Source organism: Luteibacter anthropi, from assembly GCF_011759365.1.
In the GTDB taxonomy this organism is placed as follows: Bacteria; Pseudomonadota; Gammaproteobacteria; order Xanthomonadales; family Rhodanobacteraceae; genus Luteibacter; species Luteibacter anthropi.
The window spans coordinates 113,918-228,737 of the sequence record NZ_JAARLZ010000008.1 but is presented as its reverse complement, the minus strand read 5'-3'; the positions used below and the strand labels follow the sequence as shown (position 1 = coordinate 228,737).

Genomic DNA, 114,820 nt, shown 5'->3' with positions numbered 1-114,820 from the left:
AGGCGTGGCCCTGGTGGAACAGGTCGCGCATCTGGGTCAGCGTGGCGTGGATCTGGGGCGCCCGCTGCCGTTCGGCAGCCGACAGGTACTGGTTGCGCGAGCTCATGGCCAGGCCATCGTCTTCGCGCAAGGTCGCGCCGGACATGACCTTCACCGGCAGGCTGAGGTCGCGGACCATCCGCTCGATGACCTTCAGCTGCTGGAAGTCCTTCTGGCCGAACACGGCGAAATCCGGCTGCACCAGGTTGAACAGCTTGGTGACCACCGTGGCCACGCCGTCGAAGTGGCCCGGGCGATGGGCGCCTTCCAAAGTATCGGTGATCACCGGGATATGGATGCTGGCGCTGGCGGCAGCACCGAAGGGGTACATGGTGGCTACTTCCGGCGCGAACAGGATGTCGCAACCGGCCTCGGCCAGGCCCACCTGATCCTGGGTGAGCGTGCGCGGGTAGCGCTCGAAATCCTCGCCCGGGCCGAACTGCGTCGGATTGACGAAGACGCTGGCCACCACGCGGTCGGCACGGGCGCGGGCCAGTTTCAGCAGGGAGTGATGGCCCGCATGGAGATTGCCCATGGTGGGCACGAAGCCCACGGCCTGCCCGGAGGAACGCCAGCCACGGATCGTGGCGCGAAGGGCGGCGGCGTCGGTAACGGTCTGCATCGTCGGTTGGGCTCTCTAGCTGAAGCTGTGTTCGGGACCGGGGAAACGGGATTCACGTACGTCCCCGGCATAGGCGGCGATGGCGCCCTGGATGGAGTCGCGCCCCAGCAGGAAATCCTTGGAAAACTTCGGACGCTTGCCGGGCGTGAGGCCCAGCATGTCGTACACCACCAGCACCTGCCCGTCGCAGTCGATTCCGGCACCGATGCCGATCACCGGCACGTCCACCTCGGCCGTGATTTTAGCGGCCACGGCGGATGGCACGCATTCGAGCACGATCATGCCCGCACCCGCCTCGGCCACGGCCTTTGCGTCAGCCAGCAGCTTCGCCGCGGCCTCCTCGCCCTTGCCCTGCACCTTGTAGCCGCCGAAACGGTTCACTGACTGCGGAGTGAGGCCCAGGTGACTGCATACCGGGATATCGCGCTCGACCAGCGCGGCGATCACCTCGCAGATGCGCCCCGCGCCCTCGATCTTCACCATGGCCGCGCCGCCTTCGGCGACCAGTCGCGTGGCGGAGGCCATCGCCGTGGGCACATCGCGGTCGCTCATGAACGGCAGGTCGGCCACCAGCAGCGTGGACGACAGCCCGCGCGCCACGGCGGCGGTGTGATAGACCATCTCGTCGACCGTGACCGGCAACGTGCTCGACCTGCCCTGCACCACCATGCCCAGCGAATCGCCGACCAGGGCGACATCGACCCCGGCCATTTCAATGTGGGCGGCAAAACTCGCGTCGTAGGCGGTGAGCATCACGATCTTCCGGCCCTCGGCTTTCATCGCCTTCAGGCCCGGCACGGTCACCGGCTTACGCGCCGGCGCACTCGTTTTTTCAACGTACACGCTCTTGTCGCCTCGTTGGGGTAAAGGGGAATTGTCCTCCCGTAATCGCCGGGGCTCAACTCACGGGCCGACACGGATTACGGCAGCAGCTCACATCCGGTGGAATCGATGGCATCGAGCATGTCGCCCACCCGCCCCATACCGGGCAGGACAGCATCCAAGGCGATGTCTCCCAGCGGCAGGAGCACGAAGGCCCGCTCGCGAATGCGCGGATGAGGCACGCTCAGGCGCTCGTCGTCGAGGATCGCGTCGCCATAGGCAAGCAGGTCGAGGTCGAGGGTGCGCGGCCCCCAACGCTCGCCATCTCGCGTGCGCCCGAAGGCGCGCTCGGTGGCAAGCATGGCATCGAGCAGTTGGTGAGCCTCCAGCGACGTCTCTACGGCCATGGCCGCATTGACGAAGTCGGGCTGATCCACGTTGCCCCAGGGAGGCGTGCGATAGAAGCGGGAGCGAGCGACAAGGGTGATGCCGGCCATGGCGGCAAGCGCCTCCATGGCCGCGTCCAGACGCGTACGCACGTCGCCCAGGTTGCCGCCCAGGCCAATCAGCGCAATGACGCTCACGAACCGCCTGCGTCGCCCTTGCCCTTGCCTGACGGTTTGCGTCGGCGGCGACGCTTGCGCGCCGGCCCGCTGGCGGACACCGTGCTCTCGCTCACCGGCACGCCACCGCCGCCCAGGGCGGCGGCCAGCATTTCCGGCGGCAGCTGCTGTGCGTGATGCCACCACTCGCCCAGCTCACGCATGCGCGCGGATTCATGGGCACGTAGCAGCAGGAAGTCGAACGCCGCACGGAAACGGGGGTGCGACAGCAGGCGGAACACGCGCTTGCGATGGATATGCTCGAAACGGGGCTGCAAGGCCCAGATTTCTTCCATTGTCAGCGTGAAGCGACGGGGGATGGCGACGCGCTGGCACTGTTCGCCCACCACATGGGCCGCGGCCCGCTGCCAGGCATCGCTATCGTCGATGCCCTGCATGATCCAGCCGCGAGCCTGGTCGCGCACCTCGCCCCACAGCAGCACGGCGTAGAGGAAGGCCGGCGTGACCGACTTGCCGTCGGCGATGCGGGCATCCGTGTTTGCCAGGCCCTGCTCCACCAGCGCACGCAGGGCGTGGTCACCACGCTCAAGCGCCCGCGCCGTGGCAGGGAACATGAACTTCAGCAGCCCGCACGATTCGAGCATCTTGAAGCTCTTCAGGCCATGACCGGCCAGGAACAGCTTCAGCGATTCGTCGAACAGACGGGCCGGCGAGGCTTCCGTCAGCAAATGCCCCAGGGTGGCAAATGGTGCCGAGGCCGCGGGATCGATGGTGAAGTCGAGCTTCGCCGCCAGCCGCGCCGCGCGCAGCATGCGCACGGGGTCTTCGCGATAGCGCAGCTCCGGATCGCCGATGAGCCGCATGGAGCGGTCTTCGAGATCCTGCATGCCACCGACGTAATCGCGCACGCTGAAATCGGAGATGTCGTAATAGAGGGCGTTGACGCGGAAGTCGCGGCGGATCGCGTCTTCCTCGATGGAGCCCCAGATGTTGTCGCGGACGATACGGCCGTCGACGATGTGGCGGTCGCCGCCACTGTCGCCGTCTTCACCGGTGCCCCGGAAGGTGGCCACCTCGATGATTTCGGGTCCGAATACGACATGCGCGAGTCGGAACCGGCGGCCGATCAGGCGGCAGTTGCGGAATAAGCCCTTGACCTGTTCCGGCGTGGCATTGGTTGCCACGTCGAAGTCCTTGGGATGACCACCGAGCAGAAGGTCGCGCACCGCGCCACCGACCAGGTACGCGTCGTAGCCGGCTTCATTGAGCCGGTACAGGACGCGCAATGCGGCCTTGCTGATGTTCTTGCGGGAGATGGAGTGCTGTTCTCGCGGGACGATACGCGGTACCGGCGGAACGTCGCTCCTGGATACGGGATTCAAGCGGTTGTGGTCCTGGCGGTCGCGTAGGCGTCCGGTCAAGTGGTCCCGACCGGCGGCCGGTGTCGGGTTGGAATGGGTTAAATGTAACGAATTCACCGCCTGCCGACGACCCGGAAAAAAACCGTTGCCGAACGCCGGAAGTTGGGTATACTAGCGCGCTTCGTACGCTGAGTACGACCCGCTCCCTTCGTCTAGTGGTCCAGGACACGGCCCTCTCAAGGCTGGAACACGAGTTCGAACCTCGTAGGGAGCGCCATTTTCCTCTGGCATCGAACCTCCGTAATGACCTTTGTCGTCACCGACAACTGCATCAAGTGCAAGCATACGGATTGCGTCGAGGTCTGCCCTGTCGATGCCTTCCACGAAGGCCCGAACTTCCTGGTCATCAACCCGGACGAGTGCATCGACTGCACCCTCTGCGAGCCGGAATGCCCGATCAATGCCATCTATCCCGAGGATGACGTCCCTGGCGGCCAGGAGCAGTTCGTAGCGCTGAACGCCGATCTGGCAAAGGAATGGCCGGTTCTCACGGTGCGCAAGGACAGCCTTGCCGATGCCAAGGACTGGGAAGGCGTACCCGACAAGCTCAAGTATCTCGAGCGTTGATCCAGGAAAAACGACCCTTACGGGTCGTTTTTCGTTTCATCTCCGGTACGGCTTCGCACATCGCCTCAAGGATCAATACGTGCAGTCGACTGGTTAAGGCGCTCGTAAACGTCAGTTCAGCACACCCTGATCCTCGACTCGATATTCGAAGTTCGCCGAGGCAGTCACCGACGCCGGCATGGTCATCCGGATCACTATGTATTGAATCAAGGCGCAAGCCCCTGATCCGCAGGGTCATAGATGAAAACCGCCCGCTCACCGACAGATGTAGCAAGGGTGATGCGGATGATGGGAATCCACCGCCCGGTGACGGCAACCAGGTTTCTCTGGTCCCTCTGTGCCAATGCCCGGCCCGTCGTCCACGGGGGACAGGGACTGGTCCCTCCACCACCGCATTTGGTGGGATTGCTGATGTAGTAGAAAGCCTCAAGCGGAAGTTTTGCCTGATTCTGTGGCCACTCTGCGACGACCAGTTCATTCCAGCGATTGAAACTGGCGCCCCCCATCATGCTCATGACCCGGCGCATCTGGTAAAACGCTTCGCGGGTATTCAGGCCGCTGGCCTGCCGCATGTCGAAGCCACAGATTCTTTCGTTGAACCAGTTCGATGGCTGGTACTTGGCCCGGTATTGCTCGGCCGTCGTGACGCCGACCGTATGACAGGGGCCACTCTCGCCGGGATAGCTACTCGTTGCACCGCACCCGCGATTACCCCGGATCCATGTGTACGAATCGTCGGCAAATGCGCAGTTCACATGAATGGAATAATCACCGAATTTGTCGGCATAGAACTTGGGCAGGAAGATAAAACCGTTCGTCACCCACGAACCGAGAAAGTTCGAGTCCTGCCTGAGCCATACAAACGAGACATCGCTACCTGGCTTGGGGTTCCAGGGGTAGAAGGCTCCGTAGTCGCCGGTGCCGCGCATGAGGATGCCGCTGCACAGGAAGGTAGGCCACAGGACACCGGACGACGCCTTGCAGCCGTCAAAGGTTTCGGCGAAGCGAGAGCGCAGGTGGCGCTCTACGGTCGGGCCATCCTCCCTGACCGTCGCATGGGGCGAAATGGCGGAAAGGCTGCCCGACTCACTGCCCGGCGTGGCAGGGGGTCGCGTAGTCACGCACCCTGCCATGCAGAGCACCAGGGCAACCATCACCCAGCGCACCAGATGCCTTGCCAGCACTGAATAGTTCATTCTCCGCCTCCGTGCGGCCGTTGCTACGTCATCCCTGCCAACCACCAGGTCATTCCATTTCCCGACATTCCCCGAGCCATCGCAACCAGCCATCGGTTGTAGGTGCTTTCAGGGTCTTTCCGGCAACGTCGGGAGGCGCGTCCTTGAAAATCGTAAAAAAGAACGCCGCCCCATGGGCGGCGTTCTCGTGATTCATTCGAAGCGCCTGGACAACCGGCTTACTTGGCACCCAGTCGCGACTTCAGTGCATCGACCACGCGGCGGACGCCATCGGCATCGCCCTGTGCGCGCACTTCGCTGCCGCTGCCGCTGGCATTGACGGCCACCACCACGTTGCGGGTCTTGCCACCGCCCGACTTCGAGGACGAGCCGCTGTCGGCATCGCGATTCTTGCCGCCACCGAACATGCGGCGGAACAGGCCCGGCTTCTCGGTCGGCATGCCGCCGTTCACCGCCACCTGGTAGGTGTGGGCCTCATCATCGTGGGCCGTGACGCTGCCCAGGTCGCCCGCGCCCAGCGCCTCGCCGATACGGCGGTAGGCGGCGTCGACGTCGTCGGCCAGCACGAAGCCATCCGATACCGGCGCGACGGTCTGGGCGCCAGCGCCCGAACCAACGTCCGGAATCACCAGCGCGGCGCTTGTCGACGGGGTATCAAGACCCGGCGGGATTTCCAGCGGAGCCTCCTGCTGGGCCTTGTCCCAGTCTTTCTTGGAGCGGAACGCGCCGCAGCCGGAGACGACCAGGACGGACAGGAGCAGTGCCGGGACGACCAGCGCGTACGAGGTTTTCTTCATGAACGAGAGTTCCGTTGGATCCGTTGAATGGAATGGCTTCAGGCGGCGGAGGCCAATGGTGCCAGAGCCGCGAGCGTTTCGCGCACCCGGTTCAGCGCCGGGCCGGGTTCCAGCTCGACCAGGGGCAACCGGGGTGCCGCCGAACCCAGTCCCAGCGCGGCCAGGCCGGCCTTTACGGGAATCGGGTTCGGGGCGCAGTTCAGAGCGTCGATCAGCGGCGCCAGCCGCGCCGTGGCAGCGGCCGTGCGCCCTGCGTCGCCCGAACGAGCGGCATCGCAGAATTCACGGAACGTCCCCGGCACGAGATTGGCCACCACCGAGATGGTGCCCGCAGCGCCGGCCAGCATGGCCTGGTGGGCCGAACCGTCGTCGCCGCTCAGGTAGACGAAATCCGGGCGCACAAGTTCCGCAAGGGCCTTGATCCGCTCGGCATCGCCGCGGGCTTCCTTGATGCCGATGATGGCCGGATGCTCGCGGAGCACGGCCACCGTCTCCGGGGCGATGTCGCAACCGGTGCGCGGCGGCACGTTATAGAGGATGACCGGAAGGCCGCCGTCGTCGGCCACGGCCAGGAAATGCCGGCGGATGCCTTCCTGGGTGGGACGCACGTAGAACGGTGCCACGACCAGCGCCGCATCGGCGCCCAGTTCCTTCGCCAGGCGGGTGGTGGCGATCGTCTTCGCGGTGCCGGCTTCGCCGGTGCCTGCGATGACGGGAATGCGTTTATTGACGTGCTTCACCGCAAACGCGAGCAGGCGCTTGTATTCGTCGTGCTCGAGAAAGTGCGACTCGCCCGTCGAGCCTGCGACGACCACGGCCTGTGTGCCGCCGGCCAGCTGCTGGTCGAGCAGGCGGCCGAACGCGTCGAGATCGAGGGAACCGTCCGCGGCGAACGGCGTCGCCAGCGCGGTGATGCTTCCGGAGATATCCAAGGTAAAACCCGTTGAGTAACCAGCGCTTCGCATGTTACCGGGCAGGCCCCGACACGTCCATTCGGCCAATTCGCACCCTTTTCAGGGGCCCGGCTTGCTAGTGCAGGATGCCCCCCGTTAAGCTCGGGCCCGTAGCGACGCCCTGCGCCCCGCAGGTCGCGCCATGGGTAGTAAAGCCTTGAATCGTTCCGCAGCACGCAGCGCCGCCACCGATAACCAGCTCCTCATCTCGACGCTGTCGCCGGCACACCGCGCGCCCATCCTGGCGCTGGCCAAGCGCATCGCCGACTCCGGCTGCAACCTGGCCGATGCCAGGGTCTCCACCATCGGCAACGATACCTCCGTGATGCTGCTCGCCTCCGGCGCCTGGGATGCCGTGGCCAAGCTGGAAACGGCGCTGGGCAAGCTCGCCCGCGACGAAGACCTGCAGATCGTCCATTACCGCACGGCGCCGCGCGAGCCTACGACCCACCTGCTGCCCTACCTGGTCGAGGTGATCGCCGCCGACCGGCCGGGCATCCTGGTCAAGATCATCGAGTTTTTCTCGCGCCGGGACATCAGCGTGGAGCAGCTGTCGTCGATGCGCTACCAGGCCATGCAGACCGGCGCCGAGATGTTCCAGGCGCAGATCACCATCGGTATCCCGTCGGAGACCCACATCGCCGCGCTGCGCGACGACTTCCTCGAGCTTTGCGATGGCCTCAATCTCGACGCCATCATGGACCCGGTGAAATTCTGAACGGATAAAAAGAACCTACGCATGATCGGCAAGGGCAAGAAGGTACCGAAACTCCAGGGCACGCTCGGCGACGGCAGCAGCCTGTCGCTTTCCTCCCTCTCCGGCCAATGGGTCGTGGTGTTCTTCTACCCCAAGGACAGCACCCCGGGCTGCACCAACGAGGCGAAGGACTTCCGCGATCTCTATGCGCAGTTCCAGGCGCGCGGTGCCGAAGTGATCGGCGTCTCCCGCGATTCGGTGCGCTCGCACGCGAACTTCGCAGCGAAGCAGGAACTGCCCTACCCCCTGGTTTCCGACGCCGACGAAGCCTGGTGCCAGGCCTTCGACGTCATCCACGAAAAGGTGCTCTATGGCAAGCGCTACATGGGCGTGGTCCGCAGCACCTTCCTCATCGGCCCCGACGGCAAGCTTGCCGCCGAGTGGCGGGGCGTGAAGATCCCCGGCCACGCGCAGGCCGTGCTCGAGAGTGTTCCCACCGCGTGACGGACAACGCGTCACGCGGCTCCCTCCCCCGGCCGTCGCCGCGCGGCCGGGTATTGCAACCTCCGCATGAGGTCACTTCCGCATGAACGGAAGCAAGCGCATCTACGCCCTCGACACCAACGTGCTTCTGCACGATCCGACGTCGCTGTTCCGCTTCGAGGAGCACGACGTGTTCATCCCGATGACGGTGCTGGAGGAACTCGACGAGAAGAAGAAAGGCGGCTCCGAGGTTTCGCGCAACGGCCGCCAGGTCAGTCGTTTCATCAACGAGCTGATCGAGCGTGGCGGCAACCTTAAGGACGGACTCGAACTGGCCAACCCGCAGGGCATCAAGCTCAAGCGCGGCGCGGTGGGCCGGCTGTTCTTCCAGCAGCGTGCCAGCCATGGCAACGGCAAGGCGGACAACCAGATCCTCGCCTCCGTCATCGACCTGCGCGACCAGTTTCCGGATCGCCCGGTCACCCTGGTTACGAAAGACATCAACCTGCGCATCAAGGCGTCGATTTTCGGCATCGATGCCGCGGATTACGAGAACGATCGCGCGCTCGACGACTTCGCCCTGCTGTTCACGGGCGCGGATGCGCTTCCGGAAGATTTCTGGAGCAGGCACCCGGAACTGCGCTCGTGGAACGAGCGCGGCCGTACGTACTATGAAATGGACGTGCATGAGGACGAGCCCTGGTATCCACACCAGTGCCTCTACATGCCCGGCGAAAATGATGTCGAACTGCGCGTGCTGGAAATCACCGGCGACGAGGACGCGCGCCGTGCCAAGCTGGTGTTGCTCGATGATCATAGCCACGCCGCACATGGCGTCTGGGGCATCGCCGCGCGCAACCGCGAGCAGAACTTCGCATTGAACCTGCTGATGGACCCGGACGTGGACTTCGTCACCCTGCTGGGTACGGCAGGCACGGGCAAGACCCTTCTGGCGCTGGCCGCAGGCCTTGCCCAGGTCATGGACCAGCAGCGCTACCGAGAGATCATCATGACCCGCGCCACGGTGTCCGTGGGCGAGGACATCGGCTTCCTGCCCGGCACGGAAGAGGAAAAAATGACGCCCTGGATGGGCGCACTGACCGACAACCTCGAAGTACTCGCCAACCCGGAAGAAGGCGGCTCGTGGGGTCGCCAGGCCACCAACGACCTGCTGGCCTCACGGGTGAAGATCCGTTCGCTCAACTTCATGCGCGGGCGCACCTTCCTCAGCCGCTATCTCATCATCGACGAGGCGCAGAACCTCACGCCGAAGCAGATGAAGACGCTGATCACGCGCGCAGGTCCGGGTACGAAAATCGTGTGCCTCGGTAACGTGGAGCAGATCGATACGCCCTACCTTACCGAGACGACGTCGGGCCTCACCTATGCAGTGGACCGGTTCAAGATGTGGTCGCATTCCGGGCACATCACGCTACGTCGCGGCGAGCGGTCGAGACTGGCGGATTTCGCATCCGAAGCGCTGTAAATCAAACCATATGGCCGCGGGCATGAAGCCCGCGGCCCTTACTGACAGGGAGAGTTTTTCGTGGAACGGATTCCGTGCGTCTATCTGCTGGCCAGCGGCCGGAACGGCACCCTTTACCTCGGCGTTACGAGCGATCTCGTCAAACGGGTGTGGCAGCATCGCGGCAAGTTCGTGGATGGCTTTTCGGCACGGTACGGGGCGAGCCGGCTGGTGTGGTTCGAAACGCACCCGACCATGGAGGCCGCCATCCTGCGGGAGAAGCAACTCAAGGCGTGGAAACGTGCCTGGAAACTGGAACTAATCGAGGGGGAGAACCCGTCCTGGCGAGACCTCTACCCCGACCTTTTCTGACACCGTCGTTCCTGCGAACGCTGGAACCCAGCGCCCCGGTTCTCCAGCAAACACCGCTACGCCTCATCGGCTTGTGTGTAGGTGACTCACTCGCGAGAACCCACTGCACCGCACTGGGTCCCTGCGTCGCAGGGACGACGTGAGGGGGCGGGTGAGGAATCGCAAGCCTGTAGCCCGTCGTTCCTGCGCAGGCAGGAACCCAGCGCCCCGGCTCTCCAGCAAACACCGCCACGCTGCATCGGCTTGTGTGTAGGTGGCCCTCTCGCGAAAACCCACCGCACCGCACTGGGTCCCTGCGTTCGCAGGGACGACGTGAGGGGGCGGGTAAGGAATCGCAAGCTTGTAGCCCGTCGTTCCTGCGAACGCAGGAACCCAGCGCCCCGGTTCACCAGCAGGCACCGCCACGCTGCATCGGCTTGTGTGTAGGTGGCCCTCTCGCGAAAACCCACCGCACCGCACTGGGTCCGAAGCGTTCGCAGGGACGACGCGAGGGTTGGTTATGTGACTACAATCACATCACCCGTCGTTCCAGCGAACGCTGGAACCCAGCGCCTCGGTCTCCATAGTTGCCAGGCGCCACCTACGAATCCCGCGCACACCGATGAAACCCAACATCCTAACCATCGCAGGCTCCGATTCCGGTGGCGGCGCGGGCCTGCAGGCAGATCTGAAAACCTTCCACTCCTTGGGCGTCCATGGCTTGACAGCCATCACCGCCGTCACGTCGCAGAACACCCTTGGCGTAACTGCTGTACATCGCCTCCCGGCCCGTCATGTTCGCAGCCAGATGGATGCCGTGTTCGCCGATTTCCCTATCGCCGCGGTCAAGACTGGCATGCTGGGAACTGCGGCAACCACCCGCCTGGTGGCGTCGGAAATAGCAAGGCGACAACCCGCGTGGCTGGTTATCGATCCCGTGATGATCTCGACCAGCGGCACCCGCTTGCTCGACGAGAACGCCCTGGATGCACTCGTGAACCAACTGATCCCGCTTGCCGACGTATTCACCCCCAACCTGCCTGAAGCCGAAGCCCTGCTGGGCCGCGCGATCGGCAAGGCTGTGGACGAAGCCGGAGCCGACCTCCTCGCCCTGGGCCCTCGCGGAGTACTGCTAAAGGGCGGCCACGGCCGGGGCCGCCAGCTCGTGGACCGCTACTACGACGCAAGCGGCGTCATCGAGTTCCGTCACGACCGCCTGCCCTACGAAGCCCGCGGCACCGGCTGCACCCTGGCCTCGGCAGTAGCCGCCGGGCTGGCCAGGGGCAAATCGCCGCACGCCGCTGTCCGCGCCGCCATCGCATGGGTCAACAAGGCCTTCCGGGGTGCCTGGCAGGCCGGTAGCGGCCCGGCGCGCGTGCTGGACCACTGAGGGCGGAGTATCCTATCGGCGTTGATACAGGCCGCCTGCGGCCGCACGTATCGCCTGTCCATGCCGAGCCCTATTCCATGAATTTCCTGGGACCCCGCTTCATCGTCCTCTATGTGCTGATCCTGTTCGCGCTATGCGTGCTGCTGGTGCACCTGCGTGGCCGCTCGCGTCTGCGCTTCGATCGCCAGCTCGTGGATCATTCGGCGGTGTTCGCGCCGTACAACCTGCTGATGTACGCGTTCTCCGCCGTGCCTGCACGACCGATCCTGGATCGTCGCGGCTTTCCGCAGCTCGATCTTCTGCAAAACAACTGGCAGAAGATCCGCGAAGAGGCCATGCATCTGTTCGACGAGGGCTATATCCGCTCCGCCGAGAAGCACAACGACGCCTCGTTCAATTCGTTCTTCAAGCAGGGCTGGAAGCGCTTCTACCTGAAGTGGTACGGCGAGCCGCTCGCCTCGGCGGAAACGCTGTGCCCTGAAACGGTGAAGCTGCTCAACTCCATCCCCAGCGTGAAGGCAGCGATGTTTGCCCTGCTTCCGCCGGGGAGCAAGCTCAATCCGCATCGCGATCCGTTTGCCGGTTCGCTGCGTTATCACCTGGGTCTTATCACGCCGAATTCGGATGACTGCCGCATCTTCGTCGATGGTGAGATGCACGCCTGGCGTGATGGCAAGGATGTGGTGTTCGACGAAACCTATGTGCACTGGGCAGAGAATCGTACCGACCAGACCCGCGTGATCCTGTTCGCCGACGTCGAGCGGCCGCTGAAGAGCCGCCTGATGACGGCGGTGAACAAGCGTGTGGGTGCGTTCATGGGGTCTATCACCGCTTCGCCGAACAGTGACGACGGCAAGGAGCAGGTGGGCTTCGTCAATCGCATGTTTGCCTTGAACCAGCGTAGCCGCGAGCGTTCGCGGCGATTCAAGAAGGCGAATCCGAAGCTGTTCCGCGTGGTGAAGTACATCGGGATCGTGCTGGCGATCTGGGTGATTTTTCTCGCGCCGTATCCGTTTGTGCGGGGGTGAGGTTTTCTGAGGGGGTCGCGCGCGAGGCGCGCTCCTACAGAGGCGCGGATTGACTGGGTGGTACTTCGTGGGATGGTCGCGCGCGAGGCGCGCTCCTACAGGGTCACGGATTGACTGGGTGGTACTTCGTGGGACGGTCGCGCGCAGGCGCGCTCCTACAGTACCGCGATGACCTTGTAGGAGCGCGCCTTGCGCGCGACCGCTCTTGCATGAAAAAAGCCCCGCTTTCGCGGGGCTTTTCGTTACATCAGGCCGTAGCGCGAATGCGCTCGACGATGGCGTCACCGAAGGTGTCGGTGGTGCCGGTGCCGCCGACGTCCGGCGTGGTGCGGTCGCGGGCGTTCATCACGTCGCTGATCGCGTTGCGCAGGCGGGTGGCCTTGGCGACCATGTCGAGGTGGTCGAGCATGTCGGCCGCGGCGAGCAGCAGCGCGCAGGGGTTGGCCTTCTTCTGGCCCGCGATGTCCGGAGCCGAACCGTGCACGGCTTCGAAGATGGCCGCGTCCTTGCCGATGTTGGCGCCCGGGGCGAGGCCCAGGCCGCCGACGAGACCGGCGCACAGGTCGGAGAGGATGTCGCCGAACAGGTTCGTGGTGACGATGACATCGAACTGGTACGGGTTCATCACCAGCTGCATGCAGGCGTTGTCGACGATCATTTCCTGGAACTCGAGCTCCGGGAAGTCCTTCGCCACTTCACGCGCCACGTCGAGGAACAGGCCCGACGAGGTCTTCATGATGTTGGCCTTGTGCACGGCCGTGACCTTCTTGCGACCCTTCTGCTTGGCCATTTCGAAGCCGTAGCGGCAGATGCGCTCCATGCCCGGGCGGGTGTTGCGGATCACCGACACGGCCACTTCGTTCTCGCCGGTGCCTTCGCGCGTCTGGCCTTCGGCCATGTACGCGCCCATGGTGTTCTCGCGCACCGTGATGATGTCGATGTTGTCGTAGCGCGCCTTGGTGCCCGGGAAGCTGATTGCCGGACGCACATTCGCGTAGAGGTCGAACTTGCGGCGCAGGGTGACGTTGATCGAGGTGAAACCGCCGCCGATCGGGGTCGTCAGGGGGCCCTTGAGGGCGACCTTGTGCTTCTCGATGGCATCGATGGTGCCCTGCGGCAGCAGGTCGCCATGCTTTTCGAGGGCAATCACGCCGGCTTCCACGAAGTCGTAGGTAAGGCCGCAGTCGAGCGCATCGAGGACGCGGATGGTCGCGTCCATGATCTCGGGACCGATACCGTCGCCGGGGATAACGGCAATGGTCTTGCTCATGGGGATACTCCTGAAGGGAAGCGGATCGCGGGAGCGCATGCAAAGGCCTGCGCGGGGAGAAAAATCGCCTGATTATCGGCGATCCGACCCACTTCCTTCAAGGATGCCGCCCCGGAGGGCGGTGGCTCAGGTGCCCGGATGGTCGGCGCAGGAGCCTGCGTCGGCGGCTTCGCCGCCTTCGAGCGAATCGAGGAAATCCACGGCACGGCGCAAGTGCGGGATCACGATGGAACCGCCCACCACGAGGCCCACGCTGAACACCTCGAAGAATTCATCGCGATTGACGCCGGCTTCCTTGCACTGCGCCACGTGGTAGCTGATGCAGTCGTCGCAACGCAGCACCATGGAGGCCACGAGGCCAAGCATTTCCTTGGTTTTTACGTCGAGCGCGCCTTCGCGGTAGGTCTGCGTATCCAGGGCGAAGAAGCGGCGCACCACCTGGTTGTCTTCGGACAGGATGCGTTCGTTCATCCGCTTGCGGAACGCGGTGAACTCCTCGATGCGATCACCGGCCATCAGTGCGTAGCCCCGAGGATCTCGGCCAGGCGGCCGCTGCGATCGGCGGCGGCGAGGTCGTCGAAACCACCCACGTGCGTGCCGTTGATGAAGATCTGCGGCACCGTCCGGCGGCCGCCGCTCTTTTCCAGCATGGCGTCACGCTGGACGGGATCGGTGTCGATGCGGACCTCGTTCCAGCCCAGGCCCTTGGCCTTGAGCAGGTTCTTGGCGGCCACGCAGTACGGGCAGACCGCCGTCGAATAGATGGTGATATCGGGTGTGGACATGATGCCGTTTCTCTGTAGCTCGATAGGGTCCAAAGTGGCCCCGGACGGGGCATTTTACAAGGCGGCGAACCTCGGCGCAGCACCGTTGTCCAAGCCCTCCAGCCCCCGCCGGGGGCGGTCAACCCGTCGCCAGGAATGGTATCGTCGTCGGACCTATGCGTACGCTCCTGCCCCGTCTCGCCATCCTCGCCGTCACGGCCGCCGCCACCTTCGTGGCGGGCGCCCAGGACAACGTGCGCCTGCCCGACCTGGGCAGCTCCGCCAACGCGCTGATCAGCCCGCGCGAGGCCGAGCAATACGGCGCGATGATGCTGCGCCAGATGCATGCGCTGGACATGACCCTCGACGATGCGCTGCTCGACCAGTACATCAACGACCTGGGCTTTCGCCTCGTGGCCGCCAGCGAGCGACCGAAGGACCACTTCACCTTCTTCATCGTGAAGGACACCCAGATCAACGCCTTCGCGGCGCCCGGCGGCTACGTCGGGGTCAATGCCGGCCTCATCAACATCACCCAGACCGAAAGCGAGCTGGCCGGCGTCATGGCTCACGAAATCGGCCATATCAACCAGAACCACCTGTACCGCGCCTTCGAGGATTCGAAGAAAAATGCGCCGCTCATGGCCCTGGTGCTGCTGGGCGCCATCGCCGCCGGTGCGGGCGGTGGTGGCGACGCAGCGCCCGCCGTGCTCATGGGTGGACAAGGCCTGCTCATGCAGCGCCAGATCAACTTCACCCGCAAGGACGAAGCCGAGGCCGACCGCGTGGGCATCCAGACCCTCGGCAATGCCGGTTTCAACCCGGATGCCATGGCGGATTTCTTCGGCCGCATGCAGGACACCCTGCGCGTGGGCCAGGGCGAGGAATCCCTGCCCGCCCTGTTGCAGACCCACCCGGTGACGCTGACCCGTATCAGCGAAGCCAAGGCACGCGCCCGCACGCTGGAAGAAAAGCTCGCCAATCGTCCGGCCCAGCCGACCATCGACAAGGCCAACTGGGAGAAAAGCACGGCGCCAGTGCTGTATGTGAAAGACCCTACCACCCTGGTCACGGCGGGCGGCAAGGTCGTGCCGGGCAGCGCCGCCGACACCTATTCCCTCATGCGGGAACGCGTGCGCGTGCTCTCGGGCGATGCACAGCAACTGGCGACGTATTACGCCACCAACCTCAAGCGCAAGGATTTCGACACGGCCGCCAACCGCTATGGCTATGCGCTGGCGCTGATCCGCACGAATCACGGCAATCAGGCGGTGGAGCAGTTGCAGCCGCTGCTGAACAGCCAGCCGAACAGCCTGGCCCTTCGCCTGACCATGGCCGATGCCTATGTCGATGCCGGCCGCAACGGCGACGCCATGGCGATCTACAAGTCCCTGCATGCGAATTCGCCGCGCAACAAGGCGGTGATCCTCGGCTATGCAAAGGCACTGGCCGGTACGGGCCGTAGCGATGACGCACGCACGGCCGCGGCCATGATGCGTCCGCTGCTCGACGACAGCGACGACCCGGAGTTTTTCCGCACCTATGGCCTTGCCAGCGAGCGCTCGGGCGATAGCGTGCGCGCTGCCGAGGCTTATGCCGATAGTGCGTATCTGGCCGGGCGCCCCTTCGATGCCATGGAGCAGCTGAAGCGGCTGCTGAAGCGCGACGATCTCGATTATTACCAGCGCTCGCGCATCCAGTCGCGCATCAGCGACCTCACGCCGCTGTTGCTTGAGCTGCGCAAGAAACGCGTGGCCACGGATGACAACCCCGACGGCCGCAGCCAGCTGCACCAACCCCTGTAGGAGCGCGCCTTGCGCGCGACAGGCTGCGGCAGCGGCGGTGTGATCGCCAGGGCGGTCGCGCGCGAGGCGCGCTCCTACGGGGGGCTCGCCCCCACCGTCGCAGTCATAATTGAGACCCTGATTGTGACCATTGTCATTGCGGTGTAACACAGCATGGCTGCAATATGACCGTCACAGCCAACGAGCGGTCCAAAGCGTGCACAAACGCATTCTTATCGTGGAAGACGAAGCTTCGATTCGCGACATGGTCGCTTTCGCGCTTCGCAAGGCGGGTATGGACGCGGCTCACGCCGCCGACGCCCGCGCCGCCCAGATGGCCATTTCCGAGCGGGTGCCAGACCTGATCCTGCTCGACTGGATGCTCCCAGGCACCAGCGGTCTCGAACTGGCCCGACGCCTGCGTCGCGAGGAACTGTCCCGGGAAATCCCCATCATCATGCTCACCGCCCGCGGCGAGGAGATGGACCGGGTGAACGGGCTGGAGGCCGGGGTCGATGATTACGTCATCAAGCCCTTCTCCACCCGCGAACTCATCGCCCGCATCAAGGCCGTGCTCCGGCGCAGCCAGGGCGACGACGGTTCGGGCGTGGTGGAGCTGGGCGGCCTGCGCATCGACGGACCCGCGCACCGCGTGTTCGCCGGCGAGGAAGCCGTGCCCATCGGCCCTACCGAATACCGCCTGCTGTTCTTCTTCATGACCCATCCGGAACGCGTGTATTCGCGGGCCCAGCTGCTCGACCACGTGTGGGGCGGAAGCGTCTATGTCGAAGAACGAACGGTCGATGTGCATATCCGCCGCCTGCGCAAGACGCTGGAACCGTGGAAGCTCGACGAGATGGTGCAGACCGTCCGTGGCGCTGGCTACCGGTTCTCTGCCAATACCTAGGCTAGTGCGGGGTCGCCGCGTTATGGTGGCAACACCAGACCGTCAACGGCCGCTCCGATATGCCCCCTAGTTTCCTGACTTCCTGGCGACTACCCGTCGCGTGTGCCGCCCTGCTTCTGCTGGGCGGCATCGCGGGTGCGCTGGTGGAAGCGACCCTGGCCGGCGTGACCTGCGCCGCTGTCGTGGAAATCGTCGCTCTGCTGTCGCTGTTCCGTCATAAGTCCGGGCCAATGTTGCAAACACCTACGACGCCCCACCCTGAGCATGACCGTCTGATGACTCGCACCCGCCGTATCGCATCCCGCTTGCGCGACCTGCGCAGCGCGGCCGGGACACTCCCGGACGCGGTGGTCCTGCTGGACCATTCGCTGCACGTCCGCTGGTTCAACCATGCGGCGGAGGAACTGCTTGGCCTGAAGCGCACGCGTGATCGCGGCCGCGTCATGACCGACCTGCTCCGCAATACCGATATGGCCGACTGGTGGACGGAAGGCGCGCGCGAGCCGCTGAACGACGTCACCGCACCGGGCCATCCGAATCGCCATGTCACGGCCACGCTGCTGCCTTTCGGCAGCCGCCAGCGCCTGCTGCTGGCGCGGGACACCAGTCACCTCACCCGGCTCGAACAGATCCGCCGCGACTTCGTCGCCAACGTGTCGCACGAGCTGCGCACCCCGCTGACGGTGATCCACGGCTACCTCGAACTGCTCGATCCCGAAGATGTGCCGGAACTGGCCCCCGTGCTCGACGAGATGCGCGCCCAGTCCAAGCGCATGGGCCAGATCGTGGAAGACCTGCTCACCCTGTCGCGCCTGGAAACCCAGGACCACGTGGCCGAAGAGCACGTACAGATGGCGCCGCTGCTCGCCAGCCTGCGCAAGGAGGCCGAGGCGCTCAGCCAGGGCCGCCACACCGTGTCCCTGGACATTTCCACGCCGTTCGACCTGATGGGCTCGCCGAAGGACCTGCACAGCGCATTCTCCAACCTGGTGAGCAATGCCGTGCGCTATACCCCCACGGGCGGGCGCATCGCCATCCGCTGGAGCCAGACCGACGACGGCGCCACCTTCGCGGTGCAGGATTCCGGCTTCGGTATTCCGGCCGCCCATATCGCCCGCCTCACCGAACGCTTCTACCGGGTTTCTTCCAGCCGCTCGCGCGACTCCGGCGGTACCGGCCTGGGCCTGTCCATCGTCAAGCACGTGCTGAACCTGCATCAGGCAAGGCTTTCCATCGAGAGCGAACCGGGCAAGGGTTCCACCTTCGCCTGCGTATTCGGCAGCGACCGCCTGGTTGACGGCAGCCGGCCGCAGGAGCTGGCCGGTGGTGGCGCAATCTAAACGAATCCCATGGCGGATGCCCGGCTCCGTCTTGCTGCGTCGCCGCTTTCCGGCATGATGGCCGCTGCGTCACCATCGGCTGTCGTGAGAGGAAAAGCAAAGAGAATGAGCGAGTCTGTCGACCTCGGGGCGCCCGGGCTGTACATCAACCGGGAGCTGTCGGCGCTGGAATTCAATTTCCGCGTGCTCGCGCAGGCGCGCGACCCGGATGTGCCCGTCCTGGAACGGCTGCGTTACCTCACCATCGTCAGCAACAACCTCGACGAATTCTTCGAGGTGCGCGTGGCCGTGCTCAAGCACAAGCATGCGCTGGGTGCCGCCACGCCGGGTGCCGACGGACTGTCCTCGGGGGATATCCTGGCCCGCATCCGCGAGCGCACGCTGGAGCTGGTGGCCGAGGTCTACACGATCTGGCACGAGGAACTGGGGCCAGCACTGGAAGACGAGGGCATCCGCTTCCTCACCCGTGACCGCTGGACCGACAAGCAGCGCCGCTGGCTGCTGGGCTATTTCCAGAACGAGATCATGCCGGTGCTCTCGCCGCTGGGTCTCGATCCGGCGCATCCGTTCCCGCGCATCCTCAACAAGACACTGAACCTCGCCGTGGTGCTGAAGGGCCGCGATGCTTTCGGGCGCGAAGGCCATATGGCACTGGTTCGTGCGCCGCGCTCGCTGCCGCGCATCATCCACCTGCCTGCCGAGGTGGCCGGGGCGGAAGGCGATTTCGTCTTCCTTGCCGAGGTGCTCCAGGCGTTCGCCGATGAAATCTTCCCCGGCTTCGAGGTCTGCGCCACCTACCAGTTCCGCGTTACCCGCAACAGCGAGCTGGTGGTGGAAGAAACCGAGGTCGAGAACCTTGCCCGTGCGCTCAGCGAGGAACTGGCCGGACGCGGTTACGCACGGCCGGTGCGCCTGGAAGTGGGCGCCGATTGCCCGCGCGCGATCACCGAGATGCTGATCGACAACTTCCAGCTGGAAGAACACGACGTCTATCGCTGCGACGGACCGGTCAACATCATCCGCGCCGGTGTCATCTACGACCAGATCGACCGGCCGGAACTCAAGTTCCCCCGCTTCACCCCGCGCCTGTGCCCCGACTTCGGCAAGGGCGTGAACGAATTCGACGTGCTCGGTGCGCGGGACATCCTGCTGCACCATCCTTACGAATCGTTCGCCACCGTGGTGGAGCTGCTGAAACGCGCCTCGCAGGACCCGGGCGTGCTGGCCATCAAGCAGACCCTGTACCGTGCGGGCAAGGACTCCCCGCTGGTCGACCTGCTGGTGGAAGCCGCGCGCAACGGCAAGGACGTCACCGTGGTGATCGAGCTTCGTGCGCGCTTCGACGAAGAAGCCAACATCGGCCTCGCCAATCGCCTTCAGGAAGCCGGCGTGCAGGTGGTATATGGCGTGGTGGGCTACAAGACCCACGCAAAGATGCTGCTCATCGTGCGCCGCGAGGGCACCGGCCTGCGCCGCTACGTGCACCTGTCCACGGGCAACTACCACCAGGGCAACAGCCGCGGTTACACCGACATCGGCCTGATGACCTCGAACCCGGAAATCGGCGAGGACATCCACAAGGTGTTCCAGCAGCTTTCGGGGCTGGGTCCGATGATCCAGCTGAAGCGCCTGCTGCATTCGCCCTTCACGCTTTACAGCGGCGTGATGGCAAAGATCGAGCGCGAGATCGACCATGCGAAGAACGGCCGCTCCGCCCGCATCGTCGCCAAGCTCAATGCGCTCAACGAAGCTCATGTGGTCGAGGCCCTTTACCGCGCCTCCATCGCCGGCGTGAGCATCGACCTCATTATCCGTGGCGCGTGCACGCTGCGGCCGGGCATCAAGGGCGTATCGGAAAACATCCGCGTGCGCTCGATCATCGGTCGCTTCCTGGAGCACAGTCGCGTGTACTGGTTCGGCAACGACGGCGAACCCGAGCTGTATTGCGCCAGTGCCGACTGGATGGAACGCAACCTCATGCGCCGCATCGAAATCGGCGTGCCCATCCTCGAACCGGACCTGGCCAGACGCGTGTACGACGAAACCCTCGACAACTACCTGCGCGACAATACGCAGGCCTGGTCCCTGGACGCGGATGGGCGGTATACACGCTGCGAACCCGCTACCGGTGAGCTTCCACACAGCGCCCAGCAAGCCCTGCTGACACGGTACTGCGGGTGAACCGGCGTATCCTGCTGCTGTCGGTTTCTGCCGGTGCCGGCCACGTACGTGCCGCCGAAGCGCTGGAAGCCACGGTGCAGGCACTGGCCGGCGAAGGACGCAACGTCGAGGCAAAGCACCTCGACGTGATGGACTATGTGCCATCGAGCTTCCGCCGCATCTATGCCGACTTCTACCTGAGCCTCATCACGCGCTATCCGCGACTGTGGGGCATGCTCTATCGCATCACGGGCGACACGCGCCCCGATGCCGTCACCCAGCGTATGCGGCGCACGATCGAACGCCTGAACACGCGGCGCCTGCGCACGGCCATCGCGGAGTTCGCGCCCGACGCCATCGTGTGCACGCACTTCCTGCCGGCCGAGATGCTGATGCGGCAGATCCGCAAGGGGCGCGTCACCGCCCCGGTGTATCTGCAGGTCACCGACTTCGACCTGCACCGCATGTGGGTGGTACCGGAAATGACCGGCTATTTCGCCGCCAGTGCCGAGATCGCCCACCGCATGCGTGCCGTGGGATTGCCGGCCGATCGCGTGCACGACAGCGGCATCCCCGTGATGCCGGCCTTCGCCGAAACCCATGATCGCCGCGAGCTGGCGGTGTCCTTCGGCCTCGATCCGGAGATGCCCACCTATCTCATCATGGGTGGCGGCGCCGGCGTGGGCGCGCTCGACGAACTGGCGGATTCGCTGCTCAAGGAAACCGAGGGCTTCCAGCTGATCGTGCTGGCGGGCCGCAATGCCGAACTACTGGAACGCTTGCGTGCCCTGGCCGCAGGCCGGCATGCAGGCAGGCTGTTTCCGCAGGGCTTCACCCGCCATGTGGAACGCCTGATGGCGTGCAGCGACCTGGCCATCACCAAGCCGGGTGGCCTGACCACCTCGGAATGCCTGTCGATGGGCCTGCCGATGATCGTCAATGCACCGATCCCCGGGCAGGAAGAACGCAACGCCGACTACCTGCTGGAACAAGGCGCGGCGTGGAAGGCCATCGACCATGTAGCGCTGGCGTGGCGCCTGCGCGCCTTGCAGCAGGATCCCGCACGACGGACCGAGATGGCAGCACGCGCACGCGCCATCGGCCGGCCCCACGCAGCACGTGCCGTCATCGACACGGTGCTTGCCCGGCTGGATGCTTCATGAGTCATTCGCCCCGTCGTCGCATCGTCTCGGTCCTGGCGACGGCGGCGTTCACTTTCCTGCTCGCCTTCATGTTTGCCCACGTCGAGGTCGAGATCGAGGGCCCGCACGGCTGGGCCACCAGCCTGCCCACCTGGCGGGTCGAGAACAACTGGATGCTCGACCTGTTCTGGGGTGGCCGGCCCATGACCGGCTATCACGCGTGGGTGTTTCCCTTCATCGCGTTGTTCTTTCACTTTCCGATGATATTTCGCGGTTTCTGGAGCTGGCGCGCCCAGGTGCGCATCCTGGCCTGCGTCATGTTGTTCTGGGTGGCCGAAGACGGCCTGTGGTTCATCCTCAACCCGGCCTTCGGGCTTGCACGATTCAACCCGGAGAACGTGCCCTGGCACCGCCACTGGTGGGGCCCCGCGCCCACGGATTACTGGGTGTTCGGCTTCCTGTGCATCCTGCTGTTCGCCCTGTCTGCGATGCCCAAAAGCCGAAAACGCTCCCTGTAGGAGCGCGCCTCGCGCGCGACCGGATGTTGCGAATGATCCACCGGTTTTCGCGATAACCGGTCGCGCGCAAGGCGCGCTCCTACAATGATGGGGCGATGCGTGACAAAATCCGCCCTTAAAGCTGCCGCGGACATTTCCCTTGCCCACATCCGGTAAATCCCAGATCAACGAGGGCGAACTCCTCGCCGCCGTCGACCTAGGCTCCAACAGCTTCCACATGGTGGTGGCCCGCTACGAACACGGCGAGCCCCGCGTCATCGACCGGCTGCGCGATTCGGTGCGCATGGCGGTAGGCCTGCGGCCCGACGGCACGCTCGACGCCAACCACCGCGCCGCCGCCCTGGCCAGCCTCGCCCGTTTCGGCCAGCGCATCGCGGGCATCCCTGCCCTGCACGTGCGCGCCGTGGCCACGAATACCGTGCGACGCCTGGCCTCCCCTCATGCCTTCCTGTCCGCTGCCGAGGCCGCGCTGGGGCACCCGGTGGAAATCGTGTCTGGACGCGAGGAAGGCCGCCTGATCTTCCTGGGTGCCTCCCACGACCTGCCCGCGTCCCGCGACCATCGCCTGGTGATCGACATCGGCGGCGGCAGCACCGAATTCATCATCGGCAGGGGCACGTCGCCACTGCATACCGAAAGCGTGCAGGTAGGCTGCATCGCCTCCACCATGCGCTTCTTCCCCGGGGGCAAGATCACCCGCAAGCGCTGGCAGAAGGCCCGTCGCGAAATCGGCGTGCTGTTGCAGCAGTTCGCCGAGGAATACCGCGAGGCTGGCTGGGCCGATGCCTATGGTTCGTCCGGCACGGCCAAGTCCATCGGCTCGGTGGTGCGGGCCATGAAGCTCTCGGACGACGGCGTCACGCCGGAGGCCCTGGCCGTCGTGCGCGAGGCCCTGATCGAGCAAGGATCGTCCGGCATGCTCAAGCTGCCGGGCCTCGGTGAGGATCGGGCCGAAGTGTTTGCCGGCGGTGTCGCTATCTTTGAGGCTGCCTTCGAGGCGCTGGGCATCGAGCGACTCCGTGTGTCGGAAAGCTCGATGCGCGAAGGCCTGCTGTGGGACCTGATCGGCCGTTCGGCCGGCACCGACCCACGCATGGCCAGCATCGACTCGCTCGCCAGCCGCTACGGCGTGGACCGTGCGCAGGCGCGCCGCGTGGAGACCACGGCCCTGTCGCTGTTCGACCAGCTGGCCAAGGTGTGGAAGCTCGACGACGACGGCCGTGAATGGCTGTCCTGGGCCTCCCGGGTGCATGAGCTGGGCCTCGCCATCGCGCACAGCCAGCACCAGCGCCACGGCGCCTACATCTTGCGCCACGCGGACATGGCCGGCTTCTCGCGGCAGGAGCAGCAATTGCTGGCCGCCATCGTGGAATGCCACCGGCGCAAGCCCGAGAAGTCCGTGATTTCCGCCCTGCCGGCCCGCTACCGCGTGCTGGCCCGGCATATCACCGCGATCCTGCGCCTGGGCGTGCTGTTCCGCCGTGCCCGCCGTGCGGATGCCCTCCCGCGCATCCGGGTGGCCGCCACCCGCCAGCGCCTGCGCCTGTCGCTGCCTGCCGACTGGCTCGACCAGCACCCGCTCACCGAGGCCGACCTCGAGCAGGAGCGCGAGCCCATGGCCGAACTGGGCCTGGAACTCGAGATCGTCACCGAATGAGACAGTTCAGGGCCGCCAGCGCAAACGGGCGTATCATGGCGGAATTGTTCAGCCGTAAGCACCGGTCACCCATGCTAAGAGCCGTCCTCGCCAGCCTCCTCCTCGCCCTGCCCGCCGCTGCGCTGGCCCAACAGGCGGCCAAGCCGGCCTCCCCGGCGCCCCAGGGCCCCGTGGAACATCCCCGAGTGACGATGCACACCACGCAGGGCGACTTCACCCTGGAGCTGTACCCGGAAAAGGCACCCAAGAGCGTTGCCAATTTCCTTCAGTACGTGCGTGATGGCTTCTATAACGGCACGGTGTTTCATCGCGTCGTCGACGGTTACATGGTGCAGGGCGGCCTCTACAGCCGCGACCTCACCCAGCGCCGCACGCGCGCGCCGGTGCCCAGCGAAGCCGACAACGGTCTGTCGAACCTGCGTGGCACCGTGGCCGTGGCACGTGGTGCCGACGCCAACTCGGGCACCTCGCAGTTTTTCGTGAACCTCGTGGACAACCGTCGACTCGACTACGTGAGCAACCAGAGCGGCCTGACCTGGGGCTTCGCCGTGTTCGGCAAGGTGGTTTCGGGCATGGACACCGTCGACAAGATCGCCAAGCTGCCCACGCGTGCGCAGGGGCCCTTTGTCAGCGATGTGCCCAATCCCCTGGTGATCATCGATTCGGCCTATGTCGTGGGCGAGGAGAAGGCGGCACCGGCCGCCGCTTCCACTAGCAAGGCACCTGCGCCTGCCGCGGAATCGGCCAAGCCGGCCGCGCCGAAGAAGAACACCAAGAAAAACGACAAGACCTCCGCATGAGCACGCTGTTCATCGCGGACCTGCACCTGGACGACGCGCGCCCGCAGATTACGGCGCTGTTCGAGCGCTACCTTGCTTCCGACGAAGCCCGCGCGGCATCCGCCGTCTACATCCTGGGCGACCTCGTCGAGGCATGGATCGGCGACGACGACGACGCGGAGCTTCCCTCCCGCATCGCTCAGGCCACGCGCGCCCTGCGCGACACCGGCGTGCCCGTGTATTTCATGGTGGGCAATCGTGATTTCCTGCTCGGCCATGCATTCGCCGAACGCGCCGGCCTGACGTTGCTGGACGATGGCGTGGTTCACGACATCGAAGGCACGCCTACCCTGCTGATGCATGGCGACGTGCTGTGCACCGATGACGTCGCCTACCAGACCGTGCGCGCACAAGTGCGCACGGATGCGTGGAAGCAGCAGATCCTGTCCATGTCGCTGGAGGCGCGCCGTGCCTTTGCCGCCAACGCGCGCAACGACAGCAAGGCGAAGACAGGGAGCACGGACGAGACCATCATGGATGCCAACCAGCAGGCTGTCGAAGATGCCATGCGGAAGGCTGGCGTTCGCCGGTTGGTCCATGGGCATACGCATCGTCCTGCCGTTCATGACTTCGCGCTCGATGGTGCGCCCGCGCAACGCATCGTGCTCGGTGACTGGTACGACCACGGGTCGGTGTTGCGGATCGATGGTGATCTGGTCGAACTTCGCGGCTTGCAGACGAACTGACGCCCTCGCGATAACCCACTGCACGGCGCTGGGTTCCTGCTTTCGCAGGAACGACGAGAGGGGTAGGCCGGGAATATCAATCCTGTAGCCCGTCGTTCCTGCGAAAGCAGGAACCCAGCGCCCCGGTCCACCAGCAGACACGACGACGCATCATCGGCTCTTCACCGGCACATCACCTCATTCCACTGCCATATCAAGCCGATTCCGGCCCATGATGTCACGGCGATGTAAAAGCGCAGTCATAAGCTCGCCGGGCGGCGTAACATGGGTTCGTCGCGATCTGCGATGAGGACCGCTGCCCTGGATACGATGACGCCCCCCACCGAGTCGAACGCCACGCTCAAGGCCCCCGCGCCCCGCCTGCCCGCACCGCCGGAGCAGCCCGGTGTCGATCTGAACGACCCGGCGCTTTACATTCACCGCGAGCTGTCGCAGCTGCAATTCAACATCCGCGTGCTCGACCAGGCCCTGGACGAAACCAAGCCGCTGATCGAGCGCCTGAAATTCCTGCTCATCTTCTCGTCCAACATGGACGAGTTCTTCGAGATCCGTGTGGCGGGGTTGAAGCAGCAGATTGCCTTCGACCATGAAGTGATCGGCGCCGACGGCATACCTCCGCGTCGCGTGCTGGCCGAAATCTCCGAGATCGCCCACCGGCAGATCGAGCGGCAATACCAGATACTCAACGAAAAAATTCTTCCCGCGCTGGAAGAGGAACGCATCCGCATCGTGCGCCGCAACCAGTGGTCGCACAAGCAGAAGCTCTGGGTGCGCCGCTATTTCCGCCACGAAGTGGCACCGCTGATCACGCCCATCGGCCTTGATCCCACGCACCCCTTTCCGCGCCTGGTCAACAAGAGCCTCAACTTCATCGTGCAGCTGGAGGGCACCGATGCCTTCGGTCGCGACTCGGGCCTTGCCATCGTGCCGGCCCCCCGCATCCTGCCGCGACTCATCCGTCTGCCGTCCGACGTCTGCGAAGACGGCGACAACTACGTGCTGCTCTCGTCGATCATCCATGCGCATGCCGACGACCTGTTCCCCGGCATGCGCGTACTGGGTTCGTACCAGTTCCGCCTCACCCGCAACGCCGATCTGTCGATCGACCCGGAAGACGTGGAAGACCTCGCCCGCACGCTGCGTGGTGAACTGTTCTCGCGTCGCTATGGCGATGCGGTGCGTCTTGAAGTGGCCGACAACTGCCCGAAGCCGCTGGTCGATTACCTGCTGAAGCAATACTCGCTCGACGCCGACTCGCTTTATGAAGTGAACGGGCCGGTGAACCTCGCCCGCCTGTTCGAGATGACGCTGAAGCCCGAGTACGCCCGACTGCAATACCCTACCTTCGTGCCGGCACTGCCCAAGGCGCTCACCGCTGCCGAAGACATGTTCTCGGTGATCGGAAAGCAGGACGTACTGCTCTATCACCCGTTCGAATCCTTCTCGCCCGTGGTGGATTTCCTGCGGCAGGCCGCGAAAGACCCGCAGGTACTCACCATCAAGCAGACGCTGTATCGCAGCGGTGCCAACTCCGAAATCGTGGATGCGCTGGTGGAAGCCGCGCGTGCGGGCAAGGAGGTGACGGCCGTGGTGGAGCTGCGCGCCCGCTTCGACGAAGAATCCAACCTCAGCCTGGCATCGCGCCTGCAACAGGCCGGTGCCGTGGTCACTTATGGCGTGGTGGGCGTGAAGACGCATGCCAAGCTGGCCTACGTGCAACGCCGCGAGAATGGCAAGCTGGTGAGCTACGCCCACCTGGGCACGGGCAACTACCACTCGGGCAATGCGCGCCTCTACACCGATTACAGCCTGCTGACCTCCGACGAAGCCCTCTGCGACGACGTCCATCGCCTGTTCCGCCTGCTCACCGGCATGGGCAAGGCGCTGAAGATGAAGCGCATGCTCTATGCGCCGTTCACCCTGAAGAAGACATTGCTGGATCTGATCGCCCGCGAGGCCGCCAATGCCGCGGCGGGCAAGAAGGCCGAGATCATCTGCAAGGTCAATGCGGTCACCGACCCGAAGATGATCCGTGCCCTGTACCGTGCCAGCCAGGCTGGCGTGAAGATCGAGCTGATCGTGCGTGGCATGTGCTGCCTGCGCTCGGGGATTCCGGGCGTTTCGCAGAACATCCGCGTGCGCTCGGTGGTCGGACGCTTCCTTGAACACAGCCGCGTTTACTGGTTCCATAACGATGGTGAGCCGGATCTTTACCTCGCCAGCGCGGACATGATGGAGCGCAACCTCGAACGCCGCGTGGAAACCTGTTTCCCCATCGAGGGCAAGAAGCTCCAGCAGCGTGTGCGCCGCGAGCTGGATTACTACCTCAACGACAATCATTCCGCATGGTTACAGCAGGCCGACGGCAGTTATGCCTTGCTGCAGCCGGCAAGTGGGCAGCCGGTGCGGGATGCGCAGACCTTGTTGCTTGAGCGCTTCGGAGTCATGGCCGCCCCCACGCCCACCTGACCCTTGTAGGAGCGCGCCTTGCGCGCGACCGGGTGATCGATCACGCGCTGGGCTCCCTTTTGATGGGCCGTCGCCTGTACGGTCGCGCGCGAGGCGCGCTCCTACAAGAACCCAACCAGGTCGCAATCTGCCCTGTAGGAGCGCGCCTTGCGCGCGACCGGGTGATCGATCGTGCGCCGGGCCTCCTTTTGACGGGCTGTCGCCTGTGCGGTCGCGCGCGAGGCGCGCTCCTACAGGGATTTGGCGGCGGTTACGATGTCGTCGTCGCCCGGGAGCACGAGGAAGGCCGCGCCGGCCAGCGGGGTGAATGTGTCGGCGCCCACCACGCGGCGTAGCGGCGTTGCACCGAAACCGCCTTCGACGATGGCGGTGATCACGCCCTCGCCCACGCCAGCGCTCTTGCGACCTTCATCTACCACGATGATGCGTTTCGCCGTGGCGGCCTGCGCTGCGATGAAGGCGTCATTGAGTGGCACCAGCCAGCGCAGGTCGACCACACGCACTTTCCAGCCATGCTCGGCCTCGATGCGCTTCGCCGCACGCAGGCTCATGGGTACGCCGTTGCCGAAGGTGAAGATCACCAGATCATCAGCGCCCTCGCCGTATACCCGGCCCTCGCCCAGGGGCATCGCCTCGCCCGGTGCCGGATACGTGAACTGCCACTGCCCGTCGCCGGCCTCGTAGAGGTCCTTGGTCATGTACAGCGCGATAGGTTCGAGGAAGGCGGTGACGCGGCCGTCTACCTTGGCCAGCGCCGCCATGGTGCGCAGCATGGTCGCCGCGTCGTCACCACGGCTGGGGCAACCCACCACCAGGCCGGGAATATCGCGCAGCGCGGTGATCGAGTTGTCGTTGTGGAAATGCCCACCAAACCCCCGCTGATAACCCAGCGACGCCACGCGCATCAGCATCGGGTTGCGGTACTGGTCGTTGGAGAAGAACTGCAGCGACGACGCCTCGCCGCGGATCTGGTCGCAGGCGTTGTGGAAATACGCAAGGTACTGGATCTCGGGCAGCGGCAGCATGCCCATGTTGGCGTAGCCCTGCGCCAGGCCGAGAATCATGGTCTCGTCGAGCAGCGTGTTGAACACGCGTGCGTTGCGGAACGCCTTGTGCAGGCCCTTGGTAACCGTATACACGCCGCCCTTCTGCGCCACGTCCTCACCGAACAGCAGGCTCTCGGGGTACTTGGCCATCAGATCGTGCAGCGCCTGACCGATCTGGATCGCAAGGTGGCGCGGCGGCTGCTTTTCGGGCAGCTTCTCGGCACCACCAAATGCCCGCACACGCTCGGTTTCATCCGGTGCGCGCTCCGCTTCGGCCCGCACCGCATCCGGCGTATAAGGCGCCAGTGGCTTCATGACATCGGCCAGCGAGGTCAGCCTGGGGCGGCTGTCGGCGTCTTCCGCCGCCGCGAAGCATCGCTTGCGCACATCGGAATAGAGATTGAGCAGGCTGTCCCGGTCGTAAAGGCCCGAAGCCAGTGCAATGGTCGCGCTGCGCAACAGCGGATCGGTCGCTTCCAGGGCGACCAGCTCTTCCACCGAGCGCCACTCGATCTCGAAATCGGTGCCTGCATGTCCCATCACGCGAGTGGTGTTGAGATGCAGGAAGGTGGGGCGCCGTGTCGTACGGCAGTGTTCAACAGCGCGCTGCACATTCGCGTAGCCGCCGGCCAGGTCCAGGCCGTCGGCGTAGAAGTAATCGAGGTTCGCGCGTCGTTCGAAATTGTTCGCCACCCACCCCGTCGGCGTCTTCACCGAGATGCCGATGCCATTGTCCTCGCAGACGAAGAGCACGGGTGCGGGAAGCTTCTGATAGGCCGTCCACGCTGCCGCATTGAAAGCCGTCTGCGCCGTGGCGTGGTTTGACGATGCGTCACCAAACGAGCACACCGTGATCGAATCGCCCGGAATCGGCAGCGCATGGCGGATGCGCCCGGCCTGCTCGATGGCGATGGCCGTCCCCAATGCCTTGGGCAGGTGCGAGGCAATGGTGGATGTCTGCGGAAGCACCCACAACGGCTTGCTGCCCCATACCTTGTGTCGTCCGCCAGAGGCCGGGTCTTCGCTGCTGGCCGCGAAGGACAGCGCCGAATCCATCACCGGGTCCATGCCGGGCAGCTTGCGGAATCGCTCGGCCATGAAGCCGCCACTGCGGTAATGCAGGAAGGCCGGATCGGTATGCCGGGTGAGCCGGGCCACCATCGCGTTGCCTTCATGGCCCGACGAGCCGATGGTGTAGAACACCTTGTTCTGCACGCGCAACACGCGCGCCATGAGGTCGAGGTGGCGGCTGATCAGCTGCGATTCGAGCAGCTCGCGAAAGCCGCGCGCATCCAGCGCGCTGCCGGGAAGCACGGGTTCGTCGTCACCCGGCGCCTGGGCGACGTCACCCTGCCAGAACTGCACGAATTCGACGAAGTTCTGGTCGACGATCTCGGCGCGATTGAAACCTTTGTGACGTGCGGGAATGGGATGCGGAACGGACATGGACGAACTTCCGGGGGAAAGGGAATCAGTGATGAAAGCGGGGACTAACGCCGGCGGGCTTTCCACTCGTCGCGGGTCTGTCCCCACAGGTCGATCCGGTGGTCGGCGGAAGGTTCCGGAAGCTTGCCCGGACCCTTCAGGGTAGAACCGAGCCGCCTGGCCAGCGCGATCGATGCATGGTTTTCCGGATCGATCGAATGAATGATCTCGGTCCACGGCAGGTTGTCGAACGCCCAGTCCATGGAGGCTGCCGCACCTTCGGTGGCATAGCCCTTGCCCCAGCTCTCGCGGTTGAGGCCCCAGCCGATCTCGTGCCCCGGCCAGCCTTCCGGCTGCCAGGGGCCGAGACGGCCCATCCAGCGTCCCGTAGAGCGCTCGATGACCGAGAACATGCCAAACCCGAGGATCGCCCAACTGCCGGCCATGGTCATGAAGTTGCGCCACGCCAGCGCACGCGACTGCGTCCCACCGAGGAAGGTCATGACCTCCGGATCGCCCAGGCACTCGGCCCAGGCGTCGAAATCCTCCGCCGCCGTGGGCCGGAGGATCAGGCGATCGGTCTCGATGCGCAGTCCATGCATGGCGATTGGCCTCAGAACGCGTTGATGCCGGTCAGTTCGCGGCCCACCACCAGCTGGTGCACCGTTTCGGTGCCTTCGTAGGTGATGACCGATTCGAGGTTCAGGGCGTGACGGATGGCCGAGTGCTCGGTGGTGATGCCTGCGCCGCCGAGGATGTCACGGCAGTCGCGGGCGATATCGATCGCCATGCGCACGTTATTCCACTTCGCCAGCGAGACCTGCGTGGGCTGCATGGTGCCGGCGTCCTTCAGGCGACCGAGCTGGAGCGACAGCAGCTGCGCCGTGGTGATGCGACGGGCCATGTCGGCCAGCTTCACCTGCACGGCCTGGTTGGCGGCCAGCGGACGATTGAACAGGATGCGCTGCGCGGTGTAGTCGAGTACTTCCTTCAGGCAGGCCTGCGCGGCGCCGATCGGGCCCCAGGTGATGCCGTAACGGGCCTGGGTGAGGCAGCCGAGCGGGCCCTTCAGGCCCTTCACGTTCGGCAGGCGCGCGCTGTCCGGCACGCGCACGTCGTCGAAGAACAGGCCGGAGGTGACCGAGGCGCGCAGGCTCATCTTCTTGTGGACTTCCTGAGCGGCGAAGCCCTTGGTGTCCGTCGGCACGATGAAGCCCTGGATGCCGTCGTCGGTCTGCGCCCAGACGATGGCGATATGCGCCAGGTTGCCGTTGGTGATCCACATCTTGGCGCCGTTGATCACCCAGTCGCCACCGTCCTTGCGCGCCACCGTCTTCATGTTGGCCGGGTCGGAGCCGCCATGGGGCTCCGTGAGGCCGAAGCAGCCGATGACCTCGCCCGCGGCCATGCGCGGCAGGTATTCACGCTTCTGCTCTTCGGAGCCGTAGGCGTAGATGGGATACATGCACAGCGAGCTCTGCACCGAGGCAAAGCTGCGCAGGCCCGAATCGCCGCGTTCCAGCTCCTGGCAGATCAGGCCGTAGCTGACGGCGTTCATGCCGGCGCAGCCGTATTCCTCGGGCAGCGTCGCACCCAGCAGGCCCAGGGAGGCGATCTCGGGCACCAGTTCGGCGGGGAAGCGGCCCTTGTCGAAAGCGTCGCCGATGATCGGCAGCACCTTTTCATCGACAAAGCGGCCAACGGTGTCCTGCACCATCCGCTCTTCTTCGGTAAGCAGCGAACGGACGTCGTAGAGATCGAGCGGGTCGAGACGATGGGCCATACGGGTACTCGCGAAGGGCAGCCGGAAAAGCCCCTGATTGTAGACCTGCGCCATGGCGCGGTCATGGCGGGGCGCAACAAATCGGCTTCATGGGCCTACATGGTTTTCAGCGTGCACCGCTGCTGCGGCACCGGGCCCACCGACGACACTGCCATTTTGCCCACAGGACATCCGCCCCATGCCATCCCTGCGTACCGCATTGATCTGTCTCGCCACGGGCATTGCCGCCTCTTCCGTCGCCATAGCCACCGATGTGCCGCCTGCGTGGGAAGGCGCGCTCGTGTTCGAGCAGGCCAATGGCGACTTCGTCGCACTGGACAACGCCACGGACCGTCCCATCCACGCCATCGTGCAGGCCCGTGGCATCGCGGGGGCTCTTCACTGGCGTGACGATGGTCTCCGGGTGCTCACGTGGCGGGGAGACATCGCCCGCGTCCGCATGCCCCCGCCGGGCAGCGCGGCCACCGTCACGAATGCCTGGGGTCATTGCCTCACGGTGAAGGCGGCCGACGATATCCGCTGGAGCGAATGTCGTGGCGGCGCGGCCCATCAGGTCTGGTCGATGGAGGAAGGCAGCCTCGTTGCACCACCGCCGTTCCGCGGCTTTCTGGCGCATGGAACGCCAGAAGACGACACCCGGCTTCATATCGTCCGGGGCGACGCTCCGCTGACGGTGGTCGGCTCCGTGCTTTCCGCTGCGGATTGACAAGACACGCACACCGAAAGCGCTTGCATAATGGGCAACCTCCCGGCTGACCGGAACCTCCCATGTTCAAAGGTGTGCTCCTCGGTTTCGCCTGCTACGCCGCCTATGCATGGAGCGACGCCTTCGTTAAGGCACTGGAAGGCACCCTCCCGCCCTACGAGACGGTGTTCTTCGGCGCCATCCTCGCGCTGGCTGCCCTGCCCTTCCTCAAAAAGCCCGGCGACCGCTGGAGCGAGGTGGTGGTGTCGAAGATGCCCGGCCTGTGGCTGCTGCGGGCCATGGCCGGCGCCATCGGCAATGTCACGTCGGTGATGGCCTTCACGGCGCTACCCATGGCCGAGGCGTTCTCGCTGATCTTCCTGCTGCCGATCTTCGTGACCATCCTGTCGGTGATCTTCCTGCGCGAGCAGGTGGGCTGGCGACGCTGGTCGGCCGTGGTGGTGGGTTTCGTCGGCGTGCTGGTGGTGTTGCGCCCCGGCTTCCGCGAACTCAGCACGGGGCATGTGGCGGCGATCATCTGCGGCATCGCGGGTGCCTTGTCGATCATCGCCCTGCGCATGGCCGGCGCCACGGAGAAGCGCATTACCCTTTACGGAGCAGGCGTGGTCGGGCCGATGATCGCCGGCTTCATCATGATGCTGCCGCATTTCGTCTGGCCCGACGTCCACCAGTGGGTGCTGGTACTGGGCTACGGCCTGCTGGCCGCCGCCGGTGCGGTGCTGCTGATGCTTGCCACGCAGAAGGCACCGGCCAATCGCGTGGCGCCGACGCAGTACAGCCAGATGCTCTGGGCCATCCTGTTCGGCTACCTGTTTTTCCACGATCACCTGGACTGGCCGATGCTGGTCGGCATCGTGATGATTCTTGGCGCAGGCCTGTTCACTTTCGTGCGCGAGGAAAAGCGCACGCAATGGTGGCGCTGGACCAACATCGTTTAACAGCGCGGCCGGCGTTTCGCGACAACCGGTCGCGCGCAGGCGCGCTCCTACAGGTTTGAGACGCCGTGGGGGACGTGGCCGGTGGCGACTACGCGGCGGGCGGATTCCACGTTGGCGGGGGAATCGTCGAAGAAGATGTCCGCGCCGAAGGCATCGAGGAACGGCCCCTTGTCGCGACCGCCCAGGAACAACGCCTCGTCGATGCGCACACCCCACTTGCGCAAGGTCAGGATCACGCGCTTGTGCGCCGGCGCAGAACGCGCGGTGACCAGGGCCGTGCGGATCGGCGAATCCTCTGCGGGAAACGCCGCCTGCAAACGATGCAGGGCCGACAGGAAGCCACGGAATGGTCCACCGGACAGTGGCTCGGCCCAACGGGCGGTCTCGCTGGCGTGAAAGGCATCCAGGCCCTGTTCCTTCGACACCCGTTCGCCCTCGTCGCCGAAGATAACGGCGTCGCCATCGAAGGCGATGCGCAGTTGCTCGGAAGAGCGCGGCGCGGCCGTCGAAGGCAGGATCGTGGCGGCGGCGACACCGGCGCGCAGCGCCCTGCCCACGTCTTCGGCATTTGCTGAAAGAAACAGGTCGGCCTTGAAAGGTGCGATGTAGTCGGACGTGGGCGCTCCGCTGGTGAACGCCGCACGGGAGATGTCCAGGCCGTAATGCTGGATGGCGTTGAAGATGCGCAGGCCGGTATCGCCGGAATTGCGCGACAGCAGGATCACCTCGACCGGCGGCACGTCGCCGGAAAGACGGTTCAGGTCGAGCAGTTTCTGTACGAGGGGAAAGGCCACGCCCGGCTGGAGCAGCTCGTCCTCGTGTTCGATCTGGTAGGCACGGAAAGCGTCGATACCTTCGCGTTCGAACAGGTCGTGGCTGTCACCCATGTCGAACAGGGCGCGCGAGGAGATCGCCACGACGAGGCGGTTGTCGTTGGCGGATGAGGCGGCGTGTGCGTTGGGTGGGACCGGGGCGAGGGTCATGCGGGGTGGTTCCGTGGGCGTGCTGTACTTATCGTAACGCCCACCACCGCCCTGTAGGAGCGCGCCTTGCGCGCGACCGGGGTTTCGCGCTGATCCGGTCGCGCGCAAGGCGCGCTCCTACAGAGTAGCTACGTGTCGCTCACACGCCTTCGGTAAGCAACCTACCGGAGGGGTGGGAGTCGATCGCATCGGCGATAAAGCGTGGCTACGGAGCGAACTGCTCGTCCAGGATGCGCTGCTGGAGGTTGTGTTCGGGGTCGAACAGCAGGCGGACCGAATTGCGGCGCGACTGGCGTACTTCGACGGCGCGCACGTCGCGCACCTCGTGGAAGTCGGCCGTTGCGCTGATCGGGCGTTTGTTCGGGTCCTTGGTGTCGAAGCCGACCTTCGTGGCGTGCGGAAGGATCGCCCCGCGCCAGCGGCGAGGACGGAACGGGCTGATGGGTGTAAGCGCCAGCACGTTGGCGTCGAGCGGGAGGATGGGGCCATGGGCAGACAGGTTGTAAGCCGTGGAGCCCGCCGGCGTGCTGACCAGGATGCCGTCGCAGACCAGCTCGTCGAGCTTTACCTCGCCGTTCAAACGAACCTGCAGGTGGGCGGCCTGGTTGCTCTGCCGCAAAAGCGCCACTTCATTGAACGCCAGCGCACGATGTTCGACGCCATCGCAGCAGGTGCTGTGCATTTCCAGTGGATGCAGCACGGCCGGATGCGCCCGTTCGATGCGCTCGGCGAGCGCATCGAGATCGTGCTTGTTCATGAGAAAACCCAGCCGGCCGAGTTTCATGCCGTAGAAGGGCACGGCCAGCGAGCGATAGGTATGCAGCGTGCGCAGCATGAAGCCATCGCCACCGAGCGAGACGATGATGTCGGCGTCACCGGGCTCGACACTGCCATAGCGTTTCACGAGCGCGGCTCGGGCACGTTGGGCAACGTCGGTTTCGCTGGCTACGAAGGCTAGGCGCATGAATGTGCTGGCTAGGGTCCGACCCCCAGCTTAGCGCCTGCGAACAGGGAAACGATAGCCTGTAGGAGCGCGCCTCGCGCGCGACCGCTACGAAGCCATGAACCACAGGCTCCGTAGCGGTCGCGCGCAAGGCGCGCTCCTACAAGAAGGATGGGGCACGAGGCCCCATCCCTGGCCGTCAGACCGGGATCTGGGCCAGCTGGGCCAGGCGGCGGACGGCGACCGAGGCGATCGGGTAGTCCGCGTTCTGGGTGAGGATTTCGGCCAGCATAGTACGGGTGTACTTCAGCGTGGCGTCGTCGCGTTCCAGCCAGGCCTTGACCGGGCTGACGTCGGTGCGATCACCGGCCACGGCGAGCACCTGCACGGCCAGGGCACGATGCTGGGCATTGAGCTCGTCCAGCAGCGAACCGCGGGCCTGCGCATGCCATGCACCTTCCACCGGCAGCGCCTCGATCTGTCCACGCAGCCATTCGAGGTCGAGCGCCTCGCCCAGTTCGTAGAAGACCTTGGCGACCGTGGCCATGTCCTTGCCGCTCTGCTTCGACACTTCGACCATGTCGAGCGCCGCGCGCAGCACCGGGATGCGGGCAAGCCGCAGCGCCAGCGACGAGGGCACGCCCAGGCCTTCCCACTTCTCCTGGCTGGCGCCGAAATCGGCACGACCGGTATCGGTGAGGGCATCGGGCAGCGACTTGCGCAGCACCGTCACCTCGGCCGCATAGCGGTCGACGTTGGCGGCGATGTCGAGCGAGCCACCCGGACGGCTGAGCAGCCAGCGGGTGAGATGACGCAGCAGCGACCAGATATGCAGGATGGCGTCGATCTGGGTGTCTTCGGCCACCTTGCCATCGAGCGCCTCGATCTCGGCCCACAGTTCACGGGCATCCAGGATTTCGCGCGCAGCCGTGTAGGCCTTGGCGATCGACGCCGGGCCGTGGCCCGTGTCTTCCTGCATGCGCATCATGAAGGTGGCGCCCATGCGGTTGATCGTCGAGTTGGTCACCGCGGTGGCGATGATCTCGCGCTTCAGGCGATGGCGCTGCATGTGCTCGGCGTACTTCTCGTGCAACGGCACGGGGAAGTAGCGGACCAGCTCGCGCGACAGGTACGGATCTTCCGGTACGTCGGAATCGAGCAATTGCTGGAACAGGCGGATCTTGTCGTACGACAGCAGCACCGACAGTTCCGGACGGGTAAGGCCCTGGCCCTTCTGCTTGCGCTCGGCAAGCTCGGCCTGACTCGGCAGCGACTCGACCTGGCGATCGAGCAGGCCTTCGGCCTCCAGCGTGGTGATGAAGTGCGCCATCGAACCCAGACGGCGGACCGACTGGTGCTCCATGAGCGTGATGGCCTGGTTCTGGCGGTAGTTGTCCCACAGCACCAGGCGGGCCACTTCGTCGGTCATCTCGGCCAGCTGCTTGTTGCGGCCGTCGAACGAGAGCTCGCCACGCTGCACGGCATCGTTGAGCAGGATCTTGATGTTCACCTCGTGATCGGAGGTGTCCACACCGGCGGAGTTGTCGATGAAGTCGGTATTCATCAGCACACCGGCCTGCGAGGCTTCGATGCGGCCCTTCTGGGTCATGCCCAGGTTGCCGCCTTCGCCGATGACCTTGCAGCGCAGCTCGTTGCCGTTGACGCGCAGGCCGTTGTTGGCGCGGTCGCCCACATCGGCATGCGTTTCGCTGGTGGCCTTCACGTAGGTGCCGATACCGCCGTTCCACAGCAGGTCGACCGGCGCCTTGAGGATGGCCGAGAGCAGGTCATTCGGTGCCATGTGCGTGGCATCGGAACGGATGCCGAGCACGGCCTTCACTTCGGCCGAGACCGGAATCGACTTGGCACTGCGCGGATACACGCCGCCACCGGCCGAGATCAGCGACTTGTCGTAGTCATCCCACGACGAGCGCGGCAGGGCGAACATGCGCTGGCGTTCGACGAAGCTCTTCGCCGCATCGGGGTTCGGGTCGAGGAAGATGTGGCGATGGTCGAACGCGGCCAGCAGGCGGATGTGCTCGGAAAGCAGCATGCCGTTGCCGAACACGTCGCCGGACATGTCACCCACGCCCACCGTGGTGAAATCCTGGCTCTGGCTGTCGCGGCCCATCGCACGGAAGTGGCGCTTGACCGACTCCCATGCGCCCTTGGCCGTGATGCCCATGCCCTTGTGGTCGTAACCGTAGGAGCCGCCCGAGGCGAATGCGTCGTCGAGCCAGAAGCCGTGCTCCGTGGAGATGGCGTTGGCGATATCCGAGAAGGTGGCCGTGCCCTTGTCGGCGGCAACCACGAGATACGGATCGTCGTTGTCATGGCGCACGACATCGTGCGGCGGCACCACCTTGCCCTCGACGAGGTTGTCGGTGATGTCGAGCAGGCCGTTGATGAACATGCGGTAGCAGGCGATGCCTTCGGCCAGCTGGGCGTCGCGATCGCCGCCCACCGGCGGACGCTTCACGAAGAAGCCGCCCTTCGAGCCGACCGGCACGATGACCGTGTTCTTCACCATCTGCGCCTTCACCAGGCCCAGCACTTCCGTGCGGAAGTCTTCGCGGCGATCGGACCAGCGCAGGCCGCCACGGGCCACCGAGCCGAAGCGCAGGTGGATGCCCTCGACGCGCGGGGCGTAGACGAAGATCTCGCGGAACGGCACCGGCTTGGCGAGGTCGGGCACCTGGTGCGAATCGAACTTGAAGCTGACGTAGGAACGGAACGCACCGTCCCATGCCTGGAAGAAGCTGGTACGCAGGGTAGCGTGCACCAGCGCGATGTAGCTGCGCAGGATGCGGTCTTCGTCGAGGCTGGAGACGTTGTCGAGCAGCGCGTTGATGGCTTCTTCCACCGCCACCGCCTGTTCGTCGCGCGGACGGGCCAGGGAGGCGACGAGGTTGCCGATGAGCGCCGGCTGGGCCGCCAGGACGTCATGGTCGATCAGCGCGTGCATCTCGTGCGAGAGCATGCCCTCGGCGTAGGCCAGGGCCTTCTCGTCGAGGTTTTCGCGGCGTGGATCGAAGCGCGCGTTGAACAGCTCGATGATGAGGCCGGCGATGGCCGGGTAACGGTTGAGGGCGTCTTCCATGTACGCCTGCGAGAAGGCCACGCCCGTCTGCAGCAGGTATTTGCAGTAGCCGCGCAGCACGGCAACCTGGCGCCAGTTGAGCTTGGCGCCCAGCACGAGGCGGTTGAAGCCGTCGTTCTCGGCGTTGCCGCGCCAGATCTGCTCGAAGGCGTCTTCGAAGATCGTACCGACCTGCTCCACCTCGAAGGCGAGGCGGCCGACCGGCTGGACTTCGAAATCCTGGATGTAGAGCGCGCTTTCGCCCTGCTTCACTTCGTACATGTGCTCGGTGAGCACGCGCAGGCCGAGGTTTTCCAGCTGCGGCAGCACTTCGGAGAGTGCGATGTCCGAACCCGAACGGTAGACCTTGAAGCGAAGTTCTTCAGGACGATGCGGCGGGTGGTAGAACGACATGCTGATGGCGTCGGGGCCGTCGAGGCCCGCCAGCGCTGCCACGTCGGTGGCAGCGACCTGCGGCGACACTTCGTCGACGTAGCCGGCAGGCAATGCCTTGCCATAGCGATTGGCAAGGATGATGCCCTGCTGCTCGCCCATGCTCTCGACCAGGCGGTCGCGCAGCTCGTCGTACCAGTTGCGGGCAATGGAGGCGATCTGCGCTTCCATGGCGGCGGCGTCGTAGACCGGGTGGTCGCCGATGCGCGGGCGCACCACGACATGCAGGCGCACCAGGGCGGCCTCGCCCATCAGCACGGCGGAATCCACGTGCTCGCCGTGGAACGCTTCACGCAGCACGCCTTCCACGCGCTCACGCACGGCGGTGTTGAAGCGGTCGCGCGGAATGTAGACCAGGCACGAGAAGAAGCGGCCGTAGCTGTCGCGACGGATGAACAGGCGCGTGCGCGTGCGCTGTGCCAGTTCGAGCAGGCCGATGGACAGCGCAAAGAGCTCGTCGGTGCTGCACTGGAACAGTTCGTCGCGCGGCAGCGTATCGAGGATGTGGCGCAGCGACTTGCCCGAGTACGAATCGCGCTTCAGGCCCGAGCGGGCCATCACGGCCTCGCACTTGTCGCGCACCAGCGGCACGTGCTGCGGGTGGGCCATGTACGCGTTGGAGGAGAACAGGCCGAGGAAGCGCTGTTCGGCCACCGGGCGGCCCTTGTCGTCGAACTTGAGGACGCCGATGTAATCCATGTAGCCCGCACGGTGGATCGGCGAGCGGGCGTTGGTCTTGGTGAGGATGATGGCGTCGGTGGAACCCGAACGCGGCATCTCCGAGGCTACCAGGGTGCGCAGCGAGCGCGGCGCCAGCGAGCGCTCCGCGGCGCGCAGGATGCCAAGGCCCGAGCCGTCGACGGTCTTCAGTACCTCATCGTCGCCTTCGGCCGTGACCACGTATTCGCGGTAGCCCATGAAGGTGAAGTGGTCGTCGGCGACCCAATGCAGGAACTCGGTGGCTTCGCGCACTTCGTCGGCCGTGTACGGCAGCGCGCGCTTGCCGAGGTCGTCGGCGACCTCGACCATACGGCCGCGCATGGCTTTCCAGTCGGCCACGGTCTCGCGGACATCGGCCAGGGCCGTTTCGAGCTGGCCGCGCAGGGTTTCGATCTGGGCGTCGTCGAGGCGGTCGATCTCGAAGCGCATGATCGACTCGGTCTTCTCGCCCGAACCCAGCGACTCCAGAACGCCGGCGACCGAGCGGACCACGGGTACCACAGGGTGGACGATGGCATGGATTTCCGCATGGGCGGCGGCCACCATCGACACGGTGTCGACGAGGAAAGGCATATCGTCCGTGACGACTTCGATCACTGCACGTGAACCGGAGACGCCCGGGTTGTATACCCGCAGCCTGGCCTGGCCGGCGGTGCGCTCACGGGCGAAGGAGAGCAGGTCCGCGATAAGGGCAGCCCAGCGCCCGGGGGCGTGGAGGGCGTAATCGGCAGGAGCGATACGCTCGAAGAAGGCCTCAATAAAAAATCGCGCCTCGTTAAGGCGCTCCGCGGGATAGTCGATTTTTTTCAGTTCATCGAAGACGACGTCATGGAACTGGCCGTGTTCGGCTGCGCGAATCGCATTCATGGGCGGATATCGGTGTGGGGGGGGAGGTAGAAACCGTCAAAGCATAGCTCTGTGCACCCTGTCCTAGCCACACCGTCTCATGGGATTGCGGGCACCATGTTTCACTGCATCGCGGCATAACCGTCGTTGTAACAGACGACAAGGCTCACGCCCCTTTAACGAATCAGGAGCTTGCAACGCAACAAATCGTGTTCAGCCGCACGAAAGGCCCGTTGACGCTGGACGGAGGGAGATTCTAAACTGGACGGTATAGTCCAGCAGGTATGCGAAATGACGAACCTGGATGAGCGCCCCGCCCCGGATCGCCAGAAGCGGGTTCTCCAGGCCGCATGTACGTTGTTCCTGCGCGACGGTTACCGCGTAAGCATGGGGTCCGTGGCACGCGAGGCAGGCGTGTCCAAACAGACCGTGTACGCCTATTACGAAAACAAGGACACCCTGTTCCACGCCGCCGTTGAACAACTCGTCTTGCCTCTCCATGCCAGCCTGGCGCCCGAGGGCCGCAACCTCTCGGATACGCTGCAAGCCCTGGCCCAGGCACACCATACCCACGTGATGGACCACGACAACGTTGCGCTCGGCCGGATGCTGATCGCGGAAGCGCCACGGTTTCCCGCCGCGGCGAAAACCTTTTTCCGTACCGCGATCGACCTCATCGCGGCCCGGTTGGCACGTTGCATGGCCGAGGCGATGGACCAGGGCAGGATGCGCCGGGAAAACCCGGACGTGGCCGCCGAGCTCTTCCTGTCCATGCTTCACGGGCTGGAAGGTGACCGGCGCCTGTTCGGGATGCGCGCCAGGGGTCAGAGAGCCCAGGACGAATGGGCACGGCACGCGGTAACAGTATTTATGCACGCTTACGACATCCACCCGGATGCCGCGGCGCGAACGAACAAGAAACCTGGAAACGGAACGGAGTTCTCATGAAACCCCTGCCCCTGCGCACCTCCCTGCTGGCCGCCGGCCTGATTGCTGCCCTTGCCGCCTGCCACAAGCAGGAAGCCCCACAGATGCCGCCTCCGCCGGAGGTCGGTGTCGTCACCGCACAGCCGCAGGACGTTCCGCTGGTCCAGGACCAGGTCGGTCGCCTGTCCTCCCTGCGTACGGCCGACGTACGCGCCCGCGTGCCCGGCATCCTGCTGCATCGCCTCTATGACGAAGGCACCGACGTCAAGGCAGGCCAGAAGCTCTTCAAGATCGACCCGCAGCCGCTGCAGGCCGAACTCGACCAGCAGGTGGCCCTGCTTGCCTCCAACAAGGCCACGGCGCTCAACGCCAAGGCCCAGGCAGACCGCGCCCGCGGCCTGATCGGCAAGCACTTCGTGTCGCAGCAGGATCTCGACACCGCCGAAGCGAACGAGCGCACGGCCAATGCCTCCGTGAAGCAGAGCGAGGCCTCCGTGCAGGCGGCCCGCATCAACCTCGGCTTCACCGACGTGGTCTCGCCCATCGACGGTCGTGCCGGTCAGCAGCAGGTCACCGAAGGCGCCCTCGTGGGCCAGAACGAGACCACCCTGCTCACCCAGGTCGACCAGATCGACAAGCTCTACGTGAACTTCAGCGTGTCCGTGGCCGACCTCGACACCATGCGCCGCGCCGCCGCGGCCGGCAACGCCACGCTGTCGCCCACCGACAAGTCCTCGGTGCGCATCCAGCTGCCGGACGGTTCCGACTACGCCGAACAGGGCGTGCTCGACTTCTCGTCGGCCACGGTCAGCCCGCAGACCGGCACGGTGAACCTGCGTGCGCAGCTCGCCAACCCTGACCTGCGCCTGCTCCCGGGCCAGTTCGTGACGGTGAAGGCCAACCTCGGCAGCCTGCACAACGTGTTCCTCGTGCCGCAGGACGCCGTGCTGCGTGACGCCAACTCGGCCTATGTGCTGGTGGTCGGCGAAGGCAAGTCGAAGGACCCGCAGACGGGCGAAGAGAAAACCGTCCCCTCCGCGGCTGTCCGTCGACCGATCCAGGCCGATCGCCTGAGCGGTTCCAACTGGGTGGTCACCGGCGGTCTGAAGCCGGGCGACCAGATCATCGTCCAGGGCCTGCCGAAGGCCAGGGAAAACGCGCCGGTCAAACCGTCGCCCGCGCAGGCCGCTCCGGCGGACGGTGCGCCGGGCCAGGCGGGTGCTCCGGGCGCTCCTGCCGGCAAGCAGTAAGGGAGTTTCGTCATGCCGAGTTTCTTCATCGACCGCCCCATCTTCGCGTGGGTGGTTGCGATCCTGATCAGCCTGTGCGGCACGATCGCCCTGCTCAACATGGGTATCGAGTCGTATCCGAACATCGCGCCTCCGCAGGTCGTGGTTACCGCCACGTACCCGGGCGCGAGCGCGGATACGACCGAAAAAACCGTGACGCAGGTCATCGAGCAGCAGCTGACCGGTATCGACCACCTGCTCTACTTCAGCTCGCAGTCCAGTTCGGCCGGTACGGCCACCGTGACGCTGACCTTCGAAACCGGTACCGACCCTGACATCGCCCAGGTCCAGGTGCAGAACAAGGTGTCGCTCGCGACGCCCCGCCTGCCCCAGGAAGTGACCCAGCAGGGCGTCGTGGTGGCCAAGTCCAACCCCGACTTCCTGATGTTCGTGGCGCTGACCTCGTCCAACCCGGCCATCGACGGCAACCGCCTCACCGACATCGTGTCTTCGCAGGTGCTCGACCAGGTGGCCCGTATCCCGGGCGTCGGCAGCACCCGCCAGCTCGGTGCCGAGTACGGTATGCGTGTGTGGCTCAACCCGGACAAGCTGCGTGGCTACGGCCTCTCGGCCAGCGACCTGCGCAACGCGCTCAGCACGCAAAACGTGCAGTTCGCCGCGGGCTCCATCGGTACCGACCCGGCCGTGGACGGCCAGGGCTTCAGTGCCACCGTGTCCGCCGAAGGCCGCTTCACCACGCCGGAAGAGTTCAGCAACATCATCATCCGTGCGAACAACGACGGTACCGTGGTGCTCCTGAAGGACGTCGCCCGCGTCGAGCTGGGTCCGCAGACCTACGGCTTCAACGCATCGTGGAACGGCCAGTCCACCGGTTCGTTCGGTGTGCAGCTGCTGCCCGGCGCGAATGCGCTGGACGTGGCCAACGCCGTGCGCGCCAAGATGGACGAGCTCGCCAAGAGCTTCCCGGACGGCGTGACCTGGTTCGCTCCGTACGACACGACCAAGTTCGTGGTGATCTCGATCGAGGAAGTGGTGCACACCCTCGTCGAGGCGATCATCCTCGTGTTCCTCGTGATGCTGCTGTTCCTGCAGAACTTCCGCGCCACGATCATTCCGACCCTGGTCATCCCGGTCGCCCTGCTCGGCACCTTCCTCGGTCTGTCGCCGCTGGGCTTCACCATCAACCAGCTGACCCTGTTCGGCATGGTGCTCGCCATCGGTATCGTGGTGGATGACGCGATCGTCGTGATCGAGAACGTCGAGCGCATCATGACGGAGGAGCACCTCTCTCCGAAGGAAGCCACCCGCAAGGCGATGGGCCAGATCACCGGCGCCGTCGTGGCAATCACCGTGGTGCTGGCGGCCGTGTTCGTGCCCTCGGCCCTGCAGCCGGGCGCCTCGGGCATCATCTACAAGCAGTTCGCGCTGACCATCGCCGTGTCGATGGGCTTCTCGGCCTTCCTCGCGCTTTCCTTCACCCCGGCGCTGTGCGCCACCATCCTGAAGAACGAGCACGACAAGCCGAAGAACATCGTCTACCGCAAGTTCAACGACATCTTCGACCGCGTGACCCACACCTACTCGGGTCACATCGGTGGCGCGATCCGTCACGCCCCGCGCTGGATGATCGTGTTCGTGCTGATCGCGGTGCTCTGCGGCTTCCTGTTCACCCGCCTGCCCACCAGCTTCGTGCCTGACGAAGACCAGGGCTACGCGCTGGCGATCGTGCAGCTGCCCCCGGGTTCGAGCATCGCGCGCACCGAGAAGGTGATGGGCGACATGCGCCAGATCCTGCTGAAGGACGCTGCCGTGGACGGCATCTTCCAGATCTCGGGCTTCAGCTTCGTGGGTAGCGGCGAAAACGTCGGCATGACCTTCATCCGCCTGAAGGACTGGGGCGACCGTGACCTCACGGCCGAGAAGTTCATCATGCAGGCCAACGGCAAGATGCAGGCCGTGCGCAACGCCACGATCTTCGTGGTGAACCTGCCCACGATCCGCGGTCTGTCGCAGTTCGGCGGTATCGACATGTACCTGCAGGCCCGTGCCGGCCAGTCGCGCGCGGAGCTCACCCAGGCCCGCAACATGCTGCTCGGCGCCGCATCGCAGAACCACGCGCTGGTCGGCATCCGTCCGAACACGCTGGAAGACGCACCGCTGCTGCAGCTGCATGTGGACCGTACCCAGGCACAGACCATGGGCCTTTCCGTCAGCGATATCTACACGGCGATCCAGCTCACCCTGGCTCCGGTGTACATCAACGACTTCTCCTACGGCGGACGCGTGAAGCGCGTGATGCTGCAGGCCGACGCGCCCTACCGCATGGGCACCGACGCCTTCCAGCACATCTTCACCCCGAGCGGCCTGCCCGCCACGGGTACGGCTTCGTCGGCCGCCACGGGTGGTTCGGTGGCCAGCTCGTCGACGTCCACGGACAGCAACATGGTTCCGCTGTCGTCGGTGGTCAGTTCGAAGTGGGAGATGGCGTCGCCCAGCCTCACGCGCTACAACGGCTATTCGGCCGTGGAAATCGTGGGCAACAACGCGCCGGGTTATTCCACCGGCCAGGCGATGAACATCGTCGAGGGCATCGTCAACGACAAGCTGCCGAAGGGCTTCGGCTATGACTGGACCGGTCAGTCCTACCAGGAAATCCTGTCGGGCAACTCGGCCACCATGCTCATGGTCCTCTCGATCGTGATCGTGTTCCTCTGCCTTGCCGCCCTGTACGAAAGCTGGTCGATTCCGGTGGCCGTGCTGCTGGTGGTGCCGCTGGGCATGCTGGGTACCGTCGTGTTCTCGATGCTGCGCGGCCTGCCGAACGACATCTACTTCAAGATCGGCCTCATCACCGTCATCGGTCTGGCAGCGAAGAACGCGATCCTGATCGTGGAATTCGCGGTGGAACAGCAGCAGTCGGGCAAGACCCTGCGCGAGGGCGTGATCCACGCTGCCCGCCTCCGTCTGCGCCCCATCCTGATGACCTCGCTGGCCTTCATCCTGGGCGTGCTTCCGCTCGCGATCTCCACCGGTGCCGGCGCCAACTCCCGCCACGCCATCGGTACGGGCGTGATCGGCGGCATGATCTTCGCGACCTTCCTCGGCCTGCTGCTGATCCCCGTGTTCTACGTGGTGGTCCGCCGCTTGCTGGGCGACAAGCTCGACGAGGTGTCGCACAAGATGCCGCACCACGGTGGCGATGACGACCACGATCCGCACGGCGGCGGCAACGCTCCCGGCCCGGTGAACGTCGGTCCCCACGCTCCCAACGTCGGTGACCTGACCGCGTTCGATTCGGACCCCCGACGGGGCACCGACCGACCGTAAGCAACACGAAGAAGCCCGGCGAAAGCCGGGCTTCTTTTTTGGGCCGCACCTACCTGGCGCAGGCCCCGTCCCCGGCCGACGACACGCTGCCCGTGAGCCACGATTTCCGGCCTGTCCATTCGCCGGGAACCGACGTGCCAGCATTTTTCAGCTTGCAACGTAGCTACAAATGTAGTTACATTTGGATCGCCATCCACTGATGGCCATTCACTTTGAATGGGACGAAACGAAGGCCCTCGCCAACAAGGCGAAACATGGCGTGTCCTTCCGCTCTGCCCTTGCCGTCTTCCTCGATGCCCATGCCCTCGATCGTCACGACAAAGGCGACCACACCGAGGATCGATTCGTCACCCTCGGGCTCGTCCAGGGTTATCTCCTCGTCGTCGTGTACACCTTGCGCCACGATGCCGTCCGACTGATCTCAGCTCGCGAAGCCACCCGCCATGAAGCCATCCCTTACTGGAAACATCGTTCGATACACGCTCGACCCTGATCGTCCGGAGCCCCTTGGCGCGGAACAGATCGCCGAGCTCGATGCCCTGAAAGGGCGCACCATCAATTTCAGCGACATCCCGCCCCAGGTCGACGACGGCCAGTGGCGGCCCGGCGGCTTCGCCCAGCTGCAGAACAAGCAACAGGTCACCCTGCGCATCGACAAGGACGTGCTCGACTTTTTCCGCAGCAGCGGCCAGCGCTACCAGACCCGCATCAATCATGTGCTGCGCGAGTACATGAACACGCACATGCCTTCCAAGCCTGAACGCTGAAAAGGCCGGCATTCGCAGCGGCGGCGTCGATGCATTCAGGCCGCTTCCCTGACCGATGGCACATGCCCTCGCGCTTTCAAGGGGGTGTCATCAGACGCGAGTCACGGGGAACACCACCATGCCGCCGATGCGCCACCTGCTAGCACTCGTTGCCCTGGTTGCCGCGCCTGTCGCGGCAACCGATATCCAGGTACGCCTGTCCGCCTCGACACCAAAACCCGTTTCAGGGCGGTTGATCGTGTTCGCCCAGCGAGTGGACCCGTCCACCAAGGCCACGCCTGACGCGATCGATATCGAATCGTTCTCTCCACCGGATCACGTGGCGATTGCCGCACGCGACATCGACGATCTGGCCCAGGACGAAACCGTTCGCGTGGACGCAGACGACACGGCGTGGCCGAGCCCGTTTTCAGGCATGCCGGCCGGCGATTACTGGGTACAGGCACTGCTGGACACGCGCCGCGATTACGGCCACTACGGCCGCGGCGGCGGCGATCTCACAGGACCGGTCACTCGCGTTCATCTGGGCAAGGATGCTCCGGCCATCACCGTGAAGCTTGATCGCACCGTACCCGCGTCGGTGCCATGGACCTTCGATCCACGCACCCAGCCCTTCATTCTCGACGCCGTACCGCATGCACGCGCCCAGGCCCGCGCCTTCTCATTCACCAGTGCAGCGGCCAGCACTTTTGCCGGGCGTCCCGTAACGCAGAAGGGATGGGTACTTCTACCCCCCGGCTACGACGGACATAAGCACTTTCCAACGGTCTACTCGCTATCCACCTATAGCGGTGACATCACCCGCCTCACCTTCGACGTTACGCTGATCGACCTGCTGATGAATCGCGGCGACCTGCCCCCCATGGTCTGGGTGTTCCCCGATTATTCGGTACACGGCGGCACGCACCAGTTCGTCGACTCGGTCAACGACGGCCCCTGGGAAACCGCCTTCATCACTGAACTGGTGCCGTGGATCGAATCCCACTACGCCGTCGACCGCGCACCGCGGGCACGCCTTCTCACGGGACATTCGTCCGGGGGTTGGTCCTCGCTTTGGTTGCAGGTGAACCATCCGGATTTCTTCGGTGGAGCGTGGTCCACCGGACCCGATCCCATCGATTTCCACAGCTGGCTCAACGTCGATATCTACGCCCACGATGCCAATGCCTATCGCCAGTCCGATGGCACACCAACAGCGGCCGCGCGAGGCAAGAACAACAAGGTTGTCGCGCGCCTCAAAGATGTCGCCCTGATCGAGCGCGTACTCGGCGACACCGGCGGGCAGCTGGGCAGCTTCGAATGGACCTTCTCGCCGCGCGGCGACGACAGCCGCCCGATGCCGTTGTTCGACCGACGCAGCGGCAAGGTCGACAGCGATGTCGCCGATGCCTGGCGCCGCTACGACATCGTGGAGCGCCTGCGGACACATCCGGATGCGCGCCTGGCCGGAAAGCTCCATGTCATCGTGGGTGCAGAAGACAACTATTACCTGGACGCCGGCGTGCGTCGCCTGGCCGCGCTGCCTGGCGTCGCCGACGTGCGCATCCTTCCCGGTCGCAACCACAACAACCTGCACGCAGTAGGCACAGATCCCCTGGGCCTGTTCCGCAGCATGGGTGCGGAAATGGCCAGGGCGGTCACGCCCTGAGGCCCGAGCGGGCGCAGCCCACCACACCTCACCCCTCGATTTGCCCCTGTAGGAGCGCGCCTTGCGCGCGACCGGCTATCGCGACCACCCGGTCGCGCGCAAGGCGCGCTCCTACAGGGGACGGGTGACACAAAAAAGCCCCGGTCTGGAACCGGGGCTCTGGCACATCGTCGAATCAGTGGCGCTTAACGCAGCCCCGTCTCCGCACGCGCGATCACCAGGCGCTGGATCTCGCTGGTGCCTTCGTAGATCTCGGTGATCTTGGCATCGCGGAAATAGCGCTCCAGCGGCATCTCCTTCGAATACCCCATGCCACCGTGGATCTGCACGGCCTGATGGGTGATCCACATCGCGGCTTCCGAGGCCACGAGCTTGGCCATCGAAGCCTCGGTGCCGAATCGACCACCGGTCTTCTCGACCTGACCCTTCGTCCACGCGGCGCGCAGCGTCAGCAACAGGGCCGCGTCGAGCTTGCACTTCATGTCGGCGATCTTCGCCTGGGTCATCTGGAACGTGCCGATCGGCGAGCCGAAAGCCTTGCGGTCACGCGACCACTGGAGCGTGGCCTCATACGCGGCACGTGCGATACCCACCGCCTGCGAAGCGATACCAATGCGGCCGGCATCGAGCACGCCCATGGCAATGGAGAAGCCCTTGCCCTCGTCGCCCAGGAGGTCTTCCTTCGGGCAGACGTAGTCGTGGAATTCGATTTCACAGGTGGCCGAGGCGCGGATGCCCAGCTTCGGCTCAGTCTTGCCGGCCAGGAAGCCGGGACGCTGCGTGTCGATGATGAAGGCCGACACGCCCTTGGCGCCGATACCCGGCGTGGTCACCGCGAACAGCACGATGTAGCGGGCGACGGGGCCGGAGGTGATCCAGCTCTTCTTGCCGTTGATGACCCAGTCGCCATCGGTGTTCTTCACCGCGCGGGTATGCATGTTCGATGCATCGGAACCCGACTGCGGCTCGGTCAGCGCGTAGGCGCCGATGGCCTCGCCCGACGAGATGGCGCGCACGTACTTCTGCTTTTGCTCTTCGTTGCCGTTCTTCAGGATGCCGTTGCAGAACAGCGAATTGTTCACCGACATGATGGTGGACGTGGCGGCGTCGGCTGCGGCGATCTCGACCATGGCGAGTACGTAGGCCACCGGGTCCATGCCCGCGCCGCCGTACTCTTCCGGCACCTCGATACCCATCAGGCCCAGCTGGCCCATTTCCCGGATGTTCTCAAGCGGGAACTCACCCTTTGCATCCAGTTCGGCGGCCACGGGGACGATGCGCTTCTGGGCGAAGTCACGGGCGATGGACTGGATCGACAGCTGGTCGTCGGTAAAACGGAAATCCATGGGTACTCCTAGCGCCGCCTTTGGGACGGCAAAGTCTTTTGGGGTGGAGGCAAGCCCGTCATTCTAACGGTCGTTCGAGGGCTTGCCGCGCCGCAGCGCAGCATGCGGCCTTGACGCTGGGAGGGCCCGGCCTCATCCTTATGCATCTCTGTATCGCGATAAAAGGATGAAGGATGGATCTGTCAACGGCATCTACAGTGCTGCGCCTGTTGGCCGACCCCACCCGCGTGCGCCTGCTGGCCCTGCTGGATCGCGAGGAACTCACCGTGGCGGAACTGGCCGCCGTGCTGCATCTGGCCCAACCCCGGGTGTCCACCCACCTGGCCAAGCTCAAGGAAGCCGACCTCGTGCGCGACCGCCGCGCCGGCGTGTCTGCATATTATCGGGCCAACGGCGAGGCGGATCCTACCCTGGCCGCCCTGGTGGCCTCGCTGCGCGACACCCTGAGCGATGCCCTGCTGCGTGAAGATGCCGAGCGCCTGCCGGCCGTGCTTGCCCAGCGCGCGCGCACCGAAGGCTGGGCGGATACCGTGGCGGGCGACATGGAGCGCCATTATTCCCCTGGCCGCACCTGGGAAACCCTGGGCCGCGCGCTGCTCCAGCTGCTGGAAACCGGCGACGTGCTGGACATCGCCTCAGGCGACGGCGTCACCGCTGAACTCCTGGCGCCCCATGCCCACTCCATCCTCTGCATCGACAGCTCCGACCGCGTGGTTGATGCCGCACGCCAGCGTCTGGCGGATTTTCCCAATGTCGAGGTGCGCCTCGGCGACATGCATGCGCTCGACCTGGGCAAGAAGCGCTTCGATCTGGTGCTGCTGATGCATGCGCTCACCTACTCGGAACATCCGGACGAGGTGTTTCGTCAGGTGGCGGGCGTGCTCAAGCCCGGTGGCCGCGTACTCGCCGTAACGCTTGGCGAACACGATCACCGCGCCGTCGTGGAACCGTTCGACCACCGCAACCTCGGCTTCAGCCCCAGGAGTCTGTCCGCCCTGGCGAGTAACGCCGGCCTGGACGTGGTCAGCTGCAATCGCCTCAGCCGGGAACGCCGCGCGCCGCACTTCGAGGTGATCAGCCTCCTCGCGCGCAAGTCCTGAACCGGAGTATCGCCGTGAATACCCTGCCCTGGCTCCATCCCGATCGCGTGGCCCTCATCGAGAAAGGCCTTTCCGAACGCATCATGATTCTCGACGGTGGCATGGGCACCATGCTGCAAGGTCATCGCCTAGATGAAGATGGTTATCGCGGCGAACGCTTCGCGCACGGCCATGACAGCCTGCACGAACACGATCATCCCGGTGAATGCGATCTCAAGGGCAACAACGACCTGTTGCTGCTTACGCAGCCCGGGATCATCCGCGGCGTGCATGAGGCCTACCTCGAAGCCGGTGCGGATTTCATCGAAACCAATACGTTCAACGCCACGCGCGTCAGCCAGGCCGATTACCACCTCGAACACGTGGTGCCTGAACTCAATCGCGAAGGCGCCCGTATCGCTCGCGCTGCCTGCGACGCCATGACGGCGAAAACACCGGACCGCCCGCGTTTCGTTATCGGCGTGCTGGGGCCGACCAGCCGCACGGCGTCCATCTCCCCCGACGTGAACGATCCCGGTTTCCGCAATATCGATTTCGAGCAGCTGAAGGCCAACTACATCGAATCGGCACGCGCGCTCATCGAAGGCGGCGCGGACACGATCATGGTCGAGACCATCTTCGACACGCTCAACGCCAAGGCGGCCCTGTTTGCCCTGTCCGAGCTGTTCGACGAACTCGGCGCACGCGTACCCGTGATGATCTCGGGCACCATCACCGATCGATCCGGCCGCACGCTATCGGGCCAGACCGCCGAGGCGTTCTTCTATTCAGTCGAGCACATCCGCCCGTTGTCGGTAGGCCTCAACTGTGCACTGGGCGCCGAAGACCTGCGCCCGCACGTGCAAATGCTGGCCCGTATCGCGAATGCGGCGGTCAGCACGCATCCGAACGCCGGTCTGCCTAATGCTTTCGGCGAATACGACGAATCGCCCGAAAGCATGGCTGCCACCATCCGCGATTTCGCCGCCAACGGCCTGCTCAACATCGTGGGCGGCTGTTGTGGCACCACGCCCGCCCATATCGCGGCCATCGCTGCTGCGGTGGCGCCCTACCCGCCGCGCATCCGCCAGGCCACCGACCAAGCCGCATGAGCATCCGCTATACCCGTCTTTCCGGCCTTGAGCCCCTGGTCCTCACCCCGGACCTGAACTTCATCAACGTTGGCGAACGTACCAACGTCACCGGCTCGGCCCAGTTCCGCAAGCTCGTCAAGGAAGGACGCTACGAGGAAGCGGTGGAGGTCGCCCGCCAGCAGGTGGAGAACGGCGCGCAGATCATCGATATCAACATGGACGAAGGCTTGATCGACTCCGAGGCTGCGATGACGCGCTTCGTGAACCTGATCTCGTCCGAGCCGGATATCGCCCGCGTGCCGATCATGGTGGATTCGTCGAAATGGAGTGTCATCGAGGCCGGCCTACGCTGCATGCAGGGCAAGGGCATCGTCAATTCCATTTCCATGAAGGAAGGCGAAGCGCTGTTTCTCGAACACGCCCGCAAGGTACGCCAGTACGGCGCTGCCGTGGTGGTCATGGCCTTCGACGAGGTTGGTCAGGCCGATACCAGGGAGCGCAAGGTCGAGATCTGCTCACGCGCCTATGAACTGCTGGTCGATGAACTCGGGTTCCCGCCTGAAGACATCATCTTCGATCCCAACATCTTCGCCGTCGCGACCGGTATCGAGGAGCACAACAACTACGCCGTAGACTTCATCGAAGCCACGCGCGAGCTGAAAAAACGCTTTCCCGCCTCGCACATCTCGGGCGGTGTTTCCAATGTTTCCTTCTCGTTCCGCGGCAACAACCCCGTGCGCGAGGCGATCCATTCGGTTTTCCTCTACCACGCCATTGCCGCCGGCATGGACATGGGCATCGTCAATGCCGGTGCTCTTTCGATCTACGACGATCTTCCCGAGGAACTTCGCGAGCGCGTCGAGGACGTCGTACTCAACCGTCGACCCGATGCAACCGAGCGATTGCTCGACATCGCCGACAAGTACAAGGGCGGCAAGGGTGGCGTCACGGTCGAATCCGCCGCCTGGCGCGACAAGCCCGTGGTGGAACGCCTGAGCCACGCACTTGTCCACGGTATCGACCAGTTCGTGGTCGAAGACACCGAAGAAGCACGACAGCAGGCCAGACGCCCCCTCGACGTCATCGAAGGCCCCCTGATGGCGGGCATGAATGTCGTCGGCGATCTCTTCGGTGCGGGCAAGATGTTCCTGCCGCAGGTGGTGAAGTCGGCACGCGTAATGAAAAAGGCCGTGGCCCACCTGATTCCCTTCATCGAGGAAGAAAAGAAGCGAACGGGGGACGCGGGCAAGAACAACGGCCGCATCGTACTGGCCACCGTCAAGGGTGACGTGCACGACATTGGCAAGAACATCGTCGGCGTCGTGCTCCAGTGCAACAACTTCGAGGTGATCGACCTCGGCGTGATGGTGCCCACGCAGAAGATCCTCGACACGGCGCGAGCGGAAAAGGCCGACATCATCGGACTCTCCGGTCTCATCACGCCGTCGCTGGAAGAAATGAGCCAGGTCGCCCGCGAAATGCAGCGCCAGGACTTCCATCTTCCCTTGATGATCGGTGGCGCCACCACCTCGCGCGCGCACACGGCGCTGCGCATCGAGCCCCATTACAAGGCACCCACCGTATGGGTGAAGGATGCCTCGCGCGCGGTAGGCGTGGCGCAGTCGCTGGTCAGCAAGGACCTCATCGACGACTTCATGGCCAAGGTCCGCGCCGAGTACGCCGAAGTGCGCGAGCGCCACAAGAATCGCGGCACCGGCAAGCAACTGGTGACGCTATCCAAGGCGCGGGACCAGCGTTATCGCGATGACTGGTCGTCGTACATACCGCCCACCCCACGAAAACCGGGGATCACGGTCTTCGACGATTACGACCTCGCCGAATTACGCCGCTATATCGACTGGTCACCGTTCTTCAATGCATGGGAGCTGGCTGGCAGGTTTCCCGACATTCTCACCGACGATGTCGTCGGCACCCAGGCAAGCGAGCTGTATCGCGACGCCCAGGCCATGATGGATCGGCTCATCGCTGAAAAATGGCTGACGGCCAAGGGCGTCATCGGCTTCTGGCCGGCAGCGCAAACAGGTGACGATATCGAGGTCTATGCCGAGCCCGGCCAGCGCAAACCACTCGTGACGCTGCACCATCTGCGTCAGCAGGTGGACAAGCCCGTGGAGCGCCCGGACTTCTGCCTGTCGGACTTCGTTTCACCGAAAGATAGCGTCAGACAGGATTGGATCGGCGGCTTCGCCGTCACCGCCGGCATCGGCATCGAAGAGCATCTGGCCCGTTTCGAAGCAGACCACGACGACTATTCGTCGATCCTGCTCAAGGCACTGGCCGACCGCCTCGCCGAAGCCTTCGCCGAACGCCTGCACGAGCGCGTACGCAAGGAATTCTGGGGCTACGAGCCCGAAGAATGCCTGGACAACGACGCGTTGATCGCCGAAACCTATCGCGGCATCCGCCCTGCGCCCGGTTACCCGGCCTGCCCCGATCACACCGAAAAGCGCACCCTTTTCGACCTGCTTGACGCCACGTCACACACCACGGTGGAACTGACCGACAGCTTCGCCATGTACCCCACCGCCGCCGTGTCAGGCTGGTACTTCTCGCATCCGGACAGCCAGTACTTCGTAGTGGGTCGTGTCACCCGGGAACAGGTCGACGACTATGCAAAGCGCAAGGGCTGGGATCGCGTGGAAGCCGAACGCTGGCTCGCGCCATACCTGGATTACGATCCCGACTGAAGACAGGGCGCATGCGGCCCTGCCTGGCAGGTAGATACCGAAGGGGCAGAAGCCGGTCGTACCGGCGATCAACCTCGCGACACCACCGCCGTTGTAGGAGCGTGCTTGCGCGCGACCGGTTGAATCGCAACGATGACGGATTGCGCCATGAACGGTCGCGCGCGAGGCGCGCTCCTACAAGGTCGCCATGAGGCGCCGAGGGCGAGGCTGTAAGGCGAGCCCACCCTACGAAGCAAGAACCCCCAAAGGCTCAGTTGTCCTCAGGCCCACCTGGCTTGACGACTTCCTTCGCATCGCGATTCTTCAAATGCGCGAACACGTTATAGAACGAAACCAGCATCGGAAACGCCGTCTGGATGATGCCCACCGAATCATTCTTGCCCCAGATGAAGTAGGCAAGGGTCAGCACGCTGCCGCTGACCGACAGGTACCAGAAGGACATCGGCACCGTGACCCGCTTGTTCCTCTTCGTGGCGTAGAACTGGACGAACCAGCGTGCCGTGAACAGCAGCGTGCCCACCCAGCCGATGATCTTCCACGGCGTGAGGGTCAGGAGATGGAGGTCGGCAAGGGCTTCATGCATGGCGGTGTCCGGATGTCGTAACCGGCGCATTGTAAGCGTCGGGAGCTGGCTGGTGGCTTAGGATCACGGGCAAAAGAAAACCCGGCTCGGGGCCGGGTTTTCGGGATTCGATGGTGGGCGGTACAAGGATCGAACTTGTGACACCTGCCGTGTGAAGGCAGTGCTCTACCGCTGAGCTAACCGCCCATCGAGCGCGCCATTATATGGAGATCATGTGGGAGGGTCAACACCTGCTCAGCTTGCCGTGCACGCCGCCGTGGATGCCAGCTTTGTGCTGGCAACCGACCCGGACAGGCCCAGTGTAATCCGGGCGCCGGGGGTGGCATTGGTGTTGACTCCCACACCGGTACTACCTGCCTGGGTCCTGGCGCAGGCCACCATGTTCAGCGTTGTCCGCGTGCCGTTCGGCAAGGGCAGGCCTGTCTGGCCGAAAGTGATGAAATTGCCGTCGGTCGCCTGTACCGACACGTTCGTCTGGGCAGCCACGACCCTCAGCAAGGTACCCGTGGATGCACTGTAGGCCTGGTTACCGCCATTCGCTGCCGCGTTGTAGGCGTAAACGATGTATCCGGCATCGTAATTCACCGCGCTGGTGTCGCATGTACTGCCATTGGTGCTACGGCATATCGAAACGAACTGGTGGCGGTTCGCCGCCTCGGCACGTGCATACTGCATGTCGCCTACGATGCCGTTGACAACGCTGCTCAGATAGCTCTTGCGCATGGCATTTCGCCAGACCGGGGCGGCGATGGCCAGCAATACCGCGATCACGGCCACCGTGATCATCAGTTCCAGAATGGAAAAACCACGGGTCCGCTGCGGCTTCATCACCAGCATCGCCCGTTCGAAGTGGTTCCCGTCTGCGACTTGGCACCTGTCGAGTCCAGGCTCAGGCTCCCGCAGGCATCGTTTTTCTGACTACCCGTTGACACCGGTGCGGCAGTCAACACATAGCTCGTCGACAACGATCCGCCCGTCATCGCCGCAATGCTGACGGTGTAATAACCGTTATTGCTGTTCGCGGTGGCGAACTTCAGGTCGGTGGTCATGCTCGCTGCATACTTGTTGTACGTGGCGAAGTAACGCTCCTGGGCCGTGGCAGTTCGTAGAAGGATTTCCTGTGCATCGGCACGCCGGGCGCGGTAGGTGTAACGCGTGTAGGCGGGATAAGCGATCATGGTCAGTACCGCGATGACGGCAACGACGATCATCAGTTCGATCAGCGTGAAGCCCGGAACGCGTTTTCCAGGGTGTGCCATCTCGCGGTTTCTCCGATCAATAGGCATTGTTCAATTCCCGCCATGAACGGCGGCGCCATACGGCGTCGCCAATGCCAAAGGAACTTGTCGAGCCATCGCTATTGGTGATGACGAGCCCTGGCAAGGATATCTTGCCGCCACCGATCGCGGTGGCGGCCGGTAGCGAACCTGTCAGCGGAACATTGCTGACCCGGATGCCTGCCTGGGTGAAGCCCGCCCCAAGATTGGCCGTGCCGACATTGACTCCGCTGGCTGCACCACCCGTGCCCGCGTCGATCACAAGGATCGCGCCCTTTCGCACAGGCGAACACGGATCGGTGCTACCCGGCAGCAATGTGGTGATGATCGCACGACCGCTATCAAACAAGGCCGTGGCATCAACGACTACACGCTCGCCGAGATTGGTGGGGGCCGTCGATGGACCCGTGGAAAGCTGGATATACCAGCCGCCATAGGGATTGCCCTTCGAGTCTGCCGCCGGCACGGGGTTTGTCGTCAGGCCACGGACCGAGCCCACCTCCGTGAGCAATTGCTGCACCATCAGCGTCGTGCCTTCTATCACGGGCTTGGTATTGCCCGGACCACCGTCACGGATGCCATAGACATACTGCGTGGCGGACGTCGTGTTATCCGAACCACCCAGGTACTTGCCCGTCCCGAACACTACCATGAAGTACGAGGATGCCGGATCGGCGAAGAGCCTCGGCATCACAGTAATCGGACGCGTACCCTGGCTTGCCGAATAGAAGGCAAGCGAAACGCTCCATTTCGACGGATCTGTACTGGAGAGATCGAAACGCCAGAGGTTGCCCTGCAGGTCACCTGCAAATGCAACATCGTCAATCTGATCGTTGTTGTAATCGCCGAGCACAGGCGACGTGAGGCCGAAACTGGTCACGTTGCCCACCCCGGATACCGACGTCGGCGTAACCAGCTCCTTGATGACGGCGCCCGTCTGAGCATCCAGGATGAACAACGAACTCTGCGTACGCGCGGCAGCGGCCGAACTGCCATCGCTCTTGTACGTATCCGAGGTCGAGCTTGGGAAATAACCCGAAGGCACCAGAACGACCCATTTGCCATTGGCCAGGCGTCCGATGTTCGGCTTACCGTAGGTATAGCCAAGATTGGCCCCCACTACGTTCCCACTGGCGTCCTTGCTATTGCTGGTGAATTCCCACAATACCTTGGTCCCGGGACTGGACTCGCTGGCTGACGCATCCGTGATGTCCAGGGCATAAATACCCCGACCGCCAAGCCGCAGCCCTCCGACAAGAATCGAATGCCAGCCCTGCGTACCGGCGCTGAAGAAAACGTCCCTCACCACCGGCGTGGAGTCGACCGTCGGAGTGAACGTGAAATTCGACGTCGGGGTCAGCGACTGGAGCTTGTTGTAAACACTATAAGGAACATAAGCCCAGCGCTCTTTACCGGGGGCGGGCGTAACATCCACTGAATCCGGCAATGTGCTGGACGTGGTGGCATCGAAGGCATGCAGCATGCCATCGTTCGCACCGACGTAGATGGTCGGCGCACGCTTGGCATGGTCGTTGACGAACTTCTCATAGCTGTAGAGAAGCAATTTGCTTGTCGGATCCACCTGTGATTCCGGTGCCGATGCCGGAAACGAATCCGAGTAGCCGCTGGCGGGATAGGCCACATACACCGACTGCGAGTTGATAATGGCGCCAAGCGTCGACGTGCGACGCCGGAAGGTCGTCCCCTCCATGCTCGGATCACCACGAAGGTAGGCGATAGTGTTCGGACCATTGGTGGCCGTAAAGGTCGGATCGGCCGCGGTCAACGCGGTAGAAATGTTGGTCCACCGAAATGCGGCGCCTTTACCCGCGCCCGGAGCCGTGCTCGTAAGGATGACTCGCGAATCACCTGCCTTGGCCTGGGCGGTCAGAATATCTCCCGCGCTCCATAACTGCTTGCCGATCGTACCGTCCGACCCGACTATGTTGGCGACAAGCGAGCCCGTCCAGTTCGAACTATCGAAGCCTGTCTGGTATGTAACGCCATTGCCCGTCAACACCGAGCTGCTCAGTGCACCGGCCACCGTCGAGGCGCTGCGCGCGATGATGCGCGCCAGGACCAGATTGAGGGCGCTGGACAACTGCGCGGGATCGCCTGCACTGAAGTACTGGCCGCGGCTATTGATCGCTGCATGCCAGGTATCGTCGATGTCGGTGAGGTCGCCGTTGCCCGTTCCTGTGGGCATGGGCCACGACTTGGTCCCTTTGCGCAATGCAGCGTAATCACCAGGATAATTGAGCGACCCATTGATACCCAGCGTAATCATGAACTGGATGACATGCGGCCAGGTGGCGGGATCATTCTTCGGGTTGTAATAAAGGGATCGAGGAGGCGCACCCGTACCATCCCAGTTCACCGCATTGCCGTTGGAATCGGTGTAGTCGACGAATGACGGCGGCACATCCAGCTTCGGCTTGCCACCGGCCTTCTGGAAATCGGGTCGAAGATTGGTCGCCCAGTAATAGAACGCAAGGTCCGACAACGAAGAATAGTAGACGGTGCCGTTCCTGGACTGATAGAAACCATCCGGCACGTTGGAGTAGATGACCGAATCCTTGTCCGTATTGCTGCCCGAGTAGGCCATGCCGTCGGGCAAGGTCACCGCCGTACGCGTAGTGGGATTCTGAATACCCGGGTCGTCACCATTCCAGTAGCCATCGGTGACGAGCAGGCTGTAGTTGAGCCGGCAGGTAAGCTCCTGCCCCGTGCCCAGGGTATCTTTCTTGAGCGGTTCCCAGTAAGGGTTTGTATTATCGGTGACGCCGGCCCCGGAGCGGAACAGTTCGCCAGCCGCCTGGATGGCCACGCGCGTAGGCGTGCCACCGCTTGCGGATACCTGGTACAACCAGGTGAAGAAGTCCGTGCGTGCCTGGCCCGTGAATGCATCGAAGGTCGTCTGGCCACCGACCAGCTGGTAGTTCTGGTCATTGAGGTTCTGGTAGACCACCCGGATCCCAGTCCCCAGGCCGCCAAATACATTGGCGATTGCAGAGCGGGTCATGAGATTTCTAGTGCGGTAATAGGAATACCAGTTGGCGAAGTTCTGCCGGTCGGCGGGAGCAAGGTCCTTTAGAAAGGTCACGGCACAGCCGCTTTCGCTGCCCTGCGTAGGACAGGTCCAGTAGAAACCACCCGTATCGTTGCTGTTATTCAGGTTTGCCGACGGGATATCGATGGCGCCACCCCGGGAGGCCTGGTAACCGGTCGTGGTATTCGTTGCGAACTTGCTGGTGAACCTGTTGGAGAGATTGACAGTTTTGGAGCAATTGTTACCCGATGCACCTGGTGCATTGGCGCAGATGCCGTCCAGCCATGCCCCCGTATACGATGCATCGGGAAAACGCGCCGTGCCAGCCGCGTTCAGCGGGGGGGTATATGTGATGGCCGGGTTGTAATAGACGAAGTTGGTCGTCGACGAATAATAAAATCGCTTGCTCTGCTGACCGTCCAGCGTATCGGGTAATCCCGTCGAGCCCATCGACCCGGAGTCGTCGAACGTTACCGCAATATTCGGCGACACCGACACCGTGAGGTCCGGCGGCGCAGTGCCAAGATCGGTTGTGTTGTACACCGTCGCTGTTTGAGCCCGCAGGTACTCCGTAGACCCACCAAGCATGCAGGCCGCCGCCAGGGTAATGAGACAGGCGCCGTAGGCGGAACGTCGAAAGAAGGATTTCATGGGGTCAGTTGGCCTTCGCCGCGAAGGTCGTTTCCAGAACACGGATGGCATTTTCGTTATTGCCCATGCCACGCGCGGTAATCCGGTAGACGTGACGATTGGTACTCGTATAACCCGCACCAAGGGCCCCGGTAGCACCTGATTCGTGCTGGATGCCCGCATTCTGCGGAAGCTCCAGGCCCAGGTCCTCGATCATGTACACGGGATTGTTCTTCAAGCCGAACGTACCGTCAGAGGATGCTGTCTGGAAATTCACCGACTGAAAGGTGGTGGCACCATCCGTCACCCATCCTGTCGACGAACGGAAGGTCTGCACCTTGGCATTCAGGGGCGTAGTGTAGGGATAGCAAGTCGCAAGCGAACTGGTACCGCAGACCATACGCGTGGAGGGGTCCAGGCTGGCCTGCCACAGACGCCACTCGGCGCCGCGAAGGGCCGACTCGGCACTCCATTCGGCCAGCTGCGAATTACGCAACCCTCCTGCCAGTTTCTGCTGAAGCAACGAGGTTCCTGATGCACTGATGGCCAGGATCGTGATGAGCAGCAGGAAGATCAACGCCGTGACCAGTACGACACCGCGTTGCCGATTCGAATATGACCCGAGGGGATATAGGCGTGGGCGCATGACATCACTTATGGGTTGTAGTTGCGCATCATCACCACCGTATTGAACTGGCGGCGGATCATGGGCAGGGCAAAGCCCTGGTCTGCGGGGGAAATACCCTTGCTTCCGCGGGCATCGGGGGCAACGGGCGTCGTGTTGCCTTCGGGCGAATACGCATAGGCAATATCCGGCCCCTGCAGCGTGTACAAGGGTGTCTGGCCGTCCATGAGCAAATTGACTTCCACTGTCTTGAGCGCACGCCAGAGACATCCGACGTCCGTCGAGGTAGCCCCCGGCGCACCCGCGGGGCACGGGATCGTTCCGCCTGCGCGGGAATCGACGTCAGTCGCGGAAAGGTAATGCAGCAGACCCCCCTGGTCCTCGACGCCATAGGTGAAATCCAGTCGCTCGATGCCACGCACCAGTTCCTGGCACGTCGCAGACGTGCCGCTGTCGCAGCGCATCAGCGCTCCGGTCTTGATTCCTGTTGCCGTACCATCGTCACTGACCACCTGAAGAAAGTAGGTCACTGTCCGGAAATCCGTACTGAGCCGGAACAACCTCGGAGCCGACTGTGGCTGCAAGGCGCGAGGCTGAGCGAAGTTCACCGTGCTGTCGCCAGGCACCAGATTGGTGCTGCCTGTCGTCTGGAATATCTGTGCTGTTGAGCAGTCCGCGAGCAACATGAGCTCGCCGTCCTTGATCGTCGATGCAGGAGGCTCACCGATAGCCGTGTTGGGCACGAGGGTGATGTGGTCGATCGTGCCGTCGTTCTTGGGCACGATGACACTGCTGCCGCCCAGCGCCCATCCTCTGGACGAATCCACGTAGCGAAGCTGCAACACCGCCGCTCCCGCCACGCGCGCACCCACCGTGGTGCCCATGGCAGGAACGCCTGCCGTCGCAGGTGGGGGGCTGAGGGGCGTACACTTTGTCAGCGTGCAATCGAAACCACGCATATACAGGAACGATGGCAAATAGTAGGGAGCCGTGGGAGCGGCTGGATAGGGATTCCCCCAGGGCGTGGTGTTCTGTGGCAGCGAGAGGTTCATCGCAAGCACTCGGGGACTACGCAGGGAGTCGAGCGCAACACCACTGGCAGCTGCTACGTTTGCGATACCACCCGTGCTGCTGCAGTACTGCGCACCGGCCATCTTGAGGTCGGCACTGATGCGATTGATCGCGAAGCGCCCTTCTTCCTGAAGGCGCGCCATCTGGTTCTGGGCCCGGTTGCTGGACGATGTCGAAAGAAACAGGGTGACGATGCCCCCGGCCACGATAAGGCCCAGGACCATGGCAACCATCAGCTCGATCAGGGTCACGCCCCGCTGACGCTTGATGAAGAAACGACGCATGGCGCTCATGGCTCGAAAACCCAGGTAAAGGACTGCAGGTTGCCCGAATCGACACGGTCATCCCCGCCGGCGAAACCGCGTTCCGCCCATGTGATGGACATGGTGCAGGTGCCGCTGTAAGGAGGGCGCATGGCGTACTGGGCCGTCGGATCATTGGCCGCCTTCACGCATTTGATGGATGTGGTACCCACCGCAGGCAGGGCTGCCGTCAATTGCTGGCTCCACAGCAACTGATCGCGAAGCGCGACGTTGGCCGGCGTACAGCCGGTGGTCGCATCACAGGTGGGCACGGTCTTGCCCGAAATCGGATAGCTGTTGCTATCGTAGTTCGCGTTCCACAGCCCGACAGGATTAGCCCGCATGCGATCGGCCATGTTGCTGGCCAGGAAGGTGACCTGGGTGCGTATGTAGGCCGTGGTATTGGCCCGGGTCGCTGTAATCAGCAACCCGCCCAGGCCGACCAGGCCAATCGTGAAGATCAGCACGGCGACCAGCACTTCGATAAGCGATACGCCCCGCTGCAAGCGGTGCGACGGGATGCGATTCACCCGGAATTCCCCCAACCCCAATTTTTATCGCCACCATAACTGAACGAAGTGGCGTCTCCACGTATCCGCCGACGCGCGGTCAGATTCTTCCGACAAGCGGTGCGCCCGGCGGCAGGGCTCGCCCACTGCCACGGCGAGCTGAACACCGACACCTGGACGTAGCCAGGAGATAACAAAGTGGTCACGGAAGAGCCGCCAGAATACGCAGGCTACGAAGGAGTCGTTCCGTGCTCGCGCAATATGTCTACACCGCCGCTGAAGTCCTGTTCCGTATCGTGCGACACGGTCGTCGCTGGCGCGCCCTGCTCGGCGACCGCGAAGTAGGCCGTTACGATACCCCCGAAGATGCCGTCCACGGCCTGCGGGAAGCTGGCCCTGCCCATCGTCTTCCCCGCCGGCTGGGCGACTGGCGCTTCATTCCCGCCGCCCCGCTTGGCCACCTCTCACCGCCGAGCCCATCCGCCCTCGCCCGGCTGGCATCCGCCTGAGCCACAGGTTTTCAGGCGGTTGTCCACGGCACGGCGGGCCAGCGCAAGGATGTCGGCAAGCTCGGTGCAGTTCCTGACCTTGCCGCTGGCGTCACGTACCGCCACCGACTCCACTTCCACGTCCTGAAGTAAAAGCGTGTAACCGCTTTCGCTGCAGAGGATGTCGTATCCCCTGTAGTGCACTGGCGTTTCCATGATGTCGTCCCGCGGTCGGGGGCCATCGCTTGCCGATGGCCGTGATCGTCTGCGCCTCGTGTGTCTCATCGCCACGATGAAGGGGGCGTATGCATTTCCGGCGATCGGCGTTCATATCGACATAACTTGCCGTTTTGGCGCATGGTTACCCTTTCATCGGGAAGATGAGCGCCATTCCCGTGCCAGCATCGCAAAGATCATGTCGTCTACCCATTCCCCTCGAAAGAAATAACTTTCGACGTGGTGGGCCTCCTGACGGAAACCGAGCGACTTCAGCAATGCGATGCTGGCAACATTGCGTGGATCGACGGAGCCCACGGCGCGACGGTAACCCCAGTCGCTGAAGGATGCGTCGAGCATCGCGCTCATTGCCTCCCTGGCGTAACCCTTTCCCTGGCGGTCCGGCCGCAGGGATACACCGAACTCGATGGCGTCATCCGTGCTGGCGGGAAAGTGCACGCCCAGATCACCCAGCAGCTCACCGGTATCCCTGTCGCGGATGGCGAGCTGGGCCCAGCTGTCAGGCCGGCGGAAGGGGGTGGATTGCTGTTCATCGATGAAGCGTCGTGCTTCGGCAAGATCCTTCGGACGCCACCCCTGGTAACGGGCTACCGCATCATCGCCACGATAGGCGAAAAGGGTTTCCGCATCCGCGGAAACCAGGGAATCCAGATGCAGCCGGGTTGTGCGGAAGGTGTCTTGCGGTGCGTCCATGTCCAGCTCTTTTGGCGAAAGCGGGCAAATTAGCATTTCCCTGCCACGCTGCACCACGAGCCAGGTCTCTTTACGCAACCGTTACCCCGAACGGCCCTGGTACGGGCAGCTTTTTTACGGAATCCCCCCGGATACTGAACTCCCCTTCCAGCGAGTTCCCCCGATGTCGATCGTCGTCATCACCGGCCCATGCCACAACCAGCCCGTACATCTTGCCGAAGGCGCCATGTGGCGCCTGTGGGAGCGGGCGCAGGCGGCCGGCATGGATCTGCTCTGGCGCCCATGCAACGACTTCGTCGAACTGACGGGATATCTCGATCGCTCGCTGATCGATCATGCCGAGCTCGTGCTGCTCGACGTGGATGCTGCCGATGTCCCGGAAGCGGACGTCATCCCCCTTCGCCGCGCGCTTTCATCGCTGGACGTTCCCTACATCGAAATCCACGACGGCAGCGACGAGGCGGACGCCTCCATGCTTGCGCCCGCGCATCCGTCGCTCGTGAGCGTCGTGGTGCCCGGTGATGCCATGGCCGGCTACGACATGGCCCTGTCCATCGGCCTGCGTTACCTGGGCGCGCAGGCTCGCCTGGCCGCCTGAATCAGTCGCCTTTCCGGCGGCGCATCGCCGCCTCCGCGCCGTCGGCCAGCAGGCTGACGGCGTCGACGAAGGCGGCATCCGGGTCCATGGCCGCCAGCGTTGCCCACCCTTCCTGCAACAGGGGGTGGTGATCGGCCACGGGCGATTCGTGACCGTCGTCCATGCGGGTCGCCTGTTCTTCCAGCACCCAGCCGACCACGAAACGGCCTGCCGACATCATGAGGCGCACGGCCTCCCCGGGCTCGAAGCCTGCCTGCCGAAGGGCGGCCACTCTTGCCTCGATGGAATCGAACTGGCCCGGTCGCGGGCGTGACCCGGCATGCAGCCGGGCCCCATCCCGATAGGCCAGCAGCGCCGCGCGGAAACTGACCGCGTTTTCGATGAACCAGTCTTTCCAGTACGCGCCCGCCGACGGTGGCTGCTGTGCTGCCTGGCGTTCCAGCATCACGCTCTCGGCCATGGCCTCCAGCAAGGCCTCCTTGCTGGGGAAGTGCCAGTAGAGCGTCGGTGAGCGCACGCCCAGGTAGTCAGCCAGCCGTCGCGTACTGAGGGCGTCGATGCCTATCTCGTTCAGCAAGGCCAGGGCACCACGGACGACGTCGTCCTTGCCAAGCCGGCGGCTGGGCTGCGAGGTGCGGGATGATGTGGATTCAGCCATACCCTATCAATGATAGAGAAATGGTGGCACCATGTCTCCCTATCATTGATAGAGATCTCGACATGCGTTTTGCCTTTCCCGTCATCCTCGCGGCCATCCTGCTCGATGCCATCGGGCTGGGACTGGTCATGCCCATCCTGCCGGGCCTGCTACGCACGCTCACGTCTGCCGACCTGCGCACCTTCCATTACGGCGGACTGATGGCTGCCTATGCGCTCATGCAATTTCTTTGTGCTCCGGTCCTTGGAGCCCTGAGCGACCGCTTCGGCCGACGTCCGGTCCTGTTGGTTTCGATGGCGGGAGCCGCTGCGGACTATGTGCTGATGGCCCTGGCACCCTCGCTGGGCTGGCTCTATGCAGGCCGCCTGCTCGCCGGTGCCACCGGGGCGAACATGGCCGTGGCCACGGCGTTGCTCACCGACATCACGGCGCCAGGGCTTCGCGCGAAGCGCTTCGGGCAACTGGGTGCCATGTTCGGCATCGGCTTCATTGCCGGCCCCGTGCTTGGCGGCCTTCTGGGCGACTGGCACCTGCGGGCCCCCTTCGTAGCCGCCGCCATCCTCAATGGCGCCAATGCACTGTTCGCCTATTTCCTGCTGCCGGAATCCCGGCCTGCGGAAAGCCGGCCTCGTCTCTCGCTGAAGGCCATGAACCCATTCACCACCCTGCATCGCCTGGCCGGTGGTCCGATGCTGGTTCAGCTGGTTACCGTGTTCGCCCTGCTGGCGCTGGTGTCGCAGATTCCCGCCACCCTGTGGATCCTCTACGGCCAGGACCGGCTTGGCTGGTCGCTGTCCGTCGCCGGGTTGTCGCTCGCGGGATACGGTGCATGCCATGCGCTGGCGCAGGCATTCGGGACGGGGGCCATCGTCGAGCGGTTTGGTGAACGCAGGGCGTTGCTAACGGGGCTCGCTGCGGATGCGCTTGGCATGCTGCTTATTTCTTTTGCCACGCGGTCGTGGATCCCCTTTGTGCTGCTGCCCCTCTTCGCCGCGGGCGGCATGGCACTTCCTGCCTTGCAGGCCATGCTCTCGCGGGAAGTAGACCAAGCGCGGCAGGGTGAACTTCAGGGCATGCTGGCCAGCGTGGCAAGCCTGATGGGTATCGTCGGCCCGCTGGTCGTCAGCACGAGTTATGCGCTGACACGCACGACATGGCCCGGCGCAACCTGGGTATTCGGCGCGATGTTCTATGTGCTGGTAGGGGCGCTCATGGCGTGGCAAGCGCGCCGGCCGCTTGCGACGGCCTGACCTGCCATACAGGATTCAGAGACTGGATTCGTCGTCCAGCCAGCCGCTGCGCAGGTTCATGGCCCACTCGATATCCCGTGCCATACGGTCCTCGATATCCGCCCCCTCGACGATTTCCGCCAGATCGAAGGCATGAATGCCAAGTGCAAGCGCCTGAGCCGTCAGGCTGGGAGCTCCCTCGACGCGTAATTCATCGAGGATCAGGCGCAGGCGCGCGCGACGAAGTTGCTGGATGTCGCCATCGAAGGGCTTTGCCACCTGACCGGATACCTTTTGCGCTGGCTCGTTCTCGTACCAACGCAACTCGGGGTCACTCCCCCTACCCCATAAACCGATCACTTTTTCAAGCGTTTTCCATCCGATGCGGAACTGCGCGTCAGCTTCCAGTTTGCTTAATGAATACCAGATGATTCTGAGTGCTTCGTGTAGGCGATCCCCTACAGGAATTTACGAATCACGTTCCTAAGATGCGACGCGCCACGCAGGACGTGCGCGGTTTTCAGAAAAAAAAGGAACAGGGCATATGAAAAAGCAATGGTTGGTGGCAGCAGCATTGGCTGCCATTGGGTCGATGTCAGCAGCACATGCAGATAGCAGCGGTGCATTCGTGCAGGGCTCGGCGGGCCAGGCCCGCAATAGCGGCCACGGCGAATTCGCCTATGGAATCACGGGCGGATACCGCTGGACGGTAGCGCCGTCTTTCTACCTCGGGCTTGAAGGCGGATACCAGGATCTGGGCAACCGGAAGTTCTCCGGTGGCTACGCCTACCAGTTCGCGGATATGACTGGAGCCAGCCACTCGATATCCACAAGCTATCGCAGCAAGGCGGCCACGAAGGCTCTCCTGCTTGGTGCGAATGCCAAATGGGACATGACGGACAACTTCTTCGTGCTGATGCGCGCTGGTGTCGCCCGCTATCGCCTCAAGGCATCCGTAACCGCGTACGGCACCTTCGACGGCGACTACGACAAGGACCACTTCACCAGGTCCACCTACAGCACGCGCTACTACGCGGGCGTGGGCGCCGGTTACCACCTCACGCCGAAGCTCGACCTGCAAATCACTTACGACCACTTCGCACCGCGATTCAACCATACAACGGTGGGCACCAACCTTTGGGCCGCCAGCATGGAATATCGTTTCTAAGTAAGCCTACAAGGTGCCATCGCCATGCGATGGCACCTTGTGCTCACTTCATCGATGCCGCAACAAGGCGCCCCACTTCCGCGAACCACGCATCCGCCTGCTTGCGATCGGCGGGCGAGTCACTGAGGAATACGGCAACGATTTTCTTGCGTCCATCCGGCCCGGTGATCACGCCGATATCGTTCCAGGCACCAATGCGATCGGCGTACGTCAATGCCGTACCTGTCTTGTCCGCAAGCTGAAAACCCTGTGGCAGCCCCGCGCGGATGCGATTGGGGATAACCTGGGCCGTCATCATGTCAAGCAGGCGTTTCGTGAATGCGGGGGGCAGCAACTGGCCCGCCTGCAGGTGATCAAGAAACGAACCCGCCCCATCCAGCGTGGTCGAATTCACCTTGCTGGCAAGCACCGCTTCAAATCCCTTCTTTTCCCGCAGGTCGCCGGCGGGAGATGACTCATTGGCCGGAGGCGCCTCGCCCGGCTTCAGGCCTTCAAGCATGGCGCCCAGCTCACGTTCGCCCATGTCGATACGCATGCCACGCACACCCTTGCTTTCCAGGTATGTCGTAACGGTCTTGCCACCGCCCAGCACTCGTATCAGGGCATCGACGGCCGTGTTGTCGCTTTGCGTGACGGCCGCATGCAGCAGTTCATCGATGGTGACGTCGAGCGGTCCCGACTTCAGCCGTACACCCAGCGATGGCACTGCCGACCCGCCGACGACGTCCGCGGGCGTCAGGTGCACCTTCTGATCGAACGAGAGCTTGCCGTGGTCGATCTGGTCGAGCACGGTGGCGGCCACCGGCGCCTTGAAGACGCTCATCATCAGGTAGCTCCGGCCATCATTGATCTTGATGGTCTCGTGACTGGCCGGGTCCATCACCAGGATACCCATGGTGCCCGGGCGTGCCTGGTTGGCGACCTGCTCCAGCGATGCGCGAAGATTCCCGGCGGGGACCGCGGCCAGTGCCGAACCCGCCACGAGGGACAGGGCCACGCCACGAAAGACTTGCATCATCATCGCAATACATCCTGGATTGGGGGAGCGCAAAGATTGCAGCGGCAAGTGGCGACTCCGATGGCCAAATAAGGGCAATTTCAGGGCATCCCTGCCCTTCGGTCAGGCGGCCTTGCGGATCGGGACACGACGACCATACGTCATGCAACGCCAGACCCATTCAAACGGCCCCATCTCGAAGCGCGCCATCCATAGTGGCGACCACACAAGCTGAAGACACCAGATGCCGATCACCATCGCCCAAAGTGCCGGACGATCAACTTCACCCATCAGCCCGCCACGGCCACCGTAGAAGATGGTGGTCATGATCAACGACTGGGTGAGGTAGTTGGTGAAGGCCATGCGTCCGGCTGCCACGAGTGGCGAGAAAAGACGCTTCGCGCCACCCTTCACAAGAAGGATGAGGCCGGAAGCATAGGCAAGTGCCACCCATGGCGAAAGAATCACCTCGATGAACTCGCTGCCTTTGATGGAAACGCCAAGCATATCTTTCTGCCATGTCAACCAGCCCACTACGACGAGCGCCATGCTTCCGATCAGCAGCAGCGCCAGATAGCGCCGGTTGTCGATCGTTCCGGCAAAGAACCCGTACTTGAACAGGGCAAGGCCGATCATCATGAGTGCGAGCGTCGACGGAATCAGGTCGATGTCACCATGCAACACCTTGAGGTAGGACTGTGTATTGCTGCGATAGGCACCGGCCCAGGACGATCTGGCCGATTCGATCTGCGAGGCGATGTGCGCCTTGCGCTCGATGACGGCATTATCGGAAGGCTCAGGCGCCGTAGCCACCTGAACCGTTGGCGCAACGGTGGCAGGCGCCACCCCGGCATGCGGCAGCGACCGGAGCGAAAGAAGCAGGAACAGACACACACCGGCCGCCATCAGGGTACGTGGCTTCCACGACCGGCCGAAGAACATGATGAAACCCGTGACGGCATACAGGGAAAGTATGTCGCCCCACCAGATACCGAAGCCGTGCAACATGGCGAAGAACAACAATGCAGCAAGCCGCCGTGCGAGTATGCGACCGCGCGTGGTATCGCTACGCTCACCGCCAACCAGAAACAACGACACACCGAAAAGCATGGAGAACAGGGTCACGAACTTCTCATGGAAGAACGCGTCCATGACCCAATAGGAAAACGCCGTCCAGCCTTCGCTCGGAAACGGCCAGTATTCCGGCTTGAGCGATGCAGAAATGGGCACGGCAAAGCCATCGGCATTCACCGCAAGAATGCCAAGGATAGCCACGCCGCGGATGAGATCGAGGCCTGGGATACGCGCTTTCTTGGGCCCGGCATGCGAGGCGCCGGGGGCAGGAGATGTCATGCGATTCGTACTCGGTGCAGGGAAGCGCCCATGGTTTTCCCCCTGCACCGTATCGACATGTGCCAGATGGACTAACGCAGCAGCCCTGCTGCCATGAATCGTCGATGCCCAACGACATGACAGGTTACGGGCGTCCATGAAGTGACGATTTTCATCATTTGCATCCCCATCAGTAGCCGCTGCTCGTCGACAACGCCTGGCACGTTGCGTCGTGCTCCGGATGCGTACTGGCCTCGCACGCCGACCGCGTGGCCTGAAGGCTCTCCTTCACAGCGGGGCTACGGCCTGGCGACCTGTAGGGAAGCTCCGCATTCCCAGGAGCATGCCAGGCAGGATGGCTGGGCTCGGTGACAGGCGAAGGCGCGTTCAATGCAGAAGGGGCTTCCCACGGCGTACCGGGTGTCTGCAAGTCCCGCTGCTTCACGAGTTTTCCGTACTCGTGTTTCTGATCGGGGCTGGCCCGCTGGATCATGTCGTTGAGTCGTCGGGTTTCCTGTCCCGTATTCTTCATGCGCTTCAGGTCACGGTCGACGATCTTGCTCGCCTCCTCCTGCTGCTGGGGCGAATGCTCCGCGTGTGCCACGCAAGCTGCGATGAGTGCAAATACCATGATCCAACGTCGCATGACCGAAATCCCTGGGTATCCCGTGAATGAGCTTACCTCGCGAATCCGGGAGCGTATTACCCCATCCGTGACGTCATTCAGACAATGCTTAGCCTTCCCATCGCCCCCTATGCCATGCGCTACTTGTAGGGGATCACCTACAGACTGCGTCCAGACCAGCTGTAATATTCGAAACGAACCGCAGATCCTTCACACCATGCAGTCAGGGAGAAGACGTATGAAGTTCATTTTTTTTGCCATTGTCGGCGCCATGATTCCGTGGGCCGCCCAAGCCCTTCCCGACGCATCGAACCGTAGCGATGCGTACCCGAAAGCCTTTTCGTTCAATGGCATCCCTGCTCCGGACACACTGTTTCACCAGCAGATCCCCCTGCTGAAGAAACAGGCCTCCACGGGCACGGCCGACGCATCGGCCAAAGCAGCTTCGCTTTATGAAGGACTCCGCAAATGCCGCGACCTCAGGGAGCAATCTTCGGGCGGGAAGGCAGATGCCTACTGCAAGGGAGTCACCCAGGCAGACCTCGACTCGGCGTTCTCCTGGCTCACTACTGCCGCCGAAGGCGGATTACCCGAAGCCACGTACGTCTACGCGACCTCCGCAATGGATGAGGAGAAACGTCTTCTTGGCACAAGGGCAAGCACCTCAATCAAGTATGAGGTGGTTGGCAAATCCAGGAACTATCTGGAGACCCTGGCTCAATCATGCAATGTCGATGCACTTCGCACGCTTTACGACCAACGCCTGAAGGGCGGCTCGCTTTATGAGAAAGACGCCGCCAAGGCATACGCTTTCCAGACCGAGCTCGCTACCCTCAAGCCGGCACTGATTGCGAAACCGGAACGCGACAGTCTTGCGAGTCAACTGACACCGGAGCAGACATCGGCAGCGGAGGCTGAAGCTGCCACCTACCTGTCCAGCCGCTGCCGCTGAATCCGGGCGGCGAAATCGGGGGCGTGCGATGCTGGCGCCCCTACGGCCTGCGTGAAGGAGTCTTCCGTGAAAATCGTTATTCCCTGGATGATGTTCGCCCTTATCGTGGCCTCATCTGCGGCCACCGCCCAGTCGGGTGGGTGCGATGCCAAGCGGCAAGTGATCGAGGGCGAAATCGCGTATGCCCGGGCGCATGCGAATCCGGCACGCGTGCAAGGGCTGCAAAGAGCGCTGGCAGAGGTGGAGGCTCATTGCACCGACGAGTCACTTCGTAGTGATGCGGCTAAAAAGATATCCAAGGCGCAGGACAAACTGGCCAAAAAGCAGCTTGATCTTAAAGAAGCCCGGGATCAGGGCAAGAGCCCTGAGAAGATCACAGAGCGACAGCGCAAAGTCGATGATGCGCATGCAGAACTCGAACAGGCAATCATGGACGCGAAGTAAATAGCCTGCGCAGTTCTATCACGCGGGACAATTGATACCGAGGCTTGTGATCTTCGAGACTTTGTTCCACGTCTTGTTTCCCTGGACCGTCAGCCCCGGGGTGAAATCCTCTTCGATTCGCGTGCAATTCCCCAGATCATCTTTCTCGATGCGGGTGGTCGGATAACCGGCCGGCTTCGTCTCCTGAACCACGATGCCAGGCCCCGTGGAAACAACATGCCCCTTGGGCTGACTTGCGCAGCCCGCGACTGCGCACGCGAGTACGGCGAATACTGCACCAAGTTTCGATCCGTTCATGCGTATCTCCTCGTGAGTAACGCCCTTTGAGTAGCGGTGATGGGCGAACTTTACTCACACGCTTACTCACATGCCTGGCTGGATGCCCTTGGACATCACAGGACGCCTGGGCACAAAAAAACCAGCGTTTCCGCTGGTTTAGTTGCGTCTCATGGACTCGTGTGGACGCCCCTGGACTGGTCTTTGGTGCCGGAAATAGGAATCGAACCTACGACCTCATCATTACGAATGACGCGCTCTACCAACTGAGCTATTCCGGCGAGAGGCGGAATTGTAGGTAACCCGAAGCCGGGACGCAAGCCTTAGCTTGCCAGTCGCAGCTCCTTGGGCAGGGCGAAGGTGATGTTCTCGGCTTCGCCGTCCAGTTCGCGTACGCTGCCGGCGCCCCACGACTGGAGGCGGGCGATGACCTCGCGCACGAGCTTCTCGGGGGCCGAGGCACCGGCGGTGACGCCGATGCGGGTCTTGCCGTCAACCCAGGCCTTTTCGATATGCTCGGCGCCATCGATCAGGTAGGAGGTGACGCCCTGCTTTTCAGCGAGCTCACGCAGGCGGTTGGAGTTGGAGCTGTTGACCGAGCCCACGACCAGCACGAGGTCTACCGCGTCGGCGAGGCGGCGTACGGCGTCCTGGCGATTTTGCGTGGCGTAGCAGATGTCGTCCTTGCGGGGGCCTTCGATGGCGGTGAACTTTTCGCGCAGGGCCTTGATGATGGCAATGGTGTCGTCGACCGATAGCGTGGTCTGGGTGACGAAGGCGAGTTTTTCGGGCTGGCCTGGTTCCAGACGAAGGACATCGTCGACCGATTCGACCAGGTAGATCGTGCCGGGGTTGACCGGATTCCACTGACCCATGGTGCCTTCGACCTCCGGATGGCCTGCGTGGCCGATCAGGATCACGTCGTAGCCCGCACGCCCCAGGCGGGCGACCTCCATGTGGACCTTGGTTACCAGGGGGCACGTGGCATCGAACACCTTCAGGCCACGGCGGTCGGCTTCCTCGCGCACGGCCTTGGGCACGCCATGGGCGCTGAAGATCACCGTGGCGTTGTCCGGTACTTCGTCCAGCTCCTCGACGAAGATCGCACCGTCGGCGCGCAGGCGCTCGACGACGTAGCGGTTATGGACGACTTCGTGACGAACGTAGATCGGCGCGCCATAGGATTCGAGCGCGCGCTCGACGATGGCGATGGCGCGGTCGACGCCTGCGCAGAAACCGCGGGGATTGGCGAGGAGGATATCCAAGAGGTGCCTCGTGGCGGCCGCAGGGCCGCTGGTGGATTGCCTGCGCATTATCGCATGGCTGGCTCAGCAGGTGCCGGGCGAGGGTTCCTGCCGGGAAAATCGCCGATGCGATGCTGGCTTGTGTAGGAGCGCGCCTTGCGCGCGACCGGGGCGGAGCCGTGTGTCGAAAGGCTCCGCCCCGGTCGCGCGCAAGGCGCGCTCCTACAGGGAGGCTCAAGACTTCTTCTGGGAGCCGGAGAAGATGCTGAACACGATCAGCGCCACGGCACCCACGCTGATGGCCGAATCGGCCACGTTGAACACCGGAAACGGGTAGCTGCCCAGGAAAACCTGGATGAAATCCGTGACCTTGGCCGCGTGCAGGCGATCGATCAGGTTGCCCAGGGCGCCGCCGACGATCAGGGCCAGCGGCAGGGCCGTACGCCAGTCGTTGCGCGGGGTGCGCGACAGCCACACGCTCAGCGTGGCGCTGATGCCCACCGCCAGCAGGGCGAAGAACCAGCGCTGCCAGCCAGCGCTGTCCGCCAGGAAGCTGAAGGCTGCGCCTGTGTTGAAGGTAAGCGTCCAGTTGAGGATGCCCGGAATCACCGGATGCGGTGTCTCGGCGGGCTGAAGGGCCGACAGGGCCCACCATTTGGTCAGCTGGTCGAGCACGATCATGGCCGCGGCGAGCCACAGCCAGGACAGTGCATTGGGTTTGGGACGTAGGGTCATTCGGTCAGCCATGGGTTACGGGAGCGACCCGCGCCATCCGGTGGCGCGGGTATGGGGGACGACGCCGGATCAGAACCAGCGACGGTCCTCACCCTGCCCCGCCACGTTCTCGACGCAACGGCCACAGAGTTCCGAATGAGCGGGATCCGCGCCGACGTCGGGACGATGGTGCCAGCAGCGGACGCACTTGGTGTCGTCGTTGACGCTGGCCGACACGTAGACCTCGCCGAGTTCGGTTTCCACCTTCTCTGCCGACTCCGGACGACCGTCGACCGGCGCAAGGATCACATCGGAGGTGATGAAGAAGAAGCGAAGCTCCCCAGCTGATTCAGCCAGGGCCGATTGCACGGCCTTGTCGGCATGGATCGTCAGCGTGGCATCGAGCGAGGCGCCGATCTGGCCGGCCTTGCGCATGCTCTCGAGCACGCGCGAGGCCGTGTCGCGAATGGCGATCAGGTTCGACCACCAGCCGCGCTGGTCGCCGTCCTGGCGCACATCCAGGCCCTCGTAGAAGGTGTTGAACAGCACCGATTCGTCACGCGAGCCGGGCAGGCTCTGCCAGATTTCTTCGGCGGTGAAGCTCAGGATCGGCGCGATCCAGCGCACCATGGCCTCGACGATGCGGTACATCGCGCTCTGTGCGCTGCGACGACCCTTGCTGTCGGTCGGCATCGTGTAGAGGCGATCCTTGGTGACGTCGAGGTACAACGCACCCAGTTCGTTGGTGCAGAAGTTCTGTACGCGCTGGACGATCTCGGGGAAGTCGTAACGCTCGTATGCCGCCACGATGGCCACCTGCGTGTCAGCCGCCTGCTGCACCGCCCAGCGGTCCAGGTCGAGACAGGCCTCGGTGGCGAGCAGATGCTTGTCGGGATCGAACCCATCGAGATTGCCCAGCAGGAAGCGCGCCGTGTTGCGGATGCGGCGATACGTATCCGACACGCGCTTCAGGATTTCGTCGGACAGCGACATCTCGTTGCGGTAGTCGGTGGAGCAGATCCACAGGCGCAGGATGTCCGCGCCCAGGGTCTTCATGATGTCCTGCGGCTCGATACCGTTGCCCAGCGACTTGGACATCTTGCGGCCCTGCGCGTCCACGGTGAAGCCGTGGGTAAGCACATGGTCGTAAGGCGCACGACCGTGGATGGCCGCCGAGGTGAGCAGCGATGACTGGAACCAGCCGCGATGCTGGTCGGAACCTTCGAGGTACATCACCTTGTATTCGGAGGCACCGTTGGCCTGCAGTTCTGGACGTGCGCCGATCACCGCATGGTGGCTCACGCCGGAGTCGAACCACACGTCGAGGACGTCGGTCACCTTCTCGTACTTGTCGGCGTCATCGCCGAGCAGTTCGCGTGCGTCAAGGGTGAACCACGCATCGATGCCCTCGCTCTCCACGTGCCTGGCGACCTTCTCCATCAGCGCAACGGAATCCGGATGCGGCTCATGCGTGTTCTTGTCGATGAACAGCGTGATGGGCACGCCCCAGGTGCGCTGGCGCGAGATGCACCAGTCGGGACGGCCGTCGATCATGCCGGCGATGCGCTCTTCGCCCCAGCCTGGCACCCAGCGCACGCTCTTGATCGAGGTGAGCGCCGTGCGACGCAGGCTGGCTTCTTCCATGCTGATGAACCACTGCGGCGTGGCGCGGTAGATCACCGGGGTCTTGTGGCGCCAGCAGTTCGGATAGCTATGGGTGAGCTTGGCTGCCGCCAGCAGCACGCCGCGCGGACGCAGCAGGTCGACGATGACGTCGTTGGCCTTCCAGATGTGCTGGCCGGCCAGCGCTACATCGCCTGCCAGCGGAACGTCGCTGCGATACACGCCGCGACCGTCCACGTAGTTGAGCGTGCCGATGCCGTAGTTGAGGCCCACGGCGAAGTCTTCCGCGCCATGATCGGGTGCGGTATGCACGGCGCCGGTACCGTCTTCGGCCGACACGTGGTCACCGAGGATTGCCGGCACCTTGCGGTCGTAGAACGGATGCTGGAGCAGCTTGTTTTCAAGCACGGCGCCCTGCACGCGACCGAGTTCGGTCACTTCTTCCACGCCGTAACGGGCGAGTGCCTTGCCGGCGAGCGCCGAGGCCAGCACCAGCAGCACACGCTTGCCGTCACGCGCCGGGCCTTCGACCAGCGAGTATTCGATTTCGCCACCGAGTGACACGGCCTGGCTGGACGGCAGCGTCCACGGCGTGGTGGTCCAGATGGGGATCGCAACGATAGCGTCGCCCACATCCACACCGAACTCGGCGCCGATTTCCTTCGGATAAATTGCGTCGTAGGCAACGTCGACCGCGGGCGAGGTCTTCTCGCCGTATTCGATTTCCGCCTCGGCCAGCGCCGAGCCGCAGTCGAAGCACCAGTACACGGGCTTGGCGCCGCGCACCACGTGGCCGTTGTCCACGATGCGCGCCAGTGCGCGGATCATGTCGGCTTCATAGGTGAAATCGAGGGTGCGGTAGGGTTTTTCCCAATCACCCAGCACGCCCAGGCGCTTGAAGTCGCCGCGCTGCAGGTCGATCTGTGCCAGCGCGTACTCGCGGCACTTCTGGCGGAAGGCGGCGGCGTCGAGCTTGTCGCCCGCCTTGCCGAACTTCTTCTCGATGGCGATTTCGATGGGCAGGCCGTGGCAGTCCCAGCCCGGCACGTAAGGTGCGCGGTAGCCGGCCATCAGCTTCGACTTGACCACGACGTCCTTCAGCACCTTGTTGACCGCATGGCCCAGGTGAATGGCGCCGTTGGCGTACGGGGGGCCGTCGTGCAGCACGAACACCTTGTCGCGGCCGGCGGTCTTTTCCTGGATCTGTGCATAACGGCCGACGCGCTCCCAGGTGGCCAGCCATTCGGGCTCGCGCTTGGGCAGGTCGCCGCGCATGGGGAACGCGGTCTGCGGCAGGTTGATGGTGTTCTTGTAATCCTGGGTCATCGCTGGGAACCGTGGTGGTGTCGGGTCGCGGCCGTCCGGCCGCGTATCACGTCATGCATCGACAAGTATGGGGTTCATCCCAAGGGCCTGCCGGGCGGCGATCTCGTCCTTGCGCATTTGTGCGGTCAAGGCATCGAGGCCGTCGAACTTTTCTTCATCGCGCAGTTTCCGCACGAACTCCACGCCGATGCGCTGGCCGTAGAGGTCGCCGGAGAAATCGAACAGATGGGCTTCGAGCAGCGGTTCGCGCACTTCGTTTACGGTAGGCCGGAAACCGAGGCTTGCCACGCCGGGCCAGCTGCACGGGCCGTCACCCACCCCGATGCGCACCGCGAAAATGCCCTGGATGGGGCTCACGCGCTCGCGCAGGTGGATGTTGGCCGTGGGATAGCCAAGCGTACGGCCAAGCTGCTGACCATGCTCTACGTGGCCATCGATGACGAAAGGACGACCCAGCAGGGTCGCCGCGTCGGCGAAACGGCTTTCGGCAAGCAGCGTGCGCACCTTCGACGACGAGACCCGCTCACCATCGACGAGAACGGGAGCCACGGCATGGGCGGTGAAACCCAGTTCGGCACCCATCCGCTGCAAAAGGGCGAAATCGCCGCCGCGCTTGTGACCGAAACGAAAGTCCTCCCCTACCCAGACCTCGCGCGCGGCCATGCGCTGCACGATCACCTTGTGGACGAAGTCTTCGGCGGACATTTCGGTCAGCGCCTGGTCGAAGCGCAACGAGAGCAGTTCGCGGATACCGGCCGCGCCCATGCCCTCAGCCTTCTCGCGGACACCAGACAGACGCGGCACCGGCTCCTTCGAGAAGTAGGCTCGCGGCAACGGCTCGAAGGTGATGACCGCCCCCGCAAGACCTCGCTCGGCCGCGCGCTGGCGCACCTCGGCAAGAATCGCCTGGTGCCCCAGGTGCAGGCCGTCGAAGGCGCCGATCGCCACGACGCTGCCTTCAGGCGCAAGACAGGGCCCGTCGACGTCACGGTGGAGTCGCAGGGTCATACGCGGGCGTCCTGGAATCGATGCGGAATAAAAGCCATCGGGCCAGTATAACGGCCCCATTGCGCCGCACAATGCGAGGCGGACGCCCTCATCGCGCCCGCAGGTCGCGCAGGCGGAAGCCCATGGCGAACAGGGCGGCCACATAGGCGCCGCCACCTGCCCCGACCAGGATGGCAAGACGCCATACCCGCTCCCATTTCTCGACATCGCTCCATTCGGGCCAGACGTGCAGGCCGAGCAAAAGCACGGCCACCATCACGCCACAGGCCACCGCCAGGCGCAGCACATGACGCCCCCAGCCGGGCTGGCGGGTATATACACCGGCCTTGCCCAGCCAGCGCCACAGCAGCACGAGATTCAGGTAGCTGGCCAGCGCACTGGCCATGCCCAGCGCCATGTGCAGACCCGGAATGGTGGAGATCGCCTCGAACCACGAACCGGCCTTCTGCGCCGGCGTGGCCCACAGGAAGAACAGCAGGGCCAGGAAGATCACGTTGAACACCATGTTCGACACCAGCGACGCCACGCCGGCACGCACCGGTGTACGGGTGTCCTTGCGGGCGTAGAACGCCGGCAGCACGACCTTCACCAGGGCGAATGCAGGCAAGCCGAAGCTGAGCGCCGAGATCGACATGGAGGCCATGCGCGTGTCGAAGGCGGTGAACCGGCCATGCTGGAAAATGGTCGCCACCAGCGGCACGGAGAGGATCATCAGGGCGAACATCGCCGGCACCGCGATGAGCAGGGTTGTGCGCAGGCCCCAGTCGAGCGCCCGGGAGAAGCCGTCCTTGTCGGTCGCCACGTGGTGGCGGGACAAGGAGGGCAGGATCACGGTACCCAGGGCCACGCCGAACACGCCCAGCGGCAGTTCCAGGAAACGGTCGGCCTGCGACAGCCAGCTCTGCGAACCTGCCACCAGCAGCGAGGCGATCACCGTGTCCAGCAGCAGGTTGATCTGGGCTACCGAGGAACCGAACAGGGTCGGCACCATCAGGCTCATGATCCGGCGCACGTCCGGCGACTGCCAGCCCCAGCGAGGCAGGGCCAGCAGGTCGAGCTGGCGCAGGGCCGGCAACTGAAAGGCGAGCTGGAGGACGCCCGCCACGAGGATGGCCCAGCCCATCGCCATGATCGGCGTGTGCAGCTTCGGCGCCAGCCACAGCGCGCCGCCGATCATGCACAGGTTGAGGATCACCGGTGTCAGCGCCGGCAATCCGAAGCGATGGAAGCTGTTCAGCGCGCCACCGCAGAGGGCGGTCAGGGAGACGAACAGCAGAAAGGGAAAGGTCAGGCGCAGCAGGTCGATGGTGAGGCCGAACTTCTCCGGGGTCTCCACCGCACCGGGCGAAAAGAGCGCCGTGACCTGCGGGGCAAAGATCACACCCAGCGCCACCACCACCAGCAGCACGCCACCGAGCGTGCCTGACGTCTGCGACATCAGCCGCTTCAGGTCGTCGTGGGGACGGGTCTCCTTCACCTCCGTGAACACCGGCACGAACGCCGTGGAGAACGAACCCTCGGCGAACAGGCGGCGCATGAAGTTGGGAATGCGGAAGGCCACCCAGAACGCGTCGGTGGCGGCATTGGCGCCGAACGAAGCATTGATGGCCATGTCGCGGACGAGGCCGAGCACACGGGAGACCATGGTCATGCCGCTGAAGGACAGCATGCCGCGTAAAAGGCTGGGGGTTTTCATCCGTGCAACGGTTACCTGATGGGGCCGGTCGGGACGGCCAGACAGGCCGTCGCAAACCCCTAGTTTGACAGCGGCGGCCGGGCGGGGGACAGTCTGCAGTCTGGAAATTCACGGACAGGCGGAGCCTTTCCGCCCCAGCCCTTCCCGTGAGGGGCTAACCTATTGACGCGCCCCATTTTTGATCGCACAATGGGTGTCTTTTTTATAACCAACCGAACTCTGGAGCTTTACCTTGGCCAACATCAAGTCCGCGAAGAAGCGTGCGCGTCAGTCGGAGCAGCGCCGTCTGCGCAACGTCAGCGCGCGTTCCATGGTGCGTTCCGCACTGAAGAAGGTCGTCAAGGCGATCGACGCCAAGGATAAGGCCGCCGCTGCTTCGGCCTACGCCGTCGCCGTGCCGGTCATGGACCGCTACGCCGCCCGCGGCCTGATCCACAAGAACAAGGCCGCTCGTCACAAGAGCCGCCTGAACGCGAAGATCCGCGACCTGGCTTAATCGCCTGCGCGACATCGCTATAGCAAAAAAGCCGGCGCAAGCCGGCTTTTTTGTTGCCTGAATCTGTAGGAGCGCGCCTTGCGCGCGACCGGGCAGGCAACACCCCTGATCCAGGGCGCCATATTCCAACCGGTCGCGCGCAAGGCGCGCTCCTACAGGGGGTTTTGGATTTATTCGCCGCGCATGCGCACGTCGTCGGCCGCTTCGGTGCGCTCGCGGCGGGCGGCGTACTCGGCGTCGAAGAACTGCTGCACCTTGAGGCAGACATCCCAGGTGCCGGTCTGACTGGCTGCCGAGACGAGAAACCAAGGGCCCTTCCACTCCAGGCGCGCCACGATATCGTTGGCCACCGCGTGCAATTCTTCCTCATCGGAGAACACGTCGGACTTGTTGATGACCAGCCAGCGCGGCCGCTCGACCAGCTCGGCGTCGAACTGCTGAAGCTCGCTCTCGATGGTGCGCACCTGTTCGACCGGGTCGGAACCGTCGATCGGCTGGATATCCACCACGTGCAGCAGCAGGCTCGTGCGCGACACATGGCGCAGGAACTGAATGCCCAGGCCGGCGCCATCGGCCGCACCCTCGATGATCCCGGGGATATCGGCAATCACGAAGCTCTGGTCGGTGCCGATGCGCACCACACCCAGGTTCGGGTGCAGTGTGGTGAAGGGGTAATCAGCCACGCGCGGCGTCGCTGCCGACACGGCACGGATGAAGGTGCTCTTGCCGGCATTCGGGAAGCCCAGCAGGCCAACATCGGCCAGCAGGCGCAGTTCGAACTTGAGGTCGCGCACCTCGCCCGGCGCACCCGGCGTGGACTTGCGCGGAGCACGATTGACCGAACTCTTGAAATGAATGTTGCCAAGGCCGCCACGACCACCCTCGGCCACCTTGAGGCGCTGGCCATGGGCCGTGAGATCGCCAATCACCTCGTCGGTATCGACATTGGTGACCACGGTGCCGACCGGCACGCGAATCTGGATGTCCTCGCCACCCTTGCCGTACATCTGGCTACCCATGCCGCCCTGCCCGCGCTTTGCCTTGAAGGAGCGCTGGTGCCGGAAATCGATCAGGGTATTGATGCCTTCGTCGGCGATCAGCCAGACGGAACCACCGTCGCCGCCGTCGCCACCGTCAGGGCCGCCAAAGGGGATGAACTTCTCACGACGGAAGCTTACGCAGCCGTTACCGCCGTCACCGGCATGGACTCGAATCTGGGCTTCGTCGACGAATTTCATGGGACAACCTACTGAAAGCGCCGACAGGGTCGGCAGGATGGAAGGGCCTTACAAACGAAAAGCCCCGCCATGGGCGGGGCCTTCGCTATCGCATCGTGGAGGCTTACGCCTGGACGACGTCGACGAACTTGCGGCCCTTGTCGCCGCGGGTCTTGAACGACACAGTGCCGTCGACCAGCGCGAACAGGGTGTGGTCGCGGCCGAGGCCGACGCCCACGCCGGCGTGGAACTTGGTGCCACGCTGACGAACGATGATGTTACCGGCTTCGACAGCCTGACCGCCGTAGATCTTCACGCCGAGGTATTTCGGGTTCGAATCGCGACCGTTGCGGCTGGAACCTACGCCTTTTTTATGTGCCATGACTCATATCCTCCGGCGACTCAGGCGTTGATGCCCGTGATCTCGATTTCGGTGTAATGCTGACGATGTCCCTGCGTACGCTTGTAGTGCTTACGACGACGGAACTTGACGATGCGGATCTTATCGGCGCGGCCGTGTGCGCGGACCTTCGCGCTGACGGTGGCACCGGCGACCAGCGGGGCGCCAACGGTGATCGACTCACCTTCGCCGACGAGGAGGACCTGGTCGAACGTAATGGTGGCGTCGACATCGGCGGGGAGCAGCTCGACGCGCAGGACTTCGCCCTGCATCACACGATACTGCTTGCCACCGGTCTTGATGACTGCGTAGCTCATGGTTGTTTCCTGGTTTCTGTAGTTCTTCTTGGGGTGTTGCAGGTGTTACGAACCGCGAATTATAGCGGCAGGGAAAAGGCAAGGTCAATCAGGTGGTTAAGTCGCGGAGGCGGGAGCGGCAAAACGGGCCGCCCCAGGAAAAAGCTTTACGAATCAATATGTAGGAGCGCTCCTTGCGCGCGACCCGGGTCAGGGCGCACGCAAACATGAACGCCACCGCCATCCCGGTCGCGCGCAAGGCGCGCTCCTACAGGGTTCCTATTATTTCTTGGGGGCCGGGGCCGGATTCGTGGCGGCGCCGGTGGCCGGGCACTGGCCCTGGGCGTTCAGGGTGCCCTGGCTCTGCAGCTGGGCAATCATCTGCTGGCCGCGCTCCTGGCCCCAGGCCTTGCCGATCTGCATGCCCTCGGCCATGGTCGCAGGCATCTCGCGGATCACCTTCTGGCCGGTCGGGGTGGAATAGAACTTCAGAAGCTCATCGATTTCCTTGTCGGTGAAGTGCTTCTGGTAGACCGGCACCATGCGGCCGATCAGCTGGTTGGTGGCATTGGCATCCACGAAGCCCTGCCAGTAGCTGGCGGGCACGCAGGGCAGCGCGTTCTGCATCACGCCGGCCATCTGGCTGTTCATCTGGCTCAGCATGCGACCCATGCCGACCACGTCCATCAGCTTTCTCACCTGCTGCTCGCTGGGCTGGGCCGCCATGGCCTGCCCCGCCGTACACACCGCCAGCACGAGGCCGGTCGCGATCCCTGTCCACTTGCGCATGGTCTGTCCTCTTCGGATGGGTGGTACCCCTCCCGGGGCGGCCCATGGTAGCCGGGCCGCCATGGAAGGGGGTAATCCGGACAGAACCGCATCGGCCGCAAAAGGTTTGTGAGGAATCGTCACATATCCGCCACGGATGCGGGCTGGACACCCTTGGTATAGTCCTCGTTTTCCCCCATCTACGTCGGCACATGGACAGCATTCGCATCCGCGGCGCCCGCACGCACAATCTCAAGAACATCGACCTCGACCTGCCCCGCGACAAGCTCATTGTCATCACGGGGCTGTCCGGGTCCGGCAAATCGTCGCTGGCTTTCGACACCATCTATGCCGAAGGCCAGCGTCGCTACGTCGAGTCCCTGTCCGCTTATGCGCGGCAGTTCCTCTCGATGATGGAAAAGCCGGACGTGGACACGATCGAAGGCCTCTCCCCGGCCATCTCGATCGAGCAGAAGTCGACCTCCCACAACCCACGCTCCACCGTCGGTACGATCACCGAGGTGTACGACTACCTGCGCCTGCTCTACGCGCGTGTCGGCACGCCGCGCTGCCCGACGCACGGCATTCCGCTGGAAGCCCAGACGGTCAGCCAGATGGTGGACACGGCCCTGGCCCTGGATGCCGACAAGCGCTGGATGCTCCTGGCGCCCGTGATCCGCGAGCGCAAGGGTGAGCACGTGCAGGTGTTCGAACAGCTGCGCGCGCAGGGTTTCGTGCGAGCCCGCGTGGACGGCGAGGTGTACGACCTCGACGCCGTGCCGCCGCTCACCCTGCGCCAGAAGCACACCATCGAGGCGGTGATCGACCGCTTCCGTCCGCGCGAGGACATCAAGCAGCGCCTGGCCGAATCGTTCGAGACCGCCCTGCGCCTCGGCGACGGCATCGTGATCCTGGTGGACATGGACGATGCCAAGGCGCCGGAACAGCTGTTCTCGTCGCGCTACTCCTGCCCGCTATGCGACTACTCGCTGCCGGAACTGGAACCGCGCCTGTTCTCGTTCAACTCGCCCGTGGGCGCCTGCCCCACCTGCGACGGCCTGGGTGTCACCCAGGTGTTCGACCCGGCGCGTGTGGTGAACCATCCGGAGCTGAGCCTGGCCGGCGGCGCGATCCGTGGCTGGGATCGCCGCAATGCCTACTACTACCAGATGATCGTTTCGCTGGCGAAGTACTACGGCTTCGATCCGGAAACGCCCTGGCGGCAGTTGCCGAAGTCGGTGCAGAACGCCGTACTCAACGGCTCGGGCAAGGACGTGATCCCCTTCCGCTACGTCACCGAACGTGGCGGCAAGGTCACTCGTGAGCACAAGTTCGAAGGCATCCTGCCCAACCTCGAACGCCGCTACCGCGAAACCGAATCGGTGGCGGTGCGCGAGGAACTGAGCCGCTATATCGCCGACCATCCGTGCCCGGATTGCGGCGGCCAGCGCCTGAATCCGTCGGCGCGCAACGTCTTCGTGGCAGATAAGGCCATCCCCGAGATCACCTCGCAGGCCATCGAATCGGCGCTGGAGTTCTTCGCCAGGCTCAAGCTGCCCGGCTGGCGCGGCGAGATCGCGGTGAAGATCGTCAAGGAGATCCGCGAGCGGCTCACCTTCCTCAACGACGTGGGCCTTAACTACCTCACGCTAGACCGCCAGGCCGATTCGCTGTCGGGTGGCGAAGCGCAGCGCATCCGCCTGGCCAGCCAGATCGGCGCCGGCCTCGTGGGCGTGATGTACGTGCTGGACGAGCCCTCCATCGGCCTGCACCAGCGCGACAACGAACGCCTGCTCGGTACCCTCACCCGCCTGCGCGACCTCGGCAACACCGTGATCGTGGTGGAGCATGATGAAGACGCCATCCGCGCCGCAGATCACATCCTCGACATCGGCCCAGGTGCCGGCGTGCATGGTGGCGATATCGTCGCCGAGGGCACGCTGGAGCAGGTGATGAAGTCGCCGCGTTCCGTCACCGCCAAGTACCTCAGCGGCGAACGTGGCATCGAGGTGCCGAAGAAGCGTCGTGAAGCACGTGACGGCCAGTGGATCGAACTCAAGGGCGCCAGCGGCAACAACCTGAAGGACGTCGACGTGCGCCTGCCCGTCGGCACCTTCACCTGTGTCACGGGGGTGTCCGGCTCCGGCAAGTCCACGCTGATCAACGACACCTTTTTCCGTATTGCGGCGATGGAACTCAACGGCGCCAGCGAGCAGCCGGCACCGTACGAATCCATCGAAGGACTGAACCTGTTCGACAAGGTGGTGGACATCGACCAGTCCCCCATCGGCCGCACGCCGCGCTCGAACCCGGCTACTTATACCGGCCTGTTCACGCCGTTGCGTGACCTGTATTCGCAGGTGCCCGAGGCACGCTCGCGCGGCTATACGCCGGGCCGCTTCAGCTTCAACGTGCGTGGCGGACGCTGCGAGGCCTGCGAAGGCGATGGCATGATCAAGGTGGAGATGCACTTCCTGCCGGACGTGTATGTGCCCTGCGACGTCTGCCATGGCAAGCGCTACAACCGCGAAACGCTGGAAGTGCTCTACAAGGGTCACACCATCGCCGACGTGCTCGACATGACGGTGGAAGACGCCTTCAAGCTGTTCGAGAACGTGCCGGTGATTGCCCGCAAGCTGGAAACGCTGCGTGCGGTCGGCCTCGATTACATCAAGCTCGGCCAGAGCGCCACGACGCTGTCCGGCGGTGAAGCCCAGCGAGTGAAGCTCTCTAAGGAACTGTCCAAGCGCGACACGGGCAGCACGCTGTATATCCTCGACGAGCCCACCACCGGCCTGCACTTCCACGACATCGAGCAGTTGCTCGACGTGCTGCACAAGCTCGTGGAGCACGGCAACACCGTGGTGGTGATCGAGCACAACCTCGACGTCATCAAGACAGCCGACTGGCTGGTCGACCTTGGTCCCGAGGGCGGTGCGGGCGGCGGACGCATCCTGGTCAGCGGCACGCCGGAAACAGTGGCCGCCACGAAGGCATCGCATACCGGGCGCTTCCTGCTGCCGCACCTGAAGCCGGCAAAGCCGGCAGCCACGGCGGCTACCGCAAAATCGACTACTACCAAGTCAGCCGCTGCGAAGCCTGCTGTCGCGAAGAAAGCGGCAACCAAGGCTGCCCCGCCGGTAAAAACCGCCAAGACCGCGAAGAAGAAAAAGACCGCATGAGCCACGACACCGCGACCACGCCCAAGCCGCTGTTCATCGCTCCGATGGACGTCCGCTGGCAGGACCTCGACGCCTACAACCACGTCAACAATTCGAACTACCTGGTGTACCTCCAGGAAGCCCGTCTGCAATGGTTGAAGGACCTTCCCGGCAACTGGTACAGCCCGGAGGCTGCACCGGTGATGGCGCACAGCGAGATCAACTACCGCCTGCCGATCGAGTGGCCGGCCAATATCGAGATCGAGCTGTACCTCAACCGCCTGGGTACCAGCTCGATGACCATCGGCCACCGCATCATGGACGCCGACGACGCCACCCGCATCCATGCAGACGGAAGCGTCACCATGGTGTGGATCGACACGAAGACCGGCCGCCCGGTCCCCGTGCCGCAGGCCGTCAAGGACGCCCTCGCCGCCTGATTTCGTGTAGGAGCGCGCCTGCGCGCGACCGGGGGGTGCGATGGCTCTAAGCCTTGTCGTCACCCCGGTCGCGCGCAAGGCGCGCTCCTACAGTGTTCATCTCTCCTCGGTATGATCCCCGGACGGGCATCCATGGAGAGAGAGAAACATGCTGCGTCGTCCCCTCACCCTCGCGGTCGCCCTTGCGGTCGCCTTCCCCGCTTTCGCCGCCGACGAGCGCACCGCGCTCACCCTGTACCGCGCCGACAGCGACCAGTTGTTCGCCACCAATGGTGATGCCGTATCGGGCGACGGTTACGCCGTGGTCCATGAACGCCGCTCGTTCAACCTCACCGGCGGCACCCAGGACCTTTCCATCGGCGGCCTGCCCTCCGCCCTCGACAGCGAGGCGCTGAGCCTGCGCTTTCCCGGCAAGGGCACGCGCGTCGTCTCGCAGCGCCTGCTGCTCGGACAGGGCTTCGACGCCGCCGTGAACAGCCTCGTCGGCCACGACATCACGGTCATCGGCAGCACCGGCCAGCCCATCGCCAGCGGCAAGCTGGTGCACGGTGGCGACGCCCTGGTGCTTCACGATGCCAATAACGGCACCAGCGTGGTCAAGGAATACTCGGCCCTGCGCGTCACCGACGCGGCCGATATCGCCCGCGGCTCGACCCTGCAGGTGCGCGTCACCGGCGGCTCGTCCGGCAATACGGCTGCCCAGCTCGACTACCCGACCTCCGGCCTCGGCTGGCGCGGCGCGTATGTCGCGACGCTGGCAGCGGGCAACAGCTGCCGGATGAACTTCGACGCCTCGGCGAGCATCGCCAATCGCAGCGGCCGCGACTGGAAGGACGTCTCGCTCAAGCTCATCGCCGGCGATGCCAATCGCGCCAAGTCCGGCCCGCAGCCGAAAATGTTCATGGCCCGCGGCGTACCCGCGCCAGCGATGGCAGCGATGGCGGATGCCATGCCCGAGCAGGCCACACTGGGCGACCTGCGCACTTACACGCTGCCCGCTGCGGTCGACCTGCCGGACGGCAGCGTCACCCAGACGCCGCTCTATGACAGCCGCACGATCGATTGCGAACTGCAGGCGGTATACGACGCCAACAGGGGCTTCGGCTACATGCCGCCGCGTCCGCAGATGGAGCGCAACCTGGATGTGCCCAGCAATGCGCCCGTCGTCTCGCAGGTCAGCTTCAAGGCCTTCGACAGCCTGCCGGCTGGTTACGTTCGCGTGCTCACCGCGGATCGCGATGGCAATGCCGAGCTGCTGGGCGAAGGCCGGATCGACGATACGCCGAAGAACAAGGATGCCACCGTTACGCTGGGCAATGCCTTCGACCTGCGCGTCACGCGCGAGCAGACGGCATTCAGCGCCAGCGCGCCGGAGCATCGCATCGATGAGAGCTTCCGCCTGACCTTTACGAATGCCGGCAAGACGAAGCGCGTGGTGACAGTGCACGAGCATCCGAACCGCTGGCGTTCGTGGACGGTCACCTCATCGTCGATCAAGCCGACGAAGACCAGCCCCGAACAGCTGGAGTTCAAGGTGGATGTGCCTGCCGGTGGCACGGCGACGCTCGATTATTCGGTGCGTTATAGCTGGACGGATGCGGATCTGCCCAAGGAGTGATCTGGACGGGCCGGTCGCGCGCAAGGCGCGCTCCTACATGGGGGCGCTGTGGTTCTTGTGCGGGGGGCGGCATCCGACGGTCGCGCGCGAGGCGCGCTCCTACAGGGGGGTGCTGTGGTTCTTGTGCGGGGGGCGGCGTCCGGCGGTCGCGCGCGAGGCGCGCTCCTACAGGGGGGTGCTGTGGTTCTTGTGCGGGGGGCGGCGTCCGGCGGTCGCGCGCGAGGCGCGCTCCTACATGGGTTGCGGTGCGTTGTAGGAGCGCGCCTTGCGCGCGACCGTGAGGGGTGCAGCGCTCCATAGCCACAGCCGCCATAATCGAAGCATCACCCAACCCATCGGACAGGCCCCATGCTCGACATCCTTCCCCACGACGGTGGCATCCACGAAATCCGCATGGCGCGGCCGCCGGTCAATGCGCTCGACCTCACCCTGGTAAACGCACTGCGCGAGGCGATCGAAGCCGCGCCGGCCAACGGCGCTCGCGGTATCGTGCTGTCGGGCACGCAAGGCATGTTCTCCGCCGGTGTCGACGTCCCTTCGCTGCTGCAACGCGACCATGCCGGCGTGGGCGAATTCTGGAACGCCTTCTTCGCACTCTGCGGCGCCATCGCCGCCTCGCCCGTCCCGACCGTAGCGGCAATTACAGGCCATAGCCCGGCCGGCGGTGCCGTGCTCGCACTGTTCGCCGACTACCGCATCATGGCGCACGGCGTGTACAAGATCGGCCTCAACGAAGTACAGGTAGGCATGGCCGTGCCGGAGCCCATCCAGTTCGCCATGCGCCGCCTCGTCGGCACGCATCGCGCCGAACGGCTGCTGGTCGCTGGCGCCATGGTCGATGCGGAGCAGGCACATGCCATCGGCCTCGTCGATGAACTCGCTGCCGTCGAGCAGGTGGTCACACGCGCCGTGCTCTGGCTCGGCGACATGCTGAAGCTGCCGCCCAGGGCCATGCTCGCCACCCGTGCCATCGCGCGCAAGGACCTGGTCGACGTGTGGGGCGACACGAACGGCCTGCTCGATCCGTCATTCATCGATGCGTTTTTCTCGGAGGAAACGCAGGCGGTGATGAAGGCCCTGGTGGCTCGCCTGAAGGCCCGATAGTTCAAACCAGACGGCATCGCTCCTGTAGGAGCGCGCCTTGCGCGCGACCGATACGGAGCGAAACACCGGAATCGATCGCCCACCTGGGACGCTGTCGCGCGCAAGGCGCGCTCCTACAAGGGCAACATAAGGTGCGCGCTTACATGGGCATCAAGGCTCGGATGCCTGCGACGCCCTGCCCGGCATGCATCCGCGCATCGACGAGATCATCCGGCCCCATGCCTCCCAGCGCGAACACCGGCAGCGACGCTGCTTCTGCCATCTGCGCAAACCGGGGCCAGCCCAGCGGCTCGGCATCCGGATGGCTTTTCGTCGCCATCACCGGCGACAGCGTGGCGAAATCACAGCCCAGACGGCAGGCCAGGGCCAGTTCTTCCGCGTCGTGGCATGAGGCCCCGACCCACTGGGTCAGGGGCAGCGGACGCGCGCCCAGCTGACGCAACTGCGCAGAAGCCAGGTGCACGCCAAGACCAAGTTCACGCGCCATCTCGATATCGCGGCTCAGCACCAGCGCTGCACCGAAACGGCGAAGCTCGGGCAGCAAGGCCTCGATGGCCTCCCGGCTGTCCGACGACGACGCGGAAGGCACCCGCCACTGGATCAACCGCTCGCCACGCGCCAGCGCAACACGCACCAGCATCACGGCCTCATTCACAGGAACGTCGGCGGGCGTGATCGGATAGTGCGCGGGCAGCTTCAATGCAGCCAGGATGGGCCGGTCAGCCGGGGCCAGGATGCCCGGATCAATGGCCTCTGGTAGCTGCCATTCGATCACGGCCGCGTCGAGCGCCGCGGGCTCGCCACTCCATGCCCGTACGAGAATGGCTTCAAGCCGCATCGCCCGGCCGCCATACGACCACGGCACGCGGATCAGGGGCTCGAACGACAGCGGATCGACGGCCACGCCAAGCTCTTCGTCGAGCTCGCGCACCAGGGCCGCCTCTGCCGCCTCGCCGGGTTCCAGCTTGCCGCCGGGGAATTCCCACATGCCCGCCAGGTGCTTGCCCGGCGGACGTTGCGCGATGAGGATGCGGCCGGCACCGTCAATGAGGATACCGGCGACGACGTCCATCATCCGTTGTAGACGTACTTGACCATGTCGAACGAATGCGGGTGATCCTTGTCCTTCGCGTGATGTACGCGCGAGACCTCGGTCCAGTGCTTGAAATCCACACCGGGAAAGAAGACGTCCGCACCATCGAAGGCGTGGTAGACGTAAGTCAGGTACAGTTCCTTCGCATAAGGCAGTGCCTCGCGATACACCTCGCCACCACCGATGACCATAAGGCCCGTGTGGCCGCAGCTGGCCTGTGCCTCGGCGACCGAACGCACGGTGATCTGGCCCGGGTACGGTGCCTCGCCCTTGCGCGACAGCACGTAGTTCACGCGGTCCGGAAGCGCCCGACCAATGGACTCGGCCGTCTTGCGTCCCATCAGTACGGCGCGCCCCGAGGTCAGCTCCTTGAAGTACTTAAGGTCGTCCGGAAGATGCCAGGGCAAGCCGCCCTTCTTGCCGATGGCAAAGTTTTCGTCGAGCGCGGCAACCAGGTGAACAGCCATGGAACTTCCTTCGCAAGGTGGGGACGGTACGTACCGACATGGGGACGGTGCGTGCGGATAGTAGTCCTCCGGGCCCTGAGACGGAACTAACAATTGTTTAAGTTGAAATGGCCCGGGCGCAGGCGCAGGGCCGTCCGCCTGTCCGAGTGACAATGTCCGCGGACATGGGGATGCCGGGTCCGGTGGGCGTCCAGGGGCGCTCCGGGGCATGGCACAGCCCTTGCTTTGCACTGATGGTCAGCCAACCAGGGGAAGGCACCACCATGCTCGCTTACTACGCCCAGCTGGGATTCCGGAGCCTCAGGCGCAGCCCCGTGCTGACGGCGCTGATGATCGTGGTCATCGGTGTCGGCGTCGCGGCCGCCATGACCTGCTACTCGGTGTTCCGCGCGACATCGGGCGATCCCATTCCGCAGAAATCCTCCCAGCTGTTCATCGCCCAGATCGACAACTATGGCCCCGACCCGGATGATCCCGGTGCCGATCCGATGCCGTGGATTACCTGGCGCGATGCCCTGGCACTCAAGCACGCCCACCGGGCGCTGCGCGAAACAGCGCTCTATCCGATTGGCGCTTCCGTCGTCTTCGACAAGCCGGGCCAGCTTGCATGGCCAGTGCGCGGCTATGCGGTGCAAACGGATGTCTTTCCCATGTTCGACATGAAGTTCGTCTATGGCGGCCCGTGGTCCGTGCAGGATGACGAAGCCGAAGCCCCCGTGGTGGTGATCGCCGAAGACCTCAACGACAGGGTGTTCGGTGGAGCGAACAGCGTGGGAAGGGAAATCAACCTGGACGGCAAGACCTTCCGCGTGGTCGGCGTGACCCGTCGCATGGAGATGCGCCCACGCTTCTTCGATCTCGATGCAGGCAATGGTTTCGGCGACCTGGGCGAGATGTACATGCCCTTCGGGCGGGCCATTGCCGACGGAAGAAATCCGGAAGGTGGCAACGCCTGCAACAAGCCGTCGGCACCGGGCTGGGATAACTTCGTGCGCTCAGAATGCATCTTCGTGAGCTACTGGGTCGAGCTTCCCGACGCGGCAAGCGCGGCAGCCTACCGCCAGTTTCTCAGGGACTATTCGCTCGAACAGAATCGTGCCGGGCGTTTCCACTGGGACCCTAATGTGCGACTGCGCGATGTGATGAGCTGGCTCGCCTACCGCCGCGTCGTCCCGCCGGAAGCACGCATGGGCCTGGTGATTTCTGTCGCGTTCCTGGGCATCTGCCTGGTCAACGTGATCGGGTTGCTGCTGGCGAAGTTCATGCGCCGGGCCGGCGAGATCGGCGTGCGGCGCGCCCTCGGTGCCTCGCGCCGGGCGATCTACGCGCAATTCATGCTGGAAGCGGCGACTGTCGGCCTGGCGGGTGGCCTGCTCGGCATCCTCCTGACGGGCCTGGGCACGCTTTGCCTGCAACTGGTGTTCTCGCCCGTCGTGGCGAAGCTGGCGGCCATGAATCTCTCGCTGCTCGGCATCACGGTGCTCGTGGCCCTTGCCAGCACGCTGCTCGCGGCCTTCTACCCCGTGTGGCGCGCATCGCGCGTGCAACCGGCATGGCAACTCAAGGCAGGCTAATAAGATGAACATGCCCATTCGTCCCATCCTGTCCGCACTGCGCTACCACAAGGCAGGCGCCCTGCTCATTGCCGCGCAGATCGCGCTTACCCTCGCCGTGATCTGCAACGCCGCCTATGTCATCCACAATCGCCTTGACCGCATGGGCCGTGACACCGGCATCGCCGAGTCTGACCTCATGGTGGTGAACAACAAATGGGTGGCACCGCCCACCGAGTTCGTTACCCGGCAAGTCGCAGACATCGCCATGCTGCGCGCACTGCCCGGCGTGGCCGATGCCGTCGCCACCAACACGATGCCACTGGCAGGCTCCGGCTGGCGAAGTGGTGTCCGGCTCACACCGACCGGAGCGAACGTGGGTACACGCGGCATTCCCATTGTCTTCGGCGACGAGCACCTATTGCCGACACTCGGACTAAAACTCATCGCAGGCCGCAATTTCCAGGCAAGCGACGTCACTACCATGGTGGAGAACGGCACACCGGACGCCGCCGCGATCATCCTCACCCGCGCTTTTGCCGACCATGCCTTTCCGGCCGGCGACGCACTGGGCAAACAGATGTACATCGGCAACCTTGGCGCACACCCCAGCACCATTATCGGTATCGTGGAACGCATGCATGCGCCGTCTCTCGACCAGGGCGACGACAAAACCTGGCAGGAAAGCATCATCGTCCCGATGCGCATGACTCAGCGGGGGATGCTCCTGATCGTGCGTGCGCAGCCCGGACAGCTCCCGTCGCTGGTGAAGCGCGTCCCCGAGGCACTGAAGACCTTCAGCACGCAACGCGTCATTCCCCAGCCCAATGGCGTGCTCACCTTCCAGCAGGTACGCGACCGTGCCTACAAGGCCGACCGCGGGCTGGCCTGGATGCTTGGTGGCATCAGCGTGATCCTGCTGCTGGTGACCGCTGCTGGCATCGTCGGACTCACCAGCTTCTGGGTAGGCCAGCGTCGCCGTCAGATCGGCATACGGCGTGCCCTGGGTGCCACCCGTCGCGACATCCTGGTGTACTTCCTTACAGAAAATAGCCTGATCGCCACGGCGGGCCTCATCGTCGGCGTTGTGCTGGCCTTCGCCCTCAATCGCTGGATGATGAGCGAATTCGAGATCAGCCGGCTCGGCTTGTTCTACGTGGTGACGGCCATCCTCGGCCTGCTGTGCCTTGGGCAGCTGGCGGTGCTGGGACCCGCCATGAGGGCATCGCGCGTGCCTCCCGTAGAAGCGACCCGGACCGTGTAAGGCATCACGCCGGCGGGTATCGACAGGCGCAGATCAGGCTTGCAGCAAGGCGTCGAGCATGGGCCAGAGCACCTTGCGCGCCGGCGGCAAGGTCGTGCTCAACAACTGGCGGTCAATGGCGAGCAGGACGTAGCCATGCGCAGCCGCCCAGCCCAGCACGGTACGTTCTTCCAGCACGTCGCCGCCGGGCGCTTCACCGTGTTTCAGTGTCCAGGCTTCACGGATGGCTTCGCGCAGGCGTGACAGCGCGAGCGCCGCCGATTCGCGCAGGCGCGGGCAGTCGCCACCGCCACGGTCGGTGCCGAGCATCAGGCGAAACTGCTGGGGATGTTCGGTGGCAAAACGTACATAGCCCAGCCCACACCCCACCAGGCGATGCCCCGCCCGCTCGACGTCTTCATCCATGGTGGCGGCCATGCGTTCGTAGCCATCAGCCGCCACTTCCACCAGAAGCCCTTCCAGCGAGCCGAAGTGATGCGTCGGAGCCGCATGGGACACGCCCGCACGACGTGCGCATTCGCGCAGCGAGAGCCCGCGGACGCCGGATTCACCCACGATATCCCACGCCACCCGGCGCAATTCCGCCGCGAGGTCGCCATGGTGATATCGCGATGTGCTGGTTCTTTCAGGCATTGACTATTCCACGCATGGGCCGCGCTTGGGATGCGCAATCGATCTTGACGATGACAAGACCATAATGACAGACTGATTCGATCTTGACAGTGTCAAGTTCCTTTTCATCGCGGACTTCCCCACCGTGAAAAAATCGTCCCCACCCCTCCGGCTCCGGCTCCGGCTTGCCCGGGCTTTCTTCGGCGTAGCAAGCCGCGTCGCACCGGCCCGTACGGGCCGCGCCCTCGCCCGCCGTTTCGTCACGCCGGACAAGATCGGACGCCAGCGCGCGGTCGATGCCATGGCGACCACCAAGGGCGTCCAGGTCGGCGAACTCACGGTGAACTGCCAGAAGGTGACCACCTACACCTGGGGCTCGCCGGAAACCGAGCCGTTCGTGTTGCTCGGGCACGGCTGGTCGAGCTATGGCCTGCGCTTCGCCGCGTGGGTGCCGCGTCTTCGCGCCATGGGATACGCCGTGGTGGGATTCGACCAGCTGGGTCACGGCCTGAGCGATGGCGACGTCAGCTCCATGCCGCATTTCGTGGACATCCTGCGTATCGTGGGTCGCCACTATGGTCGTCCTGCTGCCTACATCGGGCACTCACTAGGCGCCATGTCGATTCCCTTCGCCGAGGAAAACGACTGGCATCCTGGTCGTTACGTACTGCTGGCGCCGATGGCGGTGCCGGTCAATGGCGTGTTTCGCACTTTCCGCCTGCTCAATGTCTCCAGGCGCGTATTCCCCCACTTCGAAAGCTGGCTGCGCAATCTCACGGGCAGCGTCAGCTTCGACGACTTCAATGCCGAGCGCCGCGTCACCCGCATCGACCGGCCCGCCCTGGTCATCCACGACCGCCTGGACCGGGAAACACCGTGGGAGGAAGGCGAGCGCTATGCCAGCCTGTGGCCGGGCGCACGCCTCATGACGACGGAAGGTCTCGGCCACAACCGCATGGTGGACCACCCGTCGGTAATCGATGCGTCGATGGCCTTTCTTGCAGGCGCCGCCGCCGAAGCGGCAGCCTGACGGCGAAACTCAGACCGCGACCGGTGCCTTGATCGCCGGATGCGGCTCGTAATCCTCAATGGCGATATCTTCGAAACGGAAATCGAAGATCGACTTCACATCGGGATTCAATACCAGCTTCGGCAGCTTGCGCGGCTCGCGCGCCAGCTGCTTCTCCGCCTGCTCGATGTGATTCGAATACAGGTGCGCATCGCCCAGCGTGTGCACGAAGTCGCCTGGCTGCAAACCTGTGACCTGCGCAATCATGTGGGTAAGCAGTGCGTAGCTGGCGATATTGAACGGCACGCCGAGGAAAATATCGCCCGAGCGCTGGTAAAGCTGGCAGGAGAGTTTTCCATCCGCCACGTAGAACTGGAACATCGTGTGGCACGGCATGAGTGCCATCTTCGGCAGCTCGCCGACATTCCATGCCGAAACGATGAGGCGGCGTGAATCCGGGTTGCGGCGGATCTCATCCACCACCCAGGAGATCTGGTCCACCACCTTGCCGTCGGCCGTGGGCCATGCGCGCCACTGGCGGCCGTACACCGGGCCCAGGTCGCCGTTGGCGTCGGCCCATTCGTCCCAGATGCTGACGCCATTTTCCTTGAGGTAGGCGATATTGGTGTCGCCCTTCAGGAACCAGATCAGCTCATGCACGATGGAGCGCAGGTGCAGCTTCTTCGTGGTGACCAGCGGAAAACCCTTCGACAGGTCGTAGCGCATCTGCCAGCCGAACACGCTACGCGTGCCGGTGCCCGTGCGGTCCGACTTGAGCGTGCCGTGGTCGAGGACGTGGCGAAGGAGTTCGAGATAGGGCTGCATGACGATACGGTATCAGCTGGCTGTCGCGGCGGGCTGCGCGACAGGCGCATACGGTGCACGCCGGGACATGGCCAGCAACAGGATGCCCACGGCGATCAGCGGCAGCGAGAGGATCTGGCCCATGGTGACCCAGCCGAAGGCGAGGTAACCCAGCTGTGCATCGGGCACGCGCACGAATTCGATGATGAAGCGGAACACGCCATACAGCAGCGCGAACATGCCGGACACCGCATAACGGGGGCGCGGCTTCATCGAGAAGACCCACAGCACCACGAACATCACCACGCCTTCGAGCGCAAACTCGTACAGCGGGTTCGGATGGCGCGGCAGCGCGTCGGGTGCATGCGGGAAGATCATGCCGATCGGCAGGTCGGTGGGCTTGCCCCACAGCTCGCCGTTGATGAAGTTGCCCAGGCGCCCCAGGCCGAGGCCGACAGGAACCAGGGGAGCGACGAAGTCCACGGCATCGAAGAACTTGACCCCGTTGCGCCGCGACCACCACAGGCCCGCCGCCAGTACACCGAGCAGGCCACCATGGAAGGACATGCCGCCGTCCCAGACGCGGAAGATCGCGAGCGGGTCGGTCCATATCCAGTTGATGGCCGTATAGAACAGCATGTAGCCGACGCGACCACCCACCACAACGCCCATCATGGCGTAGAACATCAGGTCGCCGAAGCGGTCGGAGTTGACCGGCAGGCGGCCCTGGCGACGGCGGTATTCGCCCAGTGCCCAGCCCCCCAGGAAGCCGCCCAGGTACATCAGGCCATACCAGTGCACCTGGATGGGGCCCAGCGAAAAGGCGACGGGGTCGATATCGACGACGAACGGAGCGGCCATGGGCAAACCAGATCGGAACAGGCACCAAGTGTACCGCCTCCCCCGTTGTCCGGCCTGCCTTGCCGGTCATCGGCGAATGGGATATACCCGTGCCCTGCGCCGTCCGGGGGGACGGCGCTTCAAGGAAGTCCAACAGGGGGAACACCATGACGTACCGCTTCGCCCGGCCGTTGCTTGCCGGGTTGTGCCTCGCCGTCTCCATGGCCTGTGCAGCCGACACCATCCCGGTCGCCGACTTTGCCCGGCGCCTGCCACTGACCTCGCCCCGTCTCTCGCCGGATGGCAAATACCTGTCCGTGATTTATCACGACCAGGATGGCAAGAGTCACGGCATCGCCGTCTATGCCGTGGACGACATGAGCCAGCCGAAGTCGCTCATCCGCATGCCGCCTTATGAACTACCCGCGGCCATGGCATGGGTCAGCCCCACGCGCATCGTCGTGGCGCGTGGCAAGCAGGATGGCTCGATCGGCAGCACGCGCTATACCGGCGAGCTGATGGCCGTGGACATGGACGGCAAGAACCCGGATTACCTCTATGGCTACGAAAGCGTCGGCAAGCGATCCGCCACGCGCGCGCTCGATCGTGGCTGGGGCGAGATCGAAGGCACGCCGCCCAAGACCAACGGTCATTTTTATATGCGCACCACGTCGTGGGGCGACCAGAACCGCAGCACGATCTATGACGTGGACGCGACCAGCAGCACGCGCAGGCAGATCGCCGACATCGGCATCAGCGGCCTGAATTTCATGCTGACGGACAACGGTGAGCCTCGCTTCGCCTTCGGTACCGACGACGACTATAAATACGTGGTGTTCCACCGCGACGGCAGTGGCTGGACGAAACTCGGCCCCGAGATCACCGGCCAGCGTTTCCTTCCGGTTGCCCAGGTCAGCGGCAGCCAGCGCATCTACGCCATGTACAGCCCGGACGGCAAGGGAAGCGAGTTCGACGAACAGGACGAGGATGGCGGCAATCGCAAGCGCCTGGGTGGCGACAGCTTCAGCCAGGTCACGCCCAGTGGATTGTGGACCGCCGCGCCGCTGCGACCCTTCGGCATCGTGTCGGAAACAGGCGTGCCCAGCGTGACCTACTTCGACCAGAACGAAACCGTGTCGAAGCTGCACCGTGCGCTGTCCCAGAAATTTCCTGGCAGCGCCGTGCGTTTCGTCGATTTCAGCGAAGACGGCACGCAGCTGCTGTTCTCGGTATCCAGCGACCGCGACCCCGGCCGCTACATGCTGATCGACACGCATAACTACAAGGTGCGCAACCTGTTCGCCGTCACGCCGTGGATGGACCCGGCGAAGATGGCCGAGCGTCGTCCGCTGCGCTTCAAGGCCAGCGACGGCATGGAACTGGAGGCCATCCTGACTTTCCCCAAGGACAAGCCGGAAACCAGCCTGCCCATGGTGTTGCTGCCGCATGGCGGCCCGCACGGCATTTCGGATACCTGGTACTACGACGAGGATGCACAGTTCCTCGCCAACCGTGGCTACCTGGTGCTCCAGGTGAACTATCGCGGCTCGGGCGGCCGGGGTAGCGCCTTCGAACAGGCCGGCTGGCTCAAGTGGGGTACCCGCATCCAGGACGACCTGATCGATGGCGTGAAGTGGGCCATTGCGCAGAACTATGCCGACCCGAAGCGCGTATGCGTCTACGGGGCAAGCTTCGGCGGCTATTCGGCCATGATGACCGCCGTGCGTGCGCCGGACCTGTTCAAGTGCGCCGTCGGTTATGCCGGCATCTACGACCTGGACATGATGTACAACAAGGGCGACATCAAGGACCGCAAGTCGGGGCGCAGCTACCTCACCACCGTGATCGGACGCGATGAGGCCGACCTCAGCGCCAACTCCCCCACCCACCTTGCGGACAAGATCACCGTGCCGGTGCTGCTGGTTCACGGCGAGGACGACGAGCGCGCACCTTACGCCCAGTTCAAGGCCATGAAGGCCGCGCTGGACACGGCACACAAACCCTACGAAACCCTCACCCGCTCCGGCGAGCGCCACGGTTTCGTCAAGCCGGAGAATGTCGAGGCGTTCTATACGAAGCTTCAGGCCTTCCTCGACAAGAACATCGGAACGCCGGCCGGACAGGCGCCCACGGCGCCCTGACCCAACCGGCGGCAGTTGCCGCACCCCCGCCGCACGCGCTATGGTCCCGGGATCGTCGACCCCGGGTGAGGGCTGGCGGGGGATCGGGAGGTTTTTGGGGTTATGTACGACAGTTCCAGGCACGGGCGCCACTTCGGCGGGGGCCGAAGCTCAGCGCTGGTGCTGGCGCTCGCTGCCGGCCTGGCCGGCAGCCCTGCGTACGCGCAGCAGGATCAGTCGCCCGCCGCCATGCTCGCACCGGTGAACGTCACGGTCACCGGTTCGCGTATCCGTGGCACCGATGTCGAGACCGCGCAGCCCGTGTTCACCATGAACCGGGAGGCCATCCAGGCCACCGGGCTCACCAGCCTGGGCGATATCGTCGGCCGCATGCCCTTCGCGGCCACCCCCGAAGTCACCTCGCAGGATTCACTTTCGTCGAGCAACGACGCGGGCGGACGTTACGCCAACCTGCGCAATCTCGGTGCCGTGCGCACCCTCGTGCTGGTCAACGGCAGGCGATGGACCACCACCCAGGGCGGCCTCACCGACCTATCCACCATTCCGGTGTCCATCGTCGAGCGCATCGAAGTACTCAAGGATGGCGCCTCCTCCATCTATGGCTCCGATGCCATCGGTGGCGTGATCAACATCATCACCACCGATCGCTTCGAGGGTGCCTCGGCCGACGTGCTCTACGGTGTCAACGGCAAGGGCGACGGCAGCCAGAAGAACGGCCACTTCACCTGGGGGCGCAGCACCGAACGCTCGTCGCTGATCCTGGGCGCCAGCTACGAAGACGGCGATCCCATCATGGACAGCAAGCGCGACCTCACGCGCTACTCGTCTGGCCCTCGCCATCCGGATGCGGGTTACAGCATGGGCGCCTACGGCGGCGTGGTCGATCCGCGTGCACCGGGCACGCCGGGCGCGGGGCGCTATGGCGCGGACGGCCTGTGGACTCCCAACCGCTACGTCATCGATCATCCCGGTGGCGTGGCAGGCAACCCGGCCAGTCTCGCCGACTACCACCCCTACGATGCCTCCAGCAACGCCGACAAATACGCCACCGCGCATGACATGACGTTCCGGGCGGGCAGCAAGTTGCGCAACCTGTTCGGCACCGGTCGCTACAACCTCACCGACGACATCGCGCTGCGCGGCATGGCGAGCTATGGCGTGCGCGATTCCAACTGGCGCACTGCGGGCTACCCGCTGCAAACCAGTTCGGCACGCGACGGCGGCCTGTATATCGACCCCGCCAATGCGTACAACCCGTTTCCAGGCTACGAAACGGCATTCTTCCGCCGCACCGTGGAAGTGCCCCGGATCAACTGGTCGCAGAACAAGACCCTGCATGGCGACATCGGCGCCGAGGGCACGTTCCAGTGGAACGACCACACCTGGAACTGGGACGTCACCTACGCGTATTCCGAGGCACGCTCGCGACTGACGGCCAGCGGCAACATCAACCTCGTCAATGCCCGCAAGGCACTGGGCGCCACCGCCGTCGTCGATGGCCAGGTCGCCTGTGCCAGCGCGGCTGACCGCGCTGCCGGCTGCTTACCCTGGAATATCCTGGCAGGACCGGGCGCCACCAGCGATGCCGTGTGGAACTACGTCAGCTCGACCGGCACCTCGCACCAGGTCACTCGCAGCAATGACTTCACGGCAAACCTGACCGGCGGCCTCGTCGATCTTCCCGCGGGCACGCTGCGCCTGGCAGGCGGCCTGGAGCACCGCAACGAGAACGGTCGCTACACGCCCTACCCCGCCGATTCGGCCGGCGACACCTCCCAGCTCGCGAGCGATCCGACCCGGGGCGGTTACATCGTCAACGAGGCCTATCTCGAATTCGACGTCCCGCTGCTCGCCAACCTGCCCTTCGCGCACGAGCTGGCGGTGAATGCCTCATCGCGTTACTCGCACTACAGTGCCTTCGGTGGCGGCACGCGCAGCAAGTACAGCTTCCGCTGGAAGCCGTTCGACGACCTGCTCCTGCGCGGCACCTATGCAGAAGGCTTCCGCGCACCTACCGTGGCGGATCTCTACGCCGGCACCAGCGAAAGCTTCGAAAGCTTCCTCGACCCGTGCGACAGCGCCTATGGCGCCGCCGCCAGTGATGCCTCGGTGCGGGCGCGCTGTGCAGCCACGGGCGTACCCACGCGCTATCGCCAGATCGACCAGAGCGGTGCCGTCATCGGCTCCACGGGTGGCGGCCAGAATCCGGTGCCCTTCCGCACCGGCGCCAATCCGGCGCTGAAGCCGGAATCGTCGATCACGCGCACGGCAGGGCTCGTCTATAGCCCGAGCTACCTCGACGGCCTGGACGTCACCCTCGATTACTACAAGATCCGGATCCGCGACGTCATCACGCCGATCCTGGCCGCCGATATCCTCAACTACTGCTATGTCCGCAACGATCCGACCTACTGCGGGCGCTTCACCCGTACCACGGATGGCCAGATCGCCACGCTGAACGAAAGCCTCGCCAATCTTGGCACCCTGCGCACGGAGGGCTACGACCTGGGCATCCGCTATCGCCTGCCCAGCACGCGATACGGCGACTTCACCCTTTCGTCCGACAGCACCTACCTGAAGGATTACTCGCAAGCCACCAGCGCCGGCTCGGCACCGAGACAGCTGGCGGGCTATATGGACAACATGCAGGGTCTCTATCGCCTGCGCACCAACCTGTCCCTCGACTGGAACTGGAAACGCTTCGGCGCCACATGGACGGTGCGCTATTTCTCAGGCCTGAAGGACTCCTGCTGGTCGCCTGCCGTGGAATGCAGCAACCCCGAGGTCATCAACGCTCTTTCTGGCGCCCCCGGCGTCAGCAACAAGGGCGCCGTGGCCTTCCACGACCTCCAGCTGCGCTGGCAGGCCCCGTGGAACGCCAGCTTCCGGCTGGGCGTGAACAATGTCTTCGCCCGCAAGGGGCCGCTCTACTACAACGTATCCAGCGCAGGTAACGGCAGCCCGCCTTACAACCCCGGCTTCGATATTGACCGCTACTTCTACGTCGGATATCAGCAGAAGTTCTGAGAAATGGCCGCTTAAGCGCCATAACTTGCGATAAATCAGGCTTTTCCTACGCTGCTAGTCCGAAAACGCGTATATCGCCCATCATTTGACTGATATACGCGCAAACTCTTGCGGACCGGTGACGGTCGCGTTATGTTCATGTTACGTCGCCATGCGCCCGAGGGTTGGTGCGACGCGGGTGTCCCCACACCCAGACCCTTCGTTACCCACAAACGAGTGCCGCACGCGGCGCTAACCAAGCTGTTCAGCCTTGCTGCGAAGCAGGGCCAGGGAGACTTTTGACCATGATTAGCAGCACCATGCTGAAGCGCACCGCGCTCGTGTCGGCGCTCGCCACCTGCATGCTCGCAGGTACGGCCTATGCGCAGAGCACCGTCGGCGACATCTACGGCGCCGCCTCTGCCTCGCAGACCATTCAGATCCAGAACCTCGGTTCGGGCGCCGTGCGCACCGTGACCGTGGGTGAAGACGGCCGCTACCGCGCGTCGTCGCTGCCGGTGGGCAACTACCGCATCAACGTGCAGCAGAACGGCCAGACCGTCACCACGCGTGACATCAACGTCATCGCCGGCCAGTCCTCGCAGGTGAACTTCACCGCGCCGGCCGCCGAGAACGCCAGCGCCCAGGCACTCGACACCGTGACCGTGTCGGCCAACGCCCTGGCCTCCATCGACGTCGCCTCGGTCGAGTCGCGCACCAGCTTCACGGCCGACCAGCTCGACAAGCTGCCGGTGCCGCGCAACGTCGTCGACGTGGCCGCACTGACCCCGGGCACGACCAAGGGCGACTCGCGCCTGGGCAACCTGCCGTCGTTCGGTGGCGCTTCGGTCGCCGAGAACAGCTACTACGTCAACGGCTTCAACGTCACCAACCTGTACAACAACCTGTCGTTCTCGGAAGTGCCGTTCCAGGCCATCCAGCAGCTCGACGTGCAGACCGGTGGCTACGGCGCCCAGTACGGCTTCTCCACCGGCGGCGTGACCTCGGTCATCACCAAGCGCGGCACCAACGAGTGGAAGGGCGGCGCCAGCTGGGTGTACACCCCGGCGTGGGCACGTGAGAACGAAGACAAGACCTACCGCAAGAACGGCACGCTGTTCCGCAACTACGACCGCAACTCCAACAACGACAACGTCTACTCGGCGTGGCTCGGCGGTGCGCTGGTCAAGGACAAGCTGTTCTTCTACGGCATTTTCCAGTCGCACAAGGCATCGGAAACGCTCTACCCGACCGCTCCGGGCACGGGCAAGGGCAACTCCACCCAGGCCGCGCAGCGCAACACGTACAGCGATCCGTTCTACCTGATCAAGCTGGACTGGAACATCAACGACAGCAACATCCTCGAGTACACGGGGATGAACAACACCAAGCACACGACGAACAACTACTTCACGGCCAACTACGGCGCCGACGGCGTGCCGTCGACCACGAACTACCGTGGCCAGCGTCGTGTGAAGACCGGTGGCGACGTCAACATCTTCAAGTACACCAGCTACATCACCGACGACCTCACCGCGACCGCGCAGTGGGGCAAGATGAAGAGCAAGAACTCCTCGGACTACATCAGCCCGAGCGGCATCCACACCCGCTACAACGGCGACATCAACGGTCCGCGCACCGGCTGCCCGTACGTGCTCGACCGCCGCGACAGCGCCAACAACGGCACCTCGCAGCCCTACGGCTCGTGCTACACCGCGTCCACCACCGACATCTTCAACGGTGAAGACCAGCGTACGGCATGGCGCATCGACCTTGACTGGAAGATTGGCGACCACGACATCGCCGGCGGCTTCAGCAAGGAAAACTGGCGCTCGACCGGTGGCCAGAGCTACGCCGGTGGCGTGCTGTACTACTACCAGACCGATACCGACGGCGCCCTGTACAACCAGAAGGGCCGCGACTTCGTCCAGGTGCAGAACTACCGCACCGGCGGCTCCGTCCGCGTTGAACAGAAGTCCTGGTACCTGCAGGACAACTGGCAGGTCAGCGACAAGTTCCTCGCCTACATCGGCGTGCGCAACGACTCGTTCAACAACCAGAACGGCGATGGCAAGAACTTCGTGCGCCAGGGCAACATCTGGCAGCCGCGCCTCGGTTTCTCGTGGGATCTGTTCGGTGACTCCACCACCAAGATCTTCGGTACCGCCGGCCGCTACTCGCTGCCCATCGCCGCCAACGTCGCCCTGCGCGCCGCCACTGCGTCGTACTACACGCAGCAGGACTTCAACTACGGCCAGGTCAACGAGCGCGGCGAACCAGTGCTCGGCTCGGCCCTCGGCCCGGTCAAGATCGTCAACGGCGAGAACGGCACCACGCCGGACCCGCGTTCGGTGGCCAGCCGCGACCTGAAGCCCTACTCGCAGGATGAATACATCCTCGGCGTGCAGCACCGCATCACCAGCGACAACGACTTCGTGAACGACTGGGTGGTGGGCGCCAAGGCCATCTACCGTCGCCTGAACAACGCCATCGACGACACCTGCGACTGGCGTCCGTTCTACGCCTACGGCCAGTCGCTCGGCCTGGACGTCGGCCCGAACAAGTTCACCCCGCCGTCGAACATGCCGGGCTGCTACATCTACAACCCGGGCAGCAAGCTCACCCTCGACGTCGATCTCGACGGCAGCGGCCAGCTTCGCAACGTCACGATCCCGGGCAACAAGTTCGGTCCCAAGGCCAAGCGCAGCTACCAGTCCGTCGTGCTGACCGCCGAGAAGGCCACCGACAAGTGGTACGTCAACGCCTCGTACACCTGGGCGAAGAACTACGGCAACACCGAAGGCCTGGTGAAGTCCGATAACGCCCAGACCGACACCGGTACCACCAGCGCGTTCGACTATCCGGAACTGATGAACGGTTCGAACGGCTGGCTGCCGAACGATCGTCGCCACAGCTTCAAGATGTACGGCGGCTACAAGTTCACCCCGGAATGGTCCGTGGGCCTGAACATGCTGGTCGAGTCGGGTCGTCCGTCGAGCTGCTTCGGCGGCGGCAGCGGCATCCCCTACGGCATCGAGGGTTACCAGTCGTCGTACTTCTACTGCGAAGGCAAGGTCGACCAGCGTGGCCACGGCAAGCGCCTGCCCTGGACCTGGACGCTCAGCCCGAACGTCGTCTACACCCCGGCCTACGCCAAGGGCGTGACCGTGCAGCTTGATGCGATCAACGTGCTGAACAACAGCAAGCCGATCGCCATCAACGAAATCGGCGAAGCCGCCGGCCAGAAGCTGTACACCTCGACGTACCGCGTGCCGACCTACTACCAGACGCCGCGCTACTTCCGCCTGATGGTGCAATACGACTTCAGCCTGTAAGCAGCATCTGTAGTTGATAAAGAAACCAGCCCGCGGCAACGCGGGCTGGTTTTTTTGTGCCCCGAACCACCCAGCAGGAGCGCGCCTCGCGCGCGACCGGATGAATCGAAACGATGATGACGTTCGCGACAACCGGTCGCGCGCGAGGCGCGCTCCTACACGGAAACCTTATCGCCAGGTTGCGTTGTAGGAGCGTGCTTGCGCGCGACCGGATAAATCGAAACGATGATGATGCTCGCGACAACCGGTCGCGCGCGAGGCGCGCTCCTACATGAAAACCTTATCGCCAGGTTGCATTGTAGGAGCGTGCTTGCGCGCGACCGGATAAATCGAAACGATGATGATGCTCGCGACAACCGGTCGCGCGCGAGGCGCGCTCCTACAGGATGAGGGGGCGGTCGGGGAGTTGGTTTTCGCGGGTGGCGCCGTCGCCGGGATAGTGCTTGGCGAGCAATGCGCCGGCTTCGGCCACTCCGGTCAGCACGCCTTCGCGGAAACGTTCGCCGGCGAATTCGTCGCGCATGTGGGCCGTGATGGTTTCCCATTCGGCCGTCGATACGCGGCTGGCGATGCCGCGATCGGCGACGATCTCGATGCGGTGTTCGGCGAGCAGCACGTAAAGCAGCACGCCGCAGTTTTCTTCCGTGTCCCAAACGCGAAGATGTGAAAACAGCATCGCCGCGCGGTCACGTGGCGTCATGCCCTGAGCCACGGCCACGATGGGCAGGCGCGACTCGATGGCCACGCGCAACTCACCCCGGTGCGTGGCCTCGCCTTCGCTCACGGTTTTCGTGATGGTGTCCAGCACGTCGGCAGGAAAGGCGCGTCCCATGCGGAACCATTCGCCGAACAGGTTTTGCGTGATCCGTCGCATGCTCATCACCAGCTCCCCGACGAGCCGCCGCCGCCGAAGCTGCCGCCGCCGCCACTGAAACCGCCACCGCCTCCCCCACCACCGAAGCCACCGCCTCCACCGAAACCACCGCCGCCGCCGCCCCAGCCGCCAAAGCCGCCGCCACCCCAGCCACCGCCGCCAATGGAGCGACCGCTTCCGAGCGGAATGGCCATGAACAGCGCACCCGCCACCAGGCCGATCACGCCGCCGAGCATGGAGTTGAGGAAGAGCCAGCCGAGGCCGCCCGTGACGACGCCACCGATGGGCGCACGCACGCCCAGCGGCGCACCGCCCAGGATGCCGCGCAGAAAGAGCACGCCGAACAGCAGGGGAACGATCAGGTGCCCTGCCCCGCCGCGACGGCGCTCATGGCTTTCATCGGGCGCAACCGGAGCCGGCAGTGCTTCGCCCTGCACGATCTGGGTAATCGCATTAAGCGCCTCGGTGATGCCGCCGAAGTAATCGTTGGTGCGCAGCCTGGGCGCCATGTACTCGCGGATGATCCGCGCAGCGATGGCATCCGGCAGCGCGCCTTCGAGGCCATAACCCACCTCGATGCGCACGCGACGGTCGTTCTTCGCCAGAAGCAGCAGCACGCCATCGTCGCTGCCCTTGCGGCCGACCTTGTTGGTCTCGGCTACCTTGAGCGAGTAATCCTCAAGATCATCGGGCTGGGTCGTGGGCACCATCAGCACCACGACCTGGGCACCCTTGGTCTTTTCCAGATCGACCAGGCGTGCATCGAGCTGGTCGACCTGGGCCGCCGTGAGCGTACCCGTGAGATCCGTGACGTGCCGGGCGAGCTTCGGCACGCTGGCGTCGTCCGCCAGCGCCGTCAGCGACGGCACCAGCAGGGCGACGACGAACAGCCACTTCGCCCAGAGATAACGCATCAGTGACCGGCCGAAGCCGCCGGAGCCGGGGTGCCGCCGAAGTCGACCGTGGGCGCCGTGGAGATGGCCTTTTCGTTCTCGACGCTGAAGTTCGGCTTCACCTGGTAACCCATGACCTTGGCCGTGAGGTTGTTCGGGAACGAGCGGATCAGGGTGTTGTACGACTGCACCGCCTGCACATAACGGTTGCGGGCCACGGTGATGCGATTCTCGGTGCCCTCAAGCTGGGCCTGAAGGTCACGGAACGAGCCATCGGCCTTGAGCTGCGGGTAGTTCTCGCTGACCACGAGCAGGCGCGACAGGGCGCCCGACAGCTGGCCCTGCGCCGCCTGGTACTTCGCCAGGGCTTCGGGATCGTTCGCCTGCTCGGGCGACAGCTGGACCTGGCCCACCCTGGCGCGGGCGGCAGTAACCTCGGTAAGGACACGCTCTTCGTGCTGGGCATAGCCCTTCACGGTATTGACCAGGTTCGGCACCAGGTCGGCACGACGCTGGTACTGGTTGAGCACCTCGGACCAGGCCGCCTTCACGGCTTCGTCCTCGCGCTGGATGGCGTTGTAGCCGCAGCCGGACAGGAAGCCGGCAACAAGGACGAGGGCAAAGGTACGGAGCAGTGTCTTCATGGCGGCGGTTCCTTGGGGTTCGCGACCACAAGGTAACGCAAATACCTGCTGTTGTAGGAGCGCGCCTGCGCGCGACGGGGCTGCCGTCACATCCGGTCGCGCGCAAGGCGCGCTCCTACAGGGTAGAGGGGCTATGACATGTAGGAGCGCGCCTGCGCGCGACCTGGTCTTGTGACACCGCCGGTCGCGCGCAGGCGCGCTCCTACAGGGCGGGGTTCAGAAAAACCGGGGGACGAGGATCAGGGCCCAGGTGAGGGCGACCATGACCAGCAACAGGAAGACCGCCGCCGAGCCCATGTCCTTGGCCCGGCCCGCCAGCTCGTGGAACTCGGGGCTTACCTTGTCCACCACCGCCTCGATGGCCGAATTGAGCAGCTCGGCGGACAGCACCAGGATCGGGAAGGTGATCAGCAGGATCTTCTCGACGGCGCCGTTGCCCAGCCACAGGCCAAGCGGCACGATGACCACGGCAAGAAACACCTCGAGACGGAACGAGGCCTCGTGGCGGAAACACGCCCGCAGCCCCTTCATGGACCACTGGAAGGCGGCGAAAATCTGCTTCGGCCCACGCGGAACGGTCGTCGCCATGGGTCAGCGGGCTCCGGCCGCTGGCCGGTGGATCGGGAAAACGTGCGGCATGGCGGAAGAAGTCGCTGTGGTCGGCCCAATACTATGCCACAGGCCAGCTTTCGACCGGCTTAAGCCTGCCTGCGTGGCGAATCGCCGCGCCCCTCTGGCGGTGCAGCACAACCCGGCGGACCATTTGCGGTAACCTTGAAAGGTTATGGCCCGTTCAGGGTCATGGCAACGGGAGCCACGCTCCAGAAGTGGCCCGCTGTCTCAATGTGTCCGGAATCTACATGGCAATTCAGAATCCACCCGTTTCACAGACCAGGTCGTTCAGCACGGTCTTCCTTATCGAAATGTGGGAGCGCTTCGGCTTCTACGGCATGCAGGTGTTGATGGTCACCTACATGGTCAAGAAGCTCGGTTTTCCCGAAGCCGACTCGAACCTGATCTGGGGTGCCGCCTCAGCCCTCATCTACGCCACCCCCGCCATCGGTGGCTGGATCGGCGACAAGTTCATCGGCACGCGTCGCGCGATGCTCACCGGCGCCGTGGTCCTGATGATCGGCTATGTGCTGCTGTGGATTCCCACCAACAACAGCCTGTTCCTGTATGCCGCCCTGGGCGTCATCATCCTCGGCAATGGCCTGTTCAAGCCCAACGCGGGCAACCTCGTACGCAAGATCTACGAAGGCGACGAGGTCAAGATCGACAGCGCATTCACCATCTACTACATGGCGGTGAACATCGGTTCCACGATCTCGATGCTGCTCACCCCCTGGATCCGCGACTACGTCGGCGCCCACTACGGCGACGCGATGGGCTGGCACACCGCCTTCGGCGTCTGCTCGATCGGACTGATGCTGGGCCTGGTCAACTATTACTTCATGCGCCGCACGCTGGCCCACATCGGCTCCGCGCCCGATGAGCGTCCGCTGGTCGCGAAGAACATCCTCGGCGTGATTCTCGGTGGCATCGCCATCATCGCGGCCTCCACGTTCATCCTGCAGTATCAGGAAGTAGCCAAGATCTGCGTGTACATCGCAGGCGTGGTGATCCTGGGCATCTTCGTGCACCTCATCCGCTCCGTGGAACCGGGCGAGCGCGCCGGCCTCATCGCCGCGCTGCTGCTCACGGTGCAGACGATCTTCTTCTTCATCTTCTACCAGCAGATGTCGACCTCGCTGAACCTGTTCGCGCAGCGCAACGTCGATCTCGACTTCAGCCTGTTCGGCATCCAGCTCTTCCGCTGGATTCCGGAGCAGTTCCAGTCGCTGAACGCCATCTGGATCGTCATCCTTTCGCCGATCCTCGTCTGGATCTACAACGCGCTCGGCAGGCAGGGCAAAGACTTTCCGGTGGCCGCCAAGTTCGCGCTCGGCTTCGTCGCCGTCGCCGCCGGCTTCTTCATGTACGGCCTGGGGGCCCTGACCGCCGTCGACGGCCAGATCTCGTCCTGGTACATGGTGTGGGGCTACGGTTTCTACTCGCTCGGCGAAATCCTGGTGAGCGGCCTCGGCCTTGCCATGATCGCCCGCTACGTGCCGGCGCGCATGGGCGGTTTCATGATGGGTGCCTACTACGTCGCCGTCGGCGTTTCGCAGTACACCGGTAGCGTGATCGCCAACTTCGCTGCCATCCCGAGCGGCTTCAACAATCCGCTCGAGTCCCTGCCCATCTACACCAGCCTGTTCAACAAACTGGGCTTCGTCGGTGTCGCCTGCACCGTTATCGCCGTGGTGATGCTGCCGCTGATGCGCAAGCTGTCGCTGGATCACGCGCTGGCTGGCGTGCCGCCGGTGCCGCCGGTACACAACGAAGACCTGTAATGCCCGCGAAGGGCCGCCCCCGGGCGGCCCTTCGACCATGAGAGACCACCGTGAGCGACCACCTGCATTCCCCATCGTCCCGCTCCGGTCCCTTCGCGCTTGCGCGAACCCTCGCCTGGCTGCGCCTGTGCGCCATCGCCGGCCAGAGCGTCGCGATCCTGTCCTGCGTCACCCTGCTGCGCCTGGACATCCCCCTGCTGCCCCTGATGATCGGTGTCTGCGTGCTGGCCGTCTTCGCCGCCGCCGCGTCCTTCCGGCTGGGCATGCCCTGGAAGATGACCGAGGGCGAGGCGATCGTGCACATCGCGCTCGATACGCTCGTGCTGGGTTACCTGCTCTATTTCACCGGCGGCGCATCCAATCCCTTCGTGACGCTGCTGCTCGTGCCCATCGGTCTATCAGCCGCTGCGCTGTCCATCGCCGGGGTGTCGCTGGTGGCGATTCTCACTGGCGTGGCCTACGTGCTGCTTGTGCCTTATCACCTGCCCCTGCCCTCGCTGGGCAACAAGGGCATGGACTTCGACCTCTACGTCGCCGGCCTGGGCGTGAACTTCGTGATCATGGCGGTGCTGCTGGGCGTGTTCATCAGCAACCTCGCCAAGGCCATCCGCATCCAGCAGGACGAAGTGCAGCGCATTCGCGAGCGCGCCCTGCGCGACGAGGGCATCCTGGCTATCGCCACGCAGGCGGCGGGTGCCGCCCATGAACTCAACACCCCGCTGGGCACCATGCGTACCCTGCTCCCGGAGATCCGCCGCGAGCATGCGGGCGACAACGCGCTGGGCGACGACCTCGACCTGCTCGAAGGCCAGGTGGAGCGCTGCCGGACGATCCTCCGCGAGATGGTGGCCTTCGGCCAGGCCCAGCTCTCCCAGGTGCCGGAAAAGACAACCCTCGACCAGTTCATTCACAGCTGCATGGAGCGTTTCCAGCTCCTGCGCCCGGAAGCCGACGTACAGCTCGATGTGGACGAGGCCGCCGCGCGGCTGGCCCTGCGCTCGCCGCCCGGGCTGCGCCACGCCCTGATCAACCTGCTCAATAATGCGGCCGACGCCTCGGCCCTGAACGACAGCACCTTCGTCTCGCTCGCCATCCACACCGACGGCCGCTGGCTGGAGCTGGTGGTGACGGACGAGGGCCCGGGTTTCGACGAGTTCGACGAACTGGGTACGCTAGGCCTGTCGCAGAAAGACACCGGGCTCGGCATCGGGCTGGCGCTGGCCGAGGCCACGGCAGAGCGCCTCGATGGCGAACTTGCCGCCAGCAATACCGGCCATGGCGCCCAGATGCGCCTGCGCCTGCCACTTACGGTCATTGGAGACCCGACATGAACGACCTCGTCCCCCCTACCGGCCGCCCCCTGCTCATCGTCGATGACGACGCCACCTTCGCCCGCGTGCTCGGACGCGCCCTCACCTCGCGCGGTTTCGAGGTGATCACCACCGACAACGCCGACGATGCGCGAGCGCTCACCCGCCGTCACCAGCCCCGCTACTGCGTGCTCGACCTGAAGCTGGGCGACGAGAACGGCCTGCGCCTCATTCCCGAGCTGCAATCGCTGGTGCCCGATATCCGCGTGCTGCTGCTCACAGGCTATGCATCCATCGCCACGGCCGTCGAGGCGATCAAGCGCGGCGCGCACGATTACCTCGCCAAGCCAGTCGATGCCGATGCCGTGGTGCGTGCGCTGCTCGACGGCGACGCCGGCCCGGCCGATATCGACGATCTCGTGGACGCCCCGGATGCCCCGCTGCCCCTGCGTCGCCTGGAATGGGAACATATCCAGCGCGTGCTGACCGAATGCGAAGGCAACATCTCCGAAACCGCCCGCCGTCTGGGCATGCATCGTCGCACCTTGCAGCGCAAGCTCAGCAAGCATCCCGTCCGCGAGCGTCCCGAAGAGCACTGAACATGCGCCGTTGCCTGATGCTCGCCGGCCTGCTGTTCACTGTCGCTGCCCAGGCGGACGACATGCATGGCATGACCATGGGCCATGAAGCGCCGCTGGGTTTCGATGCGGCCATTGACCCGGCCGGGCACCTGTGGGTGGTGGACACCGTGGGCGAGCATGTCAGGGTGCGCCGATCCGACGACATGGGGCGACAGTTCACGCAGTCCACCATCGTCAATCCCATCGGTGAGGCGCTTTACGCCGAGGGAGAGAATCGCCCGAAGATCGCACTGGGCCCGCAGGGTGAGCTGTATGTGACCTGGTCACAGCCGCAGAAGACGCCGTGGTCGGGTTACGTGCGTTTCTCGCGTTCGCTGGATGGGGGCACGCACTTCGATACGCCGCGTACCGTCCACACGGACAAGGCGGACATCACGCACCGTTTCGACTCGCTTGCCGTGGATGGCAAGGGAAACATCATCGTCGCCTGGATCGACAAGCGCGATCTCGAAGCGGCAAAAGCATCGGGCAAGCCGTATCTCGGTGCGGCCACCTATTACAGCTGGTCCACCGACCGCGGCGAACACTTCGCGCCCGAACGCAAGATCATCGACCAGAGCTGCGAATGCTGCCGTATCGCTCTTGCCAGAGCACCCGATGGCAGCGTCGATGCGTTCTTCCGCGCCATCTATGGCGACAATATCCGCGACCATGCCTTTACGCCGCTGCCCATAACCGACGATAAGCCGAAGGTGCAGCGCGCCACGTTTACACAGTGGCATATCGAAGGCTGCCCGCATCATGGCCCTTCGCTTGCCATCGGTGCCGCTGGCACTCGCCACGCCGTATGGTTCAGCGTGACCGCCGGCAAGCCCACCATCACCTATGGACAGCTCGTGCCGGGCAAGGAGCCCCTGCATCAGATGGCGGTCGCCACCCTCGGCGCATCCCATGCAGACCTGACGGTGGATGGGAAGCACGTCTGGATCGTATGGCACCAGATGACGGCAAAAGGACTCGACCTGATGTTGCGAGAGTCTACGGATGGCGGCGTGCATTTCGGCGAGCCACGCCAGATCGCCCATACCGACGGCGCATCGGGCTGGCCGAAGCTCGTGCTCTGGGACCACCGCGCCTTCGTGGCATGGAATCCCGAAGGTCAGTTCCGGCTCGTTCCCACGGAGGCTTTGCAATGAAACGCCTGATGGGTCTGCTTGCCTTCGCTGTCGTGGTGCCGGTTCATGCGGCTGCGCCCACGCCGCTTGCCATTGCCGATGTACCAGTCCTGCTTGCGCAGCCGGCCAAGGGCACGCGGGTGATCGCCCTGTGGTCGCTGGATTGCGCTTACTGCGAGCAGAACCTTGCCGCGTTGCGAGACTGGCAGCGCTCGCATGCCGACGTGGAACTCGTTTTCGTGGCGACCGATCCGATGTCCAGGGCATCCGCGCTGGAAAATCGCCTGCATGCGGCGAAGCTCGACGACGTGCCTTCGCGGGCCTACGCCGAGGCCACGCCCGACCGGATCGACTTCCTCATCGACCAGACCTGGGGTGGTGAGACGCCGCGCACATTGGTGATTCATGCCGATGGTCGCAGGAAGGCGGCAAGCGGGGCGCTGGACAAGGCCCGCATCGCCAAACTGCTCGACTAACCCTGTAGGAGCGCGCCTTGCGCGCGACCGGGCATGTCGTAAACCCCGGGTCGCGCGCAAGGCGCGCTCCTAGAGAAGGTCGATGCGCTTCGTAGATCCCGGGTCGCGCGCGAGGCGCGCTCCTACAGAAGGTCGATGCGCTGTCGTAGATGCCGGGTCGCGCGCAAGGCGCGCTCCTGCGGAGATCGGGTATTACGCTTCTACGGGCTGGGGGTTGGGGAAGCGGACGCTTGCGATGCGGCTGGCGCCGGGGAGGGCCCGCAGTTCCAGCGGCCACTGGAAACGATCCGACAGGCGTCGGGCGATGGCGAGGTCGAAACCGTGCCGGTCTACCGAGGCGTGTCGGCGACTGCCCGGCTCCGGCGCATCCACTGCCGGGTTGATCACGCTGACACTGCCTGGCATCACCGTGACCACGATGGTGCCCTGGTCGGTCTGCTGCAACGCGTGGCGGATCAGCTGCCCGCACAGCACGGCGAATACCCGCGGCGAGGC

The 114,820-nt window shown here is 64.2% G+C and carries 103 protein-coding genes and 3 tRNA genes (2 of these 106 cut by a window edge); 51 read left to right on the top strand and 55 right to left on the bottom strand.

Features of this window, described 5'->3' with window-relative positions; genetic code table 11:
* The 4 genes from panC to pcnB all read right to left on the bottom strand — a co-directional run.
* Nucleotides 1-661, bottom strand: partial view of a pantoate--beta-alanine ligase gene (gene panC, locus HBF25_RS15690; RefSeq protein WP_166950002.1) — the 5' portion only. The gene continues 185 nt to the left of window position 1, outside the view; 661 of the gene's 846 nt are visible here — the first part of the coding sequence; it begins with the start codon at nt 659-661; its stop codon lies beyond the left edge, outside the window.
* 15 nt (nt 662-676) lie between these two features.
* Nucleotides 677-1,504 (bottom strand): 3-methyl-2-oxobutanoate hydroxymethyltransferase, encoded by an 828-nt coding sequence (gene panB / locus HBF25_RS15685; protein WP_166950000.1) that lies wholly within the window; start codon nt 1,502-1,504, stop codon nt 677-679.
* Between the two features lie 77 nt (nt 1,505-1,581).
* Complete coding sequence (folK, locus tag HBF25_RS15680; protein ID WP_166949999.1) at nt 1,582-2,067, bottom strand: 2-amino-4-hydroxy-6-hydroxymethyldihydropteridine diphosphokinase; 486 nt, start codon at nt 2,065-2,067, stop codon at nt 1,582-1,584.
* Entirely contained in the window at nt 2,064-3,428 is a 1,365-nt protein-coding gene (gene pcnB, locus HBF25_RS15675; RefSeq protein ID WP_166949998.1) for a polynucleotide adenylyltransferase PcnB, read from the bottom strand. The genes folK and pcnB overlap by 4 nt, the downstream gene beginning before the upstream one ends.
* 180 nt (nt 3,429-3,608) lie before the next feature.
* Between pcnB and HBF25_RS15670 the strand changes: the two genes are divergently transcribed.
* Nucleotides 3,609-3,684, top strand: a tRNA-Glu gene (locus HBF25_RS15670).
* A 26-nt stretch (nt 3,685-3,710) separates the two neighbouring features.
* Nucleotides 3,711-4,034 carry a ferredoxin FdxA gene (gene fdxA, locus HBF25_RS15665; protein WP_166949997.1) on the top strand — a complete coding sequence of 108 codons (324 nt, stop codon included), beginning with the start codon at nt 3,711-3,713 and terminating at the stop codon, nt 4,032-4,034.
* Between the two features lie 206 nt (nt 4,035-4,240).
* On the opposite strand, the gene HBF25_RS15660 is transcribed toward fdxA, so the two are convergent.
* The 4 genes from HBF25_RS15660 to dapA are packed head-to-tail and all read right to left on the bottom strand — an operon-like array spanning nt 4,241 to nt 6,959.
* Nucleotides 4,241-5,230, bottom strand: coding sequence for a hypothetical protein (locus tag HBF25_RS15660; RefSeq protein WP_166949996.1), 990 nt, complete (start codon nt 5,228-5,230; stop codon nt 4,241-4,243).
* Between the two features lie 49 nt (nt 5,231-5,279).
* Nucleotides 5,280-5,426 (bottom strand): hypothetical protein, encoded by a 147-nt coding sequence (locus HBF25_RS15655; protein ID WP_166949995.1) that lies wholly within the window; start codon nt 5,424-5,426, stop codon nt 5,280-5,282.
* A 22-nt stretch (nt 5,427-5,448) separates the two neighbouring features.
* Entirely contained in the window at nt 5,449-6,027 is a 579-nt protein-coding gene (locus HBF25_RS15650; RefSeq protein ID WP_166949994.1) for a hypothetical protein, read from the bottom strand.
* 38 nt (nt 6,028-6,065) lie between these two features.
* Nucleotides 6,066-6,959, bottom strand: a complete 894-nt coding sequence (dapA, locus tag HBF25_RS15645) for a 4-hydroxy-tetrahydrodipicolinate synthase (RefSeq protein ID WP_166949993.1) — start codon at nt 6,957-6,959, stop codon at nt 6,066-6,068.
* A gap of 163 nt (nt 6,960-7,122) precedes the next feature.
* On the opposite strand from dapA, the gene HBF25_RS15640 reads away from it, so the two are divergent.
* From HBF25_RS15640 to HBF25_RS15615, 6 genes are all read left to right on the top strand, one after another.
* On the top strand, nt 7,123-7,698 hold the full coding sequence (locus HBF25_RS15640) for a glycine cleavage system transcriptional repressor (protein ID WP_166949992.1): 576 nt from the start codon (nt 7,123-7,125) through the stop codon (nt 7,696-7,698).
* Between the two features lie 21 nt (nt 7,699-7,719).
* Nucleotides 7,720-8,181: a peroxiredoxin gene (locus HBF25_RS15635; RefSeq protein ID WP_166949990.1), complete on the top strand. Its 462-nt coding sequence runs from the start codon at nt 7,720-7,722 to the stop codon at nt 8,179-8,181.
* An 82-nt stretch (nt 8,182-8,263) separates the two neighbouring features.
* Nucleotides 8,264-9,646 carry a PhoH family protein gene (locus HBF25_RS15630; protein WP_166949989.1) on the top strand — a complete coding sequence of 461 codons (1,383 nt, stop codon included), beginning with the start codon at nt 8,264-8,266 and terminating at the stop codon, nt 9,644-9,646.
* Nucleotides 9,647-9,706: 60 nt separating this feature from the next.
* The gene (locus HBF25_RS15625; RefSeq protein WP_166949988.1) at nt 9,707-9,997 is read left to right on the top strand and encodes a GIY-YIG nuclease family protein; all 291 of its coding nucleotides are present in this window, start codon (nt 9,707-9,709) and stop codon (nt 9,995-9,997) included.
* A 601-nt stretch (nt 9,998-10,598) separates the two neighbouring features.
* Nucleotides 10,599-11,366 carry a bifunctional hydroxymethylpyrimidine kinase/phosphomethylpyrimidine kinase gene (gene thiD, locus HBF25_RS15620; RefSeq protein ID WP_166949986.1) on the top strand — a complete coding sequence of 256 codons (768 nt, stop codon included), beginning with the start codon at nt 10,599-10,601 and terminating at the stop codon, nt 11,364-11,366.
* 101 nt (nt 11,367-11,467) lie between these two features.
* Complete coding sequence (locus HBF25_RS15615) at nt 11,468-12,394, top strand: aspartyl/asparaginyl beta-hydroxylase domain-containing protein (RefSeq protein WP_284732884.1); 927 nt, start codon at nt 11,468-11,470, stop codon at nt 12,392-12,394.
* Nucleotides 12,395-12,641: 247 nt separating this feature from the next.
* Here the strand turns inward: HBF25_RS15615 and HBF25_RS15610 are convergent, their stop codons facing one another.
* The 3 genes from HBF25_RS15610 to grxC all read right to left on the bottom strand — a co-directional run bounded on the left by HBF25_RS15610 (nt 12,642) and on the right by grxC (nt 14,449).
* Nucleotides 12,642-13,664 (bottom strand): isocitrate dehydrogenase, encoded by a 1,023-nt coding sequence (locus HBF25_RS15610; RefSeq protein ID WP_166949983.1) that lies wholly within the window; start codon nt 13,662-13,664, stop codon nt 12,642-12,644.
* A 126-nt stretch (nt 13,665-13,790) separates the two neighbouring features.
* Nucleotides 13,791-14,180, bottom strand: coding sequence for a carboxymuconolactone decarboxylase family protein (locus HBF25_RS15605; RefSeq protein WP_166949982.1), 390 nt, complete (start codon nt 14,178-14,180; stop codon nt 13,791-13,793).
* The gene (grxC, locus tag HBF25_RS15600; protein ID WP_166949981.1) at nt 14,180-14,449 is read right to left on the bottom strand and encodes a glutaredoxin 3; all 270 of its coding nucleotides are present in this window, start codon (nt 14,447-14,449) and stop codon (nt 14,180-14,182) included. The genes HBF25_RS15605 and grxC overlap by 1 nt, the downstream gene beginning before the upstream one ends.
* 155 nt (nt 14,450-14,604) lie before the next feature.
* Here grxC and HBF25_RS15595 point away from each other — a divergent pair, with 155 nt between their 5' ends.
* Together HBF25_RS15595 and phoB are read left to right on the top strand one after the other, a co-directional pair.
* On the top strand, nt 14,605-16,233 hold the full coding sequence (locus tag HBF25_RS15595) for a M48 family metalloprotease (RefSeq protein WP_166949979.1): 1,629 nt from the start codon (nt 14,605-14,607) through the stop codon (nt 16,231-16,233).
* 196 nt (nt 16,234-16,429) lie between these two features.
* On the top strand, nt 16,430-17,119 hold the full coding sequence (gene phoB, locus HBF25_RS15590) for a phosphate regulon transcriptional regulator PhoB (protein WP_166949978.1): 690 nt from the start codon (nt 16,430-16,432) through the stop codon (nt 17,117-17,119).
* 89 nt (nt 17,120-17,208) lie between these two features.
* On the opposite strand, the gene HBF25_RS22460 is transcribed toward phoB, so the two are convergent.
* Nucleotides 17,209-17,337, bottom strand: coding sequence for a hypothetical protein (locus tag HBF25_RS22460; RefSeq protein WP_279588216.1), 129 nt, complete (start codon nt 17,335-17,337; stop codon nt 17,209-17,211).
* 57 nt (nt 17,338-17,394) lie between these two features.
* On the opposite strand from HBF25_RS22460, the gene phoR reads away from it, so the two are divergent.
* The 8 genes from phoR (at nt 17,395) to ppk1 (HBF25_RS15550) (ending at nt 27,930) form a co-directional block, all read left to right on the top strand.
* On the top strand, nt 17,395-18,459 hold the full coding sequence (phoR, locus tag HBF25_RS15585) for a phosphate regulon sensor histidine kinase PhoR (protein WP_425483499.1): 1,065 nt from the start codon (nt 17,395-17,397) through the stop codon (nt 18,457-18,459).
* Between the two features lie 105 nt (nt 18,460-18,564).
* The gene (gene ppk1 / locus HBF25_RS15580; protein ID WP_243853259.1) at nt 18,565-20,640 is read left to right on the top strand and encodes a polyphosphate kinase 1; all 2,076 of its coding nucleotides are present in this window, start codon (nt 18,565-18,567) and stop codon (nt 20,638-20,640) included.
* Nucleotides 20,637-21,782: an MGDG synthase family glycosyltransferase gene (locus HBF25_RS15575; RefSeq protein ID WP_341778091.1), complete on the top strand. Its 1,146-nt coding sequence runs from the start codon at nt 20,637-20,639 to the stop codon at nt 21,780-21,782. Before ppk1 (HBF25_RS15580) ends, HBF25_RS15575 begins: the two co-directional genes overlap by 4 nt.
* On the top strand, nt 21,779-22,279 hold the full coding sequence (locus HBF25_RS15570; protein ID WP_166949976.1) for a hypothetical protein: 501 nt from the start codon (nt 21,779-21,781) through the stop codon (nt 22,277-22,279). Before HBF25_RS15575 ends, HBF25_RS15570 begins: the two co-directional genes overlap by 4 nt.
* A 139-nt stretch (nt 22,280-22,418) precedes the next feature.
* A complete protein-coding gene (locus HBF25_RS15565; RefSeq protein WP_166949975.1) occupies nt 22,419-23,936 on the top strand; it encodes a Ppx/GppA phosphatase family protein in 1,518 nt (505 codons plus the stop codon).
* A gap of 71 nt (nt 23,937-24,007) precedes the next feature.
* Nucleotides 24,008-24,736, top strand: coding sequence for a peptidylprolyl isomerase (locus HBF25_RS15560; RefSeq protein ID WP_166949974.1), 729 nt, complete (start codon nt 24,008-24,010; stop codon nt 24,734-24,736).
* Nucleotides 24,733-25,461, top strand: a complete 729-nt coding sequence (locus HBF25_RS15555) for a UDP-2,3-diacylglucosamine diphosphatase (protein ID WP_166949973.1) — start codon at nt 24,733-24,735, stop codon at nt 25,459-25,461. The genes HBF25_RS15560 and HBF25_RS15555 overlap by 4 nt, the downstream gene beginning before the upstream one ends.
* 309 nt (nt 25,462-25,770) lie before the next feature.
* A complete protein-coding gene (ppk1, locus tag HBF25_RS15550) occupies nt 25,771-27,930 on the top strand; it encodes a polyphosphate kinase 1 (protein ID WP_166949972.1) in 2,160 nt (719 codons plus the stop codon).
* 230 nt (nt 27,931-28,160) lie between these two features.
* Here ppk1 (HBF25_RS15550) and HBF25_RS15545 read toward each other — a convergent pair whose 3' ends face one another.
* The 3 genes from HBF25_RS15545 to HBF25_RS15535 are packed head-to-tail and all read right to left on the bottom strand — an operon-like array spanning nt 28,161 to nt 32,184.
* Nucleotides 28,161-30,422 (bottom strand): thiamine pyrophosphate-dependent enzyme, encoded by a 2,262-nt coding sequence (locus tag HBF25_RS15545; protein WP_166949971.1) that lies wholly within the window; start codon nt 30,420-30,422, stop codon nt 28,161-28,163.
* Nucleotides 30,423-30,466: 44 nt separating this feature from the next.
* Complete coding sequence (locus HBF25_RS15540) at nt 30,467-31,009, bottom strand: GNAT family N-acetyltransferase (protein WP_425483500.1); 543 nt, start codon at nt 31,007-31,009, stop codon at nt 30,467-30,469.
* Nucleotides 31,010-31,014: 5 nt separating this feature from the next.
* A complete protein-coding gene (locus HBF25_RS15535) occupies nt 31,015-32,184 on the bottom strand; it encodes an acyl-CoA dehydrogenase family protein (protein WP_166949968.1) in 1,170 nt (389 codons plus the stop codon).
* Between the two features lie 178 nt (nt 32,185-32,362).
* On the opposite strand from HBF25_RS15535, the gene HBF25_RS15530 reads away from it, so the two are divergent.
* Nucleotides 32,363-32,890: a hypothetical protein gene (locus tag HBF25_RS15530; protein WP_166949967.1), complete on the top strand. Its 528-nt coding sequence runs from the start codon at nt 32,363-32,365 to the stop codon at nt 32,888-32,890.
* Between the two features lie 62 nt (nt 32,891-32,952).
* A complete protein-coding gene (locus HBF25_RS15525; RefSeq protein WP_166949966.1) occupies nt 32,953-33,828 on the top strand; it encodes a DMT family transporter in 876 nt (291 codons plus the stop codon).
* 47 nt (nt 33,829-33,875) lie between these two features.
* On the opposite strand, the gene HBF25_RS15520 is transcribed toward HBF25_RS15525, so the two are convergent.
* From HBF25_RS15520 to HBF25_RS15510, 3 genes are all read right to left on the bottom strand, one after another.
* Entirely contained in the window at nt 33,876-34,811 is a 936-nt protein-coding gene (locus HBF25_RS15520; RefSeq protein ID WP_166949965.1) for a 5'-nucleotidase, read from the bottom strand.
* Nucleotides 34,812-35,016: 205 nt separating this feature from the next.
* Nucleotides 35,017-35,775, bottom strand: a complete 759-nt coding sequence (locus tag HBF25_RS15515) for an NAD kinase (protein ID WP_166949963.1) — start codon at nt 35,773-35,775, stop codon at nt 35,017-35,019.
* A 178-nt stretch (nt 35,776-35,953) separates the two neighbouring features.
* On the bottom strand, nt 35,954-40,873 hold the full coding sequence (locus HBF25_RS15510; protein ID WP_166949961.1) for an NAD-glutamate dehydrogenase: 4,920 nt from the start codon (nt 40,871-40,873) through the stop codon (nt 35,954-35,956).
* A 270-nt stretch (nt 40,874-41,143) separates the two neighbouring features.
* Between HBF25_RS15510 and HBF25_RS15505 the strand changes: the two genes are divergently transcribed.
* The 6 genes from HBF25_RS15505 to HBF25_RS15480 all read left to right on the top strand — a co-directional run bounded on the left by HBF25_RS15505 (nt 41,144) and on the right by HBF25_RS15480 (nt 48,771).
* Complete coding sequence (locus tag HBF25_RS15505) at nt 41,144-41,800, top strand: TetR/AcrR family transcriptional regulator (protein ID WP_166949959.1); 657 nt, start codon at nt 41,144-41,146, stop codon at nt 41,798-41,800.
* The gene (locus tag HBF25_RS15500) at nt 41,797-43,029 is read left to right on the top strand and encodes an efflux RND transporter periplasmic adaptor subunit (protein WP_166949957.1); all 1,233 of its coding nucleotides are present in this window, start codon (nt 41,797-41,799) and stop codon (nt 43,027-43,029) included. The genes HBF25_RS15505 and HBF25_RS15500 overlap by 4 nt, the downstream gene beginning before the upstream one ends.
* A gap of 12 nt (nt 43,030-43,041) precedes the next feature.
* Complete coding sequence (locus HBF25_RS15495; RefSeq protein ID WP_166949956.1) at nt 43,042-46,356, top strand: efflux RND transporter permease subunit; 3,315 nt, start codon at nt 43,042-43,044, stop codon at nt 46,354-46,356.
* Between the two features lie 199 nt (nt 46,357-46,555).
* A complete protein-coding gene (locus HBF25_RS22585) occupies nt 46,556-46,849 on the top strand; it encodes a BrnT family toxin (protein ID WP_166949954.1) in 294 nt (97 codons plus the stop codon).
* Nucleotides 46,800-47,123, top strand: coding sequence for a BrnA antitoxin family protein (locus HBF25_RS15485; protein ID WP_166949953.1), 324 nt, complete (start codon nt 46,800-46,802; stop codon nt 47,121-47,123). Before HBF25_RS22585 ends, HBF25_RS15485 begins: the two co-directional genes overlap by 50 nt.
* A gap of 118 nt (nt 47,124-47,241) precedes the next feature.
* Nucleotides 47,242-48,771, top strand: a complete 1,530-nt coding sequence (locus HBF25_RS15480) for an alpha/beta hydrolase (RefSeq protein WP_166949951.1) — start codon at nt 47,242-47,244, stop codon at nt 48,769-48,771.
* Between the two features lie 185 nt (nt 48,772-48,956).
* Here the strand turns inward: HBF25_RS15480 and HBF25_RS15475 are convergent, their stop codons facing one another.
* A complete protein-coding gene (locus tag HBF25_RS15475) occupies nt 48,957-50,117 on the bottom strand; it encodes an acyl-CoA dehydrogenase family protein (protein WP_166949950.1) in 1,161 nt (386 codons plus the stop codon).
* Nucleotides 50,118-50,290: 173 nt separating this feature from the next.
* On the opposite strand from HBF25_RS15475, the gene HBF25_RS15470 reads away from it, so the two are divergent.
* Genes HBF25_RS15470 through metH form a run of 3 tightly spaced genes read left to right on the top strand, consistent with a single transcriptional unit; the run spans nt 50,291 to nt 54,998 of the window.
* Complete coding sequence (locus tag HBF25_RS15470) at nt 50,291-51,217, top strand: ArsR/SmtB family transcription factor (RefSeq protein ID WP_166949949.1); 927 nt, start codon at nt 50,291-50,293, stop codon at nt 51,215-51,217.
* 14 nt (nt 51,218-51,231) lie between these two features.
* A complete protein-coding gene (locus tag HBF25_RS15465; protein WP_166949947.1) occupies nt 51,232-52,308 on the top strand; it encodes a homocysteine S-methyltransferase family protein in 1,077 nt (358 codons plus the stop codon).
* Nucleotides 52,305-54,998, top strand: a complete 2,694-nt coding sequence (metH, locus tag HBF25_RS15460; protein ID WP_166949946.1) for a methionine synthase — start codon at nt 52,305-52,307, stop codon at nt 54,996-54,998. The genes HBF25_RS15465 and metH overlap by 4 nt, the downstream gene beginning before the upstream one ends.
* Before the next feature lie 250 nt (nt 54,999-55,248).
* Here the strand turns inward: metH and HBF25_RS15455 are convergent, their stop codons facing one another.
* The 8 genes from HBF25_RS15455 to pilV form a co-directional block, all read right to left on the bottom strand.
* Nucleotides 55,249-55,581 carry a lipid-A-disaccharide synthase N-terminal domain-containing protein gene (locus HBF25_RS15455; RefSeq protein ID WP_166949944.1) on the bottom strand — a complete coding sequence of 111 codons (333 nt, stop codon included), beginning with the start codon at nt 55,579-55,581 and terminating at the stop codon, nt 55,249-55,251.
* Between the two features lie 111 nt (nt 55,582-55,692).
* Nucleotides 55,693-55,767: transfer RNA gene (locus tag HBF25_RS15450), tRNA-Val, on the bottom strand.
* Between the two features lie 48 nt (nt 55,768-55,815).
* Complete coding sequence (locus HBF25_RS15445) at nt 55,816-56,409, bottom strand: GspH/FimT family pseudopilin (protein WP_166949943.1); 594 nt, start codon at nt 56,407-56,409, stop codon at nt 55,816-55,818.
* Nucleotides 56,409-56,840 carry a type IV pilin protein gene (locus HBF25_RS22455; RefSeq protein ID WP_166949941.1) on the bottom strand — a complete coding sequence of 144 codons (432 nt, stop codon included), beginning with the start codon at nt 56,838-56,840 and terminating at the stop codon, nt 56,409-56,411. The genes HBF25_RS15445 and HBF25_RS22455 overlap by 1 nt, the downstream gene beginning before the upstream one ends.
* 16 nt (nt 56,841-56,856) lie before the next feature.
* Nucleotides 56,857-60,558 carry a pilus assembly protein gene (locus HBF25_RS15435; protein WP_166949940.1) on the bottom strand — a complete coding sequence of 1,234 codons (3,702 nt, stop codon included), beginning with the start codon at nt 60,556-60,558 and terminating at the stop codon, nt 56,857-56,859.
* Between the two features lie 4 nt (nt 60,559-60,562).
* On the bottom strand, nt 60,563-61,183 hold the full coding sequence (locus tag HBF25_RS15430; RefSeq protein WP_166949938.1) for a pilus assembly PilX family protein: 621 nt from the start codon (nt 61,181-61,183) through the stop codon (nt 60,563-60,565).
* Nucleotides 61,184-61,191: 8 nt separating this feature from the next.
* A complete protein-coding gene (locus tag HBF25_RS15425; protein ID WP_166949937.1) occupies nt 61,192-62,517 on the bottom strand; it encodes a PilW family protein in 1,326 nt (441 codons plus the stop codon).
* 5 nt (nt 62,518-62,522) lie between these two features.
* Nucleotides 62,523-63,065, bottom strand: a complete 543-nt coding sequence (gene pilV / locus HBF25_RS15420; protein WP_166949935.1) for a type IV pilus modification protein PilV — start codon at nt 63,063-63,065, stop codon at nt 62,523-62,525.
* A gap of 227 nt (nt 63,066-63,292) precedes the next feature.
* On the opposite strand from pilV, the gene HBF25_RS15415 reads away from it, so the two are divergent.
* Nucleotides 63,293-63,553 (top strand): hypothetical protein, encoded by a 261-nt coding sequence (locus HBF25_RS15415; protein WP_166949933.1) that lies wholly within the window; start codon nt 63,293-63,295, stop codon nt 63,551-63,553.
* Here HBF25_RS15415 and HBF25_RS15410 read toward each other — a convergent pair.
* Entirely contained in the window at nt 63,509-63,748 is a 240-nt protein-coding gene (locus HBF25_RS15410) for a hypothetical protein (protein WP_166949932.1), read from the bottom strand. The genes HBF25_RS15415 and HBF25_RS15410 overlap by 45 nt on opposite strands.
* Nucleotides 63,749-63,901: 153 nt before the next feature.
* Nucleotides 63,902-64,462 (bottom strand): GNAT family N-acetyltransferase, encoded by a 561-nt coding sequence (locus HBF25_RS15405; protein ID WP_166949930.1) that lies wholly within the window; start codon nt 64,460-64,462, stop codon nt 63,902-63,904.
* A 163-nt stretch (nt 64,463-64,625) separates the two neighbouring features.
* On the opposite strand from HBF25_RS15405, the gene HBF25_RS15400 reads away from it, so the two are divergent.
* On the top strand, nt 64,626-65,060 hold the full coding sequence (locus tag HBF25_RS15400; protein ID WP_166949929.1) for a hypothetical protein: 435 nt from the start codon (nt 64,626-64,628) through the stop codon (nt 65,058-65,060).
* A 1-nt stretch (nt 65,061) separates the two neighbouring features.
* Here the strand turns inward: HBF25_RS15400 and HBF25_RS15395 are convergent, their stop codons facing one another.
* A complete protein-coding gene (locus tag HBF25_RS15395; RefSeq protein ID WP_166949928.1) occupies nt 65,062-65,718 on the bottom strand; it encodes a TetR/AcrR family transcriptional regulator C-terminal domain-containing protein in 657 nt (218 codons plus the stop codon).
* A 62-nt stretch (nt 65,719-65,780) separates the two neighbouring features.
* On the opposite strand from HBF25_RS15395, the gene tet reads away from it, so the two are divergent.
* Nucleotides 65,781-66,968: a Tet(A)/Tet(B)/Tet(C) family tetracycline efflux MFS transporter gene (tet, locus tag HBF25_RS15390; protein ID WP_166949926.1), complete on the top strand. Its 1,188-nt coding sequence runs from the start codon at nt 65,781-65,783 to the stop codon at nt 66,966-66,968.
* A 15-nt stretch (nt 66,969-66,983) separates the two neighbouring features.
* Here the strand turns inward: tet and HBF25_RS15385 are convergent, their stop codons facing one another.
* Nucleotides 66,984-67,226, bottom strand: coding sequence for a hypothetical protein (locus tag HBF25_RS15385; RefSeq protein ID WP_166949924.1), 243 nt, complete (start codon nt 67,224-67,226; stop codon nt 66,984-66,986).
* Nucleotides 67,227-67,491: 265 nt separating this feature from the next.
* Between HBF25_RS15385 and HBF25_RS15380 the strand changes: the two genes are divergently transcribed.
* Nucleotides 67,492-68,115, top strand: coding sequence for an outer membrane protein (locus HBF25_RS15380; protein WP_166949922.1), 624 nt, complete (start codon nt 67,492-67,494; stop codon nt 68,113-68,115).
* A gap of 43 nt (nt 68,116-68,158) precedes the next feature.
* Here HBF25_RS15380 and bla read toward each other — a convergent pair whose 3' ends face one another.
* The 3 genes from bla to HBF25_RS15365 all read right to left on the bottom strand — a co-directional run bounded on the left by bla (nt 68,159) and on the right by HBF25_RS15365 (nt 71,090).
* Entirely contained in the window at nt 68,159-69,136 is a 978-nt protein-coding gene (bla, locus tag HBF25_RS15375) for a class A beta-lactamase (RefSeq protein ID WP_166949920.1), read from the bottom strand.
* Nucleotides 69,137-69,235: 99 nt separating this feature from the next.
* Complete coding sequence (locus tag HBF25_RS15370) at nt 69,236-70,465, bottom strand: DUF418 domain-containing protein (protein WP_166949918.1); 1,230 nt, start codon at nt 70,463-70,465, stop codon at nt 69,236-69,238.
* 169 nt (nt 70,466-70,634) lie between these two features.
* On the bottom strand, nt 70,635-71,090 hold the full coding sequence (locus HBF25_RS15365; protein WP_166949917.1) for a hypothetical protein: 456 nt from the start codon (nt 71,088-71,090) through the stop codon (nt 70,635-70,637).
* A 217-nt stretch (nt 71,091-71,307) separates the two neighbouring features.
* Here HBF25_RS15365 and HBF25_RS15360 point away from each other — a divergent pair, with 217 nt between their 5' ends.
* Nucleotides 71,308-72,021, top strand: a complete 714-nt coding sequence (locus HBF25_RS15360; RefSeq protein WP_166949915.1) for a hypothetical protein — start codon at nt 71,308-71,310, stop codon at nt 72,019-72,021.
* A gap of 66 nt (nt 72,022-72,087) precedes the next feature.
* A complete protein-coding gene (locus HBF25_RS15355) occupies nt 72,088-72,465 on the top strand; it encodes a DUF1090 domain-containing protein (RefSeq protein ID WP_208392613.1) in 378 nt (125 codons plus the stop codon).
* Nucleotides 72,466-72,483: 18 nt separating this feature from the next.
* On the opposite strand, the gene HBF25_RS15350 is transcribed toward HBF25_RS15355, so the two are convergent.
* From HBF25_RS15350 to murJ, 7 genes are all read right to left on the bottom strand, one after another.
* The gene (locus tag HBF25_RS15350) at nt 72,484-72,762 is read right to left on the bottom strand and encodes a hypothetical protein (protein ID WP_166949913.1); all 279 of its coding nucleotides are present in this window, start codon (nt 72,760-72,762) and stop codon (nt 72,484-72,486) included.
* Nucleotides 72,763-72,946: 184 nt separating this feature from the next.
* A tRNA-Thr gene (locus tag HBF25_RS15345) sits at nt 72,947-73,022 on the bottom strand.
* A 42-nt stretch (nt 73,023-73,064) separates the two neighbouring features.
* Nucleotides 73,065-74,006, bottom strand: a complete 942-nt coding sequence (gene ispH / locus HBF25_RS15340) for a 4-hydroxy-3-methylbut-2-enyl diphosphate reductase (protein WP_166949911.1) — start codon at nt 74,004-74,006, stop codon at nt 73,065-73,067.
* A 213-nt stretch (nt 74,007-74,219) separates the two neighbouring features.
* Nucleotides 74,220-74,720 carry a signal peptidase II gene (gene lspA / locus HBF25_RS15335; RefSeq protein ID WP_166949909.1) on the bottom strand — a complete coding sequence of 167 codons (501 nt, stop codon included), beginning with the start codon at nt 74,718-74,720 and terminating at the stop codon, nt 74,220-74,222.
* A 69-nt stretch (nt 74,721-74,789) separates the two neighbouring features.
* Entirely contained in the window at nt 74,790-77,648 is a 2,859-nt protein-coding gene (gene ileS / locus HBF25_RS15330) for an isoleucine--tRNA ligase (protein WP_166949907.1), read from the bottom strand.
* Nucleotides 77,649-77,699: 51 nt separating this feature from the next.
* Complete coding sequence (locus HBF25_RS15325) at nt 77,700-78,656, bottom strand: bifunctional riboflavin kinase/FAD synthetase (RefSeq protein ID WP_166949905.1); 957 nt, start codon at nt 78,654-78,656, stop codon at nt 77,700-77,702.
* Between the two features lie 88 nt (nt 78,657-78,744).
* Nucleotides 78,745-80,352, bottom strand: coding sequence for a murein biosynthesis integral membrane protein MurJ (murJ, locus tag HBF25_RS15320; protein WP_166949903.1), 1,608 nt, complete (start codon nt 80,350-80,352; stop codon nt 78,745-78,747).
* A gap of 232 nt (nt 80,353-80,584) precedes the next feature.
* On the opposite strand from murJ, the gene rpsT reads away from it, so the two are divergent.
* On the top strand, nt 80,585-80,848 hold the full coding sequence (gene rpsT / locus HBF25_RS15315) for a 30S ribosomal protein S20 (RefSeq protein ID WP_090052307.1): 264 nt from the start codon (nt 80,585-80,587) through the stop codon (nt 80,846-80,848).
* Nucleotides 80,849-81,018: 170 nt separating this feature from the next.
* Here rpsT and cgtA read toward each other — a convergent pair whose 3' ends face one another.
* The 4 genes from cgtA to HBF25_RS15295 form a co-directional block, all read right to left on the bottom strand.
* On the bottom strand, nt 81,019-82,086 hold the full coding sequence (gene cgtA, locus HBF25_RS15310) for an Obg family GTPase CgtA (protein ID WP_166949901.1): 1,068 nt from the start codon (nt 82,084-82,086) through the stop codon (nt 81,019-81,021).
* A 103-nt stretch (nt 82,087-82,189) separates the two neighbouring features.
* Entirely contained in the window at nt 82,190-82,447 is a 258-nt protein-coding gene (rpmA, locus tag HBF25_RS15305; RefSeq protein WP_072321611.1) for a 50S ribosomal protein L27, read from the bottom strand.
* Between the two features lie 20 nt (nt 82,448-82,467).
* A complete protein-coding gene (gene rplU, locus HBF25_RS15300; protein WP_166949899.1) occupies nt 82,468-82,782 on the bottom strand; it encodes a 50S ribosomal protein L21 in 315 nt (104 codons plus the stop codon).
* A gap of 261 nt (nt 82,783-83,043) precedes the next feature.
* Nucleotides 83,044-83,550, bottom strand: a complete 507-nt coding sequence (locus HBF25_RS15295; protein WP_166949897.1) for a DUF2059 domain-containing protein — start codon at nt 83,548-83,550, stop codon at nt 83,044-83,046.
* 191 nt (nt 83,551-83,741) lie between these two features.
* Between HBF25_RS15295 and uvrA the strand changes: the two genes are divergently transcribed.
* The 4 genes from uvrA (at nt 83,742) to HBF25_RS15275 (ending at nt 89,852) form a co-directional block, all read left to right on the top strand.
* Complete coding sequence (uvrA, locus tag HBF25_RS15290) at nt 83,742-86,711, top strand: excinuclease ABC subunit UvrA (RefSeq protein WP_166949895.1); 2,970 nt, start codon at nt 83,742-83,744, stop codon at nt 86,709-86,711.
* Nucleotides 86,708-87,130: an acyl-CoA thioesterase gene (locus tag HBF25_RS15285; RefSeq protein ID WP_166949893.1), complete on the top strand. Its 423-nt coding sequence runs from the start codon at nt 86,708-86,710 to the stop codon at nt 87,128-87,130. Before uvrA ends, HBF25_RS15285 begins: the two co-directional genes overlap by 4 nt.
* A 148-nt stretch (nt 87,131-87,278) precedes the next feature.
* On the top strand, nt 87,279-88,748 hold the full coding sequence (locus tag HBF25_RS15280; RefSeq protein WP_166949891.1) for a DUF4139 domain-containing protein: 1,470 nt from the start codon (nt 87,279-87,281) through the stop codon (nt 88,746-88,748).
* A 348-nt stretch (nt 88,749-89,096) separates the two neighbouring features.
* On the top strand, nt 89,097-89,852 hold the full coding sequence (locus HBF25_RS15275; protein ID WP_166949889.1) for an enoyl-CoA hydratase/isomerase family protein: 756 nt from the start codon (nt 89,097-89,099) through the stop codon (nt 89,850-89,852).
* Between the two features lie 139 nt (nt 89,853-89,991).
* Here the strand turns inward: HBF25_RS15275 and HBF25_RS15270 are convergent, their stop codons facing one another.
* Both HBF25_RS15270 and HBF25_RS15265 read right to left on the bottom strand, forming a co-directional pair.
* Nucleotides 89,992-90,927: a Nudix family hydrolase gene (locus HBF25_RS15270; RefSeq protein WP_243853257.1), complete on the bottom strand. Its 936-nt coding sequence runs from the start codon at nt 90,925-90,927 to the stop codon at nt 89,992-89,994.
* Nucleotides 90,924-91,412 carry a dihydrofolate reductase gene (locus HBF25_RS15265; protein WP_166949887.1) on the bottom strand — a complete coding sequence of 163 codons (489 nt, stop codon included), beginning with the start codon at nt 91,410-91,412 and terminating at the stop codon, nt 90,924-90,926. The genes HBF25_RS15270 and HBF25_RS15265 overlap by 4 nt, the downstream gene beginning before the upstream one ends.
* A 263-nt stretch (nt 91,413-91,675) precedes the next feature.
* Between HBF25_RS15265 and HBF25_RS15260 the strand changes: the two genes are divergently transcribed.
* Both HBF25_RS15260 and HBF25_RS15255 read left to right on the top strand, forming a co-directional pair.
* Nucleotides 91,676-92,986 carry an ABC transporter permease gene (locus HBF25_RS15260; RefSeq protein WP_166949885.1) on the top strand — a complete coding sequence of 437 codons (1,311 nt, stop codon included), beginning with the start codon at nt 91,676-91,678 and terminating at the stop codon, nt 92,984-92,986.
* A 10-nt stretch (nt 92,987-92,996) separates the two neighbouring features.
* Nucleotides 92,997-94,229, top strand: a complete 1,233-nt coding sequence (locus tag HBF25_RS15255; RefSeq protein WP_166949883.1) for an ABC transporter permease — start codon at nt 92,997-92,999, stop codon at nt 94,227-94,229.
* Nucleotides 94,230-94,262: 33 nt separating this feature from the next.
* Here the strand turns inward: HBF25_RS15255 and HBF25_RS15250 are convergent, their stop codons facing one another.
* Nucleotides 94,263-94,862 carry a TetR/AcrR family transcriptional regulator gene (locus HBF25_RS15250; RefSeq protein WP_166949881.1) on the bottom strand — a complete coding sequence of 200 codons (600 nt, stop codon included), beginning with the start codon at nt 94,860-94,862 and terminating at the stop codon, nt 94,263-94,265.
* A 124-nt stretch (nt 94,863-94,986) separates the two neighbouring features.
* On the opposite strand from HBF25_RS15250, the gene HBF25_RS15245 reads away from it, so the two are divergent.
* Nucleotides 94,987-95,871 (top strand): alpha/beta fold hydrolase, encoded by an 885-nt coding sequence (locus HBF25_RS15245; protein WP_166949879.1) that lies wholly within the window; start codon nt 94,987-94,989, stop codon nt 95,869-95,871.
* A gap of 9 nt (nt 95,872-95,880) precedes the next feature.
* Here HBF25_RS15245 and HBF25_RS15240 read toward each other — a convergent pair whose 3' ends face one another.
* Together HBF25_RS15240 and lgt are read right to left on the bottom strand one after the other, a co-directional pair.
* The gene (locus HBF25_RS15240; RefSeq protein WP_166949877.1) at nt 95,881-96,675 is read right to left on the bottom strand and encodes a thymidylate synthase; all 795 of its coding nucleotides are present in this window, start codon (nt 96,673-96,675) and stop codon (nt 95,881-95,883) included.
* 12 nt (nt 96,676-96,687) lie between these two features.
* Nucleotides 96,688-97,515 (bottom strand): prolipoprotein diacylglyceryl transferase, encoded by an 828-nt coding sequence (gene lgt, locus HBF25_RS15235; RefSeq protein ID WP_166949875.1) that lies wholly within the window; start codon nt 97,513-97,515, stop codon nt 96,688-96,690.
* 146 nt (nt 97,516-97,661) lie between these two features.
* Here lgt and HBF25_RS15230 point away from each other — a divergent pair, with 146 nt between their 5' ends.
* From HBF25_RS15230 to HBF25_RS15220, 3 genes are all read left to right on the top strand, one after another.
* Entirely contained in the window at nt 97,662-99,635 is a 1,974-nt protein-coding gene (locus HBF25_RS15230; protein ID WP_166949873.1) for an alpha/beta hydrolase family protein, read from the top strand.
* Nucleotides 99,636-99,737: 102 nt separating this feature from the next.
* A complete protein-coding gene (locus HBF25_RS22450) occupies nt 99,738-102,662 on the top strand; it encodes a TonB-dependent receptor domain-containing protein (RefSeq protein WP_279588215.1) in 2,925 nt (974 codons plus the stop codon).
* A gap of 284 nt (nt 102,663-102,946) precedes the next feature.
* Nucleotides 102,947-105,976: a TonB-dependent receptor gene (locus HBF25_RS15220; protein ID WP_166949871.1), complete on the top strand. Its 3,030-nt coding sequence runs from the start codon at nt 102,947-102,949 to the stop codon at nt 105,974-105,976.
* A gap of 379 nt (nt 105,977-106,355) precedes the next feature.
* Here the strand turns inward: HBF25_RS15220 and HBF25_RS15215 are convergent, their stop codons facing one another.
* From HBF25_RS15215 to HBF25_RS15200, 4 genes are all read right to left on the bottom strand, one after another.
* Nucleotides 106,356-106,856, bottom strand: coding sequence for a TPM domain-containing protein (locus tag HBF25_RS15215; protein ID WP_208392612.1), 501 nt, complete (start codon nt 106,854-106,856; stop codon nt 106,356-106,358).
* Nucleotides 106,856-107,764: a TPM domain-containing protein gene (locus HBF25_RS15210; RefSeq protein WP_166949867.1), complete on the bottom strand. Its 909-nt coding sequence runs from the start codon at nt 107,762-107,764 to the stop codon at nt 106,856-106,858. Before HBF25_RS15210 ends, HBF25_RS15215 begins: the two co-directional genes overlap by 1 nt.
* Nucleotides 107,764-108,387 (bottom strand): LemA family protein, encoded by a 624-nt coding sequence (locus HBF25_RS15205; RefSeq protein ID WP_166949865.1) that lies wholly within the window; start codon nt 108,385-108,387, stop codon nt 107,764-107,766. Before HBF25_RS15205 ends, HBF25_RS15210 begins: the two co-directional genes overlap by 1 nt.
* 216 nt (nt 108,388-108,603) lie before the next feature.
* A complete protein-coding gene (locus HBF25_RS15200) occupies nt 108,604-108,975 on the bottom strand; it encodes a diacylglycerol kinase (RefSeq protein ID WP_166949863.1) in 372 nt (123 codons plus the stop codon).
* Between the two features lie 272 nt (nt 108,976-109,247).
* On the opposite strand from HBF25_RS15200, the gene HBF25_RS15195 reads away from it, so the two are divergent.
* From HBF25_RS15195 to HBF25_RS15175, 5 genes are read left to right on the top strand one after another with little or no spacing between them, the layout of a single operon-like run.
* Nucleotides 109,248-110,783 carry a peptide MFS transporter gene (locus HBF25_RS15195; protein ID WP_166949861.1) on the top strand — a complete coding sequence of 512 codons (1,536 nt, stop codon included), beginning with the start codon at nt 109,248-109,250 and terminating at the stop codon, nt 110,781-110,783.
* A gap of 50 nt (nt 110,784-110,833) precedes the next feature.
* On the top strand, nt 110,834-112,114 hold the full coding sequence (locus HBF25_RS15190; RefSeq protein WP_250876598.1) for an ATP-binding protein: 1,281 nt from the start codon (nt 110,834-110,836) through the stop codon (nt 112,112-112,114).
* The gene (locus HBF25_RS15185; RefSeq protein WP_166949859.1) at nt 112,111-112,692 is read left to right on the top strand and encodes a response regulator transcription factor; all 582 of its coding nucleotides are present in this window, start codon (nt 112,111-112,113) and stop codon (nt 112,690-112,692) included. Before HBF25_RS15190 ends, HBF25_RS15185 begins: the two co-directional genes overlap by 4 nt.
* 2 nt (nt 112,693-112,694) lie before the next feature.
* Nucleotides 112,695-113,870, top strand: a complete 1,176-nt coding sequence (locus HBF25_RS15180; protein WP_166949857.1) for an NHL repeat-containing protein — start codon at nt 112,695-112,697, stop codon at nt 113,868-113,870.
* The gene (locus HBF25_RS15175) at nt 113,867-114,325 is read left to right on the top strand and encodes a TlpA family protein disulfide reductase (protein WP_166949855.1); all 459 of its coding nucleotides are present in this window, start codon (nt 113,867-113,869) and stop codon (nt 114,323-114,325) included. Before HBF25_RS15180 ends, HBF25_RS15175 begins: the two co-directional genes overlap by 4 nt.
* A gap of 192 nt (nt 114,326-114,517) precedes the next feature.
* On the opposite strand, the gene HBF25_RS15170 is transcribed toward HBF25_RS15175, so the two are convergent.
* Nucleotides 114,518-114,820, bottom strand: partial view of a sensor histidine kinase gene (locus HBF25_RS15170; protein WP_166949853.1) — the 3' end only. The gene runs 690 nt beyond the window's last position; only the last 303 of its 993 coding nucleotides appear in the window; its start codon lies off the right edge, out of view; the stop codon is at nt 114,518-114,520.

Bases quoted from the DNA above. Each gene is read 5' to 3' on its own strand.
- fdxA (WP_166949997.1), top strand. From the start codon at position 3,711: ATGACCTTTGTCGTCACCGACAACTGCATCAAGTGCAAGCATACGGAT.
- HBF25_RS15660 (WP_166949996.1), bottom strand. From the start codon at position 5,230: ATGAACTATTCAGTGCTGGCAAGGCATCTGGTGCGCTGGGTGATGGTT.
- HBF25_RS15655 (WP_166949995.1), bottom strand. From the start codon at position 5,426: ATGAATCACGAGAACGCCGCCCATGGGGCGGCGTTCTTTTTTACGATT.
- HBF25_RS15650 (WP_166949994.1), bottom strand. From the start codon at position 6,027: ATGAAGAAAACCTCGTACGCGCTGGTCGTCCCGGCACTGCTCCTGTCC.
- HBF25_RS15640 (WP_166949992.1), top strand. From the start codon at position 7,123: ATGGGTAGTAAAGCCTTGAATCGTTCCGCAGCACGCAGCGCCGCCACC.
- HBF25_RS15635 (WP_166949990.1), top strand. From the start codon at position 7,720: ATGATCGGCAAGGGCAAGAAGGTACCGAAACTCCAGGGCACGCTCGGC.
- HBF25_RS15630 (WP_166949989.1), top strand. From the start codon at position 8,264: ATGAACGGAAGCAAGCGCATCTACGCCCTCGACACCAACGTGCTTCTG.
- thiD (WP_166949986.1), top strand. From the start codon at position 10,599: ATGAAACCCAACATCCTAACCATCGCAGGCTCCGATTCCGGTGGCGGC.
- HBF25_RS15610 (WP_166949983.1), bottom strand. From the start codon at position 13,664: ATGAGCAAGACCATTGCCGTTATCCCCGGCGACGGTATCGGTCCCGAG.
- HBF25_RS15605 (WP_166949982.1), bottom strand. From the start codon at position 14,180: ATGGCCGGTGATCGCATCGAGGAGTTCACCGCGTTCCGCAAGCGGATG.
- grxC (WP_166949981.1), bottom strand. From the start codon at position 14,449: ATGTCCACACCCGATATCACCATCTATTCGACGGCGGTCTGCCCGTAC.
- HBF25_RS15595 (WP_166949979.1), top strand. From the start codon at position 14,605: ATGCGTACGCTCCTGCCCCGTCTCGCCATCCTCGCCGTCACGGCCGCC.
- HBF25_RS22460 (WP_279588216.1), bottom strand. From the start codon at position 17,337: ATGACGGAACAGCGACAGCAGAGCGACGATTTCCACGACAGCGGCGCA.
- phoR (WP_425483499.1), top strand. From the start codon at position 17,395: ATGACTCGCACCCGCCGTATCGCATCCCGCTTGCGCGACCTGCGCAGC.
- ppk1 (WP_243853259.1), top strand. From the start codon at position 18,565: ATGAGCGAGTCTGTCGACCTCGGGGCGCCCGGGCTGTACATCAACCGG.
- HBF25_RS15570 (WP_166949976.1), top strand. From the start codon at position 21,779: ATGAGTCATTCGCCCCGTCGTCGCATCGTCTCGGTCCTGGCGACGGCG.
- HBF25_RS15560 (WP_166949974.1), top strand. From the start codon at position 24,008: ATGCTAAGAGCCGTCCTCGCCAGCCTCCTCCTCGCCCTGCCCGCCGCT.
- HBF25_RS15555 (WP_166949973.1), top strand. From the start codon at position 24,733: ATGAGCACGCTGTTCATCGCGGACCTGCACCTGGACGACGCGCGCCCG.
- ppk1 (WP_166949972.1), top strand. From the start codon at position 25,771: ATGACGCCCCCCACCGAGTCGAACGCCACGCTCAAGGCCCCCGCGCCC.
- HBF25_RS15545 (WP_166949971.1), bottom strand. From the start codon at position 30,422: ATGTCCGTTCCGCATCCCATTCCCGCACGTCACAAAGGTTTCAATCGC.
- HBF25_RS15535 (WP_166949968.1), bottom strand. From the start codon at position 32,184: ATGGCCCATCGTCTCGACCCGCTCGATCTCTACGACGTCCGTTCGCTG.
- HBF25_RS15530 (WP_166949967.1), top strand. From the start codon at position 32,363: ATGCCATCCCTGCGTACCGCATTGATCTGTCTCGCCACGGGCATTGCC.
- HBF25_RS15525 (WP_166949966.1), top strand. From the start codon at position 32,953: ATGTTCAAAGGTGTGCTCCTCGGTTTCGCCTGCTACGCCGCCTATGCA.
- HBF25_RS15520 (WP_166949965.1), bottom strand. From the start codon at position 34,811: ATGACCCTCGCCCCGGTCCCACCCAACGCACACGCCGCCTCATCCGCC.
- HBF25_RS15515 (WP_166949963.1), bottom strand. From the start codon at position 35,775: ATGCGCCTAGCCTTCGTAGCCAGCGAAACCGACGTTGCCCAACGTGCC.
- HBF25_RS15510 (WP_166949961.1), bottom strand. From the start codon at position 40,873: ATGAATGCGATTCGCGCAGCCGAACACGGCCAGTTCCATGACGTCGTC.
- HBF25_RS15505 (WP_166949959.1), top strand. From the start codon at position 41,144: ATGACGAACCTGGATGAGCGCCCCGCCCCGGATCGCCAGAAGCGGGTT.
- HBF25_RS15500 (WP_166949957.1), top strand. From the start codon at position 41,797: ATGAAACCCCTGCCCCTGCGCACCTCCCTGCTGGCCGCCGGCCTGATT.
- HBF25_RS15495 (WP_166949956.1), top strand. From the start codon at position 43,042: ATGCCGAGTTTCTTCATCGACCGCCCCATCTTCGCGTGGGTGGTTGCG.
- HBF25_RS22585 (WP_166949954.1), top strand. From the start codon at position 46,556: ATGGCCATTCACTTTGAATGGGACGAAACGAAGGCCCTCGCCAACAAG.
- HBF25_RS15485 (WP_166949953.1), top strand. From the start codon at position 46,800: ATGAAGCCATCCCTTACTGGAAACATCGTTCGATACACGCTCGACCCT.
- HBF25_RS15480 (WP_166949951.1), top strand. From the start codon at position 47,242: ATGCCGCCGATGCGCCACCTGCTAGCACTCGTTGCCCTGGTTGCCGCG.
- HBF25_RS15475 (WP_166949950.1), bottom strand. From the start codon at position 50,117: ATGGATTTCCGTTTTACCGACGACCAGCTGTCGATCCAGTCCATCGCC.
- HBF25_RS15470 (WP_166949949.1), top strand. From the start codon at position 50,291: ATGGATCTGTCAACGGCATCTACAGTGCTGCGCCTGTTGGCCGACCCC.
- metH (WP_166949946.1), top strand. From the start codon at position 52,305: ATGAGCATCCGCTATACCCGTCTTTCCGGCCTTGAGCCCCTGGTCCTC.
- HBF25_RS15455 (WP_166949944.1), bottom strand. From the start codon at position 55,581: ATGCATGAAGCCCTTGCCGACCTCCATCTCCTGACCCTCACGCCGTGG.
- HBF25_RS15445 (WP_166949943.1), bottom strand. From the start codon at position 56,409: ATGAAGCCGCAGCGGACCCGTGGTTTTTCCATTCTGGAACTGATGATC.
- HBF25_RS22455 (WP_166949941.1), bottom strand. From the start codon at position 56,840: ATGGCACACCCTGGAAAACGCGTTCCGGGCTTCACGCTGATCGAACTG.
- HBF25_RS15435 (WP_166949940.1), bottom strand. From the start codon at position 60,558: ATGAAATCCTTCTTTCGACGTTCCGCCTACGGCGCCTGTCTCATTACC.
- HBF25_RS15430 (WP_166949938.1), bottom strand. From the start codon at position 61,183: ATGCGCCCACGCCTATATCCCCTCGGGTCATATTCGAATCGGCAACGC.
- HBF25_RS15425 (WP_166949937.1), bottom strand. From the start codon at position 62,517: ATGCGTCGTTTCTTCATCAAGCGTCAGCGGGGCGTGACCCTGATCGAG.
- HBF25_RS15410 (WP_166949932.1), bottom strand. From the start codon at position 63,748: ATGGAAACGCCAGTGCACTACAGGGGATACGACATCCTCTGCAGCGAA.
- HBF25_RS15405 (WP_166949930.1), bottom strand. From the start codon at position 64,462: ATGGACGCACCGCAAGACACCTTCCGCACAACCCGGCTGCATCTGGAT.
- HBF25_RS15400 (WP_166949929.1), top strand. From the start codon at position 64,626: ATGTCGATCGTCGTCATCACCGGCCCATGCCACAACCAGCCCGTACAT.
- HBF25_RS15395 (WP_166949928.1), bottom strand. From the start codon at position 65,718: ATGGCTGAATCCACATCATCCCGCACCTCGCAGCCCAGCCGCCGGCTT.
- tet (WP_166949926.1), top strand. From the start codon at position 65,781: ATGCGTTTTGCCTTTCCCGTCATCCTCGCGGCCATCCTGCTCGATGCC.
- HBF25_RS15380 (WP_166949922.1), top strand. From the start codon at position 67,492: ATGAAAAAGCAATGGTTGGTGGCAGCAGCATTGGCTGCCATTGGGTCG.
- bla (WP_166949920.1), bottom strand. From the start codon at position 69,136: ATGATGATGCAAGTCTTTCGTGGCGTGGCCCTGTCCCTCGTGGCGGGT.
- HBF25_RS15370 (WP_166949918.1), bottom strand. From the start codon at position 70,465: ATGACATCTCCTGCCCCCGGCGCCTCGCATGCCGGGCCCAAGAAAGCG.
- HBF25_RS15365 (WP_166949917.1), bottom strand. From the start codon at position 71,090: ATGCGACGTTGGATCATGGTATTTGCACTCATCGCAGCTTGCGTGGCA.
- HBF25_RS15360 (WP_166949915.1), top strand. From the start codon at position 71,308: ATGAAGTTCATTTTTTTTGCCATTGTCGGCGCCATGATTCCGTGGGCC.
- HBF25_RS15350 (WP_166949913.1), bottom strand. From the start codon at position 72,762: ATGAACGGATCGAAACTTGGTGCAGTATTCGCCGTACTCGCGTGCGCA.
- lspA (WP_166949909.1), bottom strand. From the start codon at position 74,720: ATGACCCTACGTCCCAAACCCAATGCACTGTCCTGGCTGTGGCTCGCC.
- ileS (WP_166949907.1), bottom strand. From the start codon at position 77,648: ATGACCCAGGATTACAAGAACACCATCAACCTGCCGCAGACCGCGTTC.
- HBF25_RS15325 (WP_166949905.1), bottom strand. From the start codon at position 78,656: ATGACCCTGCGACTCCACCGTGACGTCGACGGGCCCTGTCTTGCGCCT.
- murJ (WP_166949903.1), bottom strand. From the start codon at position 80,352: ATGAAAACCCCCAGCCTTTTACGCGGCATGCTGTCCTTCAGCGGCATG.
- cgtA (WP_166949901.1), bottom strand. From the start codon at position 82,086: ATGAAATTCGTCGACGAAGCCCAGATTCGAGTCCATGCCGGTGACGGC.
- rpmA (WP_072321611.1), bottom strand. From the start codon at position 82,447: ATGGCACATAAAAAAGGCGTAGGTTCCAGCCGCAACGGTCGCGATTCG.
- rplU (WP_166949899.1), bottom strand. From the start codon at position 82,782: ATGAGCTACGCAGTCATCAAGACCGGTGGCAAGCAGTATCGTGTGATG.
- HBF25_RS15295 (WP_166949897.1), bottom strand. From the start codon at position 83,550: ATGCGCAAGTGGACAGGGATCGCGACCGGCCTCGTGCTGGCGGTGTGT.
- uvrA (WP_166949895.1), top strand. From the start codon at position 83,742: ATGGACAGCATTCGCATCCGCGGCGCCCGCACGCACAATCTCAAGAAC.
- HBF25_RS15285 (WP_166949893.1), top strand. From the start codon at position 86,708: ATGAGCCACGACACCGCGACCACGCCCAAGCCGCTGTTCATCGCTCCG.
- HBF25_RS15280 (WP_166949891.1), top strand. From the start codon at position 87,279: ATGCTGCGTCGTCCCCTCACCCTCGCGGTCGCCCTTGCGGTCGCCTTC.
- HBF25_RS15275 (WP_166949889.1), top strand. From the start codon at position 89,097: ATGCTCGACATCCTTCCCCACGACGGTGGCATCCACGAAATCCGCATG.
- HBF25_RS15270 (WP_243853257.1), bottom strand. From the start codon at position 90,927: ATGATGGACGTCGTCGCCGGTATCCTCATTGACGGTGCCGGCCGCATC.
- HBF25_RS15265 (WP_166949887.1), bottom strand. From the start codon at position 91,412: ATGGCTGTTCACCTGGTTGCCGCGCTCGACGAAAACTTTGCCATCGGC.
- HBF25_RS15260 (WP_166949885.1), top strand. From the start codon at position 91,676: ATGCTCGCTTACTACGCCCAGCTGGGATTCCGGAGCCTCAGGCGCAGC.
- HBF25_RS15255 (WP_166949883.1), top strand. From the start codon at position 92,997: ATGCCCATTCGTCCCATCCTGTCCGCACTGCGCTACCACAAGGCAGGC.
- HBF25_RS15250 (WP_166949881.1), bottom strand. From the start codon at position 94,862: ATGCCTGAAAGAACCAGCACATCGCGATATCACCATGGCGACCTCGCG.
- HBF25_RS15240 (WP_166949877.1), bottom strand. From the start codon at position 96,675: ATGCAGCCCTATCTCGAACTCCTTCGCCACGTCCTCGACCACGGCACG.
- lgt (WP_166949875.1), bottom strand. From the start codon at position 97,515: ATGGCCGCTCCGTTCGTCGTCGATATCGACCCCGTCGCCTTTTCGCTG.
- HBF25_RS15230 (WP_166949873.1), top strand. From the start codon at position 97,662: ATGACGTACCGCTTCGCCCGGCCGTTGCTTGCCGGGTTGTGCCTCGCC.
- HBF25_RS22450 (WP_279588215.1), top strand. From the start codon at position 99,738: ATGTACGACAGTTCCAGGCACGGGCGCCACTTCGGCGGGGGCCGAAGC.
- HBF25_RS15220 (WP_166949871.1), top strand. From the start codon at position 102,947: ATGATTAGCAGCACCATGCTGAAGCGCACCGCGCTCGTGTCGGCGCTC.
- HBF25_RS15215 (WP_208392612.1), bottom strand. From the start codon at position 106,856: ATGAGCATGCGACGGATCACGCAAAACCTGTTCGGCGAATGGTTCCGC.
- HBF25_RS15210 (WP_166949867.1), bottom strand. From the start codon at position 107,764: ATGCGTTATCTCTGGGCGAAGTGGCTGTTCGTCGTCGCCCTGCTGGTG.
- HBF25_RS15205 (WP_166949865.1), bottom strand. From the start codon at position 108,387: ATGAAGACACTGCTCCGTACCTTTGCCCTCGTCCTTGTTGCCGGCTTC.
- HBF25_RS15200 (WP_166949863.1), bottom strand. From the start codon at position 108,975: ATGGCGACGACCGTTCCGCGTGGGCCGAAGCAGATTTTCGCCGCCTTC.
- HBF25_RS15195 (WP_166949861.1), top strand. From the start codon at position 109,248: ATGGCAATTCAGAATCCACCCGTTTCACAGACCAGGTCGTTCAGCACG.
- HBF25_RS15185 (WP_166949859.1), top strand. From the start codon at position 112,111: ATGAACGACCTCGTCCCCCCTACCGGCCGCCCCCTGCTCATCGTCGAT.
- HBF25_RS15180 (WP_166949857.1), top strand. From the start codon at position 112,695: ATGCGCCGTTGCCTGATGCTCGCCGGCCTGCTGTTCACTGTCGCTGCC.
- HBF25_RS15175 (WP_166949855.1), top strand. From the start codon at position 113,867: ATGAAACGCCTGATGGGTCTGCTTGCCTTCGCTGTCGTGGTGCCGGTT.